At 60.6% G+C, this 112,517-nt stretch carries 111 protein-coding genes and 1 riboswitch (2 of these 112 running past the window's edge); of the genes, 48 read left to right on the forward strand and 63 right to left on the reverse strand.

Translation table 11 applies throughout. The features are described 5' to 3' along the window. From FX984_RS26210 to FX984_RS26220, 3 genes are all read right to left on the reverse strand, one after another. Window positions 1–36, reverse strand: partial view of a DUF1302 domain-containing protein gene (locus FX984_RS26210; protein ID WP_092356148.1) — the 5' portion only. Its footprint begins 1,824 nt before the window's first position; 36 of the gene's 1,860 nt are visible here — the first part of the coding sequence; the start codon lies at window positions 34–36; its stop codon lies beyond the left edge, outside the window. A 330-nt stretch (window positions 37–366) separates the two neighbouring features. Beyond that, window positions 367–2,049 (reverse strand): fatty acid--CoA ligase, encoded by a 1,683-nt coding sequence (locus tag FX984_RS26215; protein WP_146476043.1) that lies wholly within the window; start codon window positions 2,047–2,049, stop codon window positions 367–369. 203 nt (window positions 2,050–2,252) lie between these two features. Continuing rightward, window positions 2,253–2,885: a LysE family translocator gene (locus FX984_RS26220; protein ID WP_065924273.1), complete on the reverse strand. Its 633-nt coding sequence runs from the start codon at window positions 2,883–2,885 to the stop codon at window positions 2,253–2,255. An 84-nt stretch (window positions 2,886–2,969) separates the two neighbouring features. Here FX984_RS26220 and FX984_RS26225 point away from each other — a divergent pair, with 84 nt between their 5' ends. The 3 genes from FX984_RS26225 (at window position 2,970) to FX984_RS26235 (ending at window position 5,810) form a co-directional block, all read left to right on the forward strand. Continuing rightward, window positions 2,970–3,935, forward strand: a complete 966-nt coding sequence (locus FX984_RS26225) for a 2-hydroxyacid dehydrogenase (protein WP_027604782.1) — start codon at window positions 2,970–2,972, stop codon at window positions 3,933–3,935. A 30-nt stretch (window positions 3,936–3,965) separates the two neighbouring features. Continuing rightward, on the forward strand, window positions 3,966–4,964 hold the full coding sequence (locus FX984_RS26230; RefSeq protein ID WP_092356142.1) for a methyltransferase: 999 nt from the start codon (window positions 3,966–3,968) through the stop codon (window positions 4,962–4,964). Between the two features lie 50 nt (window positions 4,965–5,014). After that, a riboswitch (yybP-ykoY riboswitch) is annotated at window positions 5,015–5,136 on the forward strand. Window positions 5,137–5,225: 89 nt separating this feature from the next. After that, window positions 5,226–5,810 carry a TMEM165/GDT1 family protein gene (locus FX984_RS26235; RefSeq protein WP_005784895.1) on the forward strand — a complete coding sequence of 195 codons (585 nt, stop codon included), beginning with the start codon at window positions 5,226–5,228 and terminating at the stop codon, window positions 5,808–5,810. 81 nt (window positions 5,811–5,891) lie between these two features. On the opposite strand, the gene FX984_RS26240 is transcribed toward FX984_RS26235, so the two are convergent. The 4 genes from FX984_RS26240 to FX984_RS26255 form a co-directional block, all read right to left on the reverse strand. Next, the gene (locus FX984_RS26240) at window positions 5,892–6,710 is read right to left on the reverse strand and encodes a M48 family metallopeptidase (RefSeq protein WP_027604784.1); all 819 of its coding nucleotides are present in this window, start codon (window positions 6,708–6,710) and stop codon (window positions 5,892–5,894) included. 151 nt (window positions 6,711–6,861) lie between these two features. Continuing rightward, entirely contained in the window at window positions 6,862–7,482 is a 621-nt protein-coding gene (locus tag FX984_RS26245) for an SOS response-associated peptidase (RefSeq protein WP_027604785.1), read from the reverse strand. Window positions 7,483–7,518: 36 nt separating this feature from the next. After that, complete coding sequence (locus tag FX984_RS26250; RefSeq protein WP_098480367.1) at window positions 7,519–7,779, reverse strand: putative signal transducing protein; 261 nt, start codon at window positions 7,777–7,779, stop codon at window positions 7,519–7,521. A gap of 11 nt (window positions 7,780–7,790) precedes the next feature. Continuing rightward, on the reverse strand, window positions 7,791–7,973 hold the full coding sequence (locus tag FX984_RS26255) for a CPXCG motif-containing cysteine-rich protein (RefSeq protein ID WP_027604787.1): 183 nt from the start codon (window positions 7,971–7,973) through the stop codon (window positions 7,791–7,793). A 133-nt stretch (window positions 7,974–8,106) separates the two neighbouring features. Here FX984_RS26255 and FX984_RS26260 point away from each other — a divergent pair, with 133 nt between their 5' ends. After that, window positions 8,107–9,270, forward strand: coding sequence for a 1-acyl-sn-glycerol-3-phosphate acyltransferase (locus FX984_RS26260; RefSeq protein WP_027604788.1), 1,164 nt, complete (start codon window positions 8,107–8,109; stop codon window positions 9,268–9,270). Between the two features lie 63 nt (window positions 9,271–9,333). Here FX984_RS26260 and FX984_RS26265 read toward each other — a convergent pair whose 3' ends face one another. Then, window positions 9,334–9,591, reverse strand: coding sequence for a hypothetical protein (locus tag FX984_RS26265; protein ID WP_027604789.1), 258 nt, complete (start codon window positions 9,589–9,591; stop codon window positions 9,334–9,336). Window positions 9,592–9,774: 183 nt separating this feature from the next. Here FX984_RS26265 and FX984_RS26270 point away from each other — a divergent pair, with 183 nt between their 5' ends. Then, entirely contained in the window at window positions 9,775–9,984 is a 210-nt protein-coding gene (locus FX984_RS26270; protein WP_027604790.1) for a hypothetical protein, read from the forward strand. Between the two features lie 57 nt (window positions 9,985–10,041). Here FX984_RS26270 and FX984_RS26275 read toward each other — a convergent pair whose 3' ends face one another. Continuing rightward, entirely contained in the window at window positions 10,042–10,629 is a 588-nt protein-coding gene (locus FX984_RS26275) for a YajG family lipoprotein (RefSeq protein ID WP_027604791.1), read from the reverse strand. 194 nt (window positions 10,630–10,823) lie between these two features. Here FX984_RS26275 and FX984_RS26280 point away from each other — a divergent pair, with 194 nt between their 5' ends. Together FX984_RS26280 and mqo are read left to right on the forward strand one after the other, a co-directional pair. Then, window positions 10,824–11,057, forward strand: coding sequence for a hypothetical protein (locus FX984_RS26280; RefSeq protein WP_027604792.1), 234 nt, complete (start codon window positions 10,824–10,826; stop codon window positions 11,055–11,057). A gap of 728 nt (window positions 11,058–11,785) precedes the next feature. Then, window positions 11,786–13,294, forward strand: a complete 1,509-nt coding sequence (gene mqo, locus FX984_RS26285) for a malate dehydrogenase (quinone) (protein ID WP_027604793.1) — start codon at window positions 11,786–11,788, stop codon at window positions 13,292–13,294. A 70-nt stretch (window positions 13,295–13,364) separates the two neighbouring features. Here the strand turns inward: mqo and FX984_RS26290 are convergent, their stop codons facing one another. The 4 genes from FX984_RS26290 to FX984_RS26305 all read right to left on the reverse strand — a co-directional run bounded on the left by FX984_RS26290 (window position 13,365) and on the right by FX984_RS26305 (window position 15,331). Continuing rightward, window positions 13,365–13,652 (reverse strand): PA4642 family protein, encoded by a 288-nt coding sequence (locus tag FX984_RS26290; RefSeq protein WP_027604794.1) that lies wholly within the window; start codon window positions 13,650–13,652, stop codon window positions 13,365–13,367. Between the two features lie 129 nt (window positions 13,653–13,781). After that, window positions 13,782–14,267 carry a hypothetical protein gene (locus FX984_RS26295; protein ID WP_027604795.1) on the reverse strand — a complete coding sequence of 162 codons (486 nt, stop codon included), beginning with the start codon at window positions 14,265–14,267 and terminating at the stop codon, window positions 13,782–13,784. A gap of 35 nt (window positions 14,268–14,302) precedes the next feature. Next, entirely contained in the window at window positions 14,303–14,770 is a 468-nt protein-coding gene (locus tag FX984_RS26300) for a WbuC family cupin fold metalloprotein (protein WP_098480369.1), read from the reverse strand. Window positions 14,771–14,773: 3 nt separating this feature from the next. Next, window positions 14,774–15,331, reverse strand: a complete 558-nt coding sequence (locus tag FX984_RS26305) for a hypoxanthine-guanine phosphoribosyltransferase (RefSeq protein ID WP_027604797.1) — start codon at window positions 15,329–15,331, stop codon at window positions 14,774–14,776. Window positions 15,332–15,494: 163 nt separating this feature from the next. Here FX984_RS26305 and upp point away from each other — a divergent pair, with 163 nt between their 5' ends. Next, the gene (gene upp, locus FX984_RS26310; protein ID WP_027604798.1) at window positions 15,495–16,133 is read left to right on the forward strand and encodes a uracil phosphoribosyltransferase; all 639 of its coding nucleotides are present in this window, start codon (window positions 15,495–15,497) and stop codon (window positions 16,131–16,133) included. Between the two features lie 2 nt (window positions 16,134–16,135). Next, window positions 16,136–17,410, forward strand: a complete 1,275-nt coding sequence (locus FX984_RS26315; protein ID WP_027604799.1) for a uracil-xanthine permease family protein — start codon at window positions 16,136–16,138, stop codon at window positions 17,408–17,410. Between the two features lie 130 nt (window positions 17,411–17,540). Here FX984_RS26315 and hisC read toward each other — a convergent pair whose 3' ends face one another. The 10 genes from hisC to FX984_RS26365 all read right to left on the reverse strand — a co-directional run bounded on the left by hisC (window position 17,541) and on the right by FX984_RS26365 (window position 25,570). After that, window positions 17,541–18,593, reverse strand: a complete 1,053-nt coding sequence (hisC, locus tag FX984_RS26320) for a histidinol-phosphate transaminase (RefSeq protein ID WP_027604800.1) — start codon at window positions 18,591–18,593, stop codon at window positions 17,541–17,543. A gap of 3 nt (window positions 18,594–18,596) precedes the next feature. Continuing rightward, the gene (gene hisD, locus FX984_RS26325; protein ID WP_065924286.1) at window positions 18,597–19,916 is read right to left on the reverse strand and encodes a histidinol dehydrogenase; all 1,320 of its coding nucleotides are present in this window, start codon (window positions 19,914–19,916) and stop codon (window positions 18,597–18,599) included. Between the two features lie 128 nt (window positions 19,917–20,044). Continuing rightward, window positions 20,045–20,680: an ATP phosphoribosyltransferase gene (hisG, locus tag FX984_RS26330; RefSeq protein ID WP_003188599.1), complete on the reverse strand. Its 636-nt coding sequence runs from the start codon at window positions 20,678–20,680 to the stop codon at window positions 20,045–20,047. A 212-nt stretch (window positions 20,681–20,892) separates the two neighbouring features. Further along, on the reverse strand, window positions 20,893–22,158 hold the full coding sequence (gene murA, locus FX984_RS26335; protein WP_024073479.1) for a UDP-N-acetylglucosamine 1-carboxyvinyltransferase: 1,266 nt from the start codon (window positions 22,156–22,158) through the stop codon (window positions 20,893–20,895). 23 nt (window positions 22,159–22,181) lie between these two features. Beyond that, window positions 22,182–22,421 (reverse strand): BolA family protein, encoded by a 240-nt coding sequence (locus FX984_RS26340; protein ID WP_027604803.1) that lies wholly within the window; start codon window positions 22,419–22,421, stop codon window positions 22,182–22,184. A 114-nt stretch (window positions 22,422–22,535) separates the two neighbouring features. After that, window positions 22,536–22,841 carry an STAS domain-containing protein gene (locus FX984_RS26345; protein WP_065924287.1) on the reverse strand — a complete coding sequence of 102 codons (306 nt, stop codon included), beginning with the start codon at window positions 22,839–22,841 and terminating at the stop codon, window positions 22,536–22,538. Then, window positions 22,838–23,485 (reverse strand): MlaC/ttg2D family ABC transporter substrate-binding protein, encoded by a 648-nt coding sequence (locus FX984_RS26350; RefSeq protein WP_065938535.1) that lies wholly within the window; start codon window positions 23,483–23,485, stop codon window positions 22,838–22,840. The genes FX984_RS26345 and FX984_RS26350 overlap by 4 nt, the downstream gene beginning before the upstream one ends. A gap of 11 nt (window positions 23,486–23,496) precedes the next feature. Then, on the reverse strand, window positions 23,497–23,964 hold the full coding sequence (gene mlaD, locus FX984_RS26355; protein WP_003171814.1) for an outer membrane lipid asymmetry maintenance protein MlaD: 468 nt from the start codon (window positions 23,962–23,964) through the stop codon (window positions 23,497–23,499). Beyond that, a complete protein-coding gene (gene mlaE, locus FX984_RS26360) occupies window positions 23,964–24,761 on the reverse strand; it encodes a lipid asymmetry maintenance ABC transporter permease subunit MlaE (protein ID WP_010213107.1) in 798 nt (265 codons plus the stop codon). The genes mlaD and mlaE overlap by 1 nt, the downstream gene beginning before the upstream one ends. Then, the gene (locus FX984_RS26365; RefSeq protein WP_003171811.1) at window positions 24,761–25,570 is read right to left on the reverse strand and encodes an ATP-binding cassette domain-containing protein; all 810 of its coding nucleotides are present in this window, start codon (window positions 25,568–25,570) and stop codon (window positions 24,761–24,763) included. The genes mlaE and FX984_RS26365 overlap by 1 nt, the downstream gene beginning before the upstream one ends. A gap of 311 nt (window positions 25,571–25,881) precedes the next feature. On the opposite strand from FX984_RS26365, the gene FX984_RS26370 reads away from it, so the two are divergent. The 10 genes from FX984_RS26370 to FX984_RS26415 all read left to right on the forward strand — a co-directional run bounded on the left by FX984_RS26370 (window position 25,882) and on the right by FX984_RS26415 (window position 32,903). Next, the gene (locus tag FX984_RS26370; RefSeq protein ID WP_027604806.1) at window positions 25,882–26,856 is read left to right on the forward strand and encodes a KpsF/GutQ family sugar-phosphate isomerase; all 975 of its coding nucleotides are present in this window, start codon (window positions 25,882–25,884) and stop codon (window positions 26,854–26,856) included. Next, on the forward strand, window positions 26,857–27,381 hold the full coding sequence (locus FX984_RS26375) for a KdsC family phosphatase (protein ID WP_146476045.1): 525 nt from the start codon (window positions 26,857–26,859) through the stop codon (window positions 27,379–27,381). A gap of 8 nt (window positions 27,382–27,389) precedes the next feature. Then, entirely contained in the window at window positions 27,390–27,962 is a 573-nt protein-coding gene (lptC, locus tag FX984_RS26380) for an LPS export ABC transporter periplasmic protein LptC (RefSeq protein ID WP_027604808.1), read from the forward strand. Next, window positions 27,949–28,482 carry a lipopolysaccharide transport periplasmic protein LptA gene (gene lptA / locus FX984_RS26385; protein WP_027604809.1) on the forward strand — a complete coding sequence of 178 codons (534 nt, stop codon included), beginning with the start codon at window positions 27,949–27,951 and terminating at the stop codon, window positions 28,480–28,482. Before lptC ends, lptA begins: the two co-directional genes overlap by 14 nt. Then, window positions 28,482–29,207 carry an LPS export ABC transporter ATP-binding protein gene (gene lptB, locus FX984_RS26390; RefSeq protein WP_027604810.1) on the forward strand — a complete coding sequence of 242 codons (726 nt, stop codon included), beginning with the start codon at window positions 28,482–28,484 and terminating at the stop codon, window positions 29,205–29,207. Before lptA ends, lptB begins: the two co-directional genes overlap by 1 nt. A gap of 197 nt (window positions 29,208–29,404) precedes the next feature. Then, window positions 29,405–30,898, forward strand: coding sequence for an RNA polymerase factor sigma-54 (locus FX984_RS26395; RefSeq protein WP_146476047.1), 1,494 nt, complete (start codon window positions 29,405–29,407; stop codon window positions 30,896–30,898). A gap of 75 nt (window positions 30,899–30,973) precedes the next feature. Next, complete coding sequence (hpf, locus tag FX984_RS26400) at window positions 30,974–31,279, forward strand: ribosome hibernation-promoting factor, HPF/YfiA family (RefSeq protein WP_027604812.1); 306 nt, start codon at window positions 30,974–30,976, stop codon at window positions 31,277–31,279. 10 nt (window positions 31,280–31,289) lie between these two features. Continuing rightward, window positions 31,290–31,754, forward strand: coding sequence for a PTS IIA-like nitrogen regulatory protein PtsN (gene ptsN, locus FX984_RS26405; RefSeq protein ID WP_027604813.1), 465 nt, complete (start codon window positions 31,290–31,292; stop codon window positions 31,752–31,754). Between the two features lie 2 nt (window positions 31,755–31,756). Beyond that, window positions 31,757–32,614: an RNase adapter RapZ gene (gene rapZ / locus FX984_RS26410; protein WP_027604814.1), complete on the forward strand. Its 858-nt coding sequence runs from the start codon at window positions 31,757–31,759 to the stop codon at window positions 32,612–32,614. A 16-nt stretch (window positions 32,615–32,630) separates the two neighbouring features. Beyond that, window positions 32,631–32,903, forward strand: a complete 273-nt coding sequence (locus FX984_RS26415) for an HPr family phosphocarrier protein (RefSeq protein WP_027604815.1) — start codon at window positions 32,631–32,633, stop codon at window positions 32,901–32,903. Between the two features lie 20 nt (window positions 32,904–32,923). Here FX984_RS26415 and FX984_RS26420 read toward each other — a convergent pair whose 3' ends face one another. From FX984_RS26420 to pmbA, 6 genes are all read right to left on the reverse strand, one after another. Continuing rightward, complete coding sequence (locus tag FX984_RS26420; RefSeq protein ID WP_027604816.1) at window positions 32,924–33,817, reverse strand: ZIP family metal transporter; 894 nt, start codon at window positions 33,815–33,817, stop codon at window positions 32,924–32,926. A gap of 33 nt (window positions 33,818–33,850) precedes the next feature. Next, window positions 33,851–34,462 (reverse strand): superoxide dismutase, encoded by a 612-nt coding sequence (locus FX984_RS26425; protein ID WP_027604817.1) that lies wholly within the window; start codon window positions 34,460–34,462, stop codon window positions 33,851–33,853. Window position 34,463: 1 nt separating this feature from the next. Continuing rightward, window positions 34,464–34,892, reverse strand: coding sequence for a DUF2753 family protein (locus tag FX984_RS26430; protein WP_027604818.1), 429 nt, complete (start codon window positions 34,890–34,892; stop codon window positions 34,464–34,466). A 27-nt stretch (window positions 34,893–34,919) separates the two neighbouring features. Beyond that, window positions 34,920–36,296, reverse strand: a complete 1,377-nt coding sequence (locus tag FX984_RS26435) for a class II fumarate hydratase (RefSeq protein ID WP_146476049.1) — start codon at window positions 36,294–36,296, stop codon at window positions 34,920–34,922. Further along, window positions 36,289–36,684 carry a hypothetical protein gene (locus FX984_RS26440; RefSeq protein ID WP_027604820.1) on the reverse strand — a complete coding sequence of 132 codons (396 nt, stop codon included), beginning with the start codon at window positions 36,682–36,684 and terminating at the stop codon, window positions 36,289–36,291. Before FX984_RS26440 ends, FX984_RS26435 begins: the two co-directional genes overlap by 8 nt. Window positions 36,685–36,831: 147 nt before the next feature. After that, window positions 36,832–38,178: a metalloprotease PmbA gene (gene pmbA / locus FX984_RS26445; RefSeq protein WP_027604821.1), complete on the reverse strand. Its 1,347-nt coding sequence runs from the start codon at window positions 38,176–38,178 to the stop codon at window positions 36,832–36,834. 108 nt (window positions 38,179–38,286) lie between these two features. On the opposite strand from pmbA, the gene yjgA reads away from it, so the two are divergent. After that, window positions 38,287–38,808, forward strand: a complete 522-nt coding sequence (gene yjgA / locus FX984_RS26450; protein WP_017138246.1) for a ribosome biogenesis factor YjgA — start codon at window positions 38,287–38,289, stop codon at window positions 38,806–38,808. 45 nt (window positions 38,809–38,853) lie between these two features. On the opposite strand, the gene tldD is transcribed toward yjgA, so the two are convergent. The 8 genes from tldD to mreB all read right to left on the reverse strand — a co-directional run bounded on the left by tldD (window position 38,854) and on the right by mreB (window position 50,064). Then, window positions 38,854–40,296, reverse strand: a complete 1,443-nt coding sequence (gene tldD / locus FX984_RS26455) for a metalloprotease TldD (RefSeq protein WP_027604822.1) — start codon at window positions 40,294–40,296, stop codon at window positions 38,854–38,856. Window positions 40,297–40,312: 16 nt separating this feature from the next. Next, window positions 40,313–41,161 (reverse strand): carbon-nitrogen hydrolase family protein, encoded by an 849-nt coding sequence (locus FX984_RS26460; RefSeq protein WP_027604823.1) that lies wholly within the window; start codon window positions 41,159–41,161, stop codon window positions 40,313–40,315. Between the two features lie 48 nt (window positions 41,162–41,209). After that, the gene (locus tag FX984_RS26465; protein ID WP_146476051.1) at window positions 41,210–45,025 is read right to left on the reverse strand and encodes a YhdP family protein; all 3,816 of its coding nucleotides are present in this window, start codon (window positions 45,023–45,025) and stop codon (window positions 41,210–41,212) included. A 76-nt stretch (window positions 45,026–45,101) separates the two neighbouring features. Then, window positions 45,102–46,559 (reverse strand): ribonuclease G, encoded by a 1,458-nt coding sequence (gene rng / locus FX984_RS26470; protein ID WP_010213134.1) that lies wholly within the window; start codon window positions 46,557–46,559, stop codon window positions 45,102–45,104. A 71-nt stretch (window positions 46,560–46,630) separates the two neighbouring features. Further along, on the reverse strand, window positions 46,631–47,227 hold the full coding sequence (locus tag FX984_RS26475; protein ID WP_027604825.1) for a Maf family protein: 597 nt from the start codon (window positions 47,225–47,227) through the stop codon (window positions 46,631–46,633). A gap of 51 nt (window positions 47,228–47,278) precedes the next feature. Continuing rightward, entirely contained in the window at window positions 47,279–47,767 is a 489-nt protein-coding gene (gene mreD, locus FX984_RS26480; protein ID WP_027604826.1) for a rod shape-determining protein MreD, read from the reverse strand. Then, window positions 47,767–48,888 (reverse strand): rod shape-determining protein MreC, encoded by a 1,122-nt coding sequence (mreC, locus tag FX984_RS26485; RefSeq protein ID WP_081744405.1) that lies wholly within the window; start codon window positions 48,886–48,888, stop codon window positions 47,767–47,769. The genes mreD and mreC overlap by 1 nt, the downstream gene beginning before the upstream one ends. A gap of 138 nt (window positions 48,889–49,026) precedes the next feature. After that, the gene (gene mreB, locus FX984_RS26490; RefSeq protein ID WP_002555108.1) at window positions 49,027–50,064 is read right to left on the reverse strand and encodes a rod shape-determining protein MreB; all 1,038 of its coding nucleotides are present in this window, start codon (window positions 50,062–50,064) and stop codon (window positions 49,027–49,029) included. Window positions 50,065–50,274: 210 nt separating this feature from the next. Between mreB and gatC the strand changes: the two genes are divergently transcribed. The 6 genes from gatC to FX984_RS26520 all read left to right on the forward strand — a co-directional run bounded on the left by gatC (window position 50,275) and on the right by FX984_RS26520 (window position 55,500). Continuing rightward, a complete protein-coding gene (gene gatC / locus FX984_RS26495; protein WP_003171764.1) occupies window positions 50,275–50,562 on the forward strand; it encodes an Asp-tRNA(Asn)/Glu-tRNA(Gln) amidotransferase subunit GatC in 288 nt (95 codons plus the stop codon). Between the two features lie 16 nt (window positions 50,563–50,578). Next, complete coding sequence (gene gatA / locus FX984_RS26500; protein ID WP_027604828.1) at window positions 50,579–52,030, forward strand: Asp-tRNA(Asn)/Glu-tRNA(Gln) amidotransferase subunit GatA; 1,452 nt, start codon at window positions 50,579–50,581, stop codon at window positions 52,028–52,030. Window positions 52,031–52,040: 10 nt separating this feature from the next. Further along, window positions 52,041–53,486: an Asp-tRNA(Asn)/Glu-tRNA(Gln) amidotransferase subunit GatB gene (gene gatB, locus FX984_RS26505; RefSeq protein WP_108573889.1), complete on the forward strand. Its 1,446-nt coding sequence runs from the start codon at window positions 52,041–52,043 to the stop codon at window positions 53,484–53,486. 160 nt (window positions 53,487–53,646) lie between these two features. Then, window positions 53,647–54,018, forward strand: coding sequence for a septal ring lytic transglycosylase RlpA family protein (locus FX984_RS26510; protein WP_027604830.1), 372 nt, complete (start codon window positions 53,647–53,649; stop codon window positions 54,016–54,018). Between the two features lie 58 nt (window positions 54,019–54,076). After that, window positions 54,077–55,123, forward strand: coding sequence for a calcium/sodium antiporter (locus FX984_RS26515; RefSeq protein ID WP_108573888.1), 1,047 nt, complete (start codon window positions 54,077–54,079; stop codon window positions 55,121–55,123). Further along, entirely contained in the window at window positions 55,120–55,500 is a 381-nt protein-coding gene (locus FX984_RS26520; protein ID WP_065924306.1) for a carboxymuconolactone decarboxylase family protein, read from the forward strand. The genes FX984_RS26515 and FX984_RS26520 overlap by 4 nt, the downstream gene beginning before the upstream one ends. Here the strand turns inward: FX984_RS26520 and FX984_RS26525 are convergent. The 5 genes from FX984_RS26525 to kdgD form a co-directional block, all read right to left on the reverse strand. Further along, window positions 55,497–56,438 carry an AEC family transporter gene (locus FX984_RS26525; RefSeq protein WP_027604833.1) on the reverse strand — a complete coding sequence of 314 codons (942 nt, stop codon included), beginning with the start codon at window positions 56,436–56,438 and terminating at the stop codon, window positions 55,497–55,499. The genes FX984_RS26520 and FX984_RS26525 overlap by 4 nt on opposite strands. A 164-nt stretch (window positions 56,439–56,602) precedes the next feature. Then, a complete protein-coding gene (garD, locus tag FX984_RS26530; protein WP_146476077.1) occupies window positions 56,603–58,156 on the reverse strand; it encodes a galactarate dehydratase in 1,554 nt (517 codons plus the stop codon). Window positions 58,157–58,167: 11 nt separating this feature from the next. Next, window positions 58,168–59,532 carry an MFS transporter gene (locus tag FX984_RS26535; protein ID WP_027604835.1) on the reverse strand — a complete coding sequence of 455 codons (1,365 nt, stop codon included), beginning with the start codon at window positions 59,530–59,532 and terminating at the stop codon, window positions 58,168–58,170. Window positions 59,533–59,630: 98 nt separating this feature from the next. Further along, on the reverse strand, window positions 59,631–61,076 hold the full coding sequence (locus FX984_RS26540; protein WP_027604836.1) for an aldehyde dehydrogenase family protein: 1,446 nt from the start codon (window positions 61,074–61,076) through the stop codon (window positions 59,631–59,633). Window positions 61,077–61,130: 54 nt separating this feature from the next. Then, window positions 61,131–62,042, reverse strand: coding sequence for a 5-dehydro-4-deoxyglucarate dehydratase (gene kdgD / locus FX984_RS26545; RefSeq protein ID WP_027604837.1), 912 nt, complete (start codon window positions 62,040–62,042; stop codon window positions 61,131–61,133). Between the two features lie 242 nt (window positions 62,043–62,284). Here kdgD and FX984_RS26550 point away from each other — a divergent pair, with 242 nt between their 5' ends. Next, a complete protein-coding gene (locus FX984_RS26550) occupies window positions 62,285–63,439 on the forward strand; it encodes a phospholipase (RefSeq protein WP_146476053.1) in 1,155 nt (384 codons plus the stop codon). A gap of 185 nt (window positions 63,440–63,624) precedes the next feature. On the opposite strand, the gene FX984_RS26555 is transcribed toward FX984_RS26550, so the two are convergent. After that, complete coding sequence (locus FX984_RS26555) at window positions 63,625–64,371, reverse strand: FadR/GntR family transcriptional regulator (protein ID WP_027604839.1); 747 nt, start codon at window positions 64,369–64,371, stop codon at window positions 63,625–63,627. A gap of 278 nt (window positions 64,372–64,649) precedes the next feature. Between FX984_RS26555 and FX984_RS26560 the strand changes: the two genes are divergently transcribed. Beyond that, entirely contained in the window at window positions 64,650–66,239 is a 1,590-nt protein-coding gene (locus tag FX984_RS26560) for a glucan 1,4-alpha-maltotetraohydrolase domain-containing protein (protein WP_146476055.1), read from the forward strand. A gap of 61 nt (window positions 66,240–66,300) precedes the next feature. On the opposite strand, the gene FX984_RS26565 is transcribed toward FX984_RS26560, so the two are convergent. The 7 genes from FX984_RS26565 to rplM form a co-directional block, all read right to left on the reverse strand. Continuing rightward, window positions 66,301–66,720: a ClpXP protease specificity-enhancing factor gene (locus FX984_RS26565; RefSeq protein WP_027604840.1), complete on the reverse strand. Its 420-nt coding sequence runs from the start codon at window positions 66,718–66,720 to the stop codon at window positions 66,301–66,303. Window positions 66,721–66,737: 17 nt separating this feature from the next. Further along, window positions 66,738–67,355: a glutathione S-transferase N-terminal domain-containing protein gene (locus FX984_RS26570; protein WP_027604841.1), complete on the reverse strand. Its 618-nt coding sequence runs from the start codon at window positions 67,353–67,355 to the stop codon at window positions 66,738–66,740. Between the two features lie 148 nt (window positions 67,356–67,503). Then, window positions 67,504–68,283 carry a cytochrome c1 gene (locus tag FX984_RS26575; protein WP_027604842.1) on the reverse strand — a complete coding sequence of 260 codons (780 nt, stop codon included), beginning with the start codon at window positions 68,281–68,283 and terminating at the stop codon, window positions 67,504–67,506. Further along, window positions 68,283–69,494: a cytochrome b gene (locus tag FX984_RS26580; protein WP_003171746.1), complete on the reverse strand. Its 1,212-nt coding sequence runs from the start codon at window positions 69,492–69,494 to the stop codon at window positions 68,283–68,285. Before FX984_RS26580 ends, FX984_RS26575 begins: the two co-directional genes overlap by 1 nt. Continuing rightward, the gene (gene petA / locus FX984_RS26585) at window positions 69,494–70,087 is read right to left on the reverse strand and encodes a ubiquinol-cytochrome c reductase iron-sulfur subunit (protein WP_027604843.1); all 594 of its coding nucleotides are present in this window, start codon (window positions 70,085–70,087) and stop codon (window positions 69,494–69,496) included. The genes FX984_RS26580 and petA overlap by 1 nt, the downstream gene beginning before the upstream one ends. Window positions 70,088–70,353: 266 nt before the next feature. Next, window positions 70,354–70,746: a 30S ribosomal protein S9 gene (gene rpsI, locus FX984_RS26590; RefSeq protein WP_003171743.1), complete on the reverse strand. Its 393-nt coding sequence runs from the start codon at window positions 70,744–70,746 to the stop codon at window positions 70,354–70,356. A gap of 14 nt (window positions 70,747–70,760) precedes the next feature. After that, a complete protein-coding gene (rplM, locus tag FX984_RS26595; protein WP_003171742.1) occupies window positions 70,761–71,189 on the reverse strand; it encodes a 50S ribosomal protein L13 in 429 nt (142 codons plus the stop codon). Window positions 71,190–71,437: 248 nt separating this feature from the next. On the opposite strand from rplM, the gene FX984_RS26600 reads away from it, so the two are divergent. Further along, entirely contained in the window at window positions 71,438–72,478 is a 1,041-nt protein-coding gene (locus FX984_RS26600; protein WP_027604844.1) for an NADP(H)-dependent aldo-keto reductase, read from the forward strand. 60 nt (window positions 72,479–72,538) lie between these two features. Here FX984_RS26600 and FX984_RS26605 read toward each other — a convergent pair whose 3' ends face one another. Then, window positions 72,539–73,675, reverse strand: coding sequence for an acyl-CoA dehydrogenase family protein (locus FX984_RS26605; protein ID WP_027604845.1), 1,137 nt, complete (start codon window positions 73,673–73,675; stop codon window positions 72,539–72,541). A 220-nt stretch (window positions 73,676–73,895) separates the two neighbouring features. Between FX984_RS26605 and FX984_RS26610 the strand changes: the two genes are divergently transcribed. Continuing rightward, window positions 73,896–74,816, forward strand: a complete 921-nt coding sequence (locus FX984_RS26610; RefSeq protein WP_169899207.1) for a GlxA family transcriptional regulator — start codon at window positions 73,896–73,898, stop codon at window positions 74,814–74,816. Window positions 74,817–74,927: 111 nt separating this feature from the next. Here FX984_RS26610 and zapE read toward each other — a convergent pair whose 3' ends face one another. From zapE to FX984_RS26625, 3 genes are all read right to left on the reverse strand, one after another. Further along, window positions 74,928–76,022, reverse strand: a complete 1,095-nt coding sequence (gene zapE, locus FX984_RS26615) for a cell division protein ZapE (protein ID WP_146476057.1) — start codon at window positions 76,020–76,022, stop codon at window positions 74,928–74,930. A gap of 79 nt (window positions 76,023–76,101) precedes the next feature. After that, window positions 76,102–77,457, reverse strand: coding sequence for a tryptophan--tRNA ligase (locus FX984_RS26620; protein WP_146476059.1), 1,356 nt, complete (start codon window positions 77,455–77,457; stop codon window positions 76,102–76,104). A 24-nt stretch (window positions 77,458–77,481) separates the two neighbouring features. Next, entirely contained in the window at window positions 77,482–78,111 is a 630-nt protein-coding gene (locus tag FX984_RS26625; protein WP_065924314.1) for an alpha/beta hydrolase, read from the reverse strand. Between the two features lie 147 nt (window positions 78,112–78,258). Here FX984_RS26625 and FX984_RS26630 point away from each other — a divergent pair, with 147 nt between their 5' ends. Then, window positions 78,259–78,696, forward strand: coding sequence for a Z-ring associated ZapG family protein (locus tag FX984_RS26630; RefSeq protein ID WP_003171734.1), 438 nt, complete (start codon window positions 78,259–78,261; stop codon window positions 78,694–78,696). 84 nt (window positions 78,697–78,780) lie between these two features. Here FX984_RS26630 and FX984_RS26635 read toward each other — a convergent pair whose 3' ends face one another. From FX984_RS26635 to FX984_RS26645, 3 genes are all read right to left on the reverse strand, one after another. Continuing rightward, window positions 78,781–80,505 carry an ABC transporter ATP-binding protein/permease gene (locus FX984_RS26635; protein WP_146476061.1) on the reverse strand — a complete coding sequence of 575 codons (1,725 nt, stop codon included), beginning with the start codon at window positions 80,503–80,505 and terminating at the stop codon, window positions 78,781–78,783. Window positions 80,506–80,602: 97 nt separating this feature from the next. Continuing rightward, window positions 80,603–81,163 (reverse strand): response regulator transcription factor, encoded by a 561-nt coding sequence (locus FX984_RS26640; RefSeq protein WP_010565532.1) that lies wholly within the window; start codon window positions 81,161–81,163, stop codon window positions 80,603–80,605. Continuing rightward, the gene (locus FX984_RS26645; protein WP_065938508.1) at window positions 81,156–82,418 is read right to left on the reverse strand and encodes an ATP-binding protein; all 1,263 of its coding nucleotides are present in this window, start codon (window positions 82,416–82,418) and stop codon (window positions 81,156–81,158) included. The genes FX984_RS26640 and FX984_RS26645 overlap by 8 nt, the downstream gene beginning before the upstream one ends. 204 nt (window positions 82,419–82,622) lie before the next feature. Here FX984_RS26645 and FX984_RS26650 point away from each other — a divergent pair, with 204 nt between their 5' ends. The 10 genes from FX984_RS26650 to FX984_RS26695 all read left to right on the forward strand — a co-directional run bounded on the left by FX984_RS26650 (window position 82,623) and on the right by FX984_RS26695 (window position 96,030). Then, the gene (locus FX984_RS26650; RefSeq protein ID WP_027604852.1) at window positions 82,623–83,336 is read left to right on the forward strand and encodes an SIMPL domain-containing protein; all 714 of its coding nucleotides are present in this window, start codon (window positions 82,623–82,625) and stop codon (window positions 83,334–83,336) included. Between the two features lie 92 nt (window positions 83,337–83,428). Beyond that, entirely contained in the window at window positions 83,429–85,030 is a 1,602-nt protein-coding gene (locus FX984_RS26655; RefSeq protein ID WP_027604853.1) for an ABC transporter substrate-binding protein, read from the forward strand. Window positions 85,031–85,288: 258 nt separating this feature from the next. Next, entirely contained in the window at window positions 85,289–86,917 is a 1,629-nt protein-coding gene (locus FX984_RS26660; protein WP_027604854.1) for an ABC transporter substrate-binding protein, read from the forward strand. A gap of 364 nt (window positions 86,918–87,281) precedes the next feature. Further along, window positions 87,282–88,826, forward strand: a complete 1,545-nt coding sequence (locus FX984_RS26665; protein ID WP_430714671.1) for an ABC transporter substrate-binding protein — start codon at window positions 87,282–87,284, stop codon at window positions 88,824–88,826. A gap of 171 nt (window positions 88,827–88,997) precedes the next feature. After that, a complete protein-coding gene (locus tag FX984_RS26670) occupies window positions 88,998–90,395 on the forward strand; it encodes an OprD family porin (protein WP_027604856.1) in 1,398 nt (465 codons plus the stop codon). Window positions 90,396–90,475: 80 nt separating this feature from the next. Then, on the forward strand, window positions 90,476–92,071 hold the full coding sequence (locus tag FX984_RS26675) for an ABC transporter substrate-binding protein (RefSeq protein ID WP_027604857.1): 1,596 nt from the start codon (window positions 90,476–90,478) through the stop codon (window positions 92,069–92,071). 76 nt (window positions 92,072–92,147) lie between these two features. After that, window positions 92,148–93,158, forward strand: coding sequence for an ABC transporter permease subunit (locus FX984_RS26680; RefSeq protein ID WP_003215992.1), 1,011 nt, complete (start codon window positions 92,148–92,150; stop codon window positions 93,156–93,158). A 10-nt stretch (window positions 93,159–93,168) separates the two neighbouring features. Beyond that, on the forward strand, window positions 93,169–94,080 hold the full coding sequence (locus tag FX984_RS26685; protein WP_027604858.1) for an ABC transporter permease subunit: 912 nt from the start codon (window positions 93,169–93,171) through the stop codon (window positions 94,078–94,080). 10 nt (window positions 94,081–94,090) lie between these two features. Continuing rightward, window positions 94,091–95,059: an ABC transporter ATP-binding protein gene (locus tag FX984_RS26690; protein WP_027604859.1), complete on the forward strand. Its 969-nt coding sequence runs from the start codon at window positions 94,091–94,093 to the stop codon at window positions 95,057–95,059. Further along, entirely contained in the window at window positions 95,059–96,030 is a 972-nt protein-coding gene (locus FX984_RS26695; protein ID WP_017138288.1) for a peptide ABC transporter ATP-binding protein, read from the forward strand. Before FX984_RS26690 ends, FX984_RS26695 begins: the two co-directional genes overlap by 1 nt. A gap of 119 nt (window positions 96,031–96,149) precedes the next feature. Here the strand turns inward: FX984_RS26695 and FX984_RS26700 are convergent, their stop codons facing one another. Together FX984_RS26700 and FX984_RS26705 are read right to left on the reverse strand one after the other, a co-directional pair. After that, a complete protein-coding gene (locus FX984_RS26700) occupies window positions 96,150–96,395 on the reverse strand; it encodes a hypothetical protein (RefSeq protein WP_098480378.1) in 246 nt (81 codons plus the stop codon). A gap of 133 nt (window positions 96,396–96,528) precedes the next feature. Continuing rightward, window positions 96,529–98,112 (reverse strand): peptide chain release factor 3, encoded by a 1,584-nt coding sequence (locus tag FX984_RS26705; RefSeq protein WP_027604861.1) that lies wholly within the window; start codon window positions 98,110–98,112, stop codon window positions 96,529–96,531. A gap of 295 nt (window positions 98,113–98,407) precedes the next feature. On the opposite strand from FX984_RS26705, the gene FX984_RS26710 reads away from it, so the two are divergent. The 5 genes from FX984_RS26710 (at window position 98,408) to FX984_RS26730 (ending at window position 103,458) form a co-directional block, all read left to right on the forward strand. Continuing rightward, complete coding sequence (locus tag FX984_RS26710; protein ID WP_262382155.1) at window positions 98,408–99,160, forward strand: ABC transporter permease; 753 nt, start codon at window positions 98,408–98,410, stop codon at window positions 99,158–99,160. Between the two features lie 20 nt (window positions 99,161–99,180). Further along, window positions 99,181–100,074, forward strand: coding sequence for a glycine betaine ABC transporter substrate-binding protein (locus tag FX984_RS26715; protein WP_098480379.1), 894 nt, complete (start codon window positions 99,181–99,183; stop codon window positions 100,072–100,074). 12 nt (window positions 100,075–100,086) lie between these two features. Then, window positions 100,087–100,740 carry an ABC transporter permease gene (locus tag FX984_RS26720; RefSeq protein ID WP_027604864.1) on the forward strand — a complete coding sequence of 218 codons (654 nt, stop codon included), beginning with the start codon at window positions 100,087–100,089 and terminating at the stop codon, window positions 100,738–100,740. Continuing rightward, window positions 100,737–101,894 carry an osmoprotectant ABC transporter ATP-binding protein OsmV gene (locus FX984_RS26725; RefSeq protein WP_146476063.1) on the forward strand — a complete coding sequence of 386 codons (1,158 nt, stop codon included), beginning with the start codon at window positions 100,737–100,739 and terminating at the stop codon, window positions 101,892–101,894. Before FX984_RS26720 ends, FX984_RS26725 begins: the two co-directional genes overlap by 4 nt. A gap of 400 nt (window positions 101,895–102,294) precedes the next feature. Then, on the forward strand, window positions 102,295–103,458 hold the full coding sequence (locus FX984_RS26730; protein ID WP_014716890.1) for a type III PLP-dependent enzyme: 1,164 nt from the start codon (window positions 102,295–102,297) through the stop codon (window positions 103,456–103,458). A gap of 49 nt (window positions 103,459–103,507) precedes the next feature. Here FX984_RS26730 and FX984_RS26735 read toward each other — a convergent pair whose 3' ends face one another. Further along, window positions 103,508–104,257: a tetratricopeptide repeat protein gene (locus tag FX984_RS26735; protein WP_146476065.1), complete on the reverse strand. Its 750-nt coding sequence runs from the start codon at window positions 104,255–104,257 to the stop codon at window positions 103,508–103,510. A gap of 1 nt (window position 104,258) precedes the next feature. Beyond that, window positions 104,259–104,939 (reverse strand): Fe2+-dependent dioxygenase, encoded by a 681-nt coding sequence (locus FX984_RS26740; protein WP_027604867.1) that lies wholly within the window; start codon window positions 104,937–104,939, stop codon window positions 104,259–104,261. Between the two features lie 206 nt (window positions 104,940–105,145). Between FX984_RS26740 and FX984_RS26745 the strand changes: the two genes are divergently transcribed. Both FX984_RS26745 and FX984_RS26750 read left to right on the forward strand, forming a co-directional pair. Next, the gene (locus FX984_RS26745) at window positions 105,146–107,449 is read left to right on the forward strand and encodes a TonB-dependent receptor (RefSeq protein ID WP_146476067.1); all 2,304 of its coding nucleotides are present in this window, start codon (window positions 105,146–105,148) and stop codon (window positions 107,447–107,449) included. 132 nt (window positions 107,450–107,581) lie between these two features. Beyond that, window positions 107,582–110,107 carry a PepSY domain-containing protein gene (locus FX984_RS26750; RefSeq protein ID WP_027604869.1) on the forward strand — a complete coding sequence of 842 codons (2,526 nt, stop codon included), beginning with the start codon at window positions 107,582–107,584 and terminating at the stop codon, window positions 110,105–110,107. A 66-nt stretch (window positions 110,108–110,173) separates the two neighbouring features. On the opposite strand, the gene FX984_RS26755 is transcribed toward FX984_RS26750, so the two are convergent. After that, window positions 110,174–111,322 carry an integrase core domain-containing protein gene (locus FX984_RS26755; RefSeq protein WP_146478394.1) on the reverse strand — a complete coding sequence of 383 codons (1,149 nt, stop codon included), beginning with the start codon at window positions 111,320–111,322 and terminating at the stop codon, window positions 110,174–110,176. Between the two features lie 121 nt (window positions 111,323–111,443). Further along, window positions 111,444–112,517 carry the 3' portion of an alkaline phosphatase D family protein gene (locus FX984_RS26760; RefSeq protein WP_146478172.1) on the reverse strand. 468 nt of this gene lie beyond the right edge of the window, so the window shows 1,074 of its 1,542 coding nt (coding positions 469–1,542); its start codon lies off the right edge, out of view — the gene reads right to left on this strand; the stop codon is at window positions 111,444–111,446.

Genomic DNA, 112,517 nt, shown 5'->3' on the forward strand with positions numbered 1-112,517 from the left:
TCTTGCCCGGCGCCAGAACTGGTTTACTGAGGTCATCGACGCTACTCCATGTGCATTATTGTTATGGCAGTGAGTTTGTTCTGTGATGCTTGTAACGGCCGGAATACAACGATTCCAATGCCGCCTGGCAACTGAACCTCCATGGCCCGAAGCGATGCATCCTTGAAAAACTCTGGGTGGGACTATAGCCAGCAGGGGGTACCGCTTGATCCCTCTAAAGTGTGATTTGCATCACCAACCCGTCTGCCACAGCCCTTTCGCCATGTCGGCGAAGGCCGACGCGGCAAGGATGGCTGAAAATTGGCAAATCACAAGTGAAGGCGCGAGATAGAGCATCGCCGTGCCACAAGGGCACGGCAAATCAGCTCAGAGGGTGGACAGGAAGGTGCTGTTGTTGGCCTGCCATTCAATGATGTCAATACGGATACGTTTTTTGTCGAGCTTGCCGACACTGGTCTTGGGAATTTCCGTAACAACGGCGATCTGGCTCGGAATCGCCCACTTGCTCAAATGGCCCAGTTCGACAAAAGGCTTGAGGTGTTCCTTGAGCTCGCGGGCCCCAATCTCATGGCCATCACGCACCACCAGCAACGCAAACGGACGCTCGCCCCACTGCGGGTCGGCGATGCCCACCACCGCTACTTCGCGTACCGCCGGGTGACGGCTGACCAGGTCTTCGAGGGCCAGGGAGGAGATCCACTCGCCGCCGGTCTTGATCACGTCCTTGATGCGGTCGCGGATATCGATCACCCCAAATGCATCGAGGGTGGCCACGTCGCCGGTGTGCATCCAGCCACCCGCCCACAGCTCGGCGCCCTTCTGCGGCTCGTTGTAATACCCCTCGGTCAGCCACGGCGCGCGCAGCACCAACTCACCCTGGGACTCGCCGTCGGCGGGCAGGAAATTCCCCTCAGCGTCCATGATCGCAGCTTCCACCAACGGCCCGGGCACGCCGGCCTTGATGCGGTAGCTGATGCGCTCGTCCTCGGTGCCGGCTATCAGTTCCTCGTTGAGGTGGGCACAGGACACCAGCGGGCCGGTCTCGGACATGCCGTACGCGGCGGTGAGCTGAATCCCGCGGGCCTTTGCCGCCTCATACAGGGTGCGGTTGAGCGCACTGCCGCCTATGACGATTTTCCAGCCGCCAAAATCGACGCCTTGGGCAGCCTTGGCGTTGAGCACCATTTGCAGGATGGTCGGCACGCAGTGGGAAAAGGTGACCTTCTCCTTGCGCCACAGCTCCACCAGGTATTCCGGGTCGTAGCGGCCGGGGTAGACCTGCTTAAGGCCAAGCATGGTCGCCACATACGGCAGGCCCCAGGCATGCACGTGGAACATCGGCGTGATCGGCATGTACACGTCGTTGGTGCCCAGCAGGCGCACGCTGTCGACGCTGCCCATGATGGTCGCCACGCCGATGGTGTGCAGCACCAGCTGGCGATGGGTGAAGTACACGCCCTTGGGGTTGCCGGTGGTACCGGTGGTGTAGAAGGTGGTGGCGACGGAGTGTTCGTCGAAGTCCTGGAAATCGTACTTCGGGCTGGCGGCGGCCAGCAGGGTTTCATACTCACCGACCAGGTTGGGCAACTCGGCGGTCTTGGCTTCGCCGTCGGTGAGCAGCAGCGTCTTGTCGACGGTGGTGAGCTGCCCGGCAATGGCCTGGTAGAGCCCCACGAACTCGCTGTTGACCAGCACGAAGCGGTCCTCGGCGTGGTTCATGGTGTAGAGAATCTGTTCCGGCGACAGGCGCACATTGATGGTGTGGATCACCGCACCGATCATCGGGATGGCGAACATGCATTCCAGGTAACGATGACTGTCCCAATCCATCACCGCCACGGTGTCACCGGCCTTGACCCCGGCTGCGGTGAGCACGTTGGCCAGGCGCGCGACGCGCTCGATCAAGGTCGGGTAGGTGTAGCGCAGCTTGTCGCGGTAGACGATTTCCCGGGTCTTCTCGTAACGGGTACCGGACATCAACAGGCGCTTGATCAACAGCGGGTATTGATACGCACCTTCGGCGGGCGGAATAACACGGGTCTGCAACATACGAATCCCTTTTATGACTGCACGGTCTTGGCTTGAAGACCTGCACTGTAGAGACGTTATGTGTCAGACAAATCAGCCAAAGGAATGATTTGCAGAGGCTGGGGAATGCTAGCTTTGAGCCATTATTCAGGGACAATGGAGGTCAAATGTGGGAGGGGGCTTGCTCCCTCCCACACTGGATTGTGTTTACTTGAGAACAGCGTTTATTTCGCGCTGGTAAACGCCAACTTCACCCCAATCGCAATCAACACCGCTCCCATGGTCCGATCAAACCAATGCCCCATCCGCGCAAACCCGGCGCGCACGCGCTGCTGGCTGAACAACATCGCCACCAGGCAGAACCACAACGCCGTCGCCACCGCCAGGTACACGCCGTAGCCGGCCTGGATCGCCAGCGGTGTGTGCGGGTTGATCACCACGGTGAACAGCGACAGGAAGAACAACGTCGCCTTGGGGTTCAGGCCGTTGGTGACGAAGCCTGCGGTAAACGCGCCGCGCGGGGTGCGCTCGCCCGCTTCGCGGTGCAACTCGCCCTCGACGGCAGGCTTGGCCGGTTTGGCGCGCAGGGCCTTGAAGCCGATGTACAGCAGGTAGGCGGCGGCCGCCCATTTCAGTGCGTTGAACAACACGATGGACTGGGACACGATCAGGCCGATGCCGAGCAACGAATAGCCCACGTGCAGGAAAATCGCCGAGCCCACGCCCAACGCAGTCCAGGTTCCGGCGCGGCGGCCGTGGGTCACGCTCTCACGCACCACCACCGCAAAATCCGGGCCGGGGCTGGCCACCGCCAACAGGTGAATCAGGGCTACGGTCAAAAACTCGGCGGCGTACATACTCACTCCATTAAGTAACGGATTATTTCATCTGATAGGCTCGGCAGATTACGCCTTCGAACCCTGTCGCAAAAGGTACAGTTGATGACGAACAATCGCCGCGCCGTCTTCCTTGATCACCCGTCCCTGGATCTGGGCGACCTCGACCTCAGCGAGTTGCACGCCCGCTTCAGCGACTTGCAGTTGTTGACGGGCACCACGCCGCAGAATGTGGTCGAGCGCCTGCAAGGCGCGCAGGTGGCGATCAGTAACAAAATCCCGCTCAACCGCGAAACCCTGGCGGCCTGCCCGGAACTCAAGTTGATCCTGGTTTCGGCGACCGGCACCAACAACATTGACCTGGAAGCCGCCCGCGCCCACGGCATCACCGTGAGCAACTGCCAGGGCTACGGCACACCGTCGGTGGCGCAGCACACGATCATGCTGTTGCTCAACCTGGCGACGCGGCTGCAGGACTATCAGCGCGATGTGAGCGCCGGCAAATGGCAGGAGGCCAAGCAGTTCTGCCTGCTGGACCACCCGATTGTCGAGCTGGAAGGCAAGACCCTCGGCCTGCTGGGCCATGGCGAACTGGGCAGTGCCGTGGCCCGCCTGGCCGAAGCCTTCGGCATGCGCGTGCTACTCGGCGCGATTCCCGGGCGCCCTGCCCGTGCCGACCGCGTGCCCCTGGATGAACTGCTGGCGCAGGTGGACGCACTCACCTTGCACTGCCCGCTCAATGAACACACCCGGGACTTTATCGGCGCCCGTGAATTGGCGCGGCTCAAGCCCGGCGCGTTTATCGTCAACACCGCGCGCGGTGGCTTGATCAACGAGCAGGCCCTGGCCGATGCCTTGCGCAGCGGCCATCTGGGCGGCGCGGCGACCGATGTGCTGAGTGTTGAGCCCCCGGTCAATGGCAACCCATTGCTGGCCGGCGATATTCCTCGACTGATCGTCACGCCCCACAATGCCTGGGGCAGCCGCGAAGCGCGGCAGCGTATCGTCGGCCAACTGGCGGAAAACGCCCGGGGCTTTTTCAGCGGCGCCCCGCTGCGCGTCGTCAGTTGATAAACTGCGCCCCTTTTCAAGGAGCAGACCATGGATCCGCGCAGTGAAGTACTGCTTCGTCAGGCCGAACTTTTTCAAGGCAACCTGCTGCTGGTGGGCTTGCCCGCCGACGACCTGCTGGGTCGCCTGCCCAACGCCCACGGCTGGTGCTGGCATGCCGGCGACCAGGCGGCGCTCGACGCGCGCTTCCCGGAGCGCAGCCAGTTTGGGGTGAATGCGCCCGAGCGCGGGTTCGAGGCGGCGGTGATCTTCCTGCCCAAGTCCAAGGACCTCACCGATTACCTGCTCAACGCCGTGGCAGCGCGACTGCCCGGCGCCGAGCTGTTCCTGGTAGGGGAGAAAAAAGGCGGTATCGAAAGCGCCGCCAAGCAGATGGCCCCGTATGGCAAACCGCGCAAGCTCGACAGCGCGCGGCATTGCCAGCTGTGGCAAATCACCGTGGCCAACGCCCCGCAAGCGGTCGAGCTGGAAAGCCTGGCGCAGGTGTTCGATGTGCCGCTGGCCGAAGGCCCGCTCAAGGTGGTGAGCCTGCCGGGTGTATTCAGCCACGGCCGTCTGGATCGCGGTACCGAGCTGTTGCTGGAGCACTTGGACAAACTGCCGAGCGGCCACTTGCTCGACTTCGGTTGCGGCGCCGGTGTGTTGGGAGCGGCGGTCAAACGTCGCTACCCGCACAACAGCATAACGATGCTGGATGTGGATGCTTTCGCCGCCGCCAGCAGTCGCCTGACCCTGGCCGCCAACGGTCTGGAAGCCGAGGTATTGACCGGTGACGGCATCGACGCCGCGCCGATGGGGTTGAATGCAATCTTGAGCAACCCACCGTTCCATGTCGGCGTGCACACCGACTATTTCGCCACGGAGAACCTGCTGCGAAAAGCGGCGAAACACCTGGCAAAAGGTGGCGAACTTCGCCTGGTGGCTAACAGTTTCCTCAAGTACCAACCATTGATCGAAGAGCATCTGGGCGTGTGTGCGGTCAAGGCCGAAGGCAATGGTTTTCGCATCTACCGTGCCAAGCGCGGCTGATGGCGGTTTGAAAAAGAACGCTTGCCGAATGGATTTTGCCTAGGCAGAATCCGCTCCGTCCTAGGGGAGTAGTCTCCCACGAGCGCCACGCTCGTCCGGCATACGTCAACATACTTGGTCAACAGGCCATGGCGTATGCGACCCAGGAGTCCGCACAGACGGACCGGGGTTTGACAAGACCTATGACACGCACACCTTACCCGGGGCGGGAAGGCTGTACGTGTCATAGCCGTGTCGACCCGCCCCCTGGAAACCTACCTGATGCTGGATTCATTGCTCGTTCCTACCGCAATCGTTGCCTTGGCCGAAATCGGCGACAAGACGCAACTGCTCGCGCTCATCCTTGCCGCACGCTTTCGCAAACCCTGGCCGATCATCGCCGGCATCGTCGCTGCGACCCTGGCCAACCATGCGGCCGCCGGTGCCGTGGGGGCCTGGTTCGGGAGTTTCTTCTCGGATGCGGTATTGCACTGGATTCTCGCGGCCAGCTTCTGCGCCACCGCGCTGTGGACCCTGGTGCCTGACAAACTCGACGATGACGAAGCCAGCACCACGCGCAAGTTCGGGCCGTTCCTGACCACGCTGATTGCCTTCTTCCTGGCGGAAATCGGGGACAAGACCCAGATCGCCACGGTGATGCTGGCGGCGCAATACCCGGAACTGTGGCTGGTGATTATCGGCACCACCCTGGGCATGTTGATTGCCAACGTACCGGTGGTTCTGGCGGGGAATTTCGCGGCGGAGAAACTGCCACTGACATTGATTCGTCGACTGGCGGCTACGGCGTTCTTTGTCCTGGCGATTGTGGCGGTGTACAAGGCCATGCAGAGCAGTGGCTGGATCTAGCTGCAAGCTTCAAGCTTCAAGCTGCAGGAAGAAGCAGTGCTTTTTCCTGCAGCTTGAAGCTTGCTACTTGTCGTTGAAGTCTTAGGACTTCTTGGCCTGCTGATAGAGCGGCATCACCTTCGGAATCGCCGCCTGCAACGAGGCGATCCGGCTGTCGGAGGCCGGGTGAGTGCTCATGAACTCCGGCGGTGCGCCCTCCGAAGCCTTGGCCATCTTGTTCCACAGGGTGATCGCCGCGTTCGGGTTGTAGCCGGCGCGGGCCGCCAGTTCCAGGCCGATCAGGTCCGCTTCGTTTTCATTGCTGCGGCTGTTGGGCAAGGTCATGCCGTAGTTGGCCACGGTATCGGCCAGCGCCAGGCTGTCCTGGCCCAGGCCGAACAACGCACCGGCGCCCTGCTTGGCCATCTCGATGCCGTAGGCCTTGGACATGGCTTCGCGGCCGTGCTCACGCAAGGCGTGGGCGATTTCATGGCCCATCACCGCGGCGAGTTCATCGTCGGTGAGCTTGAGGTTGTCGATCAACGCGCTGTACACGAAGATCTTGCCGCCAGGCCCGCAGTTGGCGTTCATCTCATCGCTCTTGATCAGGTTCACTTCCCACTTCCACTGCGCCGCATCCGGGCGGAAGGTCGGCGCCTGGGCGATCAGGCGATTGGCGATCGCCTGCACGCGCTTGGCATTGGCACTGGTCTTGTCCAACTGGCCTTTGCTGCTGGCCTCGCCCAGGGTCTGCTGGTAGGACTGGGCGTACATCTGGTCGACTTCCTGGCTCGACAGCATGCTGAACATATATTGCTTGCGCTCAACCCCGACGGCGCCGCCGCTGGTTGTGTTGACCGACTGACACCCGGCCAGCAACACGCCTGCCGCCAATACACTTACGGCCAATGATTTCTTCATCAATACACTCTCCCTGAAAAGACGCCCTGAAAACATGGCGCGTATCGTAGGCGCTCATTTGTATCGGCGCCAGATACAACAGACGTGTAACCGATGAATTTCGGACACATCTCACACGCCCGGCAACGTCAGTGAGCAACCGGCCTCAGGCTCAGGCCGGGGTCAGGCACTCCGGCCCGTTGAGCTTGGGATCATTGACCATGTTGGCCAGGACTCGCTCACGCAATGGGGCCGGCTCACTGGCCAGCAAGCCTTGCAACACATGCAAGGGCGTCTCGGGATCGAGCCAGGCGGCCTGCCCCGCCGCGTCCAGAATCAACGGCCGGCGCTGACTCTGGGCGGCCTGGGTCACCACTGCCGTACTCAGCCACACCTGCTCCTGCACCGGGTACGCCTCCCAGATCGCGGCAAAAAACAGGGTCGAGCCCTCCCCCGGCGTCAGCCAGTACGGACGCTTGCGCTGGGTGCCGCGCCATTCGTAAAAGCCGTTGGCGGGCAGCAGGCAACGACGCTGGCGAAACGCTTCGCGAAACATCGGTTGCTCGGCCAGGGTTTCGGCACGGGCATGGGCCGGGGTGCGGGAAAGGTCAGTCAGCCAGGGCGGCGTCAGGCCCCAGCGCGCCCGTGCCAGGGTGCGCTGGCCGTCATTGAGGCGCTGGATCAGCACCGAATCATTCGGGGAAATGTTCCACTGGGCCTGCTGGTCGGCCGGAAAGCCCGGCAGGGCAGCAAAGGTAGGGTTCCAGCGAAACAGGGCATAACGTCCACACATGGGGCAACACGACTCTTGGGTAAACCGACCGACAGCCTAACAGACCAATACGTCGGGGAAGCTGTCGGGTTCGTCGCCGGGCAGGGGTTGCGCACCGATATAGGCGGTAATCAGCTCGCGGGCCTCAGGCGCCCGGTCGTTGTCCACTTCCAGCCCCAGCAGGCCGAAGATCGGCAACTCCCCCGTGCCGCCGAGCAAATGGCGCCCTACCAGGTGCGCCTCGATGCCCTCGCTGGCGAGCATTTGCTGCAGCAACTCGCCTTCCATCAGGTTTTCCGGTTCGTAGATTCGCTGCATGGGCGTACCTGCTATTCGTTTTCACTGCGGGTTTCGAGCATCCACTCTTCACCATGGACCTGCAGGTTGAAAATGATCGGTCGGCAACACACCTGACAGTCCTCGATGTAGGTCTGATCACCGCCGGATAAATCCACCGCGGTCTCTACCGCTTCACCACAATAAGGACAATCGTACAGCGCAGTTTCCAGCATCGCAGTCTCCCAGGTGACTTGTGCGTATAATCGCCGGTCTATTTACAGGGCTATTTTCCGGCCGGGCCAATTCCCCGGACCGCACCCTGGTATTTCCTTTACTTACCCTAGCCGTTTCTAACAAGAGAGCATGATGGGCGAATTCGATACCATCCGACCTTACAACGACAGCGAAGTCCCGGCAGTGCTGGCCCGGCTGTTCAGTGACAAGGCCTTTCTGGACATCCTGACCCACTTCCGCTTCCCGCGCTTTGCCGGCGCCCTGGGCTGGCTGCTCAAGCCGATGATCGCGCGCAAACTGCGTCGCGAGTTCGCCGGTGTCACCACCGTGGCCACGCTTCAGGACAAAGTCGAGTATTACGTCGACCACACCATTGACCGGGCGACCGACGGCGTGACCTACACCGGCGTCGAACAGCTCAAATCCGGCACCGCCTACCTGTTCCTGGCCAACCACCGCGACATCGTGATGGACCCGGCCTTCGTCAACTATGCCGTCTACCACGCCGGCCTGCCGACGCCACGCATCGCCATCGGCGACAACCTGCTGCAAAAGCCGTTTGTCAGTGACCTGATGCGTCTGAACAAGAGCTTCATCGTGCACCGTTCGATCACCGGGCGAAAGGAGAAGATGGCGGCGTTCAACCTGCTGTCGGCCTATATCAACCATTCGATCCGCAACGACTGCCAGTCGATCTGGATCGCCCAGGCCGAAGGCCGCGCCAAGGACGGGGATGACCGCACCGAGTCGGCGATCCTCAAGATGTTCCATGTCAGCCGCAAGGACGAGCCGTTTGCCGAAGTGATCCAGTCACTCAACCTGACGCCGGTGTCCATCAGCTACGAGTACGACCCGTGCGATGCCGCCAAGGCCCGCGAACTGTATATCCGCGCCACCACCGGCACCTACGTCAAGGCGCAAGGCGAGGATGACGTCAGCATTGCCCTGGGCATCACCGGCTACAAAGGCCGCGTACATATCAACTTCGCGCCGCCGATTACCGAGCGTTTCGAAGACACCAAGGTCCTGGCCGTGGAAATGGATCGGCAGATTCTCGGCGGCTACCGGCTGTTCCCGGTGCACTACCTGGCGTACGCCCAGTGGAGCGATGCCGACCCGCAGTTGCAGGTGCCGAAGGCGGCCGACGTGTTCCCGGCGGACGAACTGGCCAAGGCACAGGCGGAGTGGGAGCGGCGCCTGAACGAATGCCCGGCCGAGCACCGTCCGTTCCTGGTGGTGCAATACGCGACGCCAGTGCGCAATCAGTATCGGGTCAAGGCCGGGATCCCGCTGTAACCACCGATCAAGAAAATATGGGAGGGGCCAAGCTCCCTCCCATATGATGGGTTCTGCGGTTTTTTAGATTCGGGTGCTGAGCCAGGAAATAGCCAGCGCCAGCCCAAGGCAGGCGAACCCGATGCGGTAAGCCACACGGTGCGCCCGCTCGGTGCGCACATCCAGGAACAGCATGGGCTGGTCGATTGCGCGATCTTCACTTTGCGCCGTCAGTTCAGCCATGGCGCGTTGTTCGCGCAGGCGGGTGATGAACAGCAGCGCAGCGCCTGGGCAGGCCACTGATAAAGCCACGGCATTGATCAATAGTGCGGGCAGCGCCATCGCAAACCTCGATGAAACAGTGTCTGGGTATCGGTTCAGATACAAACCTGAACCGTAGTGGCCTCGAGCGCCAAAACCGCTCCGCCTCCCATGGACGATTAATGTATCCAGTAATTTACGCCGTCACCTGAACGTCACCTTAACAAGCCACTCTGTTGCCCTTCGAACATTCAGGAGCTTGTCATGCTGCACGCGCACAACCAGGATCGGCTGTATCTGATTGCCCAAAGCGACGAGCAGGAGGCGCTGATCGGCGGCCTGGCGTTCAACGTGCAGGACCGCCACTGGCTGGTGTATTGCGCCCTTGGCGGGCACCAGCATGCGGACTTGCCCGAGGCCGATCTGTTGACGGGGGTGAGCATGCTGGACTTTTGTATCGACACGGCCGCGTGAAACTGAAGGCATAAAAAAACCGGGCTCATCGCTGAGCCCGGTTTTTTGTTTGAGCGATTACTGCGCGCTGAGCAATGAACCGATGCTTGGGTCCTTGAACAGGCGGGTCAAGGCGTCGCTCAGGACGTCGCTGACCAGCCTGGTGTTGGTTTCCTGGTTAGGCGACATGCCGAAGCGCTGGTTCAGCGACGCACCGTAACGGCCGCTGTAGCGACGGGTGCCGGCGGTGACGTCGGACTTGAAGGTGGCACCAATGGACGCCTCGGTCACGTAAAGACCGTCTTTAGGCGACTGATACTTCAACTCGGCCAAGGTGATCGTCAACTGCGGAGCGCCCGGCGCGTTGGGGCTGGGGGTGAAACCCAGCAGCCGCACCGCCGCTTCGGCCTGGGCCTGCAGCTTGGGCAGCACGTCTTGAGCGTTCACCGACACCAGGGCGGTTTCCGGGTACAGGCCACCGCGCGAACCGAGTGTCGGCGACGGACGACCGTCCACCACCCGTACCGACACCGGCTGGCCGTGGCCCACCGGGGCCAGCTGCGTGGTGATTTTCGGTTCCGGGGTCAGTTGCTGCGGGCTGTTGGCGCAGCCAACCAGGGTCAAGCTGGTCACAGTGATCAAACCGAACAACAGGCGTTGCAACATGCGCTTCTCTCCAGAAATCAGGTACCGACAGGCCGGCAGTATAGCGGGGCGCCCCTGCAGGGAACTAGCGTCAGTTACAACCTGTGACCCGGGGCTTCGCCTGCGGTTCGATGTCACCGATATGTCATAGCCGTTACATGGACTCGTCATCCGAAGCAGGCATGCTTGGCCTCAATCTCAGGAGGTTGATCGCCATGCATTTTCTCTGGTCGCTGTTTACGCGCAAGCCCGCCCTTCGCCAGTTCGCCCTGCTCGATGCGCAAGGCCGTTGCCAGGCGTTCAAGGCGTGCTGCCAGCCTCCCGTCGGCGAAGGCTGGGTGGAAATCGAAGAAATTCGCCTGAGCTGGATGCATCATCCGTTGCCGGCCCGCGCCCGTGTAAACCCACGCCCTGCGCGGTCGCCACGTCACCAGGCGTTGGCCGCCTGACCGAACGCCTAATAAAAGTCATAAAACCCGCCCATTTCCCCGGCGTTCTTCGCTACAATCTCCCCCCGATTATAAGGACGTCTCCTGATCGGGCCTCGCAGCATCGTTAATGCCTCGGTATTAACCCCAAGAATCGCCCACAGAGAGCCGCCCACACAGATCGAGTGAAGCTGGCGAGCTTGCTGTTTCCTTTGCAAACCACCCGCCTTTGCCGAATCTGCCAGAGCTGCCATTGCGCTCGGCCACTTGAGTTGTTTGCCCGTTTTGCCGCGTGTCGGCAGAGGTTTGCGGGCCAGGTGCCAGGCCGGGGCAGCCCTTTTTTGAGGTTCACGTCTTCAAAAGAGCGTGAAAAAAACGGGTTTTCACAACTTCACAAGAGTGTGGCGAGCAAATGAATAGTTTGGCGTTTGTACAAGCACCATCAGCGTCTGGAACAGCCCAACCACACAGGACCGAGTACTCCGCAAACACCGGAGCTTGAGCCTGTCCGCTACGGATTGATTGCACGAATCCCACGCTTTGACCATAAGTCGAATTGCCACAGGCGCCCATGAATGCGTTCATAGGCAGATCAGGCCGGGCAGGAAGCGTGTGCTGAATGTGCAAGGAATTGCGAAACGGACATGGCGATCCTGGCCATGGGTGACCTGGGGCAACACGTGAAACGCCCCGTCACTCCTGGCAGCCATGCCGTCAATTTGGTGCTGCAGATTTTGGAGACGCGTTAAATGGCGCATAACGAAGCAGTCGACGTAGTACTGGTAGGGGCCGGCATCATGAGTGCCACCCTGGCCGTACTGCTTAAAGAGCTCGACCCCGGCCTCAAGCTGGAAGTCGTTGAGCTAATGGACTCGGGTGCCGCGGAAAGTTCCAACCCGTGGAACAACGCCGGTACCGGCCACGCCGGGCTGTGTGAGCTGAACTACACGCCCCAGGCCGCCGATGGCTCCATCGACATCAAGAAAGCCGTGCACATCAACACCCAGTTCGAGGTGTCGAAGCAGTTCTGGGCCTACCTGACCAGGAAGGGCACCTTTGGCTCGTCCAAGTCCTTTATCAGCCCGGTGCCGCACCTGAGCTTCGTGCAGGGCGAAAAAGGCGTGGAGTTCCTCAGGAAGCGCTTTGAAACCCTCAGCCAGCACCATGCGTTCTCGGACATGCACTACACCGAAGACCGCAGCGAAATGGCCGAGTGGATGCCGCTGATGATGCCGGGGCGCCCGCTCGACGAAAAAATCGCGGCCACCCGCGTGATGAACGGCACCGACGTCAACTTCGGCGCCCTGACCAACCAGTTGCTCACTCACCTGACCAGCTCACCGGACGCCCAGGTCAAGTACAGCAAGCGCGTGACCGGCCTCAAGCGTAACGGCGCGGGCTGGACCGTGAGCATCAAGGACGTCAACAGCGGCAACAGCCGCGAAGTGGACGCCAAGTTCGTGTTCCTCGGCGCCGGTGGCGCGGCCCTGCCGCTGCTGCAGGCCTCGGGTATCGAAGAAAGCAAAGGGTTTGGCGGTTTCCCGGTCAGCGGCCAGTGGCTGCGTTGCGACAACCCGGAAGTGGTCAAGCACCACCAGGCCAAGGTCTACAGCCAGGCTGCCGTGGGCTCGCCGCCGATGTCCGTGCCGCACCTGGACACCCGCGTAGTCGACGGCAAGAAATCCCTGCTGTTCGGGCCCTACGCCGGCTTCACCACCAAGTTCCTCAAGCACGGCTCGTTCCTCGACCTGCCGCTGTCGGTTCGCGCCGGCAATATTGGCCCGATGCTGGCCGTGGCCCGCGACAACATGGACCTGACCAAGTACTTGGTCAGCGAAGTGATGCAGTCCATGGAGCAGCGCCTGGAATCCCTGCGTCGCTTCTACCCTGAAGCGAAAGCCGAAGACTGGCGCCTGGAAGTGGCCGGCCAACGGGTGCAGATCATCAAGAAAGACCCGAAGAAAGGCGGCGTGCTGCAATTTGGCACCGAGCTGGTCGCGGCCAAGGACGGTTCGCTGGCTGCGCTGCTGGGTGCCTCGCCGGGCGCCTCGGTGACGGTGTCGATCATGCTGGAATTGATCGAGCGTTGCTTCCCGCAGAAAGCTGCCGGTGAATGGGCGACCAAGCTGCACGAGATCTTCCCGGCGCGGGAGAAGGTCCTGGAGACTGATGCCGAGCTGTATCGCAAGATCAACGCGCAGAACAACATCAGCCTCGAACTGGTTGAGCAGAGCAACGAGGCCGAGAGCTACGCCTAAGGCATTGCGGCCATGAAAAACGCCCCGTTCTCGCGATGAGAACGGGGCGTTTTTTTATGCCCAGGAATAATCAGCCGCGGGCGTTGTCGATCAGCTCGATATAGTCGGCGGCGTTGCGCTGGTCCTTGATCAGGTCGACAAACGTCTGGCCGTGCTCATCCTTGCCATCCAGGTCCAAACCGGCCGCCTTGAAGAAAACCAGGAAGCGTTCGAAGTCGTCGATACGCAGGCCACGGTAGGCCTTGATCAGTTTGTGCAGGGACGGGGACGTCGCGTCAACCGGCTCGAAGTCCAGGAACAACTTGATCTGGTCGTCGCCGATCTCGTCACCAATCACCTGTTTCTTATCTTTACGCATTACCGACTCCAGCCAGCAGACATTTACACGGGATTTGAAGTCTACCTGCGAGGCGCAGGCTTCGAAAGCGGTGAAGAACCAATGCGGCCGGGGGCAAGCCCTTCCCACATTGGTTCTTCAGTGTTTTTGCTATTTGCTACGAACAGCACCGGTATGCACATCCGCCCAGACATGCCCGTTGGCGTAACTGAGGAACTGCACATACACCGTGTCATTGCGCAGCAGGTCGACAATCACTCGGTACTGGGCCACCGGGTAGGACAGGGTCAAGGTTTTGCTCTTGTCATCGTATACCGGCTTTTTCAGGCTTTTGCTTTCGGCATCGAAGTTGAGCACCACCTGGCTGATAGTCGCGCCTTTGTTCAGGGACTTGCCCTTGAGACGGATCATCAGCGGCGAGGTCACCGGGATCGGCTGTTGCGTGGATTGACGCTGGTTGCCCACCACCACCGCATACTCGGTGACTTGCAGCAGTTGCTGCTGGTCAGGGGTTTCGGCGCGCAGGGTCAGATCGTCCGGCGGCAGGAACTGCGCATGCATCGGCGCAGGCGCCGCAGCCAGCGGCAGACTGAGGGTCAACGCCAGGGCGGCGCAGGTGCGTATCAACAGGCTCATGGGCCGCTCCGCAAGAGGTGGCCCAGCACTGTAGCTCAATCGAACTGGGCAAGCATCCAGCGTTGATACTCGGCCACGTTGACGTCGCCTTCACGGGGCGCCCAATCGGCCAGTTCGCCTTCGCCCACCGGCCGATAAGGCCCGGCCTTGCACTCGAACATCACCGTGTCGGGGGCGAGCACCACCAGGCCATGGAACACGCCGGGCGGCAGGTCGACGCCCGAGCATTCGCCGCCGGCCTGCATCACGCGCTTGGCAAGCACCTCGCCGGTGTCGCTGAACACCAGCAAGCCCAAGCGCCCCTGGAGGACCAGCAAGGTTTCCGCCTTGTCCGCGCTCAAGTGCCGATGGGGCGGCACGTAGGTGCTGGGCTGCAGGCCCACGGCCAGGCGATGGCACGGCTCTTCCATCTGATGAAAGTTGTGATGATGCCGGCCACGGAGGCTGGCGCCCGCTTTCTCGGCCAACTCGGCAAACAGCGTCTGATCAAGAAAGCGAGTCATGGGTTACATACCTTTGACGGCGTAGATTCCATTGGCGTTGCGCCAGTAGCCCTTGTAATCCATACCGTAACCGAAGATGTAGCGATCGATGCACGGCAGGCCGACGAAATCGGCTTTCAACTCGGGACGGGCCTTGCGGTCGTGGTCTTTGTCGATCAGCACGGCGGTGTGCACCTTACGTGCGCCAGCGTGTTTGCAGAAGTCGATGATCGCGCCCAGGGTGTGGCCCTCATCGAGGATGTCGTCGATGATCAGCACGTCGCGGTCGATGAACGAAACTTCCGGCTTGGCTTTCCAGAACAGGTCGCCGCCGCTGGTTTCGTTGCGATAACGAGTGGCGTGCAGGTAGGACGCTTCCAACGGGAACTGCAGGTGAGTCAGCAATTTGCCGGCGAAGATCAGGCCACCGTTCATCACGCAGAAGACCACCGGGTTGGTGTCGGCCATCTCGCGAGTGATGTGTGCGCCGACCTTGGCGATCGCTGCTTCGACTTGCGCTTCGGTGTACAGGCAGTCAGCCTCGCGCATGATTTGACGGATATGCTCGAGATCAGCGGACATGGCGCTCTCCAAGGGGTGCTGTGGCAAGAAAAGCGGGCGAAGGTACGCTTCTCATGCGCTCCGAGCAAGCCTTAATGGACTAACGTACTAGATGTCTATAGGACAACACCCTCGGATAGATTAATCTAGGCCGGTTTTTTTGCCCGCCGCCGGAGCCTTTCCCATGCCCACTCGCGAGATCCGCCACCCGCTGATCCGACACAAACTCGGCCTTATGCGCCGTGCCGACATCAGCACGAAGAATTTCCGTGAGCTTGCTCAGGAAGTTGGAGCGCTGCTCACTTACGAAGCCACCAAAGATTTGCCCCTGGAAACCTACGACATCGAAGGTTGGGCTGGCACCGTCCAGGTCGAGAAAATCGCCGGTAAGAAAATTACCGTGGTGCCGATCCTGCGTGCCGGTATCGGCATGCTCGAAGGCGTGCTCAGCCTGATCCCGGGCGCCAAGGTCAGCGCCGTCGGCGTCGCCCGCAACGAAGAAACCCTGCAGGCCCACACCTACCTGGAAAAACTCGTACCGGAAATCAACGAGCGCCTGGCCATGATCATCGACCCGATGCTCGCTACCGGCAGCTCCATGGTTGCCACCATCGACCTGCTGAAAAAAGCCGGTTGCCGGGACATCCGTGCCATGGTGCTGGTGGCCGCGCCCGAAGGCATCGCCGCCGTCGAGAAAGCCCACCCGGATGTACAGATCTACACCGCCTCCATCGACGAGCGCCTGAACGAACACGGTTACATCATCCCAGGCCTGGGCGATGCCGGTGACAAGATCTTCGGCACCAAGCAGAAGGACGCGTGAGCATGCAGGATGAGTTCAACGACCCGCTTTGGCGCCAGATCCTGTCTGGCGCACAGATGCTCTTCGTAGCATTTGGCGCGCTGGTGTTGATGCCACTGATCACAGGTCTTGATCCAAACGTCGCCCTGTTCACCGCCGGCCTGGGCACGTTGTTGTTCCAACTGGTGACAGGACGGCAGGTGCCGGTCTTCCTGGCGTCGAGCTTTGCCTTCATTACCCCGATCATTCTTGCCAAGGGCCAGTTCGGCCTCGCGGCGACCATGGGCGGGGTGATGGCGGCCGGTTTTGTCTATACCTTCCTCGGCCTGGCCGTGAAGATCAAAGGCACCGGTTTCATCGACCGCCTGTTGCCACCTGTGGTGATCGGCCCGGTGATCATTTCCATCGGCCTGGCCATGGCACCGATTGCCGCGAACATGGCGATGGGTAAATCCGGCGATGGCGCCGAGTTGATTCATTACCAGACGGCGATGATGATCTCGATGCCGGCGCTGCTGACCACGTTGATCGTCGCGGTGTTCGGCAAGGGCATTTTCCGCCTGGTGCCGATCATCTCCGGCGTGCTGGTGGGCTTTGCCATGGCGTTCTACTTCGGCGTGGTCGACACGGCGAAGATCGCCGCCGCCCCGTGGTTCGCCCTGCCCCACTTCACCGCGCCGGAGTTCAACTGGCAAGCGATCCTGTTTATCGTCCCGGTGGCCCTGGCCCCGGCGATCGAACATATCGGCGGCGTAATTGCGGTGGGCAGCGTGACCGGTCGCGACTACCTGAAGAAGCCTGGCCTGCACCGCACCCTGCTCGGTGACGGGATCGCCACCACGGCCGCCGGCCTGTTTGGCGGCCCGCCGAACACCACCTACGCCGAAGTGACGGGCGCGGTGATGCTGACCAAGAACTACAACCCGAAGATCATGACCTGGGCGGCAGTGTTTGCCATCAGCCTGGCGTTCATCGGCAAATTCGGTGCACTGCTGCAAAGCATCCCGGTACCGGTGATGGGCGGGATCCTGTGCCTGCTGTTCGGCTCGATTGCCGCGGTGGGGATGAACACCTTGATCCGCCACAGGATTGACCTGGGTGAGGCGCGCAATCTGGTGATTGTGTCGGTAACCCTGGTGTTCGGGATTGGTGGGGTGCTGGTGGGGACCGGGACCGGTCCGGATGACTTCGGCCTGAAGGGCATTGCCCTGTGTGCGGTGGTAGCGATTGGCCTGAACCTGTTGCTGCCGGGCAATGATGGCTGGAAGAACAAGAAGCCGGATGAGCCGCTGATCTAACACATATGGCAGAACCTAATGTGGGAGGGGGCTTGCTCCCGATGGCAGTGTGTCAGTCAATTCATTAGCTGACTGACACACCGCTATCGGGGGCAAGCCCCCTCCCACATTTTTTGATCTTCAGTTTGGCTTAGAGCTCACCCAACCCATCGATCAGCGCCTGGTTCTGCTCCGGCGTACCGATGCTGATCCGCAGGAACTGGGCAATCCGCTCCTGCTTGAAGTGCCGCACGATCACCCCTTGCTCACGCAGCTTGGCCGCCAGGCCGGCTGCGTCGTGCCGCGGGTGGCGGGCAAAGATGAAGTTGGCCGCTGACGGCAACACTTCAAAGCCTTTACCTTCCAGTTGCGCGACCACCTTGTTGCGGTTGTCGATGACCAGTTGGCACGTCTTGTCGAAGTACGCCCGGTCCTCGAACGCCGCCGCCGCGCCGACAATCGCCAGGCGATCCAGCGGGTAGGAGTTGAAGCTGTTCTTGACCCGCTCCAGCGCTTCGATGAGGTCCGGGTGGCCCACGGCCAGGCCCACGCGCAAACCGGCCAGTGAGCGCGATTTGGACAGGGTCTGGGTCACCAGCAGGTTCGGGTAACGGTCCACCAGGCTGATGGCTGTTTCGCCGCCAAAGTCGATATAGGCTTCATCGACCACCACCACCGAATCCGGGCTGGCCTTGAGGATCTGCTCTACGGCGTCCAGCGCCAGCACGCAGCCGGTGGGCGCGTTCGGGTTGGGGAAGATGATCCCGCCGTTGGGCCTGGCATAGTCCGCTACGCGGATCTGGAACTGCTCGTCCAACGGCACCGGGTCGGACTTGATGCCGTAGAGGCCGCAGTACACCGGATAGAAGCTGTAGCTGATATCCGGGAACAGCAACGGCAGCTCGTGCTGGAACAGGCCGTGGAAGATGTGCGCCAGGACTTCGTCGGAGCCGTTACCGAGGAACACCTTGCCGGCGTCGATCCCGTAGTACTTGGCCACGGCCTGCTTGAGCAGGTCGCTGTTGGGGTCCGGGTACAGGCGCAGGTTGTCGTTCAACTCGGCCTGCATCGCAGCCAGCGCCTTGGGCGACGGGCCGTAGGGGTTTTCATTGGTGTTGAGCTTGACCAGTCTGGTCAGCTTCGGTTGCTCGCCGGGCACATAAGGCACGAGGTCCTTGACGAAGGGGCTCCAGAATTTGCTCATGTGTTATTTCCCCTCTTCCAGGATTCGATACTCAGCGCTACGGGCGTGGGCGCTCAAGGATTCACCACGGGCCAGCACCGAAGCGGTCTTGCCCAATTCGGAAGCGCCTTGTGGCGAGCAGAAGATGATCGACGAACGCTTCTGGAAGTCATACACCCCCAGCGGCGACGAGAAGCGCGCGGTGCCGGACGTCGGCAGCACGTGGTTGGGGCCGGCGCAGTAGTCGCCCAGGGCTTCGCTGGTGTGGCGGCCCATGAAGATCGCACCCGCATGGCGAATCGACGGCAGCCAGGCCTGTGGATCGGCCACGGACAGCTCCAGGTGCTCCGGCGCGATACGGTTGGCCACTTCGATGGCCTGTTCCATGTCACGCACCAGGATCAGCGCGCCACGGCCATTGATCGACTTCTCGATGATCTCGGCGCGGTCCATGGTCGGCAGCAGCTTATTGATGCTGGCGGCGACCTTGTCGAGGAACTCGGCGTCCGGGCTGACCAGGATCGCCTGGGCGTCCTCGTCGTGCTCGGCCTGGGAGAACAGGTCCATGGCGATCCAGTCCGGATCGGTCTGGCCGTCGCACACCACGAGAATTTCCGACGGGCCGGCGATCATGTCGATACCGACCTGGCCGAACACGTGGCGCTTGGCAGTGGCCACGTAGATGTTGCCGGGGCCGACCACCTTGTCGACCTTCGGCACGCTTTCAGTGCCATAAGCCAGGGCGGCAACCGCTTGGGCACCGCCGATGGTGAACACGCGGTCGACACCGGCAATGCAGGCGGCAGCCAGTACCAGTTCGTTGATTTCACCGCGCGGGGTCGGTACCACCATGACCACTTCGGTCACGCCGGCCACCTTGGCGGGAATCGCGTTCATCAATACCGACGAGGGGTACGAGGCTTTACCACCCGGCACGTACAAGCCGGCACGGTCAAGCGGTGTGACCTTCTGGCCCAGTACGGTGCCGTCGGCCTCGGTGTAGCTCCAGGAATCCTGCTTCTGTTTTTCGTGGTAGCTGCGCACTCGGGTCGCGGCGACTTCGAGGGCCTGGCGCTGGGGCGCGGTGATGCGCGTCAGGGCCAGTTCCAGGCGTTCGCGGGGCAGGATCAGGTCGGACATGGACTTGACGTCCAGACCGTCGAACTGCCGGGTGAAATCCACCAGGGCCGCATCACCGCGCTCGCGCACGGCCTTGATAATGTCGAGGACCCGCTGGTTGACCGAGTCGTCGGACACGCTTTCCCAGCTCAGCAGATGATCCAGATGATGGGCGAAATCCGGGTCGGCAGCGTTGAGTCGGGCAATTGCAGTGGACGTGGTCATAGCGAGGGCCTCAATAGAATTGGCAAAAACTCAGGCGCCCTAAACTAGCAGTCGTTTCCGCTTGGGCACCTGAGAATTCTGGCTATGAGGCGGATAGACGGGCGCAGCTTTTCAGCTACGCGGGTGAGTCAACCGCGGTGTCGAGACTCCACTGCCTTGCGCAGGGTGTCGATCAACGCCTGGATACGGGCGTGCTGCATCTTCATCGACGCTTTGTTGACGATCAGCCGAGAGCTGATGTCGGCGATAAAGTCCTGTGGTTCGAGACCGTTGGCACGCAGGGTGTTGCCGGTGTCGACCACGTCGATGATCTTGTCGGCCAGGCCGATCAGCGGCGCCAGCTCCATCGAGCCGTAGAGCTTGATGATGTCGACCTGGCGGCCTTGCTCGGCGTAGTAGCGCTTGGCGACGTTGACGAACTTGGTGGCCACGCGCAGGCGGCCTTTAGGCTCGACATCACCGACACGGCCGGCGGTCATCAGCTTGCACAGGGCAATGCGCAGGTCCAGCGGCTCGTACAGGCCTTGGCCGCCGTATTCCATCAACACGTCTTTACCGGCGACACCGAGGTCGGCCGCGCCATGTTCAACATAGGTCGGCACGTCGGTAGCCCGTACGATCAGCAGGCGAACGTCGTCCTGGGTCGTCGGGATGATCAGCTTGCGGCTCTTGTCCGGATTCTCGGTCGGCACGATGCCCGCTTCAGCCAGAAGCGGCAAAGTGTCGTCAAGGATGCGGCCCTTGGACAGTGCAATGGTCAACATGGGAAACGTCAGTCCTTCATCAGGCTATTGCTGTCCGGTCGCAAACGGCGCCAGACACAGATCGAGGCCATGACAGCCTCGATTTGAAACAAACCAGTGTCTGTAGGAGCGAGCTTGCTCGCGAAAAACGTCAACGATAACGCGTTTATTCAGACTCAACGCGGTGCCCACGAGTTCTTCGCGAGCAAGCTCGCTCCTACAATGCAGTGGGACTAGCCCGGTACGCGGCGGATTTTCGCGCCGAGCATCTGCAGTTTTTCTTCGATGCACTCGTAACCACGGTCGATGTGGTAGATGCGGTCGATCAGGGTATCGCCTTCGGCGATCAGCGCCGAGATCACCAGGCTGGCAGAAGCGCGCAGGTCGGTGGCCATGACTGGCGCGCCCTTGAGCTTCTCGGTGCCGGTCACGATGGCAGTGTTGCCTTCGACCTGGATCTTCGCGCCCATGCGGTGCAGTTCGTACACGTGCATGAAGCGGTTTTCGAAGATGGTCTCGATCACGGCACCCGTGCCTTCGGCAATGGCGTTCAAGGAGATGAACTGCGCCTGCATGTCGGTCGGGAACGCCGGGTACGGAGCGGTACGCACGTTGACGGCTTTTGGCCGCTTGCCGTGCATGTTCAGCTCGATCCAGTCTTCACCGGTGGTGATTTCGGCACCGGCTTCGCGCAGTTTTTCCAGGACCGCTTCCAGGATGGTCGGATCGGTGTCCTTGACCTTGACGCGACCACCGGTGACGGCGGCAGCAACCAGGTAGGTACCGGTCTCGATACGGTCCGGCATCACTTTGTAGGTGGCCGGGTGCAGGCGTTTCACACCGTCGATGGTGATGGTGTCGGTGCCGGCGCCGGTGATGTTGGCGCCCATGGCGATCAGGAAGTTGGCCAGGTCGACCACTTCAGGCTCGCGCGCAGCGTTTTGCAGCACACTGCGGCCGTTGGCCAGGGCGGCAGCCATCATGATGTTCTCGGTACCGGTCACACTGACGGTATCAAAGAAGAAGTTGGCGCCACGCAGGCCGCCTTCCGGCGCCTTGGCCTTGATGTAGCCGCCTTCGACGTCGATGGTCGCGCCCATGGCCTCAAGGCCACGGATGTGCAGGTCCACCGGACGCGAGCCAATGGCGCAACCGCCAGGCAATGCGACTTCGGCTTCGCCGAAACGAGCGACCATCGGGCCCAGTACCAGGATCGACGCACGCATGGTCTTCACCAGTTCGTACGGGGCGATCAGGGTCTTGATGGTGCGCGGGTCGATTTCGACGGACAGCTTCTCGTCGATTACCGGCTCGATACCCATGCGACCAAACAGCTCGATCATGGTGGTGATGTCGTGCAGGTGCGGCAGGTTGGCCACGGTCACAGGGCCATCGCACAGCAGGGTCGCAGCCAGGATCGGCAAGGCAGAGTTTTTCGCACCGGAAATGCGAATCTCGCCATCAAGGCGGGCACCGCCGGTAATAATCAATTTATCCATAAGAATCTCGACGCCTTGGGGGCTCAGGTGCGCTCGGCCCAGGCCGCGCGGCTGAAAAATTTCATAGTGACCGCGTGGATGCTGCCATCGGTGATCCACGGGTTCAAATGGGCATAGATCTGCTGCTGACGCTTGACCGGGCTGAGTGCCGCCAGTTCATCGCTAATCACGTTCAGCTGGAAGTTGCAGCCTTCGCCTTCAACTTCTACGTTCGTATCCGGCAGCTTTCCTTCGAGAAAGCTCTTAACTTCTAGGGCCTGCATGATCAACCTCTATCGGCGCCCAGTGCGCACGGGTCGCACATCATACAAAAAAGCCCCGCGCCTGCGAACCCCGCATAGCAGGACTCTGACGGGGGGCTTTATCGATAGTGTGTATTAAGGATGCGCCAACAGCTCGGTCAAACCGGAAACTTCGGCGATTTCACGCATGTCTTCGGGCAATGCACGAAGGGTGACCGACTTTTTGGCCGCTTCGGCATCGCGCATGAAACACAGCAGCAACGACAAGCCGACACTGCTGGACTTGGTTACCGCCGAGCAATCCAGCACCAGCGCAGGGGCCGTGCTGGTCTTGATCAGCGCCTGGCCCTGCTTGCGCAGGTCAGGCCCGGTGCGGTAATCCAGCACGCCGCTGAGGAACAGCTCGCCCGCGTCGCCGAGACGAACAGCCGACTCGGTCATTGCGCAGGCTTCCCGGCGGCTTTATCGGTCTCTTCCTTGGCCTTGGCGACCTCACCGGCCCAACCATTGATGGTTTTGTCCAGGTCGTTGCCATTGCGCTGCATCGCGTCGGCGAACTGGTCACGGAACAGCTTGCCGATGTTGATGCCGTTGATGATCACATTGCGCAGTTTCCACTCGCCATTGATCTTCTCCAGCGTGTACTGCACAGGGTAGACGGCACCATTGTTGCCCTTGACGCTCATGTTGACACTGGTGCGGTCACCCGACTCATCCCCGGCGGGAGCGACGGTAATGCCCTGGTTGTTGTACTCGAGCAAAGCGTTGCCATAGAACTGGAACAGGCCGCGCTTGAAGTTCTCCTGGAACGTCTGCATTTGCGCAGGAGTGGCCTTGCGCGAATATTTGACCGTCATGATGCTGCGAGAAATGCCTTCAGCATCGACGACCGGGCCCACGATGCTGTTCAGCGCCTCGTAGAATTTGCTCGGGTCTTGCTTGTACTGCTCTTTATTGGCTGTCAGGTCAGCCAACATCTTGTTGGTAGTGTCCTGCACCAGTTCGTGCGCAGAACCCGCTGCGTTGGCCATCAACGGCAGCGCTGCCAGCAGTACCAGGAGGCCACGTCGCAAGGTAGAGATCATGTACAGATTCCTCATTTGGCGTCTTTATTGACCGTATTGAGCAGGAATTTACCGATCAGGTCTTCAAGTACCAGCGACGACTGCGTGTCGTGGATGGTCGAGCCATCCTTGAGCAGGGCTGTTTCCCCGCCCACGCTGACACCGATGTACTTCTCGCCCAGCAGGCCCGCAGTGAGGATAGATGCAGTGGAGTCGGTCGGCAGATTATCTACCTTCTTGTCCAGTTGCATCGTCACTCGACCGGTGAAGCTGTCGCGATCCAGATCGATTGCCGTGACCTTGCCGATAGTCACACCGGCCATGGTCACTTTAGCTCTGACAGTCAAACCGGCGATATTGTCGAAGTACGCGTAAAGTTTATAAGTATCGGCGGTGGGGCTGGCCGAAAGGCCGCTGACTCGCAGGGCCAGCAACAGTAAAGCCAGGATGCCAGCCAGCAAGAAAAGGCCGACACCGATTTCCACAGTGCGGTTTTGCATCAGAAATCTCCAAACATCAAGGCGGTCAAAATGAAGTCAAGGCCCAGTACTGCCAACGAGGCGTACACAACGGTCTTGGTGGTGGCGCGACTGATCCCTTCTGAAGTGGGCTCACAGTCGTAGCCTTGGAATACGGCGATCCAGGTCACTACAAAGGCGAAGACGATGCTCTTTATGATGCCGTTGAGCACGTCACCGCTGAAGGTCACGCTGTTTTGCATGTTGGCCCAGTAGGAGCCGTCATAGACGCCCAGCCAGTCCACCGCCACCCACGAGCCGCCCCAGATACCAACCACGCTGAAGATCATCGCCAGCAAAGGCAGGGAAATAAAGCCGGCCCACAGGCGCGGGGCAACAATGTACTTGAGCGGGTCCACGCCGATCATTTCCAGGCTGGACAACTGCTCGGTGGACTTCATGTTGCCGATTTCGGCGGTCAACGCAGAACCCGCACGCCCGGCGAACAGCAACGCGGTCACGACCGGCCCCAGTTCACGCAGCAGCGTCAGGGCAACCATCTGCCCCACCGCCTGCTCCGAACCGTAGCTGGACAGGATATTGAAGCCCTGCAACGCCAGCACCATCCCGATGAACACCCCGGAGACGACAATGATCACCAGGGACATCACGCCCACCGAATGCAGTTGCTTGATCAACAGGCCGAAGCCGCCACCAATGCCACCGCGGCCGAGCAACGCGTGAAACAGGAAAATCGTCGAGCGGCCCAGCACTTCGACGATGTCGATACCGGATCGACCGAAAAGGCGAACCTTCTCGATGAGAGATGTCTTGCGCATCAGCGCTTCCCCAGAAGGTCTGAGCGGTAATCCGCTGCCGGAAAGTGAAAAGGCACAGGGCCATCGGGATCGCCGGTCATGAATTGGCGAATACGCGGGTTGTCGGCGTTCATCAGCTCTTCAGGCGTACCCTGCCCCAGCACCTGGCCATCGCCGACTACATAAAGGTAATCGGCAATGCTCGCGGTTTCTGCAAGGTCGTGGGAGACCACGATGCTGGTGATACCCAGCGCATCGTTGAGCAGACGGATCAGGCGTACCAGCACGCCCATGGCAATCGGATCCTGGCCGACGAAGGGCTCGTCGTACATGAGGATCTGCGGGTCGAGGGCAATGGCGCGCGCCAGGGCCACGCGGCGCTTCATGCCGCCGGACAGTTCGTCGGGCATCAGGTCGATGGCGCCGCGAAGGCCCACGGCCTGCAATTTCAGCAACACAATGTCACGAATCATTTCATCGGACAGCTGGGTATGCACCCGCAACGGAAACGCCACGTTCTCGAACACATCGAGGTCGGTAAACAGCGCACCGCTCTGGAACAGCACCCCCATATGCTTGCGCGCATCGAACAGATCGCTGCGCGACAGTGTCGGCAGGTTCTGGCCGTTGACCCATACTTCACCGGCGCTGGGGCGCAATTGCATGCCCATCAGACGCAGCAGCGTGGTCTTGCCGCAACCGGACGGCCCCATGATGCCCGTGACCTTGCCGCGGGGAATGCGAATATCGACGTTATTGAAGATGCTGCGCGTCCCGCGCTTGAAGGTCAGTCCCTTCAGCTCGACCGCGTAGGCGTTATCGGCACTCATCTAAACTCCTTGGGATGCAGCCTCTCACTCAGACACCATGCATGCGACAAACGTTTGCAACGGTGACGCATATAGATAGCCACATGGGCTGGGCGGACCGAACTGGCGGCGAACTATATCACTGCTGGTACAGGGCGCCCAAGGCCGGAACTGCGCTAGTTCAGTTTAAGGACAGGGAAAAAACGTTGCTGGCTATGTTACTGAGGATCGATCTCAGGCATTCGTTGAATAAAGCCTGACGAACTTGCGTGAGGGAATTGATCATTACCGCTATAATCGCCGACTTTTCGTCAGGCTATACGACTTCAGACATGAGCCAATCCAGCGACCTTATTCAATCCGCGCAACGCACCATCCGCCTCGAAGTTGAAGCCGTAGAAGGCTTGCTGGCCCATATCGACGCAGATTTCGTACGCGCCTGCGAGATGATCCTGGCCAGCAAGGGCCGTGTTGTCGTGGTCGGCATGGGCAAATCGGGCCACGTCGGCAACAAGATCGCCGCCACCCTGGCCAGCACCGGGACCACCGCATTTTTCGTGCATCCGGCCGAAGCCAGCCACGGCGACATGGGCATGATCACCAAGGATGACATCATCCTGGCGCTGTCCAACTCCGGCACCACCAACGAAATCGTGACCCTGCTGCCGCTGATCAAGCGCCTGGGCATCAAGATGATCAGCCTCACCGGCAACCCGGAATCCACCCTGGCCAAGGCCGCCGACGTGAACCTGAATGTTCACGTGGACCACGAGGCCTGCCCGCTGAACCTGGCGCCGACCTCCTCCACCACCGCCGCCCTGGTCATGGGCGACGCCCTCGCCGTGGCGCTGCTGGAAGCCCGTGGATTCACCGCTGAAGACTTCGCATTTTCCCACCCGGGTGGCGCCCTGGGCCGCCGCCTGCTGCTGAAAGTGGAAAACGTCATGCATTCGGGCGAGGAATTGCCCCACGTCCAGCGCGGCACTCTGCTGAAGGACGCGCTGATGGAAATGACCCGCAAGGGCCTGGGCATGACCGTGATCCTGGAAGCCGACGGGCGCCTGGCCGGGGTATTCACTGACGGTGACCTGCGCCGCACCCTGGACCGCACCATCGATATCCGTACCGCGACCATCGACGCCGTGATGACCCCCCATGGCAAGACTGCACGCCCTGAAATGCTGGCAGCCGAAGCATTGAAGATCATGGAAGACCACAAGATCGGCGCGCTGGTGGTGGTCGATAGCGACGACCACCCGGTGGGCGCCCTGAACATGCACGACTTGCTGCGTGCGGGAGTGATGTAAATGACCAGCGACCTGTTGCAACGCGGCAAACACATCAAACTGGCGATTTTCGACGTTGACGGCGTGCTGACCGATGGCCGCCTGTACTTTCTCGAAGACGGCAGCGAACTCAAGACGTTCAATACCCTCGACGGCCAGGGCATCAAGATGCTGATGGCTTCGGGCGTGCAAACGGCGATTATCAGCGGCAGAAAAACCCCCGTTGTGGAACGCCGCGCACAAAACCTCGGTATTCCTCACCTGTATCAGGGCCGCGAGGATAAACTGGTGGTTCTGGACGAGCTTCTTGGCCAACTCAACCTAAGCTATGAGCAGGTCGCCTATCTGGGCGATGATCTGCCCGACTTGCCGGTCATTCGCCGAGTGGGCCTGGGAATGGCCGTCGCCAATGCGGCGACGTTTGTTCGCGAGCACGCCCATGGCGTCACCACCGCCCGTGGCGGCGAAGGTGCCGCCCGCGAGTTCTGTGAACTGATCCTGCGAGCCCAGGGCAGTCTTGAAGCGGCCCACGCCGCCTACCTATAGAGCGTTTTATGCTGAGTAAAAAGATTCGCAACTTCCTGCTATTCGGAGTCATCGCCGCGCTGTTCCTCGCGGTGGGCTACTGGAATATCAGCCCGGGGCGCTTCCTCGACCAGCCTGCAGCGCAGGTTGAAGAAGGGGCTATCGACTATTACGCAACCAATGCCTACAGCGTGCAGTTCCTGCCTGACGGCAAGGTGCAGTACGAAATGACCTCGGACAAAGTCGAGCATTTGAAGGCCACCGAAGTCACCCTGCTGACTAACCCGGACCTGAACCTGTACCGCGGCACCGAGTTCCCATGGCATGTCACGAGCAAGCGTGGCGAGGTGAACCCGGACGGCACCGAGGTAGAACTGATTGACTCGGTACGCGTTGCGCGCACTGACGCCAAAAAACGTGACACCGTGATTACCAGCAGTCGCATGACCGTATTCCCACAGAAGCAATATGCGCAGACCGAGCAAGACGTTAGAATCGACGGCGCTGGCGGTGTATCGACTGGCAAGGGAATGAAAGCGTATTTGAAAGAAAGCAGGATACACCTGCTATCGAACGTAAGAGGACAGTATGAGGCTCGTTAAAACTCTCCCTATTTTGCTCGGTCTGGGCGCAGCACTGGGAAGCGTGAGCGCCTGGGCTCTGCCGAACGATAGCCAGCAACCGATCCACATCTCGGCTGACGATGCGCAACTGGATGACAAGCAAGGCGTCGCCACCTATACCGGCGGCGTGATCATCACCCAGGGCTCGATGAAGATCACCGGCAACACGGTGACACTGACGCGCACCCAGGCGGGCGATATCGACGTAGTGACTTCGGTGGGCAACCTGGCGTACTTCGAACAGAAGCAGTCGGCTACCGACACCGGCCCGATGAAGGGCTACGGCAAGACCATCCAGTATCACGCCCAGCAGAATCGCATCGTGCTGATCGACCAGGCCAAGGTACTCAGCCCCGATGGCAACTCCACGGAAGGCGAGAAGATCACCTATGACACCGTGAAGCAGATCGCCAACGCCGGTCGCGCCAATGGCAGCAAGGTCACCGCGCCACGCCCACGTATCGACATGGTTATCCAGCCGAAGAAGAAGGCCGAGTAATGGCAACCCTGAAAGCCCAGCATCTGGCCAAGGCCTATAAAAGCCGTCAGGTCGTGCGCGACGTCAGCCTGTCGATCGACAGCGGCCAGATCGTCGGCTTGCTTGGCCCTAACGGCGCCGGCAAGACCACCTGCTTCTACATGATCGTCGGCCTGGTCCAGGCGGACCAAGGTCGCGTACTGATCGACGACCTGGATGTGAGCCACCAGCCAATGCACGGCCGTGCCCGCGCAGGTATCGGCTATCTTCCGCAGGAAGCGTCGATCTTCCGCAAGCTGTCGGTATCCGACAACATCATGGCCATCCTTGAAACCCGCAAGGAACTCGACCGTGAAGGCCGCCGCAAAGAATTGGAAAGCCTGCTGCAGGAATTCCACATCAACCACATTCGCGACAACCTTGGCATGAGCCTGTCCGGTGGTGAGCGTCGTCGCGTGGAAATCGCCCGCGCCCTGGCCACTGCCCCCAAGTTCATCCTGCTGGACGAACCGTTTGCCGGCGTCGACCCTATCTCGGTCGGCGACATCAAGCAGATCATCCACCACCTCAAGGCCAAGGGGATCGGTGTACTGATCACCGACCACAACGTGCGTGAGACCCTCGATATCTGCGAAACCGCGTATATCGTCAACGATGGCCAGCTGATCGCCGAGGGCGACTCTGCCACCATCCTGGCCAACGAACTGGTCAAGGAAGTGTACCTGGGTCACGAGTTCCGCCTGTAAGGCCGCCTGCAAAAACAAGGCGGTGGCAGGTCGTTTGCCCGATGCGCGGGAGTCAATGAAAACCTCCGGATTTTTATTGTTACCGCGCTCTAGGCAAAGCCCCCGATATCAGGCATATAATTTGCTTATGTTTGGCGCTCACGCGCCCTGTCGTGGATGGCGCATTGCGCCGGCGAATAAGGTGTTAAGCCCCTGCCATGAAACCATCGCTAGTCCTGAGAATGGGCCAGCAGCTGACGATGACACCGCAGCTGCAACAGGCCATCCGCCTGCTCCAATTGTCGACCCTGGACCTGCAACAGGAAATCCAGGAGGCCCTGGAGTCCAATCCGATGCTCGAACGCCAGGAAGAAGGCGACGACTTCGATAATGCAGACCCATTGGCCGACAACATCGAGCAAAAACCCAATTCCGACGTACAGGAACCCTCCTACCAGGAAACCGCCCCCACGGTGGATAACCTTGAGGAAGGCGATTGGAACGAACGCATTCCCAACGAACTCCCGGTGGACACCGCCTGGGAGGACGTCTACCAGACCAGCGCCAGCAGCCTGCCCAGCAATGACGATGACGAGTGGGACTTCACCACCCGCACTTCCGCCGGCGAGAGCCTGCAGAGCCATCTGCTGTGGCAACTGAACCTCGCGCCGATGTCGGACACCGATCGCCTGATCGCCGTGACCCTGATCGACTGCATCAATAACCAGGGTTACCTGGACGAGACCCTCGAAGAGATTCTCGAGGCCTTCGACCCGGAACTGGACATCGAGCTGGACGAAATCGAAGCGGTCCTGCACCGCATCCAACAGTTCGAGCCCGCCGGCATCGGTGCCCGCAACCTGAGCGAATGCCTGCTGCTGCAACTGCGCCAGCTGCCCGCCAAGACCCCATGGCTCGCCGAGGCCCTGCGCCTGGTCACCGACTATATCGACCTGCTGGGCAGCCGCGACTATAGCCAGTTGATGCGGCGCATGAAGCTCAAGGAAGACGACCTGCGCCAGGTCATCGAGCTGGTGCAAAGCCTCAACCCGCGTCCAGGCTCGCAGATCGAGTCCAGCGAAGCCGAATACGTCGTTCCCGACGTGATCGTGCGCAAGGACAACGAGCGCTGGTTGGTGGAACTGAACCAGGAGTCGGTGCCGCGCCTGCGGGTCAACCCGCAATATGCCGGTTTTGTGCGCCGTGCCGACACCAGCGCCGATAACACCTTCATGCGCAACCAGTTGCAGGAAGCGCGCTGGTTCATCAAGAGCCTGCAGAGCCGCAACGAAACCCTGATGAAAGTGGCCACCCAGATCGTCGAGCATCAGCGCGGCTTCCTGGAATATGGTGACGAGGCGATGAAACCGCTGGTCCTGCACGACATCGCAGAAGCGGTGGGCATGCACGAATCGACGATTTCCCGGGTGACCACACAAAAATTCATGCATACCCCACGGGGCATATATGAGCTGAAATACTTTTTCTCCAGTCATGTCAGCACATCCGAAGGCGGCGAATGCTCGTCCACGGCGATCCGCGCAATCATCAAAAAACTGGTTGCTGCGGAAAATCAGAAAAAGCCGTTGAGTGACAGCAAGATCGCTGGTTTACTGGAGGCACAAGGCATTCAGGTCGCCCGTCGAACCGTCGCCAAGTACCGCGAGTCCCTTGGGATCGCGCCTTCCAGCGAGCGTAAGCGTTTGATGTGACGGGCGGGCCACAGCGTTCCAGTGGCGGGTATTCCTACCCGCCGCTTTATGCACTGGCAACGAAGGAGAAGCTGTATGCAAGTCAACATCAGTGGACACCATGTAGAAGTCACCCCTCCACTACGCGACTACGTCGAGCAGAAGCTGAGGAAGCTTGAGGGTCATTTCGACAAGATCACCAACGTGCAGGTCATCATGAAGGTCGACAAGCTTCAGCAGAAAATCGAAGCGACTCTTCAGATACCCGGTGGAGAAGTGGTCGCCAATGCCGAACATGAAGACATGTATGCATCAATCGACTTGCTCACCGACAAGCTTGACCGCCAACTCAAAAAGCATAAGGAAAAGAATCTGAGCCTGCTCCAGGGCACAGGTCGTTAACTCTCCCCCCATGATCCGACTTGAAACCATCCTGACCCCCGGCCGTTCCCTCGTGAACGTGCCGGGCGGCAGCAAGAAGAAAGCCCTCGAACAAATTGCCAACCTGATCAGCAGCCAAGTGCCTGAGCTGGAGATGCAAGATGTCTTTGAGGCTCTGATTGCCCGTGAAAAACTCGGCTCCACCGGTTTTGGCAACGGCATCGCCATTCCCCACTGCCGCCTCAAAGGCTGCGAGACACCTGTCAGCGCCCTGCTGCACCTGGACGCACCTATCGATTTCGACGCGATCGACGGCGCCCCGGTAGACCTGCTGTTTGTTCTGCTGGTCCCACAGGCCGCCACCGACGCACACCTGGAACTGCTTAGGCAGATCGCAAGCATGCTCGACCGCAAGGAAGTACGCGACAAACTGCGCAGTGCCAGTAGCAACGAGGCGCTGTATCAAGTTGTCCTGGATGAGCAAAACGGGCAGTAATCATGCGTTTGATCATCGTCAGCGGCCGCTCCGGCTCGGGTAAAAGTACCGCCCTCAACGTCCTTGAGGACAACGGCTTCTATTGCATCGACAACCTGCCCGCCGGCCTGCTCCCGGAATTGGCGGAACGGGCACTGATCCATACCGAATTGGCCCAGCCCCTGGTCGCCGTTTCGATTGACGCCCGCAACCTGCCGAGCCACCTCACGCGCTTTCCGGAATTGCTCGAAGAGGTGCGCGCCAAGCACATTCATTGCGATGTGCTGTATCTGGACGCCGACGAAGAAACCCTGCTCAAGCGCTTCTCAGAGACCCGCCGACGTCACCCCCTCAGCAGCCCGCACCGTTCCCTGGCCGAAGCCATCGAGGACGAAACCAAGCTGCTGGGGCCGATCATTGACCTCGCCGACCTCAAGATCAACACCACCAGCCTCAACCTGTACCAGTTGCGCGATGCCATCAAGCTCCGCCTGCTGAACCAGCCGGAGCCTGGCACGGCATTTCTGGTCGAGTCCTTTGGTTTCAAGCGTGGCATGCCGGTGGATGCCGACCTGGTGTTCGACGTGCGCTGCCTGCCCAATCCTTATTGGAAGCCGGAACTGCGCGACCAGTCGGGGCTGGATCAGCCTGTGGCCGATTACCTGGCCGCGCAACCGGATGTGGAGGAGATGTTCCAGGACATTTCCAGCTACCTGCTCAAATGGTTGCCGCGCTTTGCCGCGAGCAACCGAGCCTATGTCACCATTGCCATCGGCTGCACCGGCGGTCACCACCGCTCTGTCTACCTGACCGAGCGCCTGGGCCAGGTGCTGCAACAAACCCTCAAGAACGTCCAGGTTCGCCACCGCGACCTTAGCTGAAAGGAACACCCCCGCGATGCCCGCTCTGGAAATTGAAATCATCAACAAGCTGGGCCTGCATGCCCGTGCCTCGGCCAAATTCGTCGGTATTGCCGGGCAGTTCCCTTGCCAGATCCGCGCCGGGCGTACACCTGAGAGCATGGTCGATGGCAAAAGCATCATGGCGATGATGATGTTGGCGGCCGGCAAGGGCACCAAGATTCATTTGAGCACCGAGGGCGAGCAAGAGCAGGAAGCAATGGACGCCCTGGTGGCGCTGATCAACAACTTCTTTGATGAGGGTGAGTAACCCCTACCCCCGCTGAGGCCTCACCCCAAGGCGGTATCCATCACCATCATCAAGCAGAACCCCATGCACAACCCCAGGCTCGCGAGTTTTTCGTGACCGTTGCGGCGCGACTCCGGGATCACTTCGTGGGTGACCACCAACAGCATCGCGCCAGCGGCCAGTGCCAGGCCCAACGGTAACAGCACCTCGGCCAGGGTCACCAGCCAGGCGCAAAGCACGGCGAACACCGGCTCTACCAAGCCTGACGCGGCGCCGATCAGGAACGCCCTGATCCGCGACATCCCTGCCCCAGCCAATACCAGCGCAATGACCAGGCCTTCGGGCACATCCTGCAAAGCAATGCCCATGGCCAAGCTGTCGGCATCCGGCATGCCGCCGCCGGCTGAGACGCCAACGGCCATGCCTTCGGGGATATTGTGGGCGATGATGGCAAACACGAACAGCCAGATACGCGGTGGAATCACCGGTTTATCCGGTGTGCCCACCAACATCTCCGGGCTGGCGCCGGAGACCTTGCGGTCCACCAGATACAGACCGAACGCCCCCAGCATGATGCCGAAGCTGATCAGCCCACCTGCCCCCCAGGGCGAAAGACCAAGGGCTTCGGCCGCAGCAATTCCCGGCACGACCAGCGAAAACGCGGTCGCCGCCAGCATCACACCGGCACCGAAGCCCAACAAGGTATCGCTCAACGCCACCGGCATCCGCCGAATCACCAAGACCGGAACCGCCCCCAGCGCCGTGCCAAGCGCGCAAATCGCCCCGCCCTGCAGGGCGCGCATGATGCGCGGTGCCAGATCCAGCCAGGCCAGCCCGTGGGCCACCAGCAATGCAGTACCTGCCAACAGCAGCAGCGAACCAAACGCATAACGAAACATTCGCACGCTGCTGATCGCCAGTGTTTCAGTGCCCATAGTCGGCCTTAGATCTTGTTATGGAAGTGAATGTCAGGCCAACGCGGCCTGATAGCGTGCGGCGACTTCCGGCCAGTTGATAACACTGTAGAAGGCGTTGATGTATTCAGGTCGACGGTTCTGGTAGCGCAGGTAGTAAGCATGCTCCCAGACGTCCAGGCCGAGGATCGGCGTGTTGCCATTCATCAACGGGCTGTCCTGGTTGCCGCTGCTTTCCACTATCAGCGTCTTTTGCGGAGTGACACTCAACCACGCCCAGCCGCTGCCGAAACGGGTCAAGGCGGCCTTGGTGAAGGCTTCCTTGAAACTGTCGAAACCGCCGAGTTGCTCTTCTACAGCTTTTCCCAATGCGCCGTCGGGCTTGCCGCCACCTTTAGGCGACATCACCGCCCAGAACAGCGAGTGGTTGGCATGGCCGCCGCCTTGGTTGATGACGGCCGCACGCAGTTTTTCCGGCAGTTGCTGCACGCTGGACACCAGTTTTTCTACAGGCCAGCCCGCAAACTCGGTGCCCTCGACCGCCGCATTGAGGTTATTGATGTAGGTCTGGTGGTGCTTGGTGTAGTGAATCTCCATGGTTTGCGCATCGATATGCGGTTCCAGGGCATCGTAGGCATAGGGCAAGGCAGGCAAGGTGTAGGTCATATCAATGTGCTCCGTATTGAGACGGGGTCGGCTGCACCGCAGTACCGCCCAGCAAGCGATGGGTGCGCGGGTACTCACCGTGATCGCTGATGAAATTCAACAGTTCGACGTAAGTCTTGCTGCTCTGGCGCAGCGCCGCTTCCCGCAGCTGCGGGCTCAGGCGCACGTCCTGCATGGCCTGTAGCAAGCGCTGGTGAATAGCGCAGAGGTATTCGGCGCTTTCCTCGGGCTGATTCAGGCGCAGGTGCAAATCCGCCAGGTTGTGATGGGAAATGACGCAAGCCGCTACAGCTTCGTCGGCATTCGCCCAGCGCTCGAACAACACTTGAGCCAGGGCCAGGGCTTGCAGATAGGCCTCGCGAGCGTCAACCAATTCGCCCTGCATAAAGCAGCGATTGGCGCGTTCGATCGTGCGTTTCCAGTGCTCCATGGTGAGCCTCCAAAGCAGGGTCGGTGATTACACGCCGCCGGCCGTGAGCTTCTCCGGATCCAACAGGACTTCCAGTTGGCTACGGGGCAGGTCGGTGTGCTCAAGGGCCACATCAATCACCGGGCGGCCCTGCTGATAGGCCTTCTTGGCAATCTCAGCGGCCTTTTGGTAACCAATGATCGGGTTGAGTGCGGTGACCAGGATCGGGTTGCGCGACAGCGCTTCCTTGAGCTTGGCTTCGTTGACCTTGAAGCTGGCGATCGCCTTGTCTGCCAGCAGACGGCTGGCATTGGCCAGCAACTCGAGGCTGCTGAGCAGGTTCTGGGCAATGATCGGCAGCATCACATTCAGCTCGAAATTGCCGGATTGGCCAGCGACGGTGATCACCGTGTCATTGCCGATGACTTGGGCAGCCACCATGGCGGTCGCTTCCGGAATCACCGGGTTGACCTTGCCTGGCATGATCGAAGAGCCCGGCTGCAGGCCCTCCAGTTCGATTTCCCCCAGGCCGGCCAGCGGGCCGGAGTTCATCCAGCGCAGGTCATTGGCGATTTTCATCAGCGACACGGCGGTAGCTTTCAACTGGCCGGAGACGGCGACGGCAGTGTCCTGGGAGCCGATCAGCGCGAACAGATTCTTGCCCGGCGTGAATTTCACGCCTGCCAGGCTGCTGAGCTGTTGACTGAAACGCACGGCGAATTCCGGGTGCGCATTAATCCCGGTGCCCACCGCCGTACCGCCCTGGGCCAGAGCCTGCAGGGCCGGTAATAAATCCTGCAGGTGACCGATATTGGCCTTGAGTTGCTGCGCCCAGCCATTGAGGACCTGGCTCATGCGCACGGGCATGGCGTCCATCAGGTGCGTGCGGCCGGTCTTGATGAATGGGTGAACCTCTTCGGCTTTCTGCTCGATCACCTGCACCAGGTGCAGCAGGGCCGGCAGCGTTTGCTCGTGCAGCACCAGCGCAGCACTGACATGGATGGTGGTCGGAATGATGTCGTTGCTGCTTTGACCGCAGTTCACATGATCGTTGGGATTGACCGCTTCGCCGAGCAAGCGGCTGGCGAGCGTCGCAATCACTTCGTTGGCATTCATGTTTGAACTGGTGCCGGAACCGGTCTGGAAGATATCCACCGGGAAATGCCGCATGTAATCGCCTTCAAGCAATCCTTGGGCGGCATCGACAATGGCTTTGCCCTGCCCTTCGCTGATCTGCTTGAGGTCGACGTTGACCTTGGCGGCTGCGGCCTTGGCCAGGATCAGTGCGCGAATGAATTGCGCCGGCATGCGTTGGTGGCTGATCGGAAAGTTGTTCACCGCGCGCTGGGTCTGCGCACCGTACAAGGCCTCGGCGGGGACTTGCAGTTCGCCCATGCTGTCGCGTTCGATACGGGTGTTACTCATCGGAAGATCCTTGCACCAGGTCAGAAACGGAAATGGAGGGAAGCAATTCGCAGGTCGCCAATTGCCAGGCAAAGGTCTGCCAGCGCTTGAGGCGGCAGGCACAGTGAGAGAGTTTTTCCAGGTCGCGCAGTGGGCGCCAGGCTTGATCCAGACACAGGGATCGCCAATGCCACGGCAGTGCAATATCGCTGGCGGTGTCGATCAGCAGGCGGAATGAGGTTTCAGCGATGGTCCACGGATGGGTCGCGGTACAACACGCCAGGTATCGGCCCTCGTTGAGGTAATGTTCGATCAGGCGAGGCTCATTGGGATCCAGACCACAGCGAATCTGGCGACTCATCCAGCGCCAGCTTTCCAGGTAAGGATCCTCATGCAGGACAGAACTCATGATCCACACTCATCCGGTAATGATATTTATTATTAAATGATATTGAGAATCAAAACAAGAGTGACACCTCAATCCCCTTGAAACACGCCCACAAAAAAGGCGCGCCATCCGTAAGAGGGCGCGCCTTTTTGTGCCGCTGTAGCGGGATTAGCTGCCTGCGACAGTCATCCGCTCGATCAGCACCGAGCCTGTGCGAATATTGCTGCGCAGTTCCAGGTCATTTCCCACTGCAACGATCTGCTTGAACATATCGCGCATGTTGCCGGCGATGGTCACTTCCTGGACGGCAAACTGAATCTCACCGTTTTCCACCCAGAAGCCCGCCGCGCCACGGGAATAATCCCCAGTGACCATATTCAGGCCATGGCCCATCAATTCGGTTACCAGCAGGCCACGTCCCATGCGACGCAACAGCGCCGCCTGGTCTTCGTCGCCATGGGTCACGAAAAGGTTATGCACGCCACCGGCGTTGGCGGTGCTTGGCAGGCCGAGTTTGCGGCCTGAGTAGGTGCCGAGTACGTAAGACACCAGCTCCCCGTTTTCGACGAACGGCTTGGCATACGTGGCCAGGCCGTCCCCATCGAACGCCGAACTGCCCATGGCCCGCATCAAGTGCGGACGCTCATCGATGGTCAGCCACTCGGGAAACAACGTCTGGCCGATCGCCCCTTCAAGGAACGAAGACTTGCGATACAGGTTGCCGCCGGAAATGGCACTCAGGAAACTGCCGAACAAACCGCCTGCCAGCTCCGCCGAAAACAGTACAGGCACTTCACAGGTCGGCACCGGACGCGCGCCCAGGCGGCTCGCGGCACGTTGTGCGGCACGTTGACCAATGCTGGCCGGATCTGCCAGCAATTCACCCTGACGACTTACGTCGTACCAGTAATCACGCTGCATCTGGCCATTGGCCTCGGCGATCATCACGCAGCTCAGACTATGGCGCGTGGACGCATACCCGCCGATAAACCCGTGGCTGTTGCCGTAGACGCGACAGCCCTGATGCGTGTTCAACGTGGTGCCATCGGCGTTCTTGATGCGGGTATCGGCATCGAACGCCGCCGCTTCGCAGGTCAGCGCCAGCTCGATGGCCCGCTCGGGCGTGATGTCCCAGGCATGGAACAAATCGAAATCCTTCAAGTCCTTGGCCATCAGCGCCTTATCGGCCAAGCCCGAGCTTTCATCCTCGGAGGTGTGCTGGGCAATCGCCAACGCGGCGGCAACCGTTTCGCGTATGGCCTCCGGGCCGCTGGCCGACGTACTGGCCGAACCTTTGCGCTGCCCCACATACAAGGTGATGCCAAAGCCCTGGTCACGGTTGAATTCGACGGTTTCCACTTCCCGTTGACGTACCGACGTCGACAACCCCTGCTCCAGCGACACCGCCACTTCACAGGCACTGGCCCCCTGGCGCTTGGCCTCGGCAAGGATCTGCTCGACTTGTTCCTGCAGGGCCGGTAACGCTTGCGGACCGACGCTTTGGGCTGCACTCATGGTTTTCTCCACTCAAATTCTGCTTTCGGCTAAGGCCATCGAGCGACCGGGCCGGACAAGCGGCCCCCGACTGGTTATCATGGCGGCGTTTCTTTGCGGACTGCCACCATGGTTGATTCTTACGACGACTCCCTCGATGGGGAGAAAAGCAAAACCCAGGTCAAACGTGAGCTGCATGCTCTGGTTGACCTGGGCGAGCGCCTTACAACGCTCAAGAAAGACTTGATTGCAAAACTGCCACTGACCGACGAAATGCGCCGGGCGCTTGCGGACGCACCCAAGCACACCGCGAATATCGCGCGTAAACGGCACATCATGTTTATCGGCAAGCTGATGCGCGATCAGGACACTGACGCCATTCTCGCCTTGCTTGATCAAACCGATGCCTCCACTCGCCAGTACAACGAACGTTTCCACAACCTGGAACGTTGGCGTGACCGCCTGATCTCGGGCGATGACGCGGTGCTGGAGAAATTCGTGCTGGACTACCCGGACGCCGACCGCCAGCAACTGCGCTCCCTGATCCGTCAGGCCCAGCACGAGCAGGCGCATAACAAGGCGCCGGCCACCAGCCGTAAAATCTTCAAATACATCCGTGAGCTGGACGAGACTCAACGCGGCCTGCGTTGATGCCCTTCCCCGGGTGGCGATCTTCGCCACCCGAAGCTCCACCCCTTACGACCCCGTGCCTCCCACGGTGATCGCATCAATTTTCAGCGTTGGCTGGCCGACCCCTACCGGTACCGACTGCCCGTCCTTCCCGCACATGCCCACGCCACTGTCCAGGGCCAGGTCGTTGCCGACCATCGACACCTTGCTCATGGCTTCCGGGCCATTGCCAATCAACGTTGCCCCTTTGACCGGCGCGGTAATCCTGCCGTCTTCGATCAGGTACGCCTCGCTGGTAGAGAACACGAACTTGCCGCTGGTGATATCCACCTGGCCGCCGCCAAGGTTGGCGCAGTAAATGCCGCGCTTCACCGAGGCGATGATCTCCGCCGGGTCGCTTTCGCCACCGAGCATGTAGGTGTTGGTCATGCGGGGCATCGGCAGGTGCGCATAAGATTCGCGACGGCCGTTACCGGTGCGCGCAACGCCCATCAGGCGGGCATTGAGCTTGTCCTGCATGTAGCCCTTGAGCACACCGTTTTCAATCAAGGTGGTGCATTCGGTCGGCGTGCCTTCATCATCGACGCTCAACGAGCCGCGGCGACCGGCCAGGGTGCCATCATCGACAATGGTGCACAGCTTGGACGCAACCATCTCGCCCATGCGCCCGCTGTAGGCGGAACTGCCTTTGCGGTTGAAATCGCCTTCCAGGCCATGGCCCACGGCCTCGTGCAGCAATACGCCGGACCAGCCCGGGCCCAACACCACCGGCAACGTGCCGGCCGGCGCAGGAATGGCTTCCAGGTTCACCAACGCCTGGCGCAAAGCCTCACGGGCATAGCCCATGGCACGGTCGTCGGTGAGGAAGTAACGGTAGTCGGTACGCCCGCCGCCGCCGTGGCCGCCACGCTCGCGGCGGCCGTTCTGCTCGACGATCACGCTGACATTGAAACGCACCAGCGGCCGCACGTCCGCCGCCAGCCCCCCGTCGGTGGACGCCACCAGGATGCGTTCCCACACACCGGCCATGCTCACCGAGACCTGCTGGATACGCGGGTCCAGGGCGCGGGTGGCCGCATCGATACGCTTGAGCAACTCGACCTTTTCCGCGCGGCTGATCACTTCCAGGGGGTTGTCCGGCGCATACAACTGCGCCACGTCCTGGGTACTGAACGCCTGTACCGTGCCATGTTGGCCGGCACGGGAGATCGAACGCGCAGCACGTGCGGCCAGGCCCAACGCCTCCAGGGTGATCGCGTTACTGTAGGCAAAACCGGTCTTTTCACCGGATTGCGCACGAACGCCTACACCTTGGTCAAGATTGAAACTGCCTTCCTTGACGATGCCATCTTCCAGGGCCCAGGACTCGGAGATCTGCCCCTGGAAATACAGGTCGGCGGCATCGATGCCTGGCCCGGCCAGATCGCCGAGCACGGTTTGCAAACTTTCGATGGTCACGCCACCGGGTGCCAGGAGGTGTTCACTGACTGAGGACAACAACTCGCTCATAGGTTTGGCCTTAAATTCATCGTTCTGAAGCAGGCCGCTGGGCGCCCTGCGAGAAAAAGCGCCGATGGTTGACCACCGGCATGCGCGCCCGTATCGACGCCTGTTCACTGCTATCGCGTTCGGCCAGCAACACCGCTTCGCCTTGATCCTGTTGTGCCAGCACCCGGCCCCATGGGTCGACGATCGCCGCATGACCATAAGTTTCCCGTGGCCCTGGATGCACACCGCCCTGGGCGGCCGCCAGCAGGTAACACTGGGTCTCGATGGCCCGTGCACGAATCAGCACATCCCAGTGGGCGGCACCGGTCACGGCGGTAAAGGCCGAGGGCGCGGTAATCAATTCAGCCCCCGCCGCGCGCAGCTCGCTGTACAGCTCGGGGAAGCGCAGGTCGTAACAGACCGTCAGGCCCAAACGGCCAACCGGCGTATCCGCCACCACCACGTTGCTCCCGAAAGCATAGTCATCGGACTCCCGATAGCGACCCCGGGCGTCCGCCACGTCCACATCAAACAAATGCAGCTTGTCGTAACGAGCGACGACTTCGCCGCGATCATCGACCAGCAGCGAGCAGGCATTGGATTTGGCGTGCGGTTGATCCTTGGGCGGCAACGGCAGCGTGCCAGCCACTATCCATAAGGTGAGGTCGCGGGCGGTCTGTTTCAACCATGGCAGGATCGGACCTTCACCCAGCGCCTCGGCGCGGCCGATATCCGCCACGTCGCGGCGGCCCATGGCGGCAAAGTTTTCCGGCAGCACCGCCAGCTTCGCACCGCCGGCCGCCGCTTGTTCCAACAAGCGCCGGGCCTGGACCAGGTTGGCCAGCACATCGCTCTGACTGACCATTTGGATTACTGCAAAGGACATGGGCCGATACTCCGTAAAAGGCATGGGGCCATGCTACTCCACAGGCTCTCAGTTTGGTTTTTCAAAGGGCTTGTCGAAGGTGATTTTTGGATCCTTCCATGGGCCTTCCACCTTGTATTGCACGCTGGCGAAACGCGAAACACGGTCACCGATCAGCTTGTCGATCAGGAACAGTGCGCCACCAATCGCCGGCGCGCCCACGATCAGCGCGGCAATCGGCAGGTTGTTGGTCACCGGCAACGTCACCAGCAACTTCGCATCGACACGGTCAGCCACCAGGTCCAGGGTGCCATTGAGCTCCAGGTTGCTCGACGGGCCGGTCATGGTGATCGGCTCGCGCGTCACGAACACGCCATTGCTGGCGACCAATTGGCCCTTGACCCGGTCATAACTCAAGCCCTTGCCCAGCAGGTCGGAGAAGTCCAGGCGCAGGCGGCGCCCGATGGAGTTGAAGTTGAGCAGACCGAACACCCGCAGCGCCTGGGCACCACCTTCCACCTCGACAAACTGACCTTTACGGAACGTCGCATCCAGGCTGCCGGAGAACCGTTTAGGCCCGACCCAGGCCGGCGAACCCGGCCACCGCCCATCTACATCCAGGTGGAAGTCCTCGCTGGTGACCGTGGGCGCATAGCCCCAGCCTTTGAGTACGTCGGCGATGTTCTTGCCGTCCAGGCGCCCCTTGTACCAACTGCTGCTGTCACCCGGGACACCTTCCCATCCGCCGGCGCCCTTGAGTTGCATGCCCTTGAGGCCCAGGTCCAGCGTATTGAAAGCCAGGCCTTTGGCCGTTGGCCGGATCTTGAGTGACCAGGCGCCAATCAGGTCCGGCCCCTGGAACAGCTGGTCAATGGCGATATCCAACGCCGGAATATCCTTGGGATCGATACTGGCCAACGGGTCCGGTGCGTTTTCATCAGCCTGTACCGTCGGGTCCACCGCCGGCAGCTTCACGTATTGCAGGTTGACCGCAATCGGCGCGCCCTTGGCATCCGGCAGGTTCACGGCGCCCTTGGCTTGCTGGCTGTCAAAGCGTAAACCCCAGGCAGCGGGCTTGCGATCCAGCTGCAGGTTGACCTGATCGAACTGGGTACCCAGGCCGGTGAGCTTGCCAATCTTGAATTCGGCACCGCTGAGCAACTGCTTGGCACTGCCACCTGGGTCATTGCCAGCATACTGGTTCACCAGTTTTTTCCACGGGTCGATATCCAGCTCCGAGAGCACGCCACGGATGCGCAAACCCTTGGCGCCTGGCAGCACGGCATCACCATCACCGAGGAACAACTCGCCACGGCCGTCATTGAGTTTGTCCGGCGGCGCGGCAAAGGTGAAGTTGGCCAACTCACCGTAATCAAACCAGTAGCGGCGCTCAGCCCCCTGCAAGGTCATGCGGAATACGCTGTCACGTCCCTGGCTGGCCGGCATGCCGAACGGCGCCGGCAAGTCCACCACAACACCCTTGAGGTTGGAGCTGACCATCAGTTGGCTGTCGGCACCGTCCAGGTTGAGCTGCAATTGATACGAAATATCGCCGGACACCGGCAACGGCTGACTGACTTTCAACCAATCCGTCAGACGCTTGACCGTCACCTGCCCCTTGGCAGCGACACGGGTGCTGATATTACCCGGCTTGCCATCGGCAAAGATCTGCGCGGTGATCGGCCGGTCAAATGCCTGGGCGGTAATCTTTTCGCCGCTCAAGCCCTTGGCGCTGTCGAAGCGGAAATTGCCCTTGAGCTGCGTCAGGTCCAGAGGCGGTTCCGCCAATTGCAGGCGTGCCTTGTCAGTCTGGAAATCCACCACGATCCTGGGCTCGATGCCCTTGACCAGCGGAACATCCAGATCCAGCATGCCTTGCAGGTCTCCTTCGCCTTTCCAGCCGGCGAAGGTGGAGGCCGTGCCGATTGGCGCTTCCTGGAGGATCTTCAGCCCATCACCCAGGCCACCGGCAAAACCACCGGTAAGCAGCAGATGGCTTTCCTTGCCGGACGGCGCGTGGGGAATATTGACGTAGACGTCCTTGACCTTGGTGTCGAGCAACTGCCCCTTGCTGGCCAGGATGCGTACGCCCGTCTCTTCGACAAACACTTCGCCATTGACCTTGTTCACATGGGGCCAACCCGGCTGGAACGCCAGTTCGGCGTCATGCACCTTGAAGAACAGGCTGATATTGCGCGCGGCGGGCAACGCATCGTGGTTCAGCGAGCCTTGGTACTGGAAGAACCCCTGGTCCACCGCGCCCTTGAGAATCGCCGTGCGCAGCCACTCATCCAACGCGGGACTCAACACGGCCGGCAGGTATTTAGGGGTAAAGCGTCCATCGCCATCGACCATACCGACCCGCAGGTCCATATAGTCTTCCTGGCTGTGGTCGAAATGCAGGCGAATCAGGAAATCGGCAGCGATCTTGCCCTCTTCCCCCAGCACCTTGATATACGGGGCGATCAGGGTGAAGCCTTGTTTATCCAGCTTCCACGTCAGGCGTGCATTGGCCTGGAGGTACTGCCAGGGCTTGGCGAAGATCGGATCGAGGTGCAGGGAAAAATCCTTGCTGTCCATGCGCAACTCGCCCTGGCCCAGGTCGCCGCTGATGCTGCCGGAAACGTTGCGTGCGGCCGGCGCACCGAAGTAGGCGTCAAACCCGACCCGTTCCAGGTTGGCGGCAAAGCTGACTTTTTGATCGGTGGTGTCTTGAGGACGGAAATCCACCAGTACATTGCGCAGCAGACCGGTGGCCTTCAGGTGCTCGACGGTCTTGGCGACGCCTTCCGGCAGCGGCGCCAGGGCGTTGAGCAACGGTGTGATGGGGGTCAGGTCGAGGCGGTCAGCCTGCAGCTTCCAGGCTTCCAGGGCCGTATCGGTCGCCAGGGTCTGCTGCAATTGCAGGCGCGATTCCCATCGGGTCTCGCCCAGGTTCATCGCCAGGGAATCGAACAACACCTTCAAGCCCGTATCGCTGCGTTGCAGATAGGCCGTAAGTGCAAGGTTTTCGATATGCACCGGCTTGCGCTCGGCGTAGCTGCCCTTCACCTGCGGCGAGTTGAGGCGCACGACCGCACTTTGCACCGTGCCTTTACCCCAGTTCAGCCAGAACTCACCGCCGGCCTTGAACTGCGTGAGTTTCCACTGCTGGGTCAGCCTGGCGGGGATCCACTTGGCCCAGTCGCTTTGGGGCAGACTCAGGTAGGCCTCGACTTCAGCATCCTTCCACTGGCTCGCGCGAATGCGGCTGCGCAGGCTCAGGGCAAGGGGCTGGCCGTCGGGCAAGGTCAGGCGGGCGTCCAGGCGCTGGCGGGTGACGCCCGTGTGCAGGCTCAAGCCCACATAGGTCAGGGTCAGCGGCGCCTGGTCGAACGGTTGCAGGGTGACCTGGCTGTCGAGCAGCGATACGCGCTTGACCATCTGCATGCGCTTGAGCAATTGCTCCGGGTCCAGCGGCTGGTCGTCCTGTATCGGCAAGCCTTGCAGCGCCCAATGGCCGTCCTTGTCTTCCTTGGCGCTCAGTTGCAGGCCACTGACTTCCAGGTGCGCAATACGCACTTCGCGCGCCATCAGGCTGGCCCACATGTCCGGCACCACTTCGACCTGATCCAGGCGCAAGGCACTGCTGCCCTCGCCGACCATTACGTCGTGGGCCAGCAACACGGGCGCAAAACCGCTCCAGCGGCCTTCAAGGCTGCCGATGTGCACAGGCATGTCCACCGCAGCCTGGGCCTTGGCTTCGATTTCCGCGCGGTATTCGGCCACCAACGGGGTCAATTCACGCCCCAGGCTCACGTACACCGCCGCCAACACCAGCAGCAAGGCGCACAGCCCAAGGCCCCAACGGGTCAAAGCGGCAAAAAAGCGTGTCAGACGCTCCATGTCAGGCGACCCTCAAGGCAGTAGTCGGACTGCAGATCAAAGTCTGCGAGTCGCGTAAAAAGAAAGCGAATGGGGATCAGAGCAGCACCACGTCATATTGTTCCTGGGAATACATGGTTTCGACCTGGAAGCGAATCGTACGCCCGATAAACCCCTCCAGCTCAGCCACGTTACCGGACTCTTCATCCAGCAGGCGGTCGACCACTTTCTGGTTGGCAAGCACTCTATAACCTTCGGCCTGGTAGGCCCGTGCCTCTCGGAGGATTTCCCGGAAAATCTCGTAGCAAACCGTTTCCGGAGTCTTCAACTTACCGCGGCCCTGGCAACTGCTGCAGGGCTCGCACAGCACCTGCTCCAGGCTCTCGCGGGTGCGCTTGCGGGTCATCTGCACCAGGCCCAGCTCGGTGATGCCGATGATATTGGTCTTGGCGTGATCGCGCTCCAGCTGTTTTTCGAGCGTGCGCAGCACCTGGCGCTGGTGCTCTTCATCTTCCATGTCGATGAAGTCGATGATAATGATGCCGCCCAGGTTACGCAGGCGCAGTTGACGAGCAATCGCCGTGGCCGCTTCGAGATTGGTCTTGAAGATGGTCTCTTCAAGGTTGCGATGACCTACGAACGCGCCGGTGTTGACGTCGATGGTGGTCATCGCTTCCGCCGGGTCCACCACCAGGTAGCCACCGGACTTGAGCGGCACCTTGCGCTCCAGGGCTTTCTGGATTTCGTCCTCGACGCCATACAGGTCGAAGATCGGCCGTTCGCCAGGGTAATGCTCCAGGCGATCGGCAATTTCCGGCATCAGCTCGGCAACAAATTGCGTGGTGCGCTGGAAGGTTTCCCGCGAGTCGATGCGAATTTTCTCGATCTTGGGGCTGACCAGGTCGCGCAAGGTACGCAGGGCCAGGCCCAGGTCTTCGTAGATCACACTCGGCGCGCCGATGGTCTTGATCTGTGCGCCGATCTGGTCCCACAGGCGCCGCAGGTAGCGAATGTCCATGAGGATTTCGTCGGCACCTGCGCCCTCGGCGGCGGTGCGCAGGATAAAACCGCCCGCTTCCTTGATACCTTCGGCGGCCACGCAGTCGCTGACCACCTTTTTCAGGCGCTCGCGCTCGGCTTCGTCTTCAATCTTCAGGGAAATGCCGACATGGGCGGTGCGCGGCATGTAAACCAGGTAGCGCGACGGAATCGACAGTTGAGTGGTCAGGCGTGCGCCCTTGGAGCCGATGGGGTCCTTGGTGACTTGCACCACCAGGCTCTGCCCTTCGTGCACCAAGGCGCTGATGCTTTCCACCGCCGGCCCTTCGCGCAGGGAGATCTCCGAGGCATGGATAAATGCCGCCCGGTCCAGGCCGATATCGACAAATGCCGCCTGCATCCCCGGCAACACCCGCACCACCTTGCCCTTGTAGATATTGCCGACGATCCCGCGTTTCTGGGTGCGCTCGACATGCACTTCTTGCAGAACACCGTTCTCTACCACCGCCACGCGCGATTCCATCGGCGTGATATTGATCAGAATCTCTTCACTCATGGCTGGGTCTCGTTCAGGCGTTTTCACAATAGTGACCGATCGCTGTAAGGCTGGGCGCTGGAGTAACGCGTTCAGCGCGCGGTAAGGTTTTGCCAACAGGGTATGCCGAATTGTGCAAGCAGTTGCGCGGTTTCGCACACCGGCAGACCTACCACCGCGGAATAGCTGCCATTGAGCCCGGCCACAAACACCGAGCCAAGCCCTTGGATAGCATAGCCGCCCGCCTTGTCCTGGGGTTCGCCGCTGTGCCAGTAGCTTGTAGCCTCCTCGACAGAAATCCCACGGAAAAGTACACGACTGCTTACACATCGGGTTTCACAGCGCTGGCCGTCAGTCAGGGCAATCGCAGTCAGAACTTCATGTTCACGCCCCGCCAGTGCCATCAACATCGCCAACGCATCGGCTTGGTCTACGGGCTTGCCGAGGATCTTGCCGTCCACGATCACTGCGGTATCGGCGCCCAGGACGCAGGCGGCCGAGCGTTGCCCGAGCGCAGCAAAACCCGCTGCGGCCTTACCGCGAGCGAGACGCTCGACGTAGGAAACAGGGGTTTCGTTTGTAAGAGGGGTTTCATCAATGGCGGCGCTGACCACGGTGAAAGGCACACCGATCTGGGTCAGCAGTTCACGCCGCCTCGGGGAGCCCGAGGCCAGATATAGCGAATTCATTGCAGACTCTCCCTGTGGGGTTCGATAACCAGGCAGAGCCTCGCAATCCATTCAATTGATTTTATAGCGACGACGTAACCCACGCAGGCCGAAGCTGATCCACGGCCACAGCAGCGCACTGACCAGGGCCGGCAACACCAGCGCCAGGGTTGGCTGGCGGTTGCCGGTCAGGGCACTGAGCCACAACTGTACCAACTGCGCCAGGCCGAAGATCACCAGGATCACCAGGCATTGCTGCCACATCGGGAACATGCGCAGGCGCTGCTGCAACGACAGCACCAGGAAGGTAATCAGGGTCAGGATCAACGCGTTCTGGCCCAGCAAGGTGCCATACAGCACATCTTCCGCCAAGCCCAGGAACATCGCCGTCACCATGCCCACTTTATGGGGCAGGTTCAGCGACCAGAATGCCAGCAGCAATGCCAGCCACAGCGGACGCAGGATCTCCATGAACTGCGGCAGCGGCGAAACGCTGAGCAGCAAGCCGATAGCGAATGTCAGCCAGACGATCCAGCCATTGCTCGAATGAGTACCGGCCATTATTCCTCCCTCTGCCGTGTGGTGGCCGGGGCTGCGGCTGGAGGCTTCGCAGCGGGCGTCGTAGTGGCAGGCGTGGTGGCCGGCGGTTTCGCTGCAGTCGGTTTCACCGGGTGCACGCTATGGGCCGCAGGCTTGACCGGTGTGGCCACAGGCGCAGTAGCTGCCGGAGTTGCCGCCGGTACAACGGGGGGAGTCGACTGAGGCTTGGGCACGGTCGCAGGAATGATCGGCGCAGTGCCGTTCTTCTTGTCTTCCGCTTCCTGGGCCTGGGCGGCGTCGTTGGCGCGTTCTTCCGGAGTACGGTTGTCGCTGAACACCAGCAACAGGTAGCGGCTGCGGTTCAGGGCGGCAGTGGGTACGGCACGCACAATGGCGAAGGGCTGGCCGGAATCGTGGATCACTTCCTTGACCGTTGCCACCGGATAGCCTGCCGGGAACCGCTGGCCCAGGCCGGAGCTGACCAACAGGTCGCCTTCCTTGATGTCGGCCGTGTCCGCCACATGACGCAATTCCAGGCGCTCAGGGTTACCGGTCCCGCTGGCAATCGCGCGCAAGCCGTTACGGTTGACCTGCACCGGAATGCTGTGGGTGGTGTCCGTCAGCAGCAGGACCCGCGAGGTGTAGGGCATCAGCTCGACTACCTGCCCCATCAGTCCCCGAGCATCCAGTACCGGCTGACCAAGCACCACACCGTCGCGCTCACCCTTGTTGATAATGATGCGATGGGTAAAGGGGTTGGGGTCCATGCCGATCAACTCGGCCACTTCGACCTTTTCGTTGACCAACGCAGAAGAGTTAAGCAACTCGCGCAGCCGAACGTTCTGCTCGGTGAGGGCCGCCAACTTTTGCATGCGCCCCTGCAACAGCAGGTTTTCGGTCTTGAGTTTTTCGTTCTCGGCAACCAGTTCGGTACGGCTGCCAAATTGGCTGGCCACGCCCTGGTAGAGACGTTGCGGCAGGTCGGTGATCCAGTAGGTCTGCATCAACACCAGCGACATTTGGCTACGCACCGGCTTGAGCAGCGCAAAGCGGGCATCGACCACCATCAATGCGACCGAAAGCACGACCAGCACCAATAAGCGCACGCCCAATGAGGGGCCTTTGGCGAAAAGCGGTTTAATAGGCCGCTCCTCCCAGGCAAATGTTCTCTTTATTCATACGGCATCTAACCGGCCTGGATGCAGATTGAAGAAGATAAACGCCAACAGGCAGCACTGCAAAGTGCTGCCTGCGGGCGAAGCATGGTGCAACCAACGATCTTATTCGCTGGAGAGCAGGTCCATGGTGTGTTTATCCATCATTTCCAGTGCACGACCACCGCCACGGGCAACGCAGGTCAGCGGGTCTTCGGCGACGATCACCGGCAGGCCGGTTTCCTGGGCCAGCAGCTTGTCGAGGTCGCGCAACAGGGCGCCACCACCGGTCAGCACCAGGCCTCGCTCGGCGATGTCGGAAGCCAGCTCCGGCGGCGATTGCTCCAGGGCGCTCTTCACAGCCTGAACGATGGTGGCCAGGGACTCTTGCAGAGCTTCCAGCACTTCATTGGAGTTCAGGGTGAAGGCACGTGGAACGCCTTCGGCCAGGTTGCGACCGCGAACATCGACTTCGCGAACTTCGCCGCCCGGGTAAGCGGTACCGATTTCCTGCTTGATGCGCTCGGCGGTGGATTCGCCGATCAGGCTGCCGTAGTTGCGACGTACATAAGTGATGATCGCTTCGTCGAAACGGTCGCCGCCTACCCGTACGGATTCGGCATACACCACACCGTTCAGGGAGATCAGGGCGATTTCAGTGGTACCACCACCGATATCCACCACCATCGAACCGCGCGCTTCTTCAACCGGCAGGCCGGCACCGATCGCAGCAGCCATCGGCTCTTCGATCAGGAACACTTCACGGGCACCGGCGCCAAGGGCCGATTCACGGATGGCACGACGCTCCACCTGGGTGGATTTGCACGGAACGCAGATCAGCACACGAGGGCTGGGCTGCAGGAAGCTGTTTTCGTGAACCTTGTTGATGAAGTACTGCAGCATCTTTTCGCAGACGCTGAAGTCGGCGATCACGCCGTCTTTCATCGGACGAATGGCAGCAATATTGCCTGGTGTTCGGCCGAGCATGCGCTTGGCCTCGGTGCCGACGGCAACGACACTTTTCTGATTACCATGGGTCCGAATGGCCACAACCGATGGCTCATTCAGAACGATACCGCGCTCGCGCACGTAAATAAGGGTGTTGGCAGTGCCCAGGTCAATGGAAAGATCGCTGGAAAACATGCCACGCAGTTTCTTGAACATGGGGAAAGGACCCTAGGCAACGCGTGGGTAAAAAAGTGCGGCAAACTCTAACAACGACAGGGATTTTGGGCAAGGCGCCAATGTGCTAAATTGGCCGACTTTCTGTGCACCAACCCCCACAATCGCGGCCGTAAGACCGTAGAAATGCGGTAGTGTTCCGACAATCTAACACACGGACAGCCTCCGTTCTGTTTTCCACTGGAGATTCCCATGGCGCTTGAACGCTCCGACGTGGAAAAAATCGCTCATCTGGCCTCGCTTGGCCTGAATGAAGCCGATCTTCCACAGACCACCGCAGCCCTGAATAGCATTCTCGGGCTGGTTGACCAAATGCAGGCCGTGAATACCGACGGCATCGAGCCCCTGGCTCACCCGCTGGAAGCCAGCCAGCGCCTGCGCGCAGACGTCGTGACCGAGCGCAATAATCGCGAGGCCTACCAGTCCATCGCGCCAGCGGTCGAAAACGGCCTGTACCTGGTTCCGAAAGTCATCGACTAAAGGGAAAGAGCCTTTCATGCATCACATGACTCTGGCCGAGATCGCCCGCGGTCTCGCCGACAAAAAGTTTTCTTCCGAAGAGCTGACCAAGACCCTGCTTGCGCGCATCGCCGAGCTGGACCCCAAGGTCAACAGCTTCATCAGCCTCACCGAAGAGCTGGCCCTGAGCCAGGCCAAGGCCGCGGATGTACGCCGCGCCAACGGTGAAACCGGCGCCCTGCTGGGCGCACCGATCGCCCACAAGGACCTGTTCTGCACCCAAGGCATTCGCACCAGCTGCGGCTCGAAGATGCTCGACAACTTCAAGGCGCCCTACGACGCCACCGTGGTCGCCAAGCTGGCCGCTGCCGGAGCCGTGACCCTGGGCAAGACCAACATGGACGAATTCGCCATGGGGTCGGCCAACGAGTCGAGCTACTACGGCGCGGTGAAGAACCCATGGAACCTGGAACACGTGCCCGGCGGTTCGTCCGGTGGTTCGGCTGCGGCCGTTGCCGCGCGCTTCCTGCCAGCCGCCACGGCCACCGACACCGGCGGCTCGATCCGCCAGCCGGCGGCCTTCACCAACCTCACCGGCCTGAAGCCTACCTACGGTCGCGTTTCCCGCTGGGGCATGATCGCCTACGCCTCCAGCCTCGATCAGGGCGGCCCACTGGCCCGCACGGCCGAAGACTGCGCGATTTTGTTACAAGGCATGGCAGGCTTCGACGCCCAGGACTCCACCAGCATCGATGAACCGGTGCCGGACTACAGCGCCAGCCTCAATACTTCGCTCAAGGGCCTGCGCATCGGCGTGCCGAAGGAATACTTCAGCGCCGGCCTCGACCCGCGCATCGCCGAACTGGTACACAACAGCGTCAAGACGCTGGAAAAGCTCGGCGCCGTGATCAAGGAAATCAGCCTGCCAAACAACCAGCATGCGATTCCTGCCTACTACGTGATCGCGCCGGCAGAAGCCTCTTCCAACCTGTCGCGTTTCGACGGCGTGCGCTTCGGCTATCGCTGCGAAAACCCGAAGGACCTGACCGACCTGTACAAACGCTCCCGTGGCGAAGGCTTCGGCGCCGAAGTGCAACGCCGGATCATGGTCGGTGCCTACGCGCTGTCCGCCGGCTATTACGACGCGTACTACCTCAAGGCGCAAAAGATCCGACGCCTGATCAAGAACGACTTCATGGCTGCCTTTGAAGAAGTCGACGTGATCCTCGGCCCAACCACGCCGAACCCGGCCTGGAAGATCGGTGCCAAGACCGGCGACCCGATTGCCGAGTACCTGGAAGACCTCTACACCATCACCGCCAACCTCGCGGGCCTGCCGGGCTTGTCCATGCCCGCCGGTTTCGTCGATGGCCTGCCGGTGGGCGTGCAATTGCTCGCCCCGTATTTCCAGGAAGGCCGCCTGCTCAATGTGGCGCACCAGTACCAGTTGAACACCGACTGGCACACTCGCACCCCTACCGGCTTCTGAGGAGAACACTATGCAATGGGAAGTTGTGATCGGGCTGGAGATTCATACCCAGCTCGCCACCCAATCGAAGATTTTCTCCGGTAGCGCCACCACGTTCGGCTCCGAGCCCAACACCCAGGCCAGCCTGGTAGACCTGGGCATGCCTGGCGTACTGCCGGTGCTGAACCAGGAAGCCGTGCGCATGGCGGTGATGTTCGGCCTGGCGATTGACGCCGAGATCGGCCAGCACAACGTGTTCGCGCGCAAGAACTACTTCTACCCGGACCTGCCCAAGGGCTACCAGATCAGCCAGATGGAATTGCCGATCGTCGGCAAGGGCTACCTGGACATCCCGCTGGAAGACGGCACCATCAAGCGTGTCGGCGTCACCCGTGCGCACCTGGAAGAAGACGCCGGCAAGAGCCTTCACGAAGAGTTCAACGGTGCCACTGGTATCGACCTGAACCGTGCCGGCACGCCGCTGCTGGAGATCGTGTCCGAGCCGGACATGCGCAGCGCCAAGGAAGCCGTGGCCTACGTCAAGACCATCCACGCGCTGGTGCGTTACCTGGGCATCTGTGACGGCAACATGGCCGAAGGCTCGCTGCGTTGCGACTGCAACGTGTCGGTGCGGCCAAAAGGCCAGGCCGAGTACGGCACTCGCTGCGAGATCAAGAACGTCAACTCGTTCCGCTTTATCGAGAAAGCGATCAACACCGAAGTGCGGCGCCAGATCGAATTGATCGAGGACGGCGGCAAGGTGATCCAGCAAACGCGCCTGTACGACCCGAACAAAGACGAAACCCGCGCCATGCGCAGCAAAGAGGAAGCCAACGACTACCGTTACTTCCCCGATCCGGACCTGTTGCCGGTGGTGCTTGAGGACTCGTTCCTCAATGAGATCCGCGCCACCCTGCCGGAATTGCCGCCGCAAAAACGCGAGCGCTTCCAGGCGCAGTTCGGCCTGTCGGTCTACGATGCCAGCGTACTGGCTTCGAGCCGTGAGCAAGCCGACTACTTCGAAAAGGTCGTGAGCATTGCCGGTGACGCCAAGCTGGCAGCCAACTGGGTGATGGTCGAGCTGGGCAGCCTGTTGAACAAACAGGGCCTGGAGATCGACGAAGCGCCGGTGTCGGCCGAGCAATTGGGCGGCATGCTGCTGCGCATCAAGGACAACACCATCTCCGGCAAAATCGCCAAGACCGTGTTCGAAGCCATGGCCAGCGGTGAAGGCAGCGCCGACGAGATCATCGAGAAACGCGGCCTCAAGCAAGTCACCGACAGCGGCGCCATCTCGGCCGTGCTGGATGAAATGCTGGCGGCCAACGCCGAGCAGGTCGAACAGTACCGTGCGGCAGACGAAGCCAAGCGCGGCAAGATGTTCGGCTTCTTTGTCGGCCAGGCGATGAAAGCCTCCAAAGGCAAGGCCAACCCGCAACAGGTGAACGAACTGCTGAAAAGCAAGCTCGAAGGCTGATTGCGATGAATGGTCCGGGCGAGACTTCATGCCTGACTCGGACCTCCTGTGGGAGGGGGCTTGCCCCCGATAGCAGAGTGTCAGTCACTGCTGTTTTGACTGAATCACCGCTATCGGGGGCAAGCCCCCTCCCACATTTGTGATGGGGGGCACCTTGATAATGAAGCGTCTATTAGGTCTATGGGCTCTATTCTCACTGCTGGCCGGCTGCGCCAGCGGCCTCATCGACCCCAACGGCTACGACGAAACCGGCACCGCCTCTTATTACGGCGCCAGGCACCATGGCAAGAAAACCGCCAGCGGTGAACCCTTCAACCAGAACGCCCTGACCGCCGCCCACCGGCGACTGCCCTTCGGCACCCAGGTCAAGGTCACCAATCTCGACAACGACAAATCCGTCGTGGTCCGCATCAACGATCGCGGCCCGCATACCCGTGGGCGCTTGATCGATCTATCACGCAAGGCGGCCGAGCAACTGGGCATGCTGAGCAGCGGCACTGCGCGGGTTCGCGTGCAAGCCTTGAGCAATTGAAGACGGAGCCCTGGCCATTTTCGGATTAACCGCCCTCTCGCCCTGGAGCCTGCTCGAACTGGTCAGCGGCCTGGTGCTGCTGATCCTCGGCGCCGAAATCCTGGTGCGCGCCGCCGTGCGCCTGGCCGCCAGCCTCAAGGTGCGGCCGCTGATCATCGGCCTTACGATCGTCGCCTTCGGCAGCAGCGCGCCGCAGATGACCGTCAGCCTGCAGGCCACCCTGGCCGGCAATACCGACATTGCCGTGGGCAGCGTGATCGGCAGCAGCATCTTCAACATTCTCGTGACCCTGGGCCTGTCGGCGCTGATCATCCCCCTGCGCGTCTCGCGGCAGCTGGTGCGCCTGGATATTCCGGTGATGATCCTCGCCGGGCTGCTGGTGTTTACCCTGGCGGCCAATGAAGAACTGACGCCGGTCGATGGCCTGCTGCTGCTGATTGCCCTGCTGGCCTACCTCGGCGTGCTGCATTACCAGACCCGCCATTCGCGCCGCCCGCGCACCCTGGATACCGTCGCCCGGGCGCCCTGGCTGAGCAGTGTGCTGCAGATGCTGGGCGGGCTGTTGATCCTGGTGCTGGCCGGGCACTTGCTGCTCGGCGCGGCGGTGGATGTGGCGGCGGACCTGGGCCTGTCGGAGCGCATCATCGGCCTTACGCTGATCGGCGTCGGCACGTCGCTGCCCTGCCTGGCCACCTCACTGATTGCCGCCCTGCGCGGCCAGCGGGAAATTGCCGTGGGCAACGTGATCGGCAGCAACCTGTTCAACCTGCTGGGCGTATTGGGGCTGACCGCGCTGCTCGCGCCTTCGCCGCTGTCGGTGTCGCCCAACGCCCTGGACTTCGACCTGCCGGTGATGCTCGGCGTGGTGGTGCTGTGCCTGCCGGTGTTTTATACCGGCTACCGCGTCACCCGCGCCGAAGGCCTGGTGCTGCTGGGCCTGTACCTGGCGTATGGGCTGCACGTGATGTCGTTCACCACCGGCATGCCCCTGGCCAACAAGCTTGAACAACTGATGCTGTATTACGTCCTGCCAGCGCTGGTGGCTTTCCTGTTGTTCAGCACGCTGCGAGCCTGGCGCCGCCAACACAAGAGGGAATCGCAATGACCGATCAGAAAAAGCCCGGGGTTGAAATGCGTCGCCAGGTGATGGGCGATGTGTTCGTCGATCGTGCCCTGGGCAACGCCACCGAATTCACCCAGCCGCTGCAGGACTTCGTCAACGAACATGCCTGGGGCAGCGTGTGGACCCGCGAAGGTTTGCCGCTGAAGACGCGCAGCCTGATTACCCTGGCCGCCCTCACCGCGCTCAAGTGCCCGCAGGAGCTCAAGGGCCACGTGCGCGGCGCGTTGAACAACGGCTGTACTGTGGAGGAAATTCGCGAAGCGCTGCTGCATTGCGCGGTGTATGCCGGCGTACCGGCGGCGATTGATGCGTTTCGGGCGGCGCAGGAAGTCATCGACACCTATCAGAAAGAAGGCTAGATCCAGCCCCCCGCCTGCAACACGAAAATCCCGATGTTCGTGGTCACTGCCGCCATCAGCGTGGTGATCACGATAATCGCCGCCGCCAGTTCATGATTGCCCTCGGCCGCCCTGGCCATCACGAAGCTCGCCGCAGCGGTCGGCGCACCGAAGTACAGGAACAGGATTCCCAACTCCGGCCCGCGAAAGCCCAACAGCCAAGCGCCCAGGGTCGCGACCACCGGCAGCCAGACCATCTTCATCAAGCTCGCGCTCAGCGCCATATTGCCGCTCTTGCGCAACGCCGCCAGGGACAAGGTGCCGCCAATGCAGATCAATGCCAGCGGCAAGGTGGTGTCCGCCAGGTACTGCATGGATTTTTCCAGCCAGCCCGGCAGGCCAATCTGAAAATACGCGAACGGCGCCGCCACGATGACGCTGATGATCAGCGGATTGGCCACCACACTTTTGCAGATGCTCCACGGGTCGGACTTGATCACCGGGCTGTACACCGCCAGCACAATGGTCGACAGCGTGTTGTAGAACAGGATCACCAGCGCCGCGAGGATCGCGCCGAGGGAAATGCCGTAGTCGCCATACATGCTGGCCGCCAGGGCCAGGCCGATCACCCCGTTGTTGCCGCGAAACGCGCCCTGGGTGTAGATGCCCCGGTCTTCACGCTTGCAGCGAAAAATCGCCCAGCCCCAGGCCAGGGCAAAGCTCAGCAGCGTGGCCACGGCAAAATAGATCAGCAACCCCGGCTTGAGCGCCGAGTGCAGGTCGGCGTGGAGGATGCCGAGGAACAGCAGCGCCGGCATGGTGACGTTGAACACCAGGGACGAAGCCGTGTGGATAAAGTTGTCGTTGATCCAGTTGATGCGCTTGAGCAGCACACCCAGGAACAGCATGGCGAATACCGGCGCAGTGATGGTGAGGGTGGTGAGGAAAATTGCCAGCATGCCGGGGAGAACCTTGGTGAGCGTCGTCAGGTGGCTAATGATAAGCCATACAGCCCAACGGCGCCTGATAGACCGCTATCGGGAGCAAGCCCCCTCCCACACTTGAAAGTATTCACAATTCAAACTGTGGGAGGGGCTTGCCCCCGATGGCAGGCGACGCGGTCTCAGGTAATCGGCGCCGGGTTGAACAAGGTGATGTCGTTATGCAGCTTGTGATGCTCCGCCCAGGTCTGCTTCTTACCGCTGGCCACGTCCAGGTAGAAGTGGAACAACTCCCAGCCCAACTCCTCGATGGTCGCGCGCCCGGTGGCAATGCGCCCGGCGTCGATATCGATGAGGTCCGGCCAGCGCTGCGCCAGCTCCGTACGTGTCGAGACCTTCACCACCGGCGCCATCGCCAGCCCGTAAGGGGTGCCACGCCCGGTGGTGAACACATGCAGGTTCATCCCCGCCGCCAGTTGCAGGGTACCGCAGACAAAGTCACTGGCCGGCGTGGCGCAAAAGATCAGGCCCTTGCTTTTGAAGCGCTCGCCAGGGCCCAGCACGCCGTTGATCGCACTGCTGCCGGACTTGACGATGGAGCCCAGGGACTTCTCGACAATGTTCGACAGCCCGCCCTTCTTGTTGCCTGGCGTGGTGTTGGCGCTGCGATCGGCCTCACCCTTGGCCAGGTAGCGGTCGTACCAGTCCATTTCCCTGACCAACTCTTCGGCAACTTCCTTCGTCTCTGCGCGCGAAGTCAGCAGGTAAATGGCATCCCGCACTTCGGTGACTTCGGAAAACATCACCGTTGCCCCGGCCCGCAGCAACAGATCCGAGGCATAGCCCAGCGCCGGGTTGGCGGTGATGCCGGAAAACGCATCACTGCCGCCGCACTGCATGCCCAGGATCAACTCGGACGCCGGCACGGTTTCCCGGCGACGCTGGTCGAGCTTCTTCAGGCGCACTTCGGCCAGGTCCATGATCTGTTCGATCATTTCGGTAAAGCCGTGGCTGGAATCCTGCAACCGATACAGCCACGGCTCGCTGAGGTCGACGGAGCTGTCGTTGTCATGCATCACCTGCCCGGCCTGCAATTTCTCGCAGCCCAGGCTGATCACCAGGGCTTCGCCGCCCAGGTTCGGGTTGCGCGCCAGGTTACGCACGGTACGGATCGGGATGTAGGCATCCGTCGCGGTGATCGCCACCCCGCAGCCGTAGCTGTGGGTCAGCGCCACCACGTCATCGACGTGGGGGTACTTGGGCAGCAATTCGTCCTTGATGCGCTTGACCGCATGATCCAGCACGCCCGTCACGCACTGCACCGTGGTGGTGATGCCGAGGATATTGCGCGTGCCCACGGTACCGTCGGCGTTGCGATAGCCCTCGAAGGTAAACCCCTCCAACGGTGCCTGGGTTTCAGGCACCTCGGTGGACAGCGGCAAGCTGTCCAGCGGTGGCGCGGTGGGCATGCGCAGTTGATCTTCCTGGACCCAACTGCCGCGCGGAATCGGCGCCAGGGCGTAACCGATGGTCTGTCCGTAGCGAATAATCTGACCGCCTTCAGGGATGTCTTCCAGGGTCACTTTGTGGCTCTGGGGGATGAAATCCACGGTCACCAGGCCGTCCGGGAACTCGGTCCCGGCCGGTACGCCCTGGTCGTTGACCACGATCACTACGTTGTCGCGCTCGTGCAGGCGGATGGAGCGCGGCGAGTCGGCATGTTCAATCAACTGCATCACGGGGCCTCTCAGGAATGCGCTTCGGTTAGGTTGGTCAACTCAGGCCCCTTGCTTGGCGGCTCTTTGAGTACTACACGCTTGATCGGGCCGACGATGACCAGATAGCTGAACACCGCCACCAGCGCGTTGGCGCCGACAAACACCAGGGCCCACTTGAACGAGCCGGTGGTGCTGATGATGTAGCCGATGACAATCGGCGTGGTGATCGACGCGAGGTTACCGAAGGTGTTGAACAAGCCGCCACTGAGACCGGCGATTTGTTTCGGCGAGGTGTCGGACACCACCGCCCAGCCCAATGCGCCAACACCCTTGCCGAAGAAAGCCAAGGCCATGAAGCCCACCACCATCCATTCAACGTCTACATAGTTGCACGCGATGATGCTGCTGGAGACCAGCAGGCCGGCAATGATCGGCGCCTTGCGGGCGAACGTCAGCGAATGGCCTTTGCGCAGCAGGTAGTCGGAAATCACCCCGCCCAGCACGCCACCGATAAACCCGCAGATCGCCGGCAACGAGGCGATGAAACCGGCCTTGAGGATGGTCATGCCGCGGTCCTGCACCAGGTAAACCGGGAACCAGGTCAGGAAGAAGTAGGTGATGCCGTTGATGCAGTACTGGCCCAAGTACACGCCAAGCATCATGCGGTTGGTCAGCAACTGACGGATGTAATCCCACTTCGGACCGTCGGTTTTCTTACCCTTGCCCTTGTCCTGGTCCATATCGACCATCGCGCCATTGGCGGCGATGTGATTGAGCTCGGCTTCGTTGATCATCGGGTGCTGGCGCGGGCTGTGGATAACTTTCAGCCAGATCAGCGAGAACACGATGCCGATCACGCCCATCACGATAAACACGTGCTGCCAGCCGAAGCGGTAGACGATCCAGCCCATCAACGGCGCGAACAACACCGTGGCGAAGTACTGCGCCGAGTTGAAGATCGCCGAGGCCGTACCGCGCTCGGCGGTCGGGAACCAGGCGGCAACAATCCGCGCGTTGCCCGGGAAGGACGGCGCCTCGGCCAGGCCCACCATGAAGCGCAGCATGAACAGCGCAACCACTGCGGTGGAGACACCGAACTCACCGACGTAGCCTTGCAGCACGGTGAACAGTGACCAGGTGAAGATGCTCAGGGCGTAGACTTTTTTCGAGCCGAATCGGTCCAGCAGCCAGCCACCGGGGATTTGCCCGGCCACGTAGGCCCAACCGAATGCGGAGAAGATATAACCGAGGGTGACCGCGTCGATGCCGAGGTCTTTTTGCAGGCTGGAGCCCGCGATTGCGATGGTGGCCCGGTCGGCGTAGTTGATCGTGGTCACCAGGAACAGCATGAGCAGGATCAAATAGCGGACATGGGTCGGCTTGGTCGCTTGCATGTAGAAGTACTCCCACTAATTATTTTTTTTGCGGGTAATGGTTTTCTGTTTTTGTCGTGGGGACCGGCAGGCCTCCGGCCCCCACTGGGTGTTGCGTATTACGAACCGATGTAGCTGGTTTTCACCACGGTGTAGAACTCCTGCGCATAGCGACCCTGCTCCCGCGAGCCATAGGACGAGCCTTTACGGCCACCGAATGGAACGTGGTAATCCACACCTGCGGTCGGCAGGTTGACCATCACCATCCCCGCCTGGGAGTGGCGCTTGAAGTGGTTGGCGTACTTCAACGACGTGGTGGCAATGCCCGCCGACAAACCGAACTCGGTGTCGTTGGCCATGGCCAGTGCCGCCTCGTAGTCCGCCACGCGCACGACGTTGGCGACCGGGCCGAAGATCTCTTCACGGCTGATACGCATGGCGGCTTCGCTGTCGGCAAACAGCGTCGGCGCCAGGTAGTAGCCTTCGGTGTCGCAGGTGACCAGGCCGCCACCGCTCACCAGCCGCGCACCTTCGCTTTGGCCGATGTCGATGTACTTCATGTCCTGGTCCAGTTGGGCCTGGGAAACCACCGGGCCGATGTCGGTGCCGCTTTTGAGCGCGTGGCCGACCTTGATCGACTTCATGCGCTCGGCCATGGCCGCGACGAACTGGTCGTGGATACCGGCGGTGACGATCAGGCGGCTGGACGCCGTGCAACGCTGGCCGGTGGAGTAGAACGCGCTCTGTACCGACAGCTCGACGGCCTGCTTGAGGTCGGCGTCGTCGAGAATGATCTGCGGGTTCTTGCCGCCCATTTCCAACTGCACTTTGGCTTGGCGCGATACGCAGCTGACAGCGATCTGGCGACCCACACCGACGGAACCGGTGAAGCTGATGCCGTCGACTTTCGGGCTGTTGACCAGCACATCGCCCACCACACGGCCGCTGCCCATTACCAGGTTGAACACACCGGCAGGGAAACCGGCGCGGGAGATGATCTCCGCCAGGGCCCAGGCGCAGCCCGGTACCAGTTCAGCCGGCTTGATCACCACGCAGTTGCCGTAGGCCAGGGCCGGGGCGATTTTCCAGGCGGGAATCGCGATCGGAAAGTTCCACGGGGTGATCAGGCCGACCACGCCAAGGGCTTCACGGGTGACTTCCACATTGACGCCCGGGCGTACCGACGGCACGTAGTCGCCGGACAACCGCAGGCACTCACCGGCGAAGAACTTGAAGATGTTACCGGCGCGGGTCACTTCGCCGATGGCTTCCGGCAGGGTCTTGCCTTCTTCACGGGCCAACAGGGTGCCGAGTTCTTCGCGACGGGCGAGGATTTCACTGCCGACTTTATCCAGGGCATCGTGGCGAGCCTGGATCCCGGAAGTGGACCAGGCCGGGAATGCGGCGCGGGCGGCGTCGATGGCGGCGTTGACCTGGGTGACGTCGGCCTTGGCGTATTCACCAATGACATCGGACAACTCCGACGGGTTGAGGTTGACGCAGTAGTCGGCGCCGGCAACCCATTCACCGTTGATGTAGTTCTCAAAACGCTTTACTTGGGACACGAATCTTCTCCTGACGCAAAAGGCCGCTGATTGCTCAGCGGCCTTGTGGATAATTTATTGCGGACCTTGCTTGTCGATCAGCGCGGCCAGGGCTTCGTATTCTTCCGGCAGCAGATCGGTCAGCGGCGTGCGCACAGGGCCTGCGTCATAGCCGACGATTTTTGCACCCGCCTTGACGATGCTCACGGCATAACCGGCCTTGCGGTTACGGATGTCCAGGTACGGCAGGAAGAAGTCGTCGATGATCTTGGCGACGGTGGCGTGATCGTCCTTGGCAATGGCGTGGTAGAAATCCATCGCGGTCTTCGGGATGAAGTTGAACACCGCCGAGGAGTACACCGGTACGCCCAGGGCCTTGTAGGCAGCGGCGTAGACCTCCGCGGTCGGCAGGCCGCCGAGGTAGCTGAAACGATCACCCAGACGGCGGCGGATCGACACCATCAACTCGATGTCACCCAGGCCATCCTTGTAGCCGATCAGGTTCGGGCAGCGCTCGGCCAGGCGTTCCAGCAGCGGAGCGGTCAGGCGGCACACGTTGCGGTTGTAGACCACCACACCGATCTTGACTGATTTGCACACCGCTTCAACGTGGGCGGCGACCCCGTCCTGGCTGGCTTCGGTGAGGTAATGCGGCAGCAGCAGCAGGCCTTTGGCGCCCAGGCGCTCGGCTTCTTGCGCGTACTCGATGGCCTGGCGGGTCGAACCACCGACACCGGCGAGGATCGGCACGCTGGTGGCGCAGGTATCCACGGCGGTCTTGATCACTTGGGAATATTCGCTGGCGGCGAGGGAGAAAAACTCACCAGTGCCGCCCGCTGCGAACAAAGCAGTGGCGCCGTAAGGGGCCAGCCATTCCAGGCGCTTGATGTAGCCCGCCTGGTGGAAGTCACCCTGGGCATTGAAATCGGTCACCGGGAAAGACAGCAGACCGTGGGAGAGGATGGACTTCAGTTCTTGTGGATTCATTATTCGAACACCCTGGGCGAAGACTTTCTATTGAAAGGTTGTTGGTTTTGTTGATGTCGTACGTCATCGTACAACTATAAATAATTTCGTCAACTGCAATTCATCGGCGTTGTGCACTTGAGGGCGTTGAAAGGCTTGGGCAGCGCTGTTCTTGACGTAGGAAATTATTCCTCTATGCTCTGCATTGCTGTATATACATACAGCATTCAAGGAAGATTCCTACGACATAGCAAGGAGCTAACATGTCAGGTCCTGAACTCGCAGCACCCGCAAAAAAACCGCCTACCCTGCGCTTCGAAGCCGGTGAACACACCGCCATCGGCGACGATACGCTGTTGCGCTTCAGCAAGGACGCCCCGGCAATCCCCGCGCGGCAAGTCGAACTGCACCTGCCCAACGGGCTGGCACTCACCTACGGCCAAGTGATCGCCCTGGGCGGTGATTTTTATGGCATCCCCGGCCAGCCCATCAACGAAGGCACCTCACCTGCCGATCGTATGCAGCGTTTCAGCGCCGCGTTCAACTCACTGGCCGTGCTGCCGGCCTCGCGGGACGAAGCGCCGAAGATCCTGGCGGTGATGCAAAAAGAGATCAACGCGGTCAACCAGGCGATCAAGGACGGCAAGCAAGCCCATGAAGCCTATGATGCTCTGGGTGATACGTTGTCCGAGGAATGGAACCGCATCACCGGTGGCGGCAGCGCGGTGTCGGCACTGATCCCACTGGGGCGTTACCTGAAACTGGCGGCGGACAACGCCGACCACTTCGGCGAATGGGCGCTGGCGGCCTACCTGGCGGGGCATGCAGCCGCCTTGCAACAGGCCGTGGTGGCCCACCAGACCGGTACCGATCAGGCATTGGAGCTGGCCTACGCCATGAACGGCTTTGCCGATCACTTCTTGACCGATCTATTTTCTGCCGGCCACCTGCGCGTGCCGCGCAAACAGCTGGCGGCGGTCGTCACTCCGGGCGAACTGGGCTCGCTGATCAGCCGCTTCATGCACGATGAAGACAGCAAGTTCGGGCTCAAGGTGCGCAATGCCGTGGGTGACGAGTGGCATGCCTATGGCGACAAACGCTATTTCGACAGTATCGACGCAGCCAATCGGGCACAGGTCAAACGCGCCGTTCAGGCATCCGCTGATGAGATCTTCGAAACCTTCATCGATGGCGTTGCGCCCTCCCCGGCCAACTTCAAGGCACCGCTGTACGCCCCGGATTTGAACGCGGCACAGAACCCGGCGAATAACTTCTCGCCATTGTTCAAGATGGAGGGCGACAAGGTGCTACGACGCAAGGACGTGAATGACCTCAACGACAAGCACTGGACCAATGATTGGTGGGGGTGGAGTACGTATTTGTTGCTTAAGGATTACAAGCCGAATACCCCGGCTTGAGCGGTACCGCCTGTCGATACTGTGAGCTCTAACAGTTATGTACCGTTCATCAAGGGCGGATAACACACCTCAGGGGCTTAGGCATTGGCTCCTGAGGCGAACACTGGACTCGTTAGCGTCCTACATCCAATCAATGCAAACGTCATAGAAAAACGCTGGACAGCACATGAGCCACCTGCTGACGATCAGCCTGCCCTTTCAGCCTCTTCATGGGCATGGCGCAGCCGCTCACGGCTATTGGTCAGGTGCAAGCGCATCGCCGCCCGCGCCGCATCCGAATCCTGGCGGGCAATCGCCTCATAAATCTCTTCGTGTTCGCGGCTCAGGCGCCCCATGTAGTGCTGGTGGTCATCATGAGCCAGGCGTGCCGAGTTCAGGCGCGTACGCGGGATGATGCTGGTGCCCAGGTGGGTCATGATGTCGGTGAAGTAGCGGTTGCCGGTGGACAACGCAATTTCCAGGTGGAACGCGAAGTCCGAGGCCACCGCATCACCGGCGTGCGCCGCGCTTTCATTCAGGGCATCGAGGGCCGCGCGCATGGCGGCCAGCTGTTCATCGCTACGGCGCAGTGCGGCCAGCCCGGCGGATTCCACTTCCAGGCTGATACGCAGTTCGAGAATCGCCAGCACGTCACGCAAAGTGACTACCGTAGCCGGATCGATGCGAAAGCCGCTCGGGCTCGGCGTGTCGAGCACAAAGGTGCCGATACCATGACGGGTTTCCACCTGCCCCGCCGCCTGCAAGCGGGAGATGGCCTCGCGGACCACGGTGCGGCTGACGCCATGGGCGTCCATGATCGCCGATTCGGTGGGCAGCTTGTCGCCACGTTTGAGTTGACCATCACGGATCTGCTCGGACAGCACCGTGACCAATTCCTGGGCAAGGCTGCGGCGCTTGCGGGGAAGACGAGGGGCGGTGCTGGCGTTTTCCATGTGGAATCATCTATCTCGGCGGACTAAAACAGCATCATAGCCCATGGCGGTTGTACGATCACCGTTTGTACCGCACTTTCATGTACAAGCGGGCAGCTTTCAGCTCCGGCTGTATAGGGCTCCCGTGAAAAGGGGGTTCAAATTCGAACATAACGCGTGGCTACTTCACGCCTGGGTCTTAGTGCCAAACGTTCTCGCGCACCTGGCAATTATGACAGCAGACGGTTTTCCATCCCCGTAGCAGAGTAAAGCCTGTTCCAGCAAACAGGTGCCGGGTGATGAAACGCACAGGCTGGTATTGCACAACGATTGTCTGGCTGCTGGCATGCGCCGTCCACGCTGCACCGCCGAGCGTGCGCAATGGCGGTGGAGAAGACATCCTGCTGCAGGGTTTCCACTGGAACTCCAGCCGCAATGCCCCGCAGAAATGGTATGAGGTGCTGGCACAAATGGCCCCCACTATCGGCCAGGACGGCTTCACCAAAGTCTGGCTGCCGCCCGCCTGGAGCGATCAATCCAGTTGGAGCGACGCGACGTCGGGAACGTCGGGCGGCGGTGAAGGCTACTTCTGGAGCGACTTCGACAAGAACAGCCAGTACGGCAGCGACAGCCAGCTCAAACAGGCGGTCGCCGCCCTGGCAGGTGCCGGCGTGCAAGCGATATACGACGTGGTGCCCAACCATATGAACGACAAGCTGCCAAGTAAACAGATACGCTTTCCCAGGGGGCTCAAGCTGTGGCGCGATGACTGCACCGCCCCCGTCGCCTGTGATGAGGGCGATGCGTTCATGAGCGGTTCGGCCGACCTCAACACAAACAACTCGGAAGTCTCGCAGCGCTTCATGCAGGAATTCAGGAACCTGCGGGACAACTACAGCGCCAAAGGCTTGCGCTTCGATTTTGTGCGCGGCTACGCGCCGGAGCGGGTCGATGTGTGGATGAAAAACGTTGGTGACCAAGCGTTCTGCGTCGGCGAGTTGTGGAAAGGCCCCGGCGAGTATCCGGCGAACGACTGGCGCAGCCAGGCCAGTTGGCAGGATGCGTTGAAGGACTGGTCGGATCGGTCCCACTGCAGCGTGTTCGATTTCGCCCTCAAGGAGCGCATGCAAAATGGCAGCTTGGCCGAGTGGCGTCATGGCTTGAATGGCAATCCCGAACCGGCATGGCGGCAGGTCGCGGTGACCTTTGTCGACAACCACGACACCGGTTATTCGCCAGGGCAATACGGCGGGCAGCATCATTGGCCCCTTGCCGACCCGCAACGCAATATCGCCTATGCCTATATCCTGCTGAGCCCGGGTACGCCGACTGTGTATTGGCCCGACATGTACGACTGGGGCCGGGGCGACCTGATCCGCGAGCTGATCAGCCTGCGCAAGGACGCCGGCATCAGGGCCGATTCACCCATCAGTTTCCAGACCCACTATTCCGGATTGGTGGCCGCCATCCAAGGCAGCCGCAAGCGCCTGCTGATCGCCTTGGACTCCGACCTTTCCAAGGTGCCTGACGGCTTCAGCCCTGCACTGTTTGCGGACGGGCAGCGCATCCGCTCGTGGCAGGCCGTCCCGGCACCTTCCGACACCACGACCACCCTGCACTGCGACAACGCCAGGCCGGAGCTCGGCCAGGCAGTCTACGCAGTGGGGTCGCCTATCGAACTCGGCGCCTGGGACCCGGCCCACGCTATCGCACTGCAATCCGGCGCATCCAATCGCTGGAGCGGCACTGTCGTGTGGCCCACACAGCAACACATCAAATGGAAATGCCTGATCCGCAGCCTGAGCAATGTCAACGAGGTCTACTGGCAAGGCGGCGTCGACAATCAGTTCACCACGGGGGCCGCCAGCGAAACAGCGGGGAGTTTTTGACAAAAAAATGCCCCGGCAGAGCCGAGGCATTTTTTAACGCAGGCCCGAAGACTTACGCACTTTACTTCACCACTTTCAGGCTCGGCCGACCGCTTGGACGCGGTGGCTCGGTATCCGGTGGCGGCACATCATCGCCATCTTCCTCTTCAATCACTTCGTCGTCCTCGAAAGGCGACTCCAGATCGAACACCATGCCTTGGCCGTTCTCCCGGGCATAGATGCCGAGGATAGCGCCAATCGGCACGAACAGCGTATGCGGCACACCACCGAAGCGCCCTTCGAAGCTGACCGCTTCATTGTCCATATGCAGGTGGCGCACGGCGCTGGGTGATACGTTCAACACAATCTGCCCGTCACTGGCAAAACCCTGCGGTACCTGAACCGCAGGAAATTCGGAATTGACCAGCATGTGCGGGGTGCAATCGTTATCCACAATCCACTCATAGAGCGCGCGGACCAGGTAAGGTCGACTGGAGTTCATCAACGGCTCCTTAAGCCTTAGCGCATATCGCGTTCGACACCAGACAGACTTGCCTGGAAAGCCTCACGCGCAAACTGGCGCTCCATGTAATCAAGCAACGGCTTGGCAGGCCGTGGCAGTTCAATGCCCAGAATCGGCAAGCGCCAGAGTATGGGTAATAGGCAGCAATCCACCAAGCTTTGTTCCTCGCTGAGGAAAAAAGGTTTATCGGCGAACAACGGCGAAACACCGGTCAGGCTCTCGCGCAATTCCTTGCGCGCCTGCACCCGAGCGGCTTCTTTGCTGCGGGTATCCAGGATCAAATCCACCAGCCCGCACCAATCTCGCTGGATCCGATGGATCAGCAGGCGGCTGTTGGCACGGGCCACCGGATACACCGGCAGCAAAGGCGGATGCGGGTAACGCTCATCCAGATATTCCATCACCACGGTTGACTCCCACAACGCCAGGTCACGATCGACCAGGGTGGGCAAGCTGCCGTAAGGGTTCACTTCGATCAGTTTCGGCGGATGACGACCCACCTCCACACTGATGATCTCGGCGCTGACACCCTTCTCTGCGAGTACGATGCGTACTCGGTGGGAATAGTGGTCGGCGGGGTCGGAGTAACAGGCCAACCGATTGGTCACGCCCATGGCGGTCCTCCTCGCTTGTTGAAATTATGGAAAGCTCAAAAACGAGCGCGCCCAGAAAGCATCTCTGCAGCCTCTGGAAAGTCCAGGTCGCTACGGGTTAGAGATGCCGCTGGGCGCGCAAGATTAACAGCAATTGCTTACGGTTGGATCAATGCACATCCTTCCAGTATTCGCGTTTAAGCAGATAAGCGAATACGAAGAAGAAAGCCAGGTACAGCAAGACATACGTCCCGATGCGCTGGTGTTGCAGTTTGACTGGGTTGGCCGAATAGGCCAGGAAGGTCACCAGATTCTTGACCTTCTCGTCAAACTGCTCGTCAGTCAACGAACCAGGGGTTTCTATCTTCAGTTGATCGCACGCTTCATGGGTCAAAGGCGTACCGGTCAACGGATCATATTGCTTCTTGCCGTCTTCGACGACCTGAACCTGCTTGCATCCTACCACTTGCTTGCCTTGCAGGCCGACCAGAACGTTAGGCATGCCGACGTTCGGGAACACACGGTTGTTCACGCCATAAGGGCGCGCCGGGTCCTCGTAGAAGGATTTCAGGTAGCCGTAGAGCCAGTCGGTGCCGCGTACACGTGCCACCAGAGTCAGGTCAGGCGGTGCTGCACCGAACCAGGTCTTGGCGTCGGCAGGCTTCATGCCGATATTCATGTGGTCGCCGATCTTGGCGCCGGTGAACACCAGCTTCTCCAGCATCATTTCATGGGGGATACCGAGGTCATCGGCCACCCGCTCGTAACGCTGGAACTTGGCGCTGTGGCAGCCCATGCAGTAGTTGGCGAACGTACGCGCGCCGTCTTGCATAGCCGCCTTGTCAGACACGTCGATATCGACTTTTTCCAGTTCCGGGCCGCCGTGCTCGGCAGCGAAGGACAGTAGCGGCAGCGCCGCAAGCATCAATGCAACGAATAATTTTTTCATCAGCCAGTCACCCTTTCCGGAACCGGTTTGGTCTTCTCGAGCCGGGTGTAGAACGGCATCAGAATGAAGTAGGCGAAGTACAGGAAGGTGCAGACCTGCGACAGCAGCGTACGCTCCGGGGTCGGCGCCAATACGCCCAACACGCCCAGAATCACGAATGCAATGCAGAACACCCACAGCCAGATTTTGCTCAGCCAGCCTTTGTAGCGCATGGACTTGACTGGGCTTCGGTCGAGCCACGGCAACACGAAAAGCACCGCAATGGCCGCGCCCATGGCGATGACGCCCATGAGTTTGTCGGGGATCGCCCGCAAGATCGCGTAGAACGGCGTGAAGTACCAGACCGGGGCAATGTGCTCAGGTGTCTTGAAGGCGTTCGCCTGTTCGAAGTTAGGCTTCTCGAGGAAATAACCACCCATCTCCGGGAAAAAGAACACGATCGAGCAGAACACGAAGAGGAACACGACCACGCCGACAATGTCTTTCACGGTGTAGTACGGGTGGAACGGGATGCCATCCAGCGGGATGCCGTTCTCGTCCTTGTGCTTCTTGATGTCCACGCCATCCGGGTTGTTGGAACCCACTTCGTGCAGCGCCAGGATGTGCAGCACCACAAGGCCCAGGATCACGATGGGCAGCGCCACGACATGCAGGGCGAAGAAGCGGTTCAGGGTGATACCGGAGATCAGGTAGTCACCGCGGATCCACTGGGTCAGGTCGTTGCCGATGACCGGGATCGCACCGAACAGCGAGATGATCACCTGGGCGCCCCAGTACGACATCTGGCCCCATGGCAGCAGGTAGCCCATGAAGGCTTCTGCCATCAGCGCCAGGTAGATCAGCATGCCGAACACCCACACCAGCTCGCGGGGCTTCTGGTACGAACCGTAGAGCAAACCACGGAACATGTGCAGGTAGACCACGATAAAGAACGCTGAAGCGCCGGTGGAGTGCAGCAGACGCAGGATCGAGCCGTACTCGACGTCACGCATGATGTATTCGACGGAAGCAAACGCCTCCTCCGCCGACGGGGTGTAGCTCATCGTCAGCCAGACACCGGTGACGATCTGGTTGACCAGCACCAGCAGTGCCAGGGAGCCAAAGAAGTAGAAGAAGTTGAAGTTCTTCGGGGCGTAATACTTGCTGAGATGGTCTTCCCACATTTTAGTAGCGGGGAAGCGTGCATCGACCCAATCCATGAACTTGCTCATCACGCGTTCTCCTTATCGAGGCCAATGACAATGAGGTCGTCAGTTTCGTAGGTATGCGGAGGCACGGGCAGGTTCAAGGGAGCGGGCTGGGACTTGTAGACGCGACCCGCCAGATCGTAGTGGGAGCCGTGGCAGGGGCAGAAATAACCACCGACCCAGTCTTTCCCCAGATCGACTGGGGCAACTTCCGGGCGGAAAGTGGGTGAGCATCCCAAGTGGGTACACAGGCCGACCAGCAGCAGAATCTCTGGCTTGATCGAACGTGCTTCGTTTTTGGCGTAGGCGGGTTGGTCGGATTTCTCAGATTTGGGGTCAGACAACTGGCCTTCGATCTTTTTCAGATTTCCCAGGATTTCCTCCGTACGACGAACAATGAATACCGGCTGGCCGCGCCACTCAGCAATCATCTGCTGGCCTGGTTCGATCTTGCTGATATTCACCTTCACCGGTGCACCTGCGGCTTTCGCCTTGGCACTGGGAAACCATGACCCCACGAACGGGACCGCAGCCCCCACCGCTCCTGCAGCACCCACCACGGATGTGGCTGCTACCAAGAAGCGACGCCGGCCTGCATTCACGCCGTCATTGCTCATTCAGTCCTCTCCCATCAGCTTTTTGGCCTGTTAAATCAGGCGTCTACTAAGTATTAAATCTGAACTTATAAAAATTTTGCCGAATGGTAATGAAAAGCCCCACGTCTGACAAGGGAATTGCCCGGGGCTCCGCCTCCAGGCCTTGTAGTATAGGGGGTCTACGGATGTGGCAAGTTGTCACGGTGAAAAATGTGCATAAATCGCAGGCAATAAAAAACGCCCAGCTCCGTAAGGAGGCTGGGCGTTTTTGTGGAACGTAAAGCGAATTAACGCTTCGAGTACTGCGGACGCTTACGCGCTTTACGCAGACCGACTTTCTTACGTTCAACTTCACGGGCATCACGAGTCACGAAGCCAGCTTTGCGCAGAGCGCCACGCAGGGTTTCGTCGTACTGCATCAGAGCGCGAGTGATACCGTGGCGGATTGCGCCAGCTTGACCACTTACACCGCCACCGATAACGGTGACGTAGATGTCGAACTTTTCAACAGTCTCGGTCAATTCCAGCGGCTGACGAACTACCATGCGGGCAGTTTCGCGACCGAAGAAGTTATCCAGAGTGCGGTTGTTGATCGAGATGTTACCAGTGCCCGGACGCAGGAAAACGCGTGCGGTTGCGGTTTTGCGACGGCCAGTGCCGTAATTTTGAGTCGCCGACATAATGAACTATTCCGTTAAAACTTCAGTTCTTGGGGCTGCTGAGCAGCATGAGGGTGTACAGCGCCCGCATAGACTTTCAGCTTGCGAAACATATCGCGACCCAGTGGGCCCTTCGGCAGCATGCCTTTGACCGCGATTTCGATCGGGGCTTCAGGCTTCTTGGAGATCAGGCCTTCAAAGTTGGAAGACTTGATACCGCCTGGGAAACCGGAGTGACGGTAGTACATTTTGTCTTGCGCTTTGTTGCCGGTAACACGTACCTGCTCAGCGTTGATGATCACGATGTAGTCACCGGTGTCAACGTGAGGGGTGTACTCAGGCTTGTGCTTGCCACGCAGACGGCTGGCGACTTCAGTGGCCAGACGACCCAGGGTCTGACCAGCGGCGTCGACGACAAACCAGTCGCGCTGAACTGTTTCCGGTTTTGCAGTAAAAGTTGTCATTCTTTAATAGCCTCAGGGGCCGCCCTGTAAATTAGACGGCGGATCTTACTGAATAGTGCTTACTTTGACAAGTCAAAGGCAGCCGGATACAGACGCTATCGGGGGCTCGGGTCGGCGCGTCCGTTCAACGGCAAGATTCTTCGGCAGGCGGCGCATCACTTCCACTGCAGAAAGAGGTGGGCAATTATGCAGATTGCGAAAAAAAATTCAACCTGCTTTTATGATTGTTTTCCCTGAAGGAGTACCCGATGGATTATCGACAGCTGGGCCGAACGGATCTGAACGTGAGCGCGATAGCCCTGGGCACCATGACCTGGGGCGAGCAGAACAGCGAGGCAGAGGCCTTCGCGCAGATCGAACGGGCCAAGGCGGCGGGGATCAACTTCCTCGACACCGCAGAAATGTACCCGGTGCCGCCCAAGGCCGACACCTATGCCACCACCGAGCGTTACATCGGTAATTACTTCAAAAGCCGCGGCGACCGTGGCGACTGGATCCTCGCCAGCAAGATCGCCGGCCCCGGCAACACCATCGACTACATCCGCGACGGCCACCTGCGCCACAACCGCAAGCACATCGTCGAGGCACTGGACGCCAGCCTCAAGCGCCTGCAAACCGACTGGATCGACCTCTACCAGTTGCACTGGCCGGAGCGCAGCACCAACTTCTTCGGCCAACTGAGCTACAAGCACAAGGACGAAGACGACCTGACCCCGCTGGAGGAAACCCTCGAAGCCCTGGACGAGCAGGTCAAGGCCGGCAAGATCCGCCATATCGGCCTGTCCAATGAAACCCCGTGGGGCACCATGAAATTCCTGGCCCTGGCCGAAGCCCGTGGCTGGCCCCGCGCGGTATCGATCCAGAACCCCTACAACCTGCTCAACCGCAGCTTTGAAGTGGGCCTGGCCGAAGTGGCCATCCGTGAGCAATGCGGCCTGCTGGCTTACTCGCCCCTGGCGTTCGGCATGCTCAGCGGCAAGTACGAAGGTGGCGCACGCCCGGCCAAGGCGCGCCTGACCGAGTACAGCCGTTTCAGCCGCTACTTCAACCCGCAGTCGGAGGCGGCGTGCAGCCGTTACGTGGCACTGGCGCGGGAGCATGGCCTGGATCCGGCGCAGATGGCGTTGGCGTTTGTGACCCAACAACCGTTCGTGACCAGCAACATTATTGGCGCCACGAACCTGGAGCAACTGGACAGCAACATCGCCAGTGCTGATCTGAAACTGTCGAAAGAGGTGCTGGAAGGGATTGAGGCGATTCAGAAGGATCATCCGAATCCGGCGCCTTGATTGATCTGTAGACCGCTATCGGGGGCTTGCCCCCGATGACGCACTCAAGACCAGCAAAAATCAAAGCGCCCGCGCAATGATCTCCTTCATGATCTCGTTGGTCCCCGCATAAATCCGCTGCACCCGCGCATCCGCCCACGCCCGCGCAATCGGGTATTCCCACATGAAGCCGTAGCCGCCGTGCAACTGCACGCACTCATCCAGCACCTTGCATTGCAGGTCCGTGGCCCAGTACTTGGCCATCGCGGCAGTGGGCACATCCAGCTTGCCTTCCAGGTGCAGCGCCATGCATTTGTCGACGAATACGCGGCCGATCTGAATCTCCGTGGCCATCTCCGCCAGCTTGAAACGGGTGTTCTGGAAGTCGGCAATCGCCTTGCCGAACGCCTTGCGCTCACGGGTGTATTCCAGGGTCCACTGCAACGCCGCCTCGGCAGACGACAGCGCGCCAATCGCGACAGTCAGACGCTCCTGGGGCAATTCCTGCATCAGGTAGGCGAAGCCCATGCCGGCCTGGCCCAGCAGGTTTTCCTTGGGCACCCGCACGTCCTGGAAGAACAGCTCCGAGGTGTCCTGGGCCTTCATGCCGACCTTCTCCAGGCGCTTGCCCTTGGCGAAGCCGGGCGTATCAGCCTCCACCAGAAACAGGCTGGTGCCCTTGGCACCGGCCTTGGGATCGGTCTTGGCGACCACGATCACCAGCTCAGCCAGGAACCCGTTGGTGATAAAGGTCTTGGAGCCATTGATCACGTACTCATCACCGTCCAGCACGGCGGTGGTCTTGACCCCTTGCAAGTCGGACCCGGCACCCGGCTCGGTCATGGCGATGGCCGTGACTGTCTCGCCAGAGATCAACTTGGGCAGGTACTTGTGCTTCAGCGCTTCACTGCCGTAATGCAGGATGTAGGGCGCGACAATGTCCGAATGCAGGGAAAAGCCGATGCCAGTCAGGCCCAGGCGACTGATCTCTTCGATCACTACCGCGCTGTAGAGAAAGTCCGCGCCCAGGCCGCCGTACTCCTCCGGCAGATGGGAACACAACATCCCCGCCTCCCCCGCCTTGTTCCACAGGTTACGGTCGATGTAGCCCTGCTTCTCCCATTGCCCGTGAAACGGTGCAGCGTCTTTTTCAAGAAAGGTGCGCACGCTCTGGCGGAAGAGTTCGTGCTCCGGGCTGAACAAGGTTCTCGGAATCATGGGTCACCTGCGTGGATTGTCGGACAAGGAGGAACCCACAGAGCCTATGCCCCGATGGCGTCACAGGACACTGGACACATGCGACAAAAAATAAGACGATCCAGCCGTCTGGTGACCACTTTCCCCTATAAGAATAAATGAAATTATGTCTAACCAAATCTCCACGCCGTTGCGGCGCGTCAGCATTTTGGCCATTGATCGGGTATTCGCTTCAACCCTGATGCAAGCCAAGGATTTCTTCCATCTCGCCAGCCTGCGTTATGGCAAACAACAAGGCCTGGGCCTGACCCCAGCGTTCGAAACACGCCTGGTGAGCCCCGACGGAAAATCGGTGCGCAGTTTCAGTGACGTGATCATGCCGGTGGACGGCGGCCTGGAAGACGCCGACATCATCGTGCTACCGGCCTTCTGGGATGACTTCGATGCCCTGTGCGCGCGCTACCCGCAAGTGCTGCCGTGGCTGCGCGAACAGCATGCACGGGGCGCGGTACTCTGCGGCGAAGCCACCGGGGTGTTCTGGCTGGCCGAAGCCGGCCTGCTCGATGGCAAGGAGGCGACAACCTACTGGCGTTTCTTCAACGCGTTCGGCGAACGCTTCCCCAAGGTCCAGCTCAACCAGGACAAGCACCTCACCGACGCCGACAACCTGTATTGCGCCGGCGGCACCACCTCGGCGTGCGACCTGTATATCTACCTGATCGAACGCTTCTGCGGCGCCAACATCGCCCAGGCCGTGGCCCGCGACATCCTCTACGAAGTGCAGCGCAGCTACTCGCCGGGACGTATCGGTTTTGGCGGGCAGAAGCTGCATCAGGACGTGATCATCCTGCAGATCCAGCATTGGCTCGAGGAGCACTTCGCCGACAAATTCCGCTTCGAAGACGTCGCCCGGGAACACGGCATGAGCATCCGCAACTTCATGCGCCGCTTCCAGACCGCCACCGGCGACAAGCCGCTGCACTACCTGCAACGGCTGCGTATCGAGACGGCCAAGGGCCTGCTCTCGGGCAGCCGCAAGAGCATCAAGACCATCAGTTATGAGGTGGGTTACGACGATGCGAGTTTCTTTGCGCGGTTGTTTCGCCAACACACCGAGTTATCGCCGAACCAATACCGCCAGCAATTCCAACAGGCTGCGTAAGCAAATGTGGGAGGGGGCTTGCTCCCGATAGCGGTGGATCAGTCAGTGCATCTGTTGCTGAAAGACCGCTATCGGGGGCAAGCCCCCTCCCACATTTGACCTACATCGGTCTCAGGGTTTGTGCCCGCGCGACAGGAACTCGTGGGACTGCATTTCGAGCAAGCGGCTCAATGTCCGTTGGAATTCGAAGTTCAAGCGCCCGCCGGTATACAAGTCCTTGAGTTCGACTTCCGCCGAGATGATCAACTTGACATTACGGTCGTAGAACTCGTCGACCATGTTGATAAACCGTCGGGCGATGTCGTCGGTGGTGACGCTCATCTGCTCCACGCCGCTGAGGATCACTGCGTGGAAGATCTTGCCCAGTTCGATGTAGTCGTTCTGGCTGCGTGGGCCGTCGCACAGTTGGCGGAATTCGAACCAGGCCACGTCATCGCAGGTACGCAGGGCGATGATTTCGCGGTTCTCGATCATCAGCTTGTCGTTTTCCACCGCCTGGGTGCATTCCGGCGTGAGGGCGCGGAAGCTTTTGCGCAGGCTTTCGTGCGCCGCTTCGTTCAGCGGAAAATGGAACAACTCCGCCTGTTCGAGGTGACGCAGACGGTAGTCGACGCCGCTGTCGACGTTGACGATCTCGGTGTTCTGCTTGATCAGCGCAATGGCCGGCAGGAAGCGCGCGCGTTGCAGGCCGTCCTTGTACAAGCCGTCGGGCACGATGTTCGAGGTGGCGACCAGGGTCACGCCGTTCTTGAACAACTCTTCCATCAGGGTGCCGAGGATCATGGCATCGGTGATATCGGAGACGAAGAATTCATCGAAGCAGATGACCCGCGCTTCATCGGAGAAACGCTTGGCGATGATGGTCAGCGGGTTTTTCTCACCCGGCAGGGTCTTCATCTCTTCGTGCACGCGCTTCATGAAGCGGTGGAAGTGTGTCCGTACCTTTTCCTTGAACGGCAGCGCTTCAAAGAATGTATCGACCAGGTAGGTCTTGCCCCGGCCCACGCCACCCCAGAAATACAGGCCCTTGACCGGCACTTGGTCTTTCTTGCCGAACAGCTTGCTGAGCATCCCCGGCTTGCTTTGCGAGGCCGCAACCAGGTCGTCGTACAGGCGCTGCAAATGACGCACCGCCGTTTCCTGGGCCGCGTCATGGAAGAATTCAGGGCGTTTCAGATCAGCTTGGTATCGTTCTAGGGGCGTCATAATTTCGTTAGCAAGGCAACAAAAACGGGCCGTCACTGTAACGACGGCCCTGGATAATGGCAATCAACCCTTGGTCGGGTTAATCCTCGATTGGGGTCAACGCAATGCGCAGGGCTGCAATGGCGGCATCACGGGATGCGGCATCGGCGAACTCGGCGCTGTCGGCGACTGCGGTACCGTCCAGCCATACGCTGAAGCTCAGGGCTTCGCTGCGTACGTCCAGCGCAGCGCCACTTTGCAGTTGCTTGGTGACTGCGCCGGCCGCCTTGCCATCGGCAAAGTTGCGCGACAGCAGCAATTGCTCGCCATCGGCGGCCAACAGGCGGAAGCGGAAGCTGCCGTCGTCTTCACGGAAGCTCACGAAACGCGCGGCTTTCGCGGCTTTCTTCTTGGTCGCGACCGGCGCCGCAGCCTGGTTGACGAACGAACGCAGGCCCACCGCTTCACGCAACTCGGCCAGGAATGGCGCGGCGACTGCACGGGCTTTCTTGGCGCCGACCAGCAACAGGTCTTCCATGTCCGACGGGCGCGACATCAACTGGTGGTAACGCTCGCGCGCTTCGCCCAGTTGGCTGTCCAGCAGTTGGAACAGACGACTCTTCGCCTCGCCCCAGCCCAGGCCTTGCAGCAGCTCGCCGCGGAACGCTTCTTCCTGGGCCTTGCTGGCAAACGCCTGGTAGAGGGTGAACAGGTGCGAGTTGTCCGGGTCCTTGGCTTCGCCGGGCGCGCGGGAGTCGGTAACGATCCGCGAGATGGCGTCTTTCATGTCCTTGGCGCTGGTGAACAACGGGATGGTGTTGTCGTAGCTCTTGGACATCTTGCGACCATCCAGGCCCGGCAAGGTGGCAACGCTTTCCTCGATCAACGCCTCGGGCATGGTGAAGAACTCTTTCCCGTTGCCGAACAGGTGGTTGAAGCGCTGGCCGATGTCGCGGGCCATTTCCACGTGCTGGATCTGGTCGCGGCCAACCGGCACCTTGTGCGCGTTGAACATCAGGATGTCCGCCGCCATCAGCACCGGGTAGCTGTACAGGCCCATGGTGATGCCCGCATCCGGGTCTTCGCCGGTCTCCACGTTCTTGTCCACCGAGGCCTTGTACGCATGGGCGCGGTTGAGCAGGCCCTTGGCGGCGACGCAGGTCAGCAGCCAAGTCAGCTCGGGGATTTCCGGGATGTCGGACTGACGATAGAAGGTCACCCGGTTCACATCCAGGCCACCGGCCAGCCAGGTCGCCGCGATTTCCATACGCGAACGCTGGATGCGCTGCGGGTCATCGCATTTGATCAGGGCGTGGTAGTCGGCCAGGAAGTAGAAGGAGTCGGCATTGGCATCCTGGCTGGCCAGGATCGCCGGGCGGATCGCACCGGCGTAGTTGCCCAGGTGCGGCGTGCCGGTGGTGGTGATGCCGGTGAGGATACGGGTACGAGTCGTCATGGGTAATCGCTTATCAGACTGCTATCAATTCGAGAGACGCGGCAGCACCAGATCCTTGAGATCGGTCAGCTTGCCGTGAAAAAAGTGTCCGCATTCTGCCACTTTCAGCAGCTCATGGGGGCGTTTCAAGGCGGCGGACCAGTCGTAGACGGTTTGCGGGTCGACCACTTCGTCGGTTTCCGGCTGGATAAGGGTCAACGGGCAGCTGTGGGGCAGCACATCGGTATCGCGCAGGCGCATCACCGCCGCGGCGACCATGAACAGGTGCGCGAGCTTTTCGCCTTTGGCTTCCAGGCGGCCGCCGAGGCTGGCCGCCACGTAGCCGCCAAAGGAAAAACCGAGCAGGGTGATCGGCAGGTCGGGGTGCTTTTCACGCAGCCAGGTGGCAGCCGCTTCGGCATCGTCCACTTCACCGGTGCTCATGTCGTGGGTGCCGGCACTCGCACCGACGCCACGGTAATTGAAACGCAAAGTAATCAACCCGGCATCGCGAGCCGTGCGTTGCAGGGTCGAAACGACTTTATTGAGCATGGTCCCGCCCTGCACCGGATTAGGGTGGCAGATCAGCGCCAGGCCACGTGGCTCGGGGTGATCCAGGTACAGGGCTTCCAATTGGCCTACCGGGCCATCGATCAAAACGGGGGTTTCACGCATGAGCAAGGAATGAACTCCGTGACCTCTCAAAGGGTCGACTCGTCTAGCTAAAAGTCTGTGCATGGCATCATTGCGAGCTTAATCGCGGTATACAGCGCAGGTTTGAGCCGTTAACGTAAAGCAAAGCCGTTTATAGAGGAAGGACTCGTGGAACACTCGCTCTTAGTTTGGTTGTTGCCGACTCTCGCCTTGGTTGCCGGTGTCGCCATTGGATTCCTGGTTGCCCGCCTGCTGCCGAATGCCGCGCCTAACCGCACGCAGCGTCAGTTGGATGACATTCAGGAACGTTTTGACAGTTATCAGAACGAGGTTGTTACCCACTTCAACAGCACCGCGACCCTGGTCAAGAAACTCACCCAGAGCTACCAGGAAGTACAGGATCACCTCGCCGATGGGGCAAACCGCCTGGCCCTCGACGACATCACCCGCCAGCGTCTGCTGGCCGCGCTGCATTCCGATGCACCGCAAACTCCACGGGAACGCCTGACTCCGCCCCGGGAGAACCAGGAGCCGCCACGGGACTACGCGCCAAAAACGCCGAACGCCCCAGGCATGCTGGATGAGCATTACGGCTTGAAGAAGTAAGTTATTTTCAAGCAATAGAAAAGCCCGGTTGATCGCTGATCAACCGGGCTTTTTGTTGGGCACCATTCTCCAGAACAAGGGGCCTCAGGCCACAGGTTGCTCTTGAAGCCACCCACCCTCGATCCGCACATGCCGCCCATGGAAGCGCTTGAGGCTGCTGCGATGACCGACGCTGACAATGCTCAACCCCGGCAATTCATCAATCAACGCCTGATACAACGTCGCCTCATCCTCTTCATCCATGGCCGACGTCGCTTCGTCCATGTACAGCCATTGCGGCGCGAACAACAAGGCACGGGCAAAGGCCAGGCGCTGTTGCTCGCCGGGCGAGAGCATGCGTTGCCAATGGTTGGCTTCGTCCAGGCGCTCCACCAGGTGCGGCAGGCGACAGGTTTCCAGGACCTGTGCATAACGTTCCGCCGAATAGACGCTGTCGTCCTGTGGGTAACTCAACACCGCCTTGAGCGTGCCGATCGGCAGGTAAGGCTTCTGCGGCAGGAACAGGTAACGCCTGGCCGGCAGGCGAATGCTGCCGTGACCAGCCGGCCAGAGATGCCCCATGGCGCGCAGCAAGGTACTTTTGCCGCTGCCGGAACGGCCGCTGAGCATGACGCGCTGGCCCGGTTCAACGATCATGTTGGCGTCGGTCAGCAGGTGGCGACCATCCACCAGGTTCAAGCCCAGCCCTTGCACCACAAGACGCTCGCCTTCAGCGCTGACGTCGATGGCAGCTGGGCGCTGCTCGTTCTCACGCATGGCCTGCTGAAAACTCAGTAGACGGTCGCTGGTCGCGCGCCAGCCGGCCAGGTCGGCGTACGCGCTGATAAACCAGCTGAAGTTGCCCTGCACGTTGCCGAACGCCGAGTTGATTTGCATCAGCTCGCCCAGTTCGATCTTGCCGGAAAAGTAGCGCGGGGCAGCCACGATAAACGCAAAGACGATCGCAATCTGTTCATAGCCGGCAGTGAAGAACGTCAGGCGCTTGGACACCTTCATGATGTCCCAGTAGTTATGCCAGACCTTCCCGAACCGCGCGTTCAAACGCTGATGCTCATTGGGTTCGCCGTTGTACAGGGCGATGCTCTCGGCATTCTCCCGCACCCGCACCATGGAGAAACGCAAGTCCGCTTCGAAGCGTTGCTGCTGGTTGCTCAAGCCGATCAAACGACGACCGATCAGATGGGTCAGCCAACTGCCGACACCGGCATAGACCAATGCACACCAGAACATGTAGCCGGGGATGGTGATACCGAACACTTCAATACTGCCGGACACGCCCCATAGGATAATGGAGAACGACACCAGGCTGACCACATTGCGCAACAGCCCAAGGCCAAGACTCAGGGTGTTCAGGGTAAAGCTGTTGAGGTCTTCGGAAATCCGCTGGTCCGGGTTATCGGTGTAGCCGCCCTGCTCCAGCTGGTAGTAGTTCTTGTCGCCAAGCCAGCGGGCGAAATACTTTTCGGTGAGCCATGCACGCCAGCGAATGGTCAGCATCTGGGTGAGGTAGAGACGGTAGACCGCGCCGAGAATCGCCACCGTGGCGATACCGCAGAAGTAAACGATCTGTTGCCAGAAGGCCGCGGTGTCCTTGTTTTCCAGGGCGTTGTAGAAGTCCTTGTACCAGTGGTTGAGCCACACGGAAATGGCCACGCTGAACAGCGACAGGCCAATCACCACGGCGAGCAACAACCAGGCCTTGCCCTTCTCTTCACTTCGCCAATAAGGCGTGATCATCCCCCAGGTTCGGCGAAAAAATTGCCCACGCACAGCGTCATTGACCGCAGAGTACTCAGCGTTCTGATTCATCGTTCAGGCTCGTAGGGAGGAAGGCAGGCGTTTGAACCGATCATAGGTGATCGGTTCAGGGTTCCGTGCGGCCTGAAGCAGGCTGTTCAGCTTAGGTTCAGCGTCGTACCGGACGCTTCTGCAGCTTGCGTTGCAGGGTGCGCCGGTGCATGCCCAGGGCGCGGGCAGTGGCGGAGATATTACCTTCGTGTTCGGTGAGGACGCGCTGGATGTGTTCCCACTGCAGGCGGTCCACCGACATCGGGTTTTCCGGCACCAGGGTGTCGAGGTCGGCGTGCTCGGACAGCAACGCAGCCAACACATCGTCGGCATCCGCCGGTTTGCACAGGTAGTTGCAGGCACCGCGCTTGATGGCTTCGACAGCCGTGGCAATGCTGGAGTAACCGGTGAGGATCACCACGCGCATTTCCGGGTCGAGTTCCAGCAGCTTGGGCAACAGCACCAGGCCGGAATCGCCGTCCATTTTCAGGTCGAGCGCGGCGTAGTCCGGCAAGTCGGCCTGGGCGATGGCCAGGCCTTCTTCGGCGGAGCCGGCGGTGCTCACGCGAAAGCCGCGACGGCTCATGGCGCGCGCCATCACGCGGGTAAACGTGGCGTCATCATCTACCAGCAACAGGTGCGGCAGTTCTTCGCCTTCGACTTGGATCTCGTCACTCATCGATATCTCCTCGTGCGACACGGGGCAGGCGCAGCTCGGTGAGCGTACCGCCTTCCTCATGACTATAGAGCTTCACTGAGCCGCCCGCGCGGGTCACGCTGGCCTTGCTCAAAAACAGGCCCAGGCCGAAGCCTTTGCCCTTGGTGGTAAAGAAAGGTTTGCCGATCTGCTCGGCGATGGCCAGCGGCACGCCTGCGCCGTGGTCGCGAATGCTGATCGTCAAGTCATCCACATCCCAATCCAGCCGGACTTCCAGGCCTTCGGGGCAGGCGTCGGCGGCGTTGTTCAGTAGATTGAGCAAGGCTTGGGTCAGGTCCGGCGGAGGCGCCAGGCGCGGCACGGCCCCCTGCCCCAGCAGATGGAAACGGTAGCTGGCTTCGGGGCGCATCAGGTGCCAGCGGTTCAGGGCTTCGTCGAGCCACTGGGTCACGTCCTGCATCTCGACCGCCAGGCGGCGATTGGCTTCAGCCGCGCGTACCAGTTGCTGCAAGGTTTGCTTGCATTGCTTGACCTGTTCGCGCAGCACGCCGAGATCCTCTTGCAGCGCCGGGTCGTGATGGTCCTGGGTCATTTCGTTGAGCAGCACGCTCATGGTCGCCAGCGGCGTGCCCAATTCGTGAGCCGCGCCGGCGGCCTGGGTGGCGACGGCGAGCAGTTGCTGGTCACGCAGGCCTTCTTCGCGGCGAATGGCGCGCAGTTCTTCCTGGCGGCGCAGCTCTTCGGCCATGCGCGCAGCAAAAAAAGTGATCACGGCGGCAGACAGGGCAAAGCTCAGCCACATCCCGTAGATCTGCAGGTTTTCGCGGGCGATGGGGAACGTTTGCAACGGATAGAACCGCGCCAGCAGCAGGGTGTACAGGGTCAGGGCGATACCCGACAGCACCACCGAGTAGCGCCACGGCAAGGTCACCGCAGCGATGGTCAGTGGCACCAGGTAATAAGACACGAACGGGTTGGTGGAACCGCCGGAGAAATACAGCAACACACTGTGGATAAACAGGTCGCAGGCCAATTGCAGGGCGTATTCCAGCTCGGTCACCGGCCAGGTGGTGCGCAACCGAATGGCGGTAAACACACACAGCACGATGGAGAAACCCAGGGTCACGCCCAATTGCAGCCACGGCAGCGGCAGCAGGTCGAACCAATAGGCGAGCCCGACCGAACCAGCCTGCGCGGCCAGTACCAGGGTACGAATGAACGTCAGGCGCCAGAGGTTCTGGCGGGTGGCGGAAGTCAGTTTTACGGCGGCGAGCATGAGCTCTCCCGATGAGCGCTGCAGGCGGATCGGCAGGAGTATAAACGAAGCGGGCACGCTGGCATGGCGCGTGTGGCTCTTTGCCGCAGGCCGGGCGAACGACCGTTCGTCGGCGGCCGCACAATGTGTAGCGAATATGTAAACCCGAAGAACCCGACACCACCGTCTACAGTCATACCGATACGAACACCCTAAGGAGCTTCCATGTCTCGTTTCACTCGCAGTGCAGTTGTTCTCACCCTCAGCGCCAGCGCCCTGGCCAGCCTTCCGGCACTGGCCGCCGATGCACTGAATTACAACCAGATTTCCCTGCGCGCCGAGGTCAGCCAGGAAGTGGCCCGCGACAAGATGATCGTCACCCTCTACACCGAGTCCCAGAACGCCGACCCGGCCAAGCTCGCCGCCGAAATCACCACCACCATGAACAAGGCCCTGGGCCAGGCGCGCGAAGTCCAGGGCGTGACCTTGCGCCAGGGCAGCCGTAACAGCTACCCGATCTACGACAACAAGAACCAGAAGATCACCGGCTGGCGCGAGCGCGCCGAACTGCGCCTGGAAAGCGCGGACTTCCCGGCGCTGTCCAAACTCACCGGCGAACTGCTCAACACCCTGAAAATGGAAAACATGGACTTCGCCATCGCCGACACCACGCGCAAGACCAGCGAAGACGCCCTGCTCAAGGACGCGGTCGCCGCGTTTAAAGCACGCGCGCAACTGGCCACCGATGCGCTGGGCGGCAAGGGCTACAAGATCGTCAACTTGAACTTCAACACCAATGGCTACCCACAACCTTATGCCCGTGGCGGAATGATGATGAAGGCGGCCATGATGGATTCAGCACCGACGCCGGAAGTGGAGGCAGGTACCAGCCAGGTCAGCATGAGCGCCGATGGAGTGATCGAAGTGCAGATGCCGTAACCCCTACCCGGCAAACCTGAACGGCGGTAACCTCGGTGACCGCCGTTTTCGTTTGGGCAGCGTTTATATGCCTGCCACTTCTAGGGGTCTCCATGGAAAGAACCACCTTCAAACCGCTACTCCTTGCCGCAGGCCTGCTGGCTTTTATGCCGATGGCCCACGCAGCCAGTACCCTGGTCTACTGCTCCGAAGCCAGCCCCGCCGGGTTCGACCCCAGCCAGTACACCAGCGGCACCGATTTCGATGCGTCCGCCGAAACCGTGTTCAACCGCTTGACCCAATTCAAGCGTGGCGGCACCGAAGTCGAACCGGGCCTGGCCACACGCTGGGAGGTGTCCGAGGATGGCCTGGCCTACACCTTCCATCTGCGCGAAGGCGTCAAGTTCCACACCACTGATTTCTTCAAACCCAGCCGCGATTTCAATGCGGATGACGTGCTGTTTACCTTCAATCGCCTGCTGGATGCCGAGAGTCCGTTTCGCAAGGCCTACCCTTCCGAATCGCCGTACTTCACCGACATGGGCCTGAACACCACGATCAAGAGCGTCGACAAACTCGACGAGCACACCGTGCGTTTCAACCTGAACAACGTCGATGCCTCGTTCGTGCAGAACCTGGCCATGAGTTTCGCCTCCGTGCAATCGGCCGAGTACGCCGCCCAGCTATTGAAGGAGGGCAAGGCCGAAGACATCAACCAGAAACCGGTCGGCACCGGGCCGTTTGTGTTCAAGCGCTACCAGAAGGACTCGCAGATTCGCTACGTGGCCAATAAGCAGTACTGGAAACCCGAGGATGTGAAACTCGACAACCTGGTGTTCGCCATCACCCCGGACGCCGCGTCGCGCCTGCAAAAGCTCAAGGCCGGCGAATGCCAGGTCAGCGGCTACCCGCGCCCGTCGGACATCGAGGTGATGAAACAGGACCCCAACCTGCGCGTGCTGCAGCAAGCGGGTTTCAACCTGGGCTTCCTGGCCTACAACGTGACCCACCCACCGCTGGACCAGCTCAAGGTCCGCCAGGCCCTGGACATGGCCATCGACAAGCCGGCGATCATCAAGGCGGTTTACCAGGGCGCCGGACAATTGGCGCAGAATGCACTGCCACCGGCGCAGTGGTCTTATGACCCCTCCATCAAGGATGCCCCGCACGATCCGACCAAGGCCCGCGCGCTACTAAAAGAAGCAGGGGTTGCACCGGGCACTACCATCAACCTGTGGGCAATGACCGTCCAGCGCGCTTCCAACCCGAACGCGCGCATGTCGGCCCAGATGATCCAGCAGGATTGGGAAAAAGTCGGCATAAAGGCCAATATCGTCAGCTATGAATGGGGCGAGTACATCAAGCGCGCCAAAAATGGCGAGCACGATGCGATGATTTATGGCTGGACCGGCGACAACGGCGACCCGGATAACTGGCTCGGCGTGCTCTACAGTTGTGCCGCGGTCAAGGGCAGCAACTACGCCAAATGGTGTAACCCGGCCTACGACAAACTGGTGCAGCAGGCCAAGGTCAGCAGTGACCGCGAGCAGCGCATCAAGTGGTATCAACAGGCACAAAAAATTCTTAAAGAACAAGTACCTATAACGCCCATTGCAAACTCGACGGTTTTCCAACCCCTGCGCAAGGAAGTGAAGGACTTCAAGATCAGCCCCTTTGGGCTGACACCGTTCTACGGCGTGAGTCTAGATAAGTAACAGCAATGCCCCAACCGAGTGCGCCAGACGCCTCGGTTGACCCTCTCTGGTGCACCTTATGCACCGAAAAAAACCCATAAATACGTTCAAATATGTCAAAACTTTCATAATTGCGACATTCCTGTACGTTCGTACCACTCTTTCCGCCTTGCGACGGTTCAGCATCTTGCAATGGGTATGGCGCCTGCATAAGTATCCGCAGGCCGACTCACGAGGTCGCCCTCACCACCAAAAATGACAACAAATCATGAGGCCAACATGCTTAAACACGCAGTCCTTCCGTTATTAGTGAGCGCTGGCCTTATGGCCGCGGCCCCATTCGCCCAAGCGGCGACTAACCTGGTGTTCTGCTCCGAAGGGAGCCCGGCCGGTTTCGACCCAGGCCAGTACACCACCGGAACAGACTTCGATGCCTCGGCCGAAACCATGTTCAACCGCCTGAGCCAGTTCGAACGAGGCGGCACCGCCGTTGTTCCTGGCCTGGCCACCAGCTGGGACGTGTCCCCGGATGGCCTGACCTACACCTTCCACCTGCGCGAAGGCGTCAAGTTCCATACCACCCCATACTTCAAGCCGACTCGTGAATTCTCGGCTGACGACGTCCTGTTCACCTTCAACCGGATGATCAACAAAGACGATCCATTCCGTAAGGCCTACCCTACCGAGTTCCCGTACTTCACGGACATGGGGATGGACACCAACATCAAGAACATCGAGAAGGTCGATGCCCACACCGTCAAGTTCACCCTTGGCACCGTGGACGCCGCGTTCATCCAGAACCTGGCGATGAGCTTCGCGTCGATCCAGTCGGCCGAATATGCCGCCCAGTTGCTGAAGAATGGCACGCCTCAGGACATCAACCAGAAGCCAATCGGCACTGGCCCGTTCGTATTCAAGAGCTACCAGAAAGACTCGAACATTCGCTACACCGGCAACAAGGACTACTGGAAACCTGAGGACGTGAAGATCGATAACCTGATCTTCGCCATCACCACCGATCCGTCGGTGCGTATCCAGAAGCTGAAGAAAAACGAGTGCCAGATCACCCTGTTCCCACGTCCGGCCGACCTCAAGGCGCTGGGTGAAGACAAGGACCTGAAACTGCCGCACCAGGCCGGTTTCAACCTGGGCTATGTCGCCTACAACGTCATGGATAAGGTCAAGGGCAGCGACCAGCCCAACCCACTGGCCGACCTGCGCGTGCGCCAGGCGCTGGACATGTCGGTGAATAAACAGCAGATCATCGATTCCGTCTACCAGGGCGCAGGCCAACTGGCGGTCAACGCCATGCCGCCAACCCAATGGTCCTACGACACCACCATCAAGGACGCCAAGTACGATCCCGAGAAAGCCAAGGCGCTGCTCAAGGAAGCGGGTGTCAAGGAAGGTACCGAGATCGTTCTGTGGGCGATGCCGGTTCAGCGTCCGTACAACCCGAACGCCAAGCTGATGGCCGAAATGCTGCAAAACGACTGGTCCAAGATCGGCCTGAAGGTCAAGATCACCAGCTACGAGTGGGGCGAGTACATCAAGCGCTCCAAAGGCGGCGAGAACCAGGCCATGATCATTGGCTGGAGCGGCGACAATGGTGACCCGGACAACTGGCTGAACGTGCTGTTCGGCTGCGACTCCCTGGCCGGTAACAACTTCTCCAAGTGGTGCGACAAGAAATTCGACGGCGTCGTGAAAGAAGCCAAGGCTACGTCGGACGTCGCCAAACGCACCGAGCTGTATAAGCAGGCGCAACATATCCTCAAAGATGCAGTCCCGATGACACCTATCGCGCACTCGACGGTGTATCAACCCATGCGCAACACCGTACAGGACTTCAAGATCAGCCCGTTTGGCCTGAACTCCTTCTATGGCGTGAGCGTAAGCGGCAAGTAAGGACCAATGACGGCGACGTTTAATAACGTCGCCGTTATTGCATCCGCCTGGACCGTAGGAAATAGACCACGCTCGTAATCGCCGCTTCCTACAGCTGCGAACTGCGACAAGTAGCTCTTTTGCCTACAAGGTCAGTCCAATTTGGCGCATTTACTGCGCAGTCCGCGGCCCATACCGTCGTAGGACAGCAGAGGCTCCAACCTGGGAAAGGCACTTGCTGTGTGTGGGATCAGTAATGTCCCCCTGGCCGTACGCCTGGGTGATTGCTTGCTGATGACAACTACAAACAAGGATCGGGATCGTCATGCGCCATACCACCGTTCTATCCGCAATTTTTGGCACCAGCCTGCTGGCCGTAGCCACGATGGGCCAGGCGGCCGACAAGAAGAGCCTGGTGTTCTGCTCCGAAGGCAGCCCGGCAGGGTTCGACACCGCGCAGTACACCACCGCTACCGATAACGATGTGGCCGAGCCGCTGTACAACCGCCTGGTTGAGTTTGAAAAGGGAGCGACCAACGTCGTACCTGGACTGGCGACCAAGTGGGACATTTCCGAAGACGGCCTGACCTACACCTTTCACCTGCGTGAAGGCGTGAAGTTCCACAGCAACAAGGAATTCAAGCCGATGCGGGATTTCAACGCCGACGACGTGCTGTTCACCTTCAACCGCATGCTTGACCCCGACCACCCGTTTCGCAAGGCCTACCCCACCGAGTTTCCGTACTTCAACGGGATGAGCCTGAACAAGAACATCGCCAAGGTCGAGAAAACCGACCCGCATACCGTGGTGATGACGCTGAACTCGGTCGACGCTGCGTTCGTGCAGAACATCGCCATGAGCTTTGCCGCCATCCTGTCGGCCGAATACGCCGAGCAGTTGCTCAAGGAAGGCAAGCCCAGCGACATCAACCAGAAGCCGATCGGCACTGGCCCCTTTGTCTTCCAGCGCTATCAGAAAGACTCGCAGATCCGTTATGTGGGCAACAAACAGTACTGGGACCCGAGCAAGGTCAAGCTGGACCAGCTGATTTTTGCCATCAACACCGACGCCTCGGTGCGCGTGCAAAAGCTCAAGGCCGGCGAATGCCAGGTCACCCTGCACCCGCGCCCGGCCGACGTCGACGCGCTCAAGGCCGACCCGAACCTGCAATTGCTGACCAAGCCGGGCTTCAACTTGGGCTACATCGCCTACAACGTGCGCCACAAGCCCTTCGACCAGCTCGAAGTGCGCCAGGCGCTGGACATGGCGGTGAACAAGCAGAGCATCCTCAACGCCGTGTACCAGGGCGCGGGGCAGTTGGCAGTCAATGCCATGCCGCCGACCCAATGGTCCTACGACGACAGCATCAAGGACGCCGCCTACAACCCGGAAAAAGCCAAGGAACTGCTCAAGGCCGCCGGCGTGAAGGAAGGTACCGAGATCACCCTGTGGGCGATGCCGGTGCAACGGCCGTACAACCCCAACGCCAAGCTGATGGCCGAGATGCTGCAAAGCGACTGGGCCAGGATCGGCCTCAAGGTCAAGATCGTCAGCTACGAGTGGGGCGAATACATCAAGCGCACCAAGAACGGTGAGCACGATGTCAGCCTGATCGGGTGGACCGGCGACAACGGCGATCCGGACAACTGGCTGGGCACCCTCTACAGCTGCGACGCCATCGGCGGGAACAACTACTCCATGTGGTGTGACCCGGCGTACGACAAGCTGATCAAGCAAGCCAAGGTCGTGACCGACCGCGAACAAAGGACTGTTCTGTACAAACAGGCGCAACAACTGCTCAAGCAGCAGGTGCCGATCACACCCGTCGCCCACTCGACGGTCAACCAGCCGTTAAGCGCCAAAGTCGAAGGCTTCAAAGTAAGTCCCTTCGGCCGCAACGTGTTCTCGGGCGTCAGCATTAACCCATAAGAAAATAACCGGATTGCAGGGAGCGAAGTTGGCTCTCCCGCAAACGTGCAGCCTTTTATTGGGAAATTTCCTACGGCAAACGTTTGCAACAGCTTGATCGAGTTACACACCCAATAGCCGGATCACCAAAAAAGACCGGCATTAAAAAGAGAACCAAAGGAGCTTCAACCCATGAAACTGAGCAGCAAAGCGCTTCTGGCCTTGGCCATCAGCAGCATCACGGCCACCGCCTATGCTGAACCCGCCAGCCAGGACTTCGTCCCGACCACATTGGCCGGCGCCAGCGCCCAAAGCGAGGCCAAAGGCTTTATTGACGGTCAAAGCCTGGGCGGTACAACCCGTAACTGGTACTCCAGCGAGAAGAAATTCCGTGGCCAGCGTTTCTCCTATGAGAAACACAATCAGACGCGCACCGACGCAAACCGCACAAACTGGGTACAAGGCACCATCCTCAATTACTCCTCGGGCTTCACCCAAGGCACCGTGGGGGTGGCGACCGAAGTCGCGGCTTACAACGCCGTGGTCCTGGACCGCAGCAAGCGTGATATCAAGGGCGGTTCCAACCGTACCCTGGCTGACTCCGACGGCGATGCAGTAGGCCAGTGGAGCAAACTGGGCCTGGCGAACGTCAAGTTCCGCGTGTCCAACACCACCTTGACCGCCGGTCGCCAGAACTTCAGCAGCGGAATCGTCGATACCATCGGCAACCGTGCCCTGCCTTCGAGCTTCGAGGGTGTGAGCTTCAACAGCGAAGAGTTCAGCAACTTGTCGTTCCAGGGCGGCATCTTTGATCGCGTTTCGCCGCGTACCGAACAAAGCCTGTCGAAATTCCGTTCCGAGTACGGCAATGGCCAGGAAACCGACAAGGTCAAGACCCTGGGCTTCAACTACCAGCCGTTCAAGAGCCTGAAAACCAGCGTGTTCGCCGCTAACGTCGAAGACTTCTGGAACCAGTACTACTTCGGTGCCACCCACGAATTGGGTGATGCACAGACCCTGGCACTGACCACCGGCCTGAACTACTACAAAACCACCGACACCGGCAGCAAGAAGATGGGCAACATCGACAACGACACTTACTCGTTGTCCCTGGGGCTGACCCACCAGGCCCACAGCCTGACCTTCTCGTACCAGGAAGTTAACGGTGACGAGTACTTCGACTACCTGCACGAAACCAACGGCATCTACCTGGCCAACTCCCTGACCTCCGACTTCAACAGCCCGAACGAGAAGTCCTTCCAGATCGCCTACGGCATCAACATGGCCGAATACGGAGTGCCGGGCCTGAAGTTCAACGTCTACTCGGCGCGCGGCTGGGGCATCGACGGTACTCACTACAACGGTACCGCCTACGGTGAAGCCGGCGCTTCGCGTAGCGACCTGCGCCTGATGGACGGCGAGAAACACCAGGAATACGGGGTTGGCACGTCCTACGCGATTCAGAGCGGCCCACTCAAGGCCACCACCATCCGTGGCACCTACGTGACTCACCGCGCCAGCGCACAACAGGCTGACGGCAACATCAAAGAGTTCCGCCTGGTCACCACCATCCCGTTCAACATTCTTTAACTAGCACCAGGTAGACGGCAGGCTCAGGACGAGCCTGCCGTCTACGCTTGTCTGGTCCCATCGATTGCAGAGGGCTCTGAATGAAAATGCTCCCGCTACAAGCTGCCGTTGCCGCTGCGCTGTTAAGCGTGGCTATCGGCGTATCGGCCAAACCCCTGGTGGTCTGCACCGAAGCCAGCCCGGAGGGTTTTGACCCGGTCCTGTACACCACGGCCGTCACCGCCGATGCCGCCGCCGAAACCATGTTCAACCGCCTGGTGGACTTCAAGCCCGGCACCACCGAGATCGTGCCAGCGCTGGCCACTTCCTGGGAAATCAGTGACGACGGCCTGACCTATACCTTTCATCTGCGCGACGACGTCAAGTTCCACACCACCGACTACTTCAAACCCACGCGCAACATGAATGCCGACGACGTGCTCTGGAGCTTCCAGCGTCAACTGGACCCGAAACACCCGTGGCACAACAAATCCAGCGTGGGCTACCCGTACTTTGAAAGCATGGGCTTCAAGGAACTGCTCAAGAGCGTGGAGAAGACCGATGACCATACCGTCGTCTTCACCCTGACCCGCCCTGAGGCACCGTTCCTGGCCGATGTCGCGATGCCGTTCACCGCCATCCACTCCGCCGAGTACGCCGACAAGCTACTTGCCGCCGGCAAGACCGAAGAGCTCAACAGCAAGCCGATCGGCACCGGCCCGTTCATTTTCACACGCTACCAGAAGGACGCTCAGGTGCGCTTCAAGGCCAACCCGGAGTACTTCCGTGGCAAGCCTCCGGCCGATCCGTTGATCCTGGCCATTGCGGTCGACAACAACGTGCGCCTGCAGAAGCTCAAGGCCAACGAATGCCAGATCGCGCTGTATCCCAAGCCTGACGACCTTCCCAGCATCAAGAAAGACCCGAACCTGAAGGTCGCCGAACTGGCGGCGATGACCACCGCATACACCGCCCTGAACACCACCCACAAGTACATGAGCGACGCGCGGGTGCGTCACGCGATCAACATCGCGTTCGACAAGAAAGGCTACAACGAATCCCTGTATGGCAAAGGCAACGCCGTGGATGCCACCGGCCCGTATCCGCCGACCCTGCTGGGCTTCAACGACAAGCTGAAAAACCCTGAGCGCGACCTGGACAAGGCCCGTGCTCTGCTCAAGGAAGCCGGTGTACCGGAAGGCACCGAGTTCACCCTGTTCACCCGTAACGGCGGCGGCCCGACCAACCCCAACCCGATGCTCGGCGCCCAGCGCATGCAGGCGGATCTGGCCCAGATCGGCCTGAAGGTCAATATCAAGGTCATGGAGTGGGGCGAGATGCTCAAGCGCGCCAAAGCCGGCGAGCACGACATGGTTTCCGCCGGCTGGGCCGGGGATAACGGGGACCCGGATAACTTCCTCACTCCCAACTTGAGTTGCGATGCAGCAAAAAACGGCGAAAACTACGCCCGCTGGTGTAACAAAGAGTTTCAGGACTTGATCGATAAGGCCCGCGCCGACGCTGAACCCCAGCAGCGGGCCGCACTCTATCAACAAGCCCTGGAGGTTTTCGACAAGGACCAACCGTGGATTCCCATGGCGTACCCGAAAATGTTCACCGCCATGCGCAAGAACGTCGAGGGTTATACCCAAAGCCCTCTGACGAACAATAACTTCGCCACCACCCAGGTGAAGTAAATAAGAGAAACGCTCGGCGCCGCCCACCAGGACGGTGCCGAACCTGCCTAACCGGCTGATTGAGGTACACCACAAGATGTTTAGTTTTATTGCCCGCCGACTGGGGTTATTGATCCCCACGTTTTTCGGCATCACGTTGCTCACGTTTGCGTTGATACGCATGATCCCTGGCGACCCTGTCGAAGTCATGATGGGCGAGCGGCGCGTCGACCCCGAGATGCACGCACAGGCAATGGAACGCCTTGGCCTTAACAAGCCGCTGTACGCGCAATACCTGGACTACGTCGGCAAGCTCGCCCACGGCGACCTTGGCGAATCCCTGCGTACCCGTACCAGCGTGTGGACCGAGTTCACCGCCCTCTTCCCGGCGACCCTGGAACTGTCCATGGCCGCCCTGTTGTTCGCCGGCATCCTGGGCCTGTTGGCCGGGGTGATCGCGGCACTCAAGCGAGGATCCCTGTTCGACCACGGGGTGATGGGCATCTCCCTGGCGGGCTATTCGATGCCGATCTTCTGGTGGGGCCTGATCCTGATCATGTTCTTCTCCGTGAGCCTGGGCTGGACCCCGGTGTCCGGACGTATCGACCTGCTCTACGACATCGAGCCGCGCACCGGCTTCATGCTGATCGACACCCTGCTGGCTGACGAGCCGGACGCATTCTGGGATGCGCTGCACCACCTGATCCTGCCGGCCATCGTGCTCGGCACCATTCCGTTGGCAGTGATCGCGCGGATGACCCGTTCATCCATGCTCGAAGTGCTGCGTGAAGACTACATCCGCACCGCCAAGGCCAAGGGCCTGTCGCCGGCGCGCGTGGTGTTCGTGCACGGCCTGCGTAACGCACTGATCCCGGTACTCACCGTGGTCGGCCTGCAAGTCGGCACCCTGCTGGCCGGTGCGGTGCTGACCGAAACCATCTTCTCGTGGCCCGGCATCGGCAAATGGCTGATCGAAGCCATTGGCGCACGGGACTACCCGGTGGTGCAAAACGGCATCCTGCTGATCGCCTGTCTGGTGATCCTGGTGAACTTCGTGGTGGACATCCTCTACGGCTTCGCCAACCCACGCATCCGTCACCAGCGCTGAGATCATGACCATGACCACACCTACTCAAGTGTCAGCAGTCGATCAAAGCCTGCTGTACCCGTCCCCGTACAAAGAATTCTGGCAAGCCTTCTCCAAGAACAAAGGCGCGGTTGCCGGCCTGCTGTTCATGTTGCTGATCGTGTTCTGCGCAATCTTCGCGCCCTGGGTGGCACCGCATAACCCCAGCGAGCAATACCGCGACTTCCTGCTCACCCCGCCGTCGTGGCTGGAAGGTGGGCAGATCCAGTTCCTGCTCGGCACCGATGAGCTGGGCCGCGACCTGCTCTCGCGCCTGATCCAGGGCTCACGCCTGTCCTTGCTGATCGGCTTGTCGTCGGTGGTGATGTCGCTGATCCCGGGCATCCTGCTGGGTCTGTTCGCCGGTTTCTTCCCGCGTCTGCTCGGCCCGACCATCATGCGCCTGATGGACATCATGCTGGCCCTGCCCTCGCTGCTGCTGGCGGTTGCAATTGTCGCGATCCTCGGCCCTGGCCTGATCAACACCGTGATCGCCATCGCCATCGTGTCGCTGCCGTCCTACGTACGTCTGACCCGCGCTGCGGTGATGGGCGAGCTGAACCGTGACTACGTGACTGCCGCCCGCCTCGCCGGCGCCGGCCTGCCCCGCCTGATGTTCATCACCGTGCTGCCTAACTGCATGGCACCGCTGATCGTGCAGGCGACCCTGAGTTTCTCTTCGGCGATCCTCGATGCCGCGGCCCTGGGCTTCCTTGGCCTTGGCGTACAACCGCCAACCCCGGAGTGGGGCACCATGCTGGCTTCGGCCCGTGACTACATCGAACGCGCCTGGTGGGTGGTGAGCCTGCCTGGCCTGACCATTTTGCTCAGCGTGCTGGCAATCAACTTGATGGGTGACGGCCTGCGCGATGCGCTGGACCCGAAACTCAAGAACGCCGCCTGAGGAGATTCCCATGTCACTGTTAGAAATCAAGAATCTCAACGTGCGCTTCGGCGACAAGACCGCCGTGCCGGTGGTCGATGGCCTCGACATTGCCGTCGACAAGGGCGAAGTCCTGGCCATTGTTGGCGAGTCGGGCTCGGGTAAATCCGTGACCATGATGGCGCTGATGGGGCTGATCGAGCACCCTGGCATCGTCACCGCCGACGCCCTGAACTTCGACGGCAAGGACATGCTCAAGCTGAGCAACCGCCAGCGCCGCCAGATCGTCGGCAAAGACCTGGCGATGGTGTTCCAGGACCCGATGACCGCGCTGAACCCCAGCTACACCGTGGGTTTCCAGATCGAAGAAGTGCTGCGCCTGCACCTGAAAATGTCCGGCAAGCAAGCCCGCAAGCGCGCCATCGAGTTGTTGGAAAAAGTCGAGATCCCGGGCGCCGCCAGCCGTATGGACGCCTACCCGCACCAGTTGTCCGGCGGTATGAGCCAGCGTGTGGCCATCGCCATGGCGATTGCCGGCGAGCCGAAACTGCTGATCGCGGATGAGCCGACCACCGCGTTGGACGTGACCATCCAGGCGCAGATCATGGAACTGCTGCTGGCCCTGCAGAAAGAGCAGAACATGGGCCTGGTGCTGATCACCCACGACCTGGCAGTGGTGGCTGAAACCGCCCAGCGCGTGTGCGTGATGTACGCCGGCCAAGCCGTGGAAGTCGGCCAGGTGCCGCAGTTGTTCGATATCCCGGCACACCCGTACAGCGAAGCGCTGCTCAAGGCGATCCCCGAGCACAGCCTCGGCGCCACGCGCCTGGCCACGCTGCCGGGTATCGTGCCCGGCCGCTATGACCGCCCGCAGGGTTGCCTGCTGTCGCCACGCTGCCCGTATGTGCAGGAAAGCTGCCGTGCCCAGCGGCCCGGCCTTGATCCGAAAAGCAACAGCCTTGCGCGCTGCTTCTACCCCTTGAACCAGGAGGTGGCGTAATGGCCGTCGTTCTTACCGCCCGCGACCTGACCCGTCATTACGAAGTGTCCCGTGGTCTGTTCAAGGGCCATGCGCTGGTACGCGCGCTTAATGGTGTGTCGTTTGAACTGGAAGCCGGCAAGACCCTCGCGGTTGTAGGCGAGTCGGGTTGCGGCAAATCCACCCTGGCCCGTGCGCTGACGCTGATTGAAGAGCCATCCTCGGGCTCGTTGAAAATCGCCGGCCAGGAAGTCGCCGGTGCCGACAAGGCCCAGCGCAAGCAATTGCGCAAAGACGTGCAGATGGTGTTCCAGAGCCCGTATGCCTCATTGAACCCACGCCAGAAGGTCGGTGATCAGCTGGGCGAGCCGCTGCTGATCAACACCAACCTGTCCGCCGCCGAACGCCGCGAGAAAGTGCAGGCGATGATGAAGCAAGTGGGCCTGCGCCCTGAGCATTACCAGCGCTACCCGCACATGTTCTCCGGTGGCCAGCGCCAACGCATCGCCCTGGCCCGCGCGATGATGCTGCAACCGAAAGTGCTGGTGGCGGATGAACCGACCTCGGCGCTGGACGTGTCGATCCAGGCCCAGGTGCTCAACCTGTTCATGGACCTGCAGCAGGAATTCAACACGGCCTACGTGTTCATCTCCCACAACCTGGCGGTGGTGCAGCACGTTGCCGACGATGTGATGGTGATGTACCTCGGTCGCCCGGTGGAGGTGGGCCCCAAGGAAGACATCTACGCGCGCCCCCTGCATCCGTACACCCAGGCGCTCCTCTCGGCCACCCCGACCATTCATCCGGATCCGAACAAACCGAAGATCAAAATCGTTGGCGAGTTGCCCAATCCACTGAACCCGCCGCCGGGCTGCGCGTTCCACAAGCGCTGCCCGTATGCGACGGCACGTTGCAGCAGCGAAGAGCCGCAACTGCGCGCCTTGGATAACCGCCAGGTGGCTTGCCACTACGCGGAGCAGTTCGTTGCCTGAGTAAAACAGCTGCTACGGAACATCAGATTAAAAATGTGTAAGCAGTGATACAGCGTTCTACAGCCCTTCCCGTCAGGTTGCGCATCAGCCTGGTGGGAGGGGCTTTCTTTTGGATGCAATTAACTGTCGCCGTCATCGTAGGTTTCGCTGTCTTCCCCTTCGTTGTAGGGGTTTTCTGCGTCCTCTTTTGGCGCAGGCTGGGCCTGGGGTTGCCAACTGCCGGAGTTGACCTCGTTCTGCTTTTTCTTGGTGACCGGCCCCGTGTCTTTCCATTGCGGCGCTCCTGCGCCCGCCAGTGCCGGAAGGGACGTCAGCCCCAGGACGGCCAGCAACACCAGGGGAATGGCGCGTTGAGCATTTCGCACGGTGATCTCCTTTGCAGTCGGTGGTTAAACGCTAGACCCGATGCCGGATTCTCGCCAATCCCATGCCTGGAGGAGAAAAAAATGTGGGAGGGGGCTTGCCCCCTCCCACATTTTGTTTTGCGGCGCTCAGACCTTAGTGGTGCTCGCGGGTCGCGCGGAATTTCACATCAGGCCAGCGCTCTTCCATCAGCGCCAGGTTGACCCGGGTCGGGGCCAGGTAGGTCAGGTGACCACCGCCGTCAAGCGCGAGGTTTTCCACGGCCTTGTTGGAGAACTCTTCCAGCTTCTTCTTATCGGCGCATTCGATCCAGCGCGCGGAGTACACGGTGATCGGCTCGTAGGAGCATTCAACCTTGTATTCCTCTTTCAAGCGGCTGGCGACCACATCGAACTGCAGCACACCCACGGCGCCGAGGATGATGTCGTTGCTGCGCTCAGGGAAGAACACCTGGGTAGCGCCCTCTTCCGCCAGTTGCTGCAGGCCTTGGCGCAGTTGCTTGGATTTCAGCGGATCGCGCAGGCGCACGCGACGGAACAGTTCCGGGGCGAAGTGCGGGATACCGGTGAAGCCCAGCGTTTCACCTTCGGTGAAGGTGTCGCCGATCTGGATGGTGCCGTGGTTGTGCAGGCCGATGATGTCGCCGGCGTAGGCCTCTTCGAGCTGTTCACGCTCGGAGGAGAAGAACGTCAGGGCGTCGCCGATGCGCACGTCCTTGCCGGTGCGCACATGGCGCATCTTCATGCCTTTTTCGTACTTGCCCGAGCAGATGCGCATGAAGGCAATACGGTCGCGGTGCTTGGGGTCCATGTTCGCCTGGATCTTGAACACGAAGCCGGTGAATTTCTCTTCCACCGGTTCCACGGTGCGCTCGTTGGCGACACGGGCCAGCGGCTTCGGTGCCCAGTTCACGACAGCGTCGAGCACGTGGTCGACGCCGAAGTTGCCCAGGGCGGTCCCGAAGAACACCGGGGTCAGCTGGCCGTCGAGGAATTCCTGCTGGTTGAACTCGTGGCAGGCGCCCTGAACCAGTTCCAACTGATCGACAAAGCGGTCGTACTCGTCACCCAGGTGGGCGCGGGCTTCGTCGGAGTCGAGCTTTTCGATGATTTTCACATCGGTGCGCTCGTGGCCATGGCCGGCGGTGTAGACAATGATGTAGTCGTCGGCCAGGTGGTACACGCCCTTGAAGTCGCGGTAGCAACCGATCGGCCAGGTGATCGGCGCAGCCTTGATCTTCAGGACGGCTTCGATTTCATCCAGCAATTCGATCGGGTCGCGGATATCACGGTCGAGTTTGTTGATGAAGCTGACAATCGGCGTATCACGCAGCCGGCATACGTCCATCAGCGCGATGGTACGCGGCTCGACGCCCTTACCGCCGTCGAGGACCATCAATGCCGAGTCCACCGCGGTCAGGGTGCGGTAGGTGTCTTCGGAGAAGTCTTCGTGGCCCGGGGTGTCGAGCAGGTTGACCATGTGGTCTCGATACGGGAACTGCATGACCGACGTGGTAATGGAAATACCCCGTTGTTTTTCCATTTCCATCCAGTCGGAGGTGGCATGGCGGTCGGATTTGCGCGATTTCACCGTGCCGGCCACTGCGATCGCCTTGCCCATCAGCAGGAGCTTCTCGGTGATGGTGGTTTTACCGGCATCGGGGTGGGAAATAATGGCGAAAGTGCGGCGTTTCGCGACTTCGGCGGCCTGGTGGGTCATGGGAAATCGCCTGGCAGGTGAGTCAAAAAAGGGCGGCGAGTATAGCGCAAACCGCAGGTGCCGGACCACCGTTCACCCCATTGGGGGTGGCTAAATGCTGCCAAGTATGGAACCTTTTAAAAGGTAGAGACGTCCACTCCCCTGCTACCGCACTCGTAACAGGGGCTGAAAAATCAGCAAGTTAGCCTGACGAGGCTGCGCTCATGGCTCGATTTGATACCGCGTTGCCGGTATTGGCGAGCTGCTTTTCGCGACCCTATTCGCCGACAGCCAGGAATGGCATTGCCGCTCGGAAATGTGGTCGCCGACAAAAGAAAAAAGGAGTCCGCCTGTGGCTATTCGCTATGGCAAAGGGCTGATAGGAGGAGTGGTTGTCGTCGCTCTCCTGGCCCTGCTGGTCCACTGGATCGGCATCAACACGATCGAACTGTACCGCGACGATTTGTTGTTTTACCTGCAAGCTCATTTGATCCTGGTTCTAGTCTCCATGCTGGCCGCCCTCGTTGTGGGCATCCCCGCCGGTATCCTGCTCAGCCGACCGAACATGGTCGGGCGCGCAGAACGCTTCATGCAGATCTTCAACATCGGCAACACCGTCCCCCCCCTGGCCGTACTGGCCATCGCCCTCGGGGTCCTCGGCATCGGCAGCGGCCCGGCCATCTTCGCGCTGTTCCTCGCCTCCTTGTTGCCCATCGTGCGCAACACCTACGAAGGCCTCAAAAACGTTCAAGGCTCGCTGAAAGAAGCCGCCACCGGCATCGGCATGACCCCGCGCCAGGTGCTGTTTCGCGTCGAATTGCCGAACGCCGTGCCGATCATCATCGGCGGTGTGCGCGTGGCCCTGGCGATCAACGTCGGTACCGCGCCGCTGGCGTTCCTGATCGGTGCCAATAGCCTGGGCAGCCTGATTTTCCCCGGCATCGCCCTGAACAACCAGCCGCAACTGCTGCTCGGCGCCGCGTGCACCGCGTTGCTGGCGTTGCTGCTCGACGGCCTGGTAACCATGGCCAGCCGCCTCTGGCTGGAACGCGGGTTGCGTCCGTCTTAAGGCTTGGCAAAGGAATACACATGAAAAAAATCACCTTGATACTGAGCTGCGTCCTGCTGTTTGCAGGTCTTGCGCAAGCTGCCGAAAAACCCGTGATCCGCATTGGCGCGCGGGTGTTCACCGAACAGACCCTGCTGGCCGAAATCACCTCCCAGTACCTGCGCACCAAGGGCTATGACGCCCGCGTGACCGGCGGCCTGGGCAGCAACCTGGCGCGCAGTGCCCAGGAAAGCGGGCAACTGGACCTGATCTGGGAATACACCGGCGTGTCGCTCGTGGCCTATAACCATGTGGACGAGAAGCTCGACAGCGAACAGTCCTACGCCCGAGTGAAAGAGCTCGACGCGAAAAAAGGCCTGGTCTGGCTGTCGCCGTCGCGCTTCAGCAACACCTACGCCCTGGCACTGCCCGAGAAAGTGGCCGAGGAGCATCCAGAGATCAACAGCATCAGCGACCTCACCAACGCCATGGCAGAAGACACCAAGGAACACCGCCTCGTGGCCCTGGACACCGAGTTCGCCAACCGCTCCGACGGCCTCGCCGGCATGGTCAAGCTGTATGACATGAACCTGACGCGCAAAAACACCCGGCAGATGGACGCGGGCCTGGTCTACACCGCCCTGCGTAACGGCCAGGTGTTTGCCGGCCTGGTCTACACCACCGACGGTCGCCTCAACGCGTTCAAATTGAAGCTGCTGGCCGACGACAAGCACTATTTCCCGGACTACACCGCCGCCCCCGTGGTGCGCCAGGTTTACCTGGACGCGCACCCGCAGCTGGCCGCAGACCTTGCGCCACTGGCCGCGCTGTTCGACGACAAGACCATGCGCGAGTTGAACGCGCGGGTCGACGTCGACCATGAAAGCCCATCCGCTGTTGCCGCCGATTTCCTGCGCCAACATCCGATCAACTAAGAAGGAGAAGACATGGAATTCCTGAACGCCTTTTCCCATCTTGATTGGGCCCAGGTCCTGCACCTGACCTGGCAGCACATCACCCTGGTCGGTATCGCGGTGATCCTGGCGATTGTCGTCGGCGTGCCCCTCGGCGTGCTGATGACCCGCTTCCCGACCCTCGCCGGCCCGTTGCAAGCCAGCGCCACGGTGCTGCTGACCGTGCCGTCCATCGCCCTGTTCGGCCTGCTGCTGCCGTTCTACTCCAAATTCGGCCAGGGCCTGGGGCCGATGCCGGCGATCACCGCCGTGTTCCTCTACTCCCTGCTGCCGATCATGCGTAACACTTACCTGGCCCTCACCGGCGTCGAACCGGGCATCCGCGAAGCCGCCAAAGGCATCGGCATGACCTTCGGCCAGCGCCTGCGCATGGTCGAACTGCCCATCGCCGTGCCGGTGATCCTCGCCGGCGTGCGTACCGCCGTGGTGATGAACATTGGCGTCATGACCATCGCCGCCACCATCGGCGCCGGTGGCCTGGGTGTACTTATTCTGGCTTCCATCAGCCGCAGCGACATGTCGATGCTGATCGTCGGCGCCGTGCTGGTCAGTCTCCTGGCCATCTTCGCCGACCTGCTTCTGCAATGGCTGCAACGCTCGCTGACTCCAAAAGGACTGCTCAAATGATCGAACTTCAAAACCTGACCAAGACTTTTCAAAGCAACGGCAAAACTGTTTCGGCCGTGAACGACGTAAGCCTGACCGTCAACGAAGGCGAGATTTGCGTGTTCCTCGGCCCTTCGGGCTGCGGCAAGAGCACCACGCTGAAAATGATCAACCGCCTGATCAAGCCGACCTCGGGCAAGATCCTGATCAACGGCGAAGACACCACCGACCTCGATGAAGTGACCCTGCGTCGCAACATCGGCTACGTGATCCAGCAGATCGGCCTGTTCCCGAACATGACCATCGAGGAAAACATCGTGGTCGTGCCCAAGCTGCTGGGCTGGGACAAGCAGAAATGCCACGACCGCGCCCGCGAGTTGATGAGCATGATCAAGCTGGAACCCAAGCAGTACCTGCATCGCTACCCGCGTGAACTGTCGGGCGGCCAGCAACAGCGTATCGGCGTGATTCGTGCACTGGCGGCGGACGCGCCGCTGCTGCTGATGGATGAGCCGTTCGGCGCGGTCGACCCGATCAACCGCGAGATGATCCAGAACGAGTTCTTCGAGATGCAACGGGCGCTGAACAAGACCGTGATCATGGTCAGCCACGACATCGACGAAGCCATCAAGCTGGGTGACAAGATCGCCATCTTCCGCGCCGGCAAGCTGCTGCAGATCGATCATCCGGACACCCTGCTGGCCCATCCGGCCGACGAGTTCGTCAGCAACTTCGTGGGCCAGGACAGCACCCTCAAGCGCCTGTTGCTGGTGAAGGCTGAAGATGCGGCGGACAACGCCCCATCGGTGAGCCCGGAAACCCCGGTGGCCGATGCCCTGGAGCTGATGGACGAAACCGACCGCCGCTATGTGGTCGTCACGTGCGCCCAGAATAAGGCGCTGGGTTACGTGCGACGTCGCGACCTGCACCGTCAGACCGGTACCTGCGGCCAGTACCTGCGCGAGTTCAACGCCACGGCGGCGTATGACGAGCATTTGCGCATCCTGTTGTCGCGCATGTACGAGTTCAACCGCTCGTGGTTGCCGGTGATGGATGCGGAGCGGGTGTTCCTGGGTGAAGTAACCCAGGAGTCGATTGCCGAGTACCTGAGTTCCGGTAAGTCCCGTGGGGGCAAGACCAGCATTGTCTCCCCCGCCGAGACCGCCCTGGCCTGATCTTATGTGGGAGGGGGCTTGCTCCCTCCCACATTTGGTCCCGCGATCTGTCAGGGAAACACCTTCAATTATCCCCATCCGGGGAACATCATTCCGTCACACGTGTCGGTTACATAAGTAGCTGCGCGCGGTCCCGCGACGAACGCGTGCAAAAACGCGACATTTTTAGTTGATCTATGGCCCCTCACGTCCTAAAGTTCGCGCCGAACGTCCATGCTGGAAACGATCCATCCGGCTCAAGTACTGACGACGAGACAGCAAGGCCAAGGGAAGCGACTATTCCCATGGCCTTTTTGCTTTCGGCGACATGCCTTGGGAAGTAGGCGAACCAAAGTGGGGATACGGAGGACGTTCATTTGCACCCATTGATCAATTTAGTTTGCCCTTAGGAGTTCCCAGCATGTCGATCAACGTCGAAGATTATTTCGCGCGCGCCACTTTTGACAAAATGAAGGCGTTCGCCGACAAACAGGAAACCCCGTTCGTGGTGATCGACACCGCGATGATCAGCCAGGCCTACGATGACCTGCGCGCCGGTTTCGAATTCGCCAAGGTGTATTACGCGGTCAAGGCCAACCCGGCCGTCGAGATCATCGACCTGCTGAAAGACAAGGGCTCGAGCTTCGACATCGCCTCGATCTACGAGCTGGACAAGGTCATGGACCGCGGCGTCAGCGCCGACCGTATCAGCTACGGCAACACCATCAAGAAATCCAAGGACATCCGCTACTTCTACGAGAAGGGCGTGCGCCTGTTCTCCACCGACTCCGAAGCCGACCTGCGCAACATCGCCAAGGCCGCGCCGGGTTCGAAAGTGTATGTACGTATCCTCACCGAAGGCTCGACCACGGCTGACTGGCCTCTGTCGCGCAAATTCGGCTGCCAGACCGACATGGCCATGGACCTGCTGATCCTCGCTCGTGACTTGGGCCTGGTGCCCTACGGCATTTCGTTCCACGTTGGCTCGCAGCAACGCGACATCAGCGTGTGGGACGCGGCAATCGCCAAGGTCAAGGTGATCTTCGAACGCCTGAAGGAAGAAGACGGCATCCACCTCAAGCTGATCAACATGGGCGGCGGCTTCCCGGCCAACTACATCACCCGCACCAACAGCCTGGAAACCTACGCCGAAGAAATCATCCGCTTCCTCAAGGAAGACTTCGGCGATGACCTGCCGGAAATCATCCTCGAGCCAGGCCGTTCGCTGATCGCCAACGCCGGCATCCTGGTCAGTGAAGTGGTATTGGTTGCCCGTAAATCCCGTACCGCCGTCGAGCGCTGGGTGTACACGGATGTGGGCAAGTTCTCCGGCCTGATCGAAACCATGGACGAAGCCATCAAGTTCCCGATCTGGACCGAGAAGAAAGGCGAGATGGAAGAAGTGGTCATCGCCGGCCCGACCTGCGACAGCGCCGACATCATGTACGAAAACTACAAGTACGGCCTGCCGCTGAACCTGGCGATCGGTGATCGCTTGTACTGGCTGTCGACCGGTGCCTACACCACCAGCTACAGCGCGGTTGAGTTCAATGGCTTTCCGCCGTTGAAGTCGTTCTACGTGTAAGACGCCCGCGCACAAAAAACCCATGACATGTCATGGGTTTTTTTATGCCTCAGGCAAGGCTCACGGCCCGTTGGCGGAAGGCCTCGGCCAGCGCTCGAACCCGCGGATCACTCGCCGCCGCCAAGGCCGTGTGGGCTGTTCGCAGGAACTTCAGATTTCCGCCCGCCAGCGCCTTGCGCAACCACTCCAGCGCCGCCTCGACCTGGCCCCTGTCGGCCAACACCGCCGCGTAACTGAACTGCCCGCGAAAATCCCCGGCCTCGGCTGAGCGTCGATACCACTCCACAGCCGCCTCCAGGTCCCTCGGGCAAACCTGAGCGTCTTCCAGGTAGCGCCCCAGCAGGTTCATCGACTTGGCATGCCCCTGTTCTGCGGCTTGCCGATACAGGGCCAGCGCGTGCTGCGGGTTCTCGGCAACACCCCGGCCCGTCGCCAGCAGATTGGCATAGTTGTACTGGCCCCAATCCAATCCCGCGTCTGCCGCCAAACGGTATTCCCGCGCAGCCGCCGCTTCGTCGATGGCACACCCCCAGCCATGCTCCAGGCAACGCCCGGCCATATTGCGCGCCATTAAATGCCCGCCCTGCGCCGCAATCTGGAACCACCGCAGCGCGAGCGCTTCGTCGCGCGCAATACCGCGGCCTTCCAACAGGATTTGCCCGAGCAAGGCCTGGGCATCCACCACGCCCTCCTTGGCCGCGATCAGAATCGCCTGGGCCGCACGCACCGGCGAGTCGTCGAGCATGCCCTGCAATTGCTCAACGTTGAGCACTTCTTCGCGGCGCAATAAAAAGCCCATGTCAGACCTCGACCCAGCGACGCAACAGGTTGTGATAGGTGCCGGTGAGCTGGATCAACCCAGGGTGGTCGGGTACATCACGGCTCAATTGCTGGATGGCGCCGTCCATCTCGAACAGCAGGGTGCGCTGGCTGTCTTCGCGCACCAGGCTTTGGGTCCAGAAAAACGCGGCATACCGCGCACCTCGGGACACGGCGTTGACTTTGTGCAGGCTGGAGCCTGGGTACAGCACCATATCGCCGGCCGGCAACTTCACGCGCTGCAGGCCGAAAGTGTCCTGGATCTCCAGTTCGCCGCCGTCATAGTCATCCGGATCGCTGAAGAACAGCGTAGACGACAGGTCCGTGCGCACCCGTTCATGGCTGCCCCTGGCCTGGCGCACGGCATTGTCGATATGGAAGTCGAAGCTGCCACCGGCCGTGTAGCAATTGAGCAGCGGCGGGAAGACCTTGTGCGGTAACGCCGCTGACATAAACAGAGGATTTTTCCACAACCGTTCGAGCATTGCCGCGCCGATCTCCTTGGCCAGCGGGTGGCCTTCGGGCAATTGCAGGTTGTGCTTGGCTTTGGCGGACTGGTGCCCGGCAGTGATTTTGCCATCGGCCCAATCGGCGGTTTCCAGGGCGTGGCGGATGCGTTGCACTTCCTCGCGAGAGAACAGGCCGGGAATGTGCAGCAGCATGGGGCAATACCTGTAGGCAAAGAGGCGCCAATGGTATTGATTCTTATCCGCCCTGTAAAACGCCGGAGACGAACGAGAGCGTAAAAACCGTAAGGCAAAAGTGTAAAGAATGTAAATTCAGCGCGAATAGTAATGTATCGCAATTGATAGAAAGTCTTGTTCACCCTATATTCCGCGGCCTCACCTCCTTGGGGAAAGGACACGTCATGTCGCGCACCACCACAAAAACACCTGTTGGCTCACCCCGCATGCTGGCTTCGGCCATCGGCGTTGCGCTCAGCGCCAGCTCTGTCGCCCATCTGGCGCAGGCGGCCGAAGACACTGAACAAAAAGGCCAGCGCAACAGCATCGCCCTCGGCGCCACCAGCATCACCGGCGAAGAACAGGACAACACCGCGTACCAGGTCGAAAAAGCCTCTTCGCAAAAATACACCGCGCCGCTGGTGGACACGCCGCGCTCGGTGACCGTGGTGCCACAACAAGTCCTCAAGGACACCGCCGCCACCTCGTTGCAGGATGCCCTGCGCACCGTACCGGGGATTACCTTCGGCGCCGGCGAGGGCGGCAACCCCCAGGGCGACCGTCCATTCATCCGTGGTTTCGACGCCCAGGGCGACACCTACCTGGACGGCGTGCGCGACACCGGCGGCCAGAGCCGTGAAATTTTCGATATCGAGTCCATCGAAGTCAGCAAAGGCCCGAACTCCTCCTTCGGCGGTCGTGGCTCGGCCGGTGGCAGCCTCAACCTGGTGAGCAAGACTCCGCAAGCCCGGGACTTCACCAACGGCGGCTTCACTTACGGTTCCGACCAGACCCGCCGCTATGTACTCGATGTGAACCGTCAGTTCCTCGACGACAGCGCCGCGTTCCGCCTGAACCTGATGAGCCACGAACAGAACGTGGCCGGCCGTGACGCGGTCAATTACGACCGCTGGGGCGTGGCCCCATCGCTGACCTTCGGCCTGGGCACGCCGACCCGCGTCAACCTCAGCTACTACCATATGGAAAGCAATGACCTGCCGGATTCGGGCATTCCGTATGGCTACAGCTCTTCGACCGCCACCACTCATGCGCACGACAAACCCACCGACGGCGGCGACAGCAATAACTTCTACGGTCTCAAGGACCGTGACTTCCGCAAGACCCGCGCGGACATCAGCACGTTCTCCATCGAGCACGACCTGAACGACGACATGACGCTGAAAAACACCCTGCGCCATGGCAGCACCGGCCAGGACTACGTGCTCACGCAGCCGGACGATAGCCAACGCAACGTCAACCGTTTCGGCACGGTGTGGCGTCGCGCGAACACTCGCGTCTCCACCACCACGACCACCACCAACCAGACAGATCTGTTCGGCAATTTCCAGGCGCTTGGCTTCAAGCACAGCTACTCCACCGGCCTGGAATTCACCGGCGAAGAAACCCGCGTCAGCGGTTACACCGTCACACCGAACAGCAACCCGACGTGCACCGTGGCCGGCGGCGGCCGGGGTGGACAGTGCACCTCGCTGAGCAACCCGAATCCGGACGACGCCTGGACCGGCAGCATCGCGCGCAATTACAACGGCACCAACACCAAGGCCACCAGCCGTGCCGCCTATGTGTTCGACACCATCGAACTCGATCCGAAATGGCTGCTGAACGTCGGCCTGCGCTACGACACCTTCGACACCGAAGCCAACACCAACGCCGTACCGACCTCGACGGTCAGGGCGCGCAGCAAGGTCAAGGACGACAGCCAGTTCTTCAACTGGCAGGCCGGCCTGGTCTGGAAGCCTTTGGAGAACGGCAGCATCTACACCTCCTACGCGACCTCGGCCTCACCGGCAGGTGGACTGGTGGGCGAAGGGGTCGACAGCAATGCGATTCCTACCGGCATCAACACCAGCGACCTCAAGCCCGAAGAAACCGTCAACTACGAGCTGGGCACCAAGTGGGACCTGTTCCACAACCGCCTGTCCCTGTCTGCCGCAGTGTTCCGTACCGAGAAGAAAAACACCCGCATCCTGGTGGACTCCAACACCTACGAAACGGCAGGCGAGTCGCGGGTCGATGGCCTGGAACTGTCCGCCAGCGGCAAGATCACCGAACAGTGGCAAGTCTTCGCCGGCTACAGCTACCTGAAAGCCGAGCTGGTTGACCCAGGCAAAAACGGCAACCGCCAGGGCGTCGTCCAGGCCGGTTCCAACAAAGGCAACCAAATGCCCAACACGCCGGAGCACTCGTTCAGCCTGTGGACCACCTATAACGTGACCCCGAAGCTGACCATCGGCGGTGGCGCGTTCTACGTCGATCAGGTTTACGGCGATGCGGCCAACACCGTGTATGTGCCCCCCTACACCCGCTACGACGCCATGGCCAGCTATAAGCTGAGCAAAAACGTCGACCTGCAATTGAACGTGCAGAACCTGACTGACAAGACCTATTACGACAAAGCCTACGCCTCGCACTTCGCCAACCAGGCGGCGGGCCGCACGGCGCTGCTGTCCACAAGCTTCCACTTCTAAACGGTCAGCAGCCCACAAAGCCCCACGCATCGGATGCGTGGGGCTTTTGCGTGTCAAACAGAATGTTTCTCGACAACCCACGGCATAATGCGCGCCGTGCCCTACATATTCAGATAGACGAGGCGGTCCGACGTGTTGAAGAAAACCCTGTTCCAGTTGCACTGGTTCTTCGGCATCACTGCCGGGCTGGTGCTGGCCTTGATGGGGATCACCGGGGCTGCGGTCTCGTTTCAGGATGAGATCCTGCGGGCGCTCAACCCAAGTGTGTTGAGCGTGGAGAAACGCGAAGCCGGCGTGCTGCCGCCCGCCGAGCTGGTGCGCAAGCTGGAAGCCACCGAAGGCAAGGCCGTGTCCATGCTGTGGGTGGAAAGCGAAAGCGGCAACGCCGCCCGCGTGTTCTTCACCCCGCCGCCGGGTGAGCGCCGTGGCCAGATGCGCTATTTCGACCCCTACACCGGCGACTACATGGGCGACGCGGTCGGCCAGGATGTACTCGGTTTTATCCTGCAACTGCACCGCTTCCTGGCCATGGGCGAAACCGGCCGGCAGATCACCGGCGCCTGCACGCTGATCCTGGTGTTCTTCTGCCTGTCCGGCCTGTACCTGCGCTGGCCGCGCCAGGTCGCCAACTGGCGTGCCTGGCTGACGCTGGACTGGCGCAAAAAGGGCCGCAGCTTCAACTGGGATTTGCATTCGGTGTTCGGCACCTGGTGCCTGCTGGCCTACCTGCTGGCGGCGCTGACCGGCCTGTCCTGGTCCTACGACTGGTACAGCCAGGGCCTGACCAAACTGCTGTCCGACGCGCCGCAGAATGAACGGATGCGCAAGCGCGGCCCACCGCCCGCAGGCCCGGCACCAGTGGCCAACTACGACGCGATCTGGAGCAGCATCTACAGCAACGCCGGCCCAGGCTTGAGTGCCTATAACATCCGCATGCCAGCCGTCGCCGGGCAACCCGCCATTGTCTATTACCTGCTCAAAGACTCCCCCCACGACCGCGCACTGAACCAGATCAACCTGGACCCGGCCACCGGCGAGGTCAAATCCCATGACACGTACGCCGGCAAAACCTTCAAGTCGCAGTTACTCACCAGCATCTACGCGCTGCACACCGGCAGTTATTTCGGCCTGGCGGGGCGCATTATCCTCACCGTCAGCTCGCTGCTCATGCCGTTGTTCTTCATCACCGGCTGGCTGCTGTACCTGGACCGTCGGCGCAAAAAACGCCAGGTACGCGACGCACGCAAAGGCCTCAGTGCCAACCACAGTGATGCCCCGGCCTGGCTGATCGGTTTTGCCAGCCAGAGCGGGTTTGCCGAGCAACTGGCCTGGCAGACCGCCGGACAATTGCAGGCGGCTGGCCTGCCGGTGAAGGTGCAGCCTCTGGGCAGTGTCAGCCAGGACGACTTGCGCCAGTCGGAAAATGCGCTGTTCGTAGTCAGCACCTTCGGCGACGGCGAAGCCCCCGACAGCGCCCGCGGTTTCGAGCGCAGCGTGCTCGGCCAGGATCTGTCACTCAAAGGCCTGAACTACTCGGTGCTGGCCCTGGGTGATCGCCAGTACCAACACTTCTGTGGCTTTGCCCGGCGCCTGCATTTCTGGCTGACCCACCAGGGTGGCAACCCACTGTTCGCCCCGGTGGAAGTGGACAGCGGCGACAGCGCCGCCCTGCTGCACTGGCAACAACAGCTTGGACAGCTGACGGGCCAGGCACCCGTCGCCGCCTGGCCGACCGCCCAGTATGAAAACTGGACGCTGAGCCAGCGCACCCTGCTCAACCCCGGCAGCGCCAGCTCGGACGTCTACCTGCTGGGCCTCACATCGCCATCGAAACAAAACTGGCTGGCCGGCGACCTGGTGGAAATCCTGCCGCGCAATTGCCCGTGGGCCATCGAGCACTTCCTCGAAGGCCTGGGGCTGATCGGCACTGATGGCGTGCTGATCGACGGCCTGCCACACACCCTCAACCAGGCCCTTGCGACCCGCCAACTGCCGGACAACCGGGCGCACCTGGTCGGCCTGCACGCTCAAGCGCTGGTGAACGCGCTCGCGCCCCTGGGCATGCGCGAATACTCCATCGCCTCGATCGCCAGCGACGGCGTGCTGGAATTGATCGTGCGCCAGGAACGCCACCCCGACGGCAGCCTGGGTGTGGGCTCGGGCTGGCTCACCGAACATGCGGCCATTGGCTCGGCAATCAGCCTGCGCCTGCGCCGCAACAGTGGCTTCCACCTGCCGGAGGCGCCGGTGCCATTGATCCTGCTGGGTAACGGCACCGGCCTGGCCGGTTTGCGCAGCCTGCTCAAGGCGCGCATTGCCGATGGCCAGCAGCGTAACTGGCTGCTGTTCGGCGAACGCACCATCGCCCACGACTACCTGTGCCGGGACGAGCTTCAAGGCTGGCTGGCCAGTGGTGACCTGGCCCTGCTGGACCTGGCGTTTTCCCGGGATCAGGAGGAGAAAATCTACGTGCAGGACCGCCTGCGCGAATCCGCCGATGTCCTGCGTAAATGGCTCGCGGACGGCGCGGCGATTTATGTGTGTGGCAGCTTGCAGGGGATGGCGACGGGCGTGGACCAGGCGCTGGTCGACATCCTCGGGAATGAAACAGTGGAGCGCTTGATCGAACAGGGGCGCTACCGCCGGGATGTCTACTGATGTGATCCAATGTGAGAGGGGTGTAGAACCGTAGACATCGTTTACATCTGAAACCGGGGACATCGTTTACACATTTGAGGCCTGGACGCGGGTCATACCTCGTCCAAGCCTCCCCAAGGGATAATCACACAGGTACAAATCCCAAGCATCATCTTCAGCTTCTTTGAGCCCTATCCTTTCCCCGGACAGCGCCTCGCTGATAAATACCAACTTGCCGTTCCACTTGATCGATCCGTCCTGCCTGACGCTTCGAACTTTCATTTCTGCCGGATATTCCACATCGGGCAAGCACCCTGGATAAATTCGGGTGGACGGCACATACAAGTCTCCCGGACTTTTCATGCCGAGCGCTTCGTGAGGGCGTACGTAATTAAACTCATGCCTGAAATGCTCCAGCAAAAGCTGCTGCTCGACTAAGTTTTTCCCTAAGGGCAACTCAAGTTTCAAGCTACGGTGCATTCGTTCATGGCGACCATTCTGGGCGGGCCTTCCCGGCATGGTTCGCTCGGGATAAATACCCAGCCGAATCCACCAAACTGCCAGTGTGGATATTCTTGCCAGGCCAGGAGAGGCGAACGGTACCCCGTTGTCCGAACGGATAACTTCCGGCATGCCGTACTCCTGAAAAAGCCTCTCAAAGGCCTGTTTTACAGGCTGGGTCATGATCTTGGGATGGGCCCTGCACGCTAAAATCAGCCGCGACGCATGGTCTGTGACGGTCAAAGGGAAGCACATCTGAGCATTAAGCATCTTGAACTGCCCTTTGTAGTCAGCACACCACGTCTTGTTAGGTTCGTCGGCCTTTCGCATTTGTGCGTGGGAAATGCTGTGTCGGCGTTTGAAGCGCCGCTTTTTGACGAGCCCAAGTCGGTCAAGCCATTGACCGGCCGTACTTGGAGAGGGCCAGGTGACGGAGGGATCTTCCAGCCGTAATAGCTCGAGAAGCTTTTTCGGCCCCCATTTATCGTGAGCCTCCTTCATCGCGACTACACGGGCCAAAATCTCGTCGTCGGTTTTATTTGGGCTGTTGTGAGGTCGCCGGGACAGTTCGGATAAAGACCTCAAATCGCCGTCGTGCCGGGTAATCCACTTATCGACGGTAGGTCGGCTAACGTCAAAGCGGCGTGCCAACTGGCTTTTAGTGAAGTTGCCAGAAAGCCAATCAGCTACCAGCTTGATTCTTTGATTCATGGGGGACTCTTGGTTCCAGGGCATGATCAGTTACCTCCTGATCATGCGTATTAGCCTGTAAACCATGTCCCCGGTTAGAAATGTAAACGATGTCCCCGGTTTGTACCGGGGCTTGCCCCCTCCCACATTTAGATTGCATTTCAGGTCAGACCGGTTGCAGCTTCTGTTCGAATACCGAGACCCCATCCAGGTCGCGCAAAATCACGGTCAACTCCGCTGTCTGCCCGTCAATCTGCACTTCGCCAAAAAACTGAAACCCGGCAAACGGCGAGGTGTTCTGCGCCGGCGGGGCCTTCTCGAACACCACCTCAGGGCCAAAGGTTTTATCCAAGGGATTCGGACCGAAGCTGCCCGCATTCAGAGGCCCGGCGACAAACTCCCAGAACGGCTCGAAATCCTGGAACGCCGCCCGATCCGGGTGGTAGTGATGGGCCGCGCAGTAATGCACATCCGCCGTCAGCCACACATGGTTGCGCACTTTCTGCGCGCGCAGAAAGCCGAGTAATTCGGCGATTTCCAGCTCGCGGCCCTGCGCCGGGCCTGGGTCATTGTTGGCAATGGCTTCCCAGCGCGGTACGCCGGGGCTGACTTCGCCGTCGGGCACGCCGAGGCCGATGGGCATGTCGGCGGCGATCACCTTCCACTGGGCCTGGGAGGCCTTGAGTTCGCGCTTGAGCCAGTCCAACTGCTCGCGGCCGAGGAAGGGTTTTTCACCGCCCAGGTTGTCATCGTTGGGGCCGCGATAGCTGCGCATGTCGAGCACGAATACATCCAGCAGCGGGCCATAACTGAGCTTGCGATAAATCCGCCCGCCGCCGTCCGCGCTTTGCCGGCGCATGGGTGAATACTCCAGCCAGGCCTGGCGTGCACGACCCACCAAGGTGTTGATGTCCTTGGTCTGGTAGCGCTCGTCGAGTTGCTTGCCGGGCGACCAGTTATTCACCACTTCATGGTCATCCCACTGCCAGATCTGCGGCACCTCGGCATTGAAGCGACGCACGTTTTCATCCAGCAGGTTGTAGCGGTAGTTGCCGCGATATTCGTCGAGGGTTTCGGCGACCTTGCTCTTGGCGTCGGTGGTGATATTGCGCCAGATGCGCCCGCCCTCGGTAGGCAATTGCGCGGGCACCGGGCCATCGGCGTAGATGGTGTCGCCGCTGTGGATAAAGAAGTCCGGCAGGCGCAGGCGCATGGCTTCGTAGATGCGCATACCGCCGAT

The sequence above is a fragment of the Pseudomonas marginalis genome (assembly GCF_008692035.1).
Taxonomy (GTDB): domain Bacteria; phylum Pseudomonadota; class Gammaproteobacteria; order Pseudomonadales; family Pseudomonadaceae; genus Aquipseudomonas; species Aquipseudomonas marginalis.

What these genes read in the sequence shown, in the direction of transcription:
- tldD (WP_027604822.1), bottom strand. Translation starts at nt 40,296, where the DNA reads ATGAGCGAGTTGTTGTCCTCAGTCAGTGAACACCTCCTGGCACCCGGT.
- mqo (WP_027604793.1), top strand. Translation starts at nt 11,786, where the DNA reads ATGGCGCATAACGAAGCAGTCGACGTAGTACTGGTAGGGGCCGGCATC.
- FX984_RS26465 (WP_146476051.1), bottom strand. Translation starts at nt 45,025, where the DNA reads ATGGAGCGTCTGACACGCTTTTTTGCCGCTTTGACCCGTTGGGGCCTT.
- zapE (WP_146476057.1), bottom strand. Translation starts at nt 76,022, where the DNA reads ATGACGCCCCTAGAACGATACCAAGCTGATCTGAAACGCCCTGAATTC.
- FX984_RS26525 (WP_027604833.1), bottom strand. Translation starts at nt 56,438, where the DNA reads ATGCTGGCAATTTTCCTCACCACCCTCACCATCACTGCGCCGGTATTC.
- FX984_RS26670 (WP_027604856.1), top strand. Translation starts at nt 88,998, where the DNA reads ATGAAACTGAGCAGCAAAGCGCTTCTGGCCTTGGCCATCAGCAGCATC.
- FX984_RS26655 (WP_027604853.1), top strand. Translation starts at nt 83,429, where the DNA reads ATGGAAAGAACCACCTTCAAACCGCTACTCCTTGCCGCAGGCCTGCTG.
- FX984_RS26280 (WP_027604792.1), top strand. Translation starts at nt 10,824, where the DNA reads ATGCATTTTCTCTGGTCGCTGTTTACGCGCAAGCCCGCCCTTCGCCAG.
- FX984_RS26240 (WP_027604784.1), bottom strand. Translation starts at nt 6,710, where the DNA reads ATGAAGAAATCATTGGCCGTAAGTGTATTGGCGGCAGGCGTGTTGCTG.
- hpf (WP_027604812.1), top strand. Translation starts at nt 30,974, where the DNA reads ATGCAAGTCAACATCAGTGGACACCATGTAGAAGTCACCCCTCCACTA.
- FX984_RS26375 (WP_146476045.1), top strand. Translation starts at nt 26,857, where the DNA reads ATGACCAGCGACCTGTTGCAACGCGGCAAACACATCAAACTGGCGATT.
- lptA (WP_027604809.1), top strand. Translation starts at nt 27,949, where the DNA reads ATGAGGCTCGTTAAAACTCTCCCTATTTTGCTCGGTCTGGGCGCAGCA.
- FX984_RS26645 (WP_065938508.1), bottom strand. Translation starts at nt 82,418, where the DNA reads ATGCTCGCCGCCGTAAAACTGACTTCCGCCACCCGCCAGAACCTCTGG.
- kdgD (WP_027604837.1), bottom strand. Translation starts at nt 62,042, where the DNA reads ATGAATCCACAAGAACTGAAGTCCATCCTCTCCCACGGTCTGCTGTCT.
- FX984_RS26535 (WP_027604835.1), bottom strand. Translation starts at nt 59,532, where the DNA reads ATGCAAGCGACCAAGCCGACCCATGTCCGCTATTTGATCCTGCTCATG.
- FX984_RS26660 (WP_027604854.1), top strand. Translation starts at nt 85,289, where the DNA reads ATGCTTAAACACGCAGTCCTTCCGTTATTAGTGAGCGCTGGCCTTATG.
- FX984_RS26705 (WP_027604861.1), bottom strand. Translation starts at nt 98,112, where the DNA reads ATGACCCACCAGGCCGCCGAAGTCGCGAAACGCCGCACTTTCGCCATT.
- murA (WP_024073479.1), bottom strand. Translation starts at nt 22,158, where the DNA reads ATGGATAAATTGATTATTACCGGCGGTGCCCGCCTTGATGGCGAGATT.
- ptsN (WP_027604813.1), top strand. Translation starts at nt 31,290, where the DNA reads ATGATCCGACTTGAAACCATCCTGACCCCCGGCCGTTCCCTCGTGAAC.
- FX984_RS26460 (WP_027604823.1), bottom strand. Translation starts at nt 41,161, where the DNA reads ATGTCCTTTGCAGTAATCCAAATGGTCAGTCAGAGCGATGTGCTGGCC.
- FX984_RS26610 (WP_169899207.1), top strand. Translation starts at nt 73,896, where the DNA reads ATGCAAGCCAAGGATTTCTTCCATCTCGCCAGCCTGCGTTATGGCAAA.
- FX984_RS26680 (WP_003215992.1), top strand. Translation starts at nt 92,148, where the DNA reads ATGTTTAGTTTTATTGCCCGCCGACTGGGGTTATTGATCCCCACGTTT.
- FX984_RS26395 (WP_146476047.1), top strand. Translation starts at nt 29,405, where the DNA reads ATGAAACCATCGCTAGTCCTGAGAATGGGCCAGCAGCTGACGATGACA.
- rplM (WP_003171742.1), bottom strand. Translation starts at nt 71,189, where the DNA reads ATGACAACTTTTACTGCAAAACCGGAAACAGTTCAGCGCGACTGGTTT.
- rapZ (WP_027604814.1), top strand. Translation starts at nt 31,757, where the DNA reads ATGCGTTTGATCATCGTCAGCGGCCGCTCCGGCTCGGGTAAAAGTACC.
- FX984_RS26755 (WP_146478394.1), bottom strand. Translation starts at nt 111,322, where the DNA reads ATGCCCTGGAACCAAGAGTCCCCCATGAATCAAAGAATCAAGCTGGTA.
- FX984_RS26600 (WP_027604844.1), top strand. Translation starts at nt 71,438, where the DNA reads ATGGATTATCGACAGCTGGGCCGAACGGATCTGAACGTGAGCGCGATA.
- FX984_RS26730 (WP_014716890.1), top strand. Translation starts at nt 102,295, where the DNA reads ATGTCGATCAACGTCGAAGATTATTTCGCGCGCGCCACTTTTGACAAA.
- hisC (WP_027604800.1), bottom strand. Translation starts at nt 18,593, where the DNA reads ATGAGCAAATTCTGGAGCCCCTTCGTCAAGGACCTCGTGCCTTATGTG.
- FX984_RS26555 (WP_027604839.1), bottom strand. Translation starts at nt 64,371, where the DNA reads ATGGAAAACGCCAGCACCGCCCCTCGTCTTCCCCGCAAGCGCCGCAGC.
- FX984_RS26735 (WP_146476065.1), bottom strand. Translation starts at nt 104,257, where the DNA reads ATGGGCTTTTTATTGCGCCGCGAAGAAGTGCTCAACGTTGAGCAATTG.
- FX984_RS26370 (WP_027604806.1), top strand. Translation starts at nt 25,882, where the DNA reads ATGAGCCAATCCAGCGACCTTATTCAATCCGCGCAACGCACCATCCGC.
- FX984_RS26255 (WP_027604787.1), bottom strand. Translation starts at nt 7,973, where the DNA reads ATGCTGGAAACTGCGCTGTACGATTGTCCTTATTGTGGTGAAGCGGTA.
- FX984_RS26560 (WP_146476055.1), top strand. Translation starts at nt 64,650, where the DNA reads ATGAAACGCACAGGCTGGTATTGCACAACGATTGTCTGGCTGCTGGCA.
- lptC (WP_027604808.1), top strand. Translation starts at nt 27,390, where the DNA reads ATGCTGAGTAAAAAGATTCGCAACTTCCTGCTATTCGGAGTCATCGCC.
- garD (WP_146476077.1), bottom strand. Translation starts at nt 58,156, where the DNA reads ATGCAGTTGATTGAACATGCCGACTCGCCGCGCTCCATCCGCCTGCAC.
- FX984_RS26510 (WP_027604830.1), top strand. Translation starts at nt 53,647, where the DNA reads ATGAAGCGTCTATTAGGTCTATGGGCTCTATTCTCACTGCTGGCCGGC.
- FX984_RS26640 (WP_010565532.1), bottom strand. Translation starts at nt 81,163, where the DNA reads ATGAGTGACGAGATCCAAGTCGAAGGCGAAGAACTGCCGCACCTGTTG.
- FX984_RS26675 (WP_027604857.1), top strand. Translation starts at nt 90,476, where the DNA reads ATGAAAATGCTCCCGCTACAAGCTGCCGTTGCCGCTGCGCTGTTAAGC.
- FX984_RS26430 (WP_027604818.1), bottom strand. Translation starts at nt 34,892, where the DNA reads ATGGAGCACTGGAAACGCACGATCGAACGCGCCAATCGCTGCTTTATG.
- hisD (WP_065924286.1), bottom strand. Translation starts at nt 19,916, where the DNA reads ATGACCACGTCCACTGCAATTGCCCGACTCAACGCTGCCGACCCGGAT.
- FX984_RS26570 (WP_027604841.1), bottom strand. Translation starts at nt 67,355, where the DNA reads ATGGGCGTGACCAATCGGTTGGCCTGTTACTCCGACCCCGCCGACCAC.
- FX984_RS26415 (WP_027604815.1), top strand. Translation starts at nt 32,631, where the DNA reads ATGCCCGCTCTGGAAATTGAAATCATCAACAAGCTGGGCCTGCATGCC.
- FX984_RS26235 (WP_005784895.1), top strand. Translation starts at nt 5,226, where the DNA reads ATGCTGGATTCATTGCTCGTTCCTACCGCAATCGTTGCCTTGGCCGAA.
- mlaE (WP_010213107.1), bottom strand. Translation starts at nt 24,761, where the DNA reads ATGCGCAAGACATCTCTCATCGAGAAGGTTCGCCTTTTCGGTCGATCC.
- FX984_RS26690 (WP_027604859.1), top strand. Translation starts at nt 94,091, where the DNA reads ATGTCACTGTTAGAAATCAAGAATCTCAACGTGCGCTTCGGCGACAAG.
- pmbA (WP_027604821.1), bottom strand. Translation starts at nt 38,178, where the DNA reads ATGAGTGCAGCCCAAAGCGTCGGTCCGCAAGCGTTACCGGCCCTGCAG.
- mreD (WP_027604826.1), bottom strand. Translation starts at nt 47,767, where the DNA reads ATGGCCGGTACTCATTCGAGCAATGGCTGGATCGTCTGGCTGACATTC.
- FX984_RS26520 (WP_065924306.1), top strand. Translation starts at nt 55,120, where the DNA reads ATGACCGATCAGAAAAAGCCCGGGGTTGAAATGCGTCGCCAGGTGATG.
- FX984_RS26550 (WP_146476053.1), top strand. Translation starts at nt 62,285, where the DNA reads ATGTCAGGTCCTGAACTCGCAGCACCCGCAAAAAAACCGCCTACCCTG.
- FX984_RS26300 (WP_098480369.1), bottom strand. Translation starts at nt 14,770, where the DNA reads ATGACTCGCTTTCTTGATCAGACGCTGTTTGCCGAGTTGGCCGAGAAA.
- upp (WP_027604798.1), top strand. Translation starts at nt 15,495, where the DNA reads ATGCCCACTCGCGAGATCCGCCACCCGCTGATCCGACACAAACTCGGC.
- FX984_RS26215 (WP_146476043.1), bottom strand. Translation starts at nt 2,049, where the DNA reads ATGTTGCAGACCCGTGTTATTCCGCCCGCCGAAGGTGCGTATCAATAC.
- FX984_RS26620 (WP_146476059.1), bottom strand. Translation starts at nt 77,457, where the DNA reads ATGACGACTCGTACCCGTATCCTCACCGGCATCACCACCACCGGCACG.
- FX984_RS26420 (WP_027604816.1), bottom strand. Translation starts at nt 33,817, where the DNA reads ATGGGCACTGAAACACTGGCGATCAGCAGCGTGCGAATGTTTCGTTAT.
- FX984_RS26635 (WP_146476061.1), bottom strand. Translation starts at nt 80,505, where the DNA reads ATGAATCAGAACGCTGAGTACTCTGCGGTCAATGACGCTGTGCGTGGG.
- FX984_RS26275 (WP_027604791.1), bottom strand. Translation starts at nt 10,629, where the DNA reads ATGTTGCAACGCCTGTTGTTCGGTTTGATCACTGTGACCAGCTTGACC.
- FX984_RS26725 (WP_146476063.1), top strand. Translation starts at nt 100,737, where the DNA reads ATGATCGAACTTCAAAACCTGACCAAGACTTTTCAAAGCAACGGCAAA.
- FX984_RS26440 (WP_027604820.1), bottom strand. Translation starts at nt 36,684, where the DNA reads ATGAGTTCTGTCCTGCATGAGGATCCTTACCTGGAAAGCTGGCGCTGG.
- FX984_RS26575 (WP_027604842.1), bottom strand. Translation starts at nt 68,283, where the DNA reads ATGAAAAAATTATTCGTTGCATTGATGCTTGCGGCGCTGCCGCTACTG.
- FX984_RS26685 (WP_027604858.1), top strand. Translation starts at nt 93,169, where the DNA reads ATGACCACACCTACTCAAGTGTCAGCAGTCGATCAAAGCCTGCTGTAC.
- FX984_RS26745 (WP_146476067.1), top strand. Translation starts at nt 105,146, where the DNA reads ATGTCGCGCACCACCACAAAAACACCTGTTGGCTCACCCCGCATGCTG.
- gatC (WP_003171764.1), top strand. Translation starts at nt 50,275, where the DNA reads ATGGCGCTTGAACGCTCCGACGTGGAAAAAATCGCTCATCTGGCCTCG.
- FX984_RS26665 (WP_430714671.1), top strand. Translation starts at nt 87,282, where the DNA reads ATGGGCCAGGCGGCCGACAAGAAGAGCCTGGTGTTCTGCTCCGAAGGC.
- FX984_RS26650 (WP_027604852.1), top strand. Translation starts at nt 82,623, where the DNA reads ATGTCTCGTTTCACTCGCAGTGCAGTTGTTCTCACCCTCAGCGCCAGC.
- FX984_RS26710 (WP_262382155.1), top strand. Translation starts at nt 98,408, where the DNA reads ATGTGGTCGCCGACAAAAGAAAAAAGGAGTCCGCCTGTGGCTATTCGC.
- FX984_RS26315 (WP_027604799.1), top strand. Translation starts at nt 16,136, where the DNA reads ATGCAGGATGAGTTCAACGACCCGCTTTGGCGCCAGATCCTGTCTGGC.
- FX984_RS26305 (WP_027604797.1), bottom strand. Translation starts at nt 15,331, where the DNA reads ATGTCCGCTGATCTCGAGCATATCCGTCAAATCATGCGCGAGGCTGAC.
- FX984_RS26260 (WP_027604788.1), top strand. Translation starts at nt 8,107, where the DNA reads ATGGGCGAATTCGATACCATCCGACCTTACAACGACAGCGAAGTCCCG.
- hisG (WP_003188599.1), bottom strand. Translation starts at nt 20,680, where the DNA reads ATGTTGACCATTGCACTGTCCAAGGGCCGCATCCTTGACGACACTTTG.
- FX984_RS26720 (WP_027604864.1), top strand. Translation starts at nt 100,087, where the DNA reads ATGGAATTCCTGAACGCCTTTTCCCATCTTGATTGGGCCCAGGTCCTG.
- FX984_RS26565 (WP_027604840.1), bottom strand. Translation starts at nt 66,720, where the DNA reads ATGAACTCCAGTCGACCTTACCTGGTCCGCGCGCTCTATGAGTGGATT.
- FX984_RS26425 (WP_027604817.1), bottom strand. Translation starts at nt 34,462, where the DNA reads ATGACCTACACCTTGCCTGCCTTGCCCTATGCCTACGATGCCCTGGAA.
- FX984_RS26695 (WP_017138288.1), top strand. Translation starts at nt 95,059, where the DNA reads ATGGCCGTCGTTCTTACCGCCCGCGACCTGACCCGTCATTACGAAGTG.
- FX984_RS26715 (WP_098480379.1), top strand. Translation starts at nt 99,181, where the DNA reads ATGAAAAAAATCACCTTGATACTGAGCTGCGTCCTGCTGTTTGCAGGT.
- FX984_RS26580 (WP_003171746.1), bottom strand. Translation starts at nt 69,494, where the DNA reads ATGAGCAAGTTCATGGATTGGGTCGATGCACGCTTCCCCGCTACTAAA.
- FX984_RS26295 (WP_027604795.1), bottom strand. Translation starts at nt 14,267, where the DNA reads ATGAGCCTGTTGATACGCACCTGCGCCGCCCTGGCGTTGACCCTCAGT.
- petA (WP_027604843.1), bottom strand. Translation starts at nt 70,087, where the DNA reads ATGAGCAATGACGGCGTGAATGCAGGCCGGCGTCGCTTCTTGGTAGCA.
- mlaD (WP_003171814.1), bottom strand. Translation starts at nt 23,964, where the DNA reads ATGCAAAACCGCACTGTGGAAATCGGTGTCGGCCTTTTCTTGCTGGCT.
- FX984_RS26220 (WP_065924273.1), bottom strand. Translation starts at nt 2,885, where the DNA reads ATGTACGCCGCCGAGTTTTTGACCGTAGCCCTGATTCACCTGTTGGCG.
- rpsI (WP_003171743.1), bottom strand. Translation starts at nt 70,746, where the DNA reads ATGTCGGCGACTCAAAATTACGGCACTGGCCGTCGCAAAACCGCAACC.
- FX984_RS26740 (WP_027604867.1), bottom strand. Translation starts at nt 104,939, where the DNA reads ATGCTGCTGCACATTCCCGGCCTGTTCTCTCGCGAGGAAGTGCAACGC.
- lptB (WP_027604810.1), top strand. Translation starts at nt 28,482, where the DNA reads ATGGCAACCCTGAAAGCCCAGCATCTGGCCAAGGCCTATAAAAGCCGT.
- FX984_RS26340 (WP_027604803.1), bottom strand. Translation starts at nt 22,421, where the DNA reads ATGCAGGCCCTAGAAGTTAAGAGCTTTCTCGAAGGAAAGCTGCCGGAT.
- FX984_RS26345 (WP_065924287.1), bottom strand. Translation starts at nt 22,841, where the DNA reads ATGACCGAGTCGGCTGTTCGTCTCGGCGACGCGGGCGAGCTGTTCCTC.
- FX984_RS26225 (WP_027604782.1), top strand. Translation starts at nt 2,970, where the DNA reads ATGACGAACAATCGCCGCGCCGTCTTCCTTGATCACCCGTCCCTGGAT.
- yjgA (WP_017138246.1), top strand. Translation starts at nt 38,287, where the DNA reads ATGGTTGATTCTTACGACGACTCCCTCGATGGGGAGAAAAGCAAAACC.
- FX984_RS26475 (WP_027604825.1), bottom strand. Translation starts at nt 47,227, where the DNA reads ATGAATTCGCTATATCTGGCCTCGGGCTCCCCGAGGCGGCGTGAACTG.
- FX984_RS26250 (WP_098480367.1), bottom strand. Translation starts at nt 7,779, where the DNA reads ATGCAGCGAATCTACGAACCGGAAAACCTGATGGAAGGCGAGTTGCTG.
- FX984_RS26365 (WP_003171811.1), bottom strand. Translation starts at nt 25,570, where the DNA reads ATGAGTGCCGATAACGCCTACGCGGTCGAGCTGAAGGGACTGACCTTC.
- FX984_RS26230 (WP_092356142.1), top strand. Translation starts at nt 3,966, where the DNA reads ATGGATCCGCGCAGTGAAGTACTGCTTCGTCAGGCCGAACTTTTTCAA.
- FX984_RS26290 (WP_027604794.1), bottom strand. Translation starts at nt 13,652, where the DNA reads ATGCGTAAAGATAAGAAACAGGTGATTGGTGACGAGATCGGCGACGAC.
- FX984_RS26435 (WP_146476049.1), bottom strand. Translation starts at nt 36,296, where the DNA reads ATGAGTAACACCCGTATCGAACGCGACAGCATGGGCGAACTGCAAGTC.
- FX984_RS26265 (WP_027604789.1), bottom strand. Translation starts at nt 9,591, where the DNA reads ATGGCGCTGCCCGCACTATTGATCAATGCCGTGGCTTTATCAGTGGCC.
- gatB (WP_108573889.1), top strand. Translation starts at nt 52,041, where the DNA reads ATGCAATGGGAAGTTGTGATCGGGCTGGAGATTCATACCCAGCTCGCC.
- FX984_RS26350 (WP_065938535.1), bottom strand. Translation starts at nt 23,485, where the DNA reads ATGATCTCTACCTTGCGACGTGGCCTCCTGGTACTGCTGGCAGCGCTG.
- rng (WP_010213134.1), bottom strand. Translation starts at nt 46,559, where the DNA reads ATGAGTGAAGAGATTCTGATCAATATCACGCCGATGGAATCGCGCGTG.
- mreB (WP_002555108.1), bottom strand. Translation starts at nt 50,064, where the DNA reads ATGTTCAAGAAACTGCGTGGCATGTTTTCCAGCGATCTTTCCATTGAC.
- FX984_RS26270 (WP_027604790.1), top strand. Translation starts at nt 9,775, where the DNA reads ATGCTGCACGCGCACAACCAGGATCGGCTGTATCTGATTGCCCAAAGC.
- gatA (WP_027604828.1), top strand. Translation starts at nt 50,579, where the DNA reads ATGCATCACATGACTCTGGCCGAGATCGCCCGCGGTCTCGCCGACAAA.
- FX984_RS26625 (WP_065924314.1), bottom strand. Translation starts at nt 78,111, where the DNA reads ATGCGTGAAACCCCCGTTTTGATCGATGGCCCGGTAGGCCAATTGGAA.
- FX984_RS26245 (WP_027604785.1), bottom strand. Translation starts at nt 7,482, where the DNA reads ATGTGTGGACGTTATGCCCTGTTTCGCTGGAACCCTACCTTTGCTGCC.
- FX984_RS26605 (WP_027604845.1), bottom strand. Translation starts at nt 73,675, where the DNA reads ATGATTCCGAGAACCTTGTTCAGCCCGGAGCACGAACTCTTCCGCCAG.